We start from the raw sequence: 111,943 nt of genomic DNA on the forward strand, positions 1-111,943 counted from the left end.
ACGCCCTCCCAGGACTGGACCGCGGCGGGCAGGCCGAGGCGTTCGACGCGATCGGCGACCGCTACGACGAGGCGTTCCCGCACAAGGAGGGCCAGCTGGCCGCCGGGGCGCGGCTCGCGAAGAGCCTGCCGCCGAACTCCCGCGTCCTGGACGTGGGCTGCGGCACGGGCCTGCCCACGGCCCGGCAGCTGACCGGGGCGGGGCACCGGGTCGTCGGCGTCGACCTCTCCCCCGGCATGCTCGAACTCGCCCGCGCCCACGTCCCGGAGGCGGAGTTCCACCTGGCCGATCTCGCCGAGCTGCGCGACGGGCGGCTGGGCCTCTTCGACGGCGCGACCGCGTTCTTCTCGCTGCTGATGCTGCCCCGGGCCGAGATCCCGCACGCGCTGCGGATGCTGCGCTCCCTGCTGAGGCCGGGCGGGCTGCTGGCCCTGTCCATGGTCGAGGCGGACGTGGACGACTTCGCGATGCCGTTCCTCGGCCACACGATCCGGGTATCCGGATACCTGCGGGAAGAACTGCGCCAGGTCGTGCGCGAGGCGGGTTTCGAAGTGGCCGGGGAGGACTCGTCGGCGTACGCCCCGGCGAGCACGGACGTCCCGCCCGAGATCCAGCTCTTCTTCGACCTGCGCCGCGCCTGACCCACGGTGCGCCCCCGCCTCGCGGGGGTGCACGGCCCCGACGGATGGAACCCCACGCGTGACGGAGCACATCGACTCCCACGGAAGACAAGCCGCCCCGGAGAGCGCGTTCGACGCGCTCCCGGCGGGCGGCTCCGCGCCCGCCGGAATGTTTCCCGCGCCGGCGGGCGGGCCCGCCCCCGGCACACCGGCCGTACCAGCTCCGGACGCGCCGCGCACGGCGGCCGGAGCGAGCGGCTCCGCCGTCCCCGATCCCGTCGTGACGGCCGCACGGCGCGAGCGGGCCGGTGCGGCCGCGCGCGGCCGCACCGGGTCCGTGCCGGGACAGGACGGACCGGATCTGCCGGACGACCGGCCGGCCCCGGTCCGGGCCGTCGACACGGAGGCGGCCGACGGCACGTACGGCCCGGGACACCGGGACCGCACCGAGGGCGCGGCAGCGCGACGCCCGTACGCGCCCGCCTCCGGCACAGGTGACACACACGCCGAACACCCGGCCGCCCGGCACGCGCCCGGCCCGGACGACCACGACCCGGCCGCCGGCACAGACGCCCCACGCACCGGACAGCCCAACCCCGAGGCCGCCCGGCGCCCGTCCGGCCCCGACGACCGCAACCCCGCCGACAGCCACGTCCCCGGGCAGCCCGGGCGTGACCGCCCGGTGGGGCCGGCCGGGCGCGCCCCCGTGCGGAGTGCCGGGCCGGGTGGTCACGGGCCGGCCCCGCACGTGCCCGAGCAGCCCGGGCCGGGTGCGCACCCCGAGCCTGTGGGCCCGGCGCATACGGAGAACGGCACGGCCGTACCGCGGGCCGGCGCCGCGGGCGCCTCCGGCGGCGAGCGGCTGCGTTTCGTCGGCGCGGCGACCCGCCGCATCGCGCGCGGCATCGACCTGGACGAGATCGTGCTCGGCCTGTGCCGGGCCACCGTGCCGACGTTCGCCGACGCGATCCTGGTCTATCTGCGCGACCCGCTGCCCGTCGGCGACGAGCGGCCGGTCGGGCCCGTCGTGCTGCGGCTGCGCCGCACCGACCAGCTCCCGGAGCACGTGCGCGGCCTGTACGAGCCGGCGAACGCGGCCGCGGACACCGCGGCCCCGGCCGACCGCTCCGATCCGGCGGCGGATCTCGCCGCCCTCGCGGCCGAGCGCTGCGAGGTGCGCATAGGGGGGCCGCTCGCGGAGGTGCTGCGAGGAGTCAGACCCGTCTTCGGCGACTCCTCCGCCGCGCGGGCGGCCCTGCCGGAGCTGCTGGGCGAAGGCCGGTGCGTACCGGAGCGGCAGCGCACGATCCTGGCGCCGCTGCGGGGGCGGCGCCGGGTGATCGGCGCGGCCGTGTTCATACGCCGCGCCGACCGCCCGGCCTTCGAGGGCGACGATCTGCTGGTCGCGGCGCAGCTCGCCACGCACACCGCGCTCGGCGTGGACAAGGCGGTGCTCTACGGCCGCGAGGTCTACATCGCGGACGAGCTGCAGCGCACCATGCTCCCCGACTCGCTGCCGCAGCCCACCGGGGTCCGGCTCGCCAGCCGCTATCTGCCGGCGGCCGAGACGGCGCGGGTGGGCGGCGACTGGTACGACGCGATCCCGCTGCCGGGCAACCGGATCGCGCTGGTCGTCGGCGATGTCATGGGCCACTCGATGACCTCCGCGGCGATCATGGGCCAGCTGCGGACGACCGCCCAGACCCTCGCGGGACTGGACCTGCCGCCCTCGGAGGTGCTGCACCACCTCGACGAGCAGGCCCAGCGGCTGGGTTCGGACCGGATGGCGACCTGCCTGTACGCGGTCTACGACCCGGTCGCGCACCGCATCGTGATCGCCAACGCGGGCCATCCGCCGCCGGTCATGCTGCACCGGGGCGGCCGCGCCGAGGTGCTGCGGGTGCCGCCGGGCGCGCCGATCGGTGTGGGCGGGGTGGATTTCGAGGCCGTGGAGCTGGACGCGCCCGCCGGGGCGACGCTGCTGCTGTACACGGACGGTCTGGTGGAGTCCCGCATCCGGGACGTGTGGACCGGCATCGAGCAGCTGCGGGAGCGGCTGACGGAGACGGCGCGGCTGACCGGGCCGAACCCGCCGCCGCTGGAGCCGCTGTGCGACGAGGTGCTGGGCATGCTCGGCCCGGGCGACCGGGACGACGACATCGCCCTGCTCGCCGCCCGCTTCGAGGGCATCGCGCCGAGCGATGTCGCCTACTGGTTCCTCGACCCGCGCCCGCAGACGGCCCGGCAGGCCCGTCGGCTCGCCAGGCGCGCGCTGGCCCGCTGGGGTCTGGAGGAGCTGACCGACGGGGTGGAGCTGCTGGTCAGCGAGGTGATCACGAACGCGGTGCGGTACGCGGAGCGGCCGATCACGCTGCGGCTGCTGCGGACGGACGTGCTGCGCTGCGAGGTCGGCGACGATGTGCCGCAGCTGCCCCGGCTGCGCCAGGCGCGCCCCTCCGACGAGGGCGGGCGCGGGCTGTATCTGGTGAACCGGCTGGCCCGGCGGTGGGGGGCGACGCGGCTGAGCACGGGCAAGGTGGTCTGGTTCGAGCTGGCGCTGCCCGCGCACGCCCGCTGAGGCCGGGGCGGGCCCGTCCACGGCGCGCTCCCGGCCTCACTCGTACGCGGTGAAAAACTGGACAGTGTCCAGACCCCTGTTGCCGACGCGGCGTCGGCGGGGTTGACTGGCCGGTGTGGAGGGCGGCGCGTCCGCGCCCCGACCCGATCCCCGTCCCGGGAGGCGTCCCATGACCGACTCGGCGCAGCGATTCCCGTACACGACCAACAACGCCGGTGTCCCCGTGGAGAGCGACGAGCACTCGCTGACCATTGGTGACTCCGGTCCCATCCTGCTCCAGGACCACTATCTGATCGAGAAGATGGCCCAGTTCAACCGGGAACGGGTCCCGGAGCGGGTGGTCCACGCCAAGGGCGGCGGCGCCTACGGGCACTTCACCGTGACCAACGACGTCAGCCAGTTCACCAAGGCCGCGCTCTTCCAGCCGGGGAAGACCACCGAGATGCTGGCCCGCTTCTCGACGGTGGCGGGCGAGCAGGGCTCGCCGGACACCTGGCGCGATCCGCGCGGCTTCGCCCTCAAGTTCTACACGGAGCACGGCAATTACGATCTGGTGGGCAACAACACACCGATCTTCTTCGTGCGCGACCCGCAGAAGTTCCAGGACTTCATCCGCTCGCAGAAGCGCCGACCCGACAACGGGCTGCGCGACAACGACATGCAGTGGGACTTCTGGACCCTCTCCCCGGAGTCCGCGCACATGGTCACCTGGCTGATGGGCGACCGCGGCATCCCCAGGACCTGGCGCCACATGAACGGCTACGGCTCGCACACCTATCTGTGGGTCAACGCCGGCGGCGAGAAGTTCTGGATCAAGTACCACATCAAGACCGACCAGGGCATCGAGTTCCTCACCCAGGACGAGGCCGACCGTATCGCGGGCGAGGACGGCGACTTCCACCGCCGGGATCTCTCCCGGGCGATCGAGACCGGCGACGCCCCCTCGTGGACGATGTACGTCCAGGTCATGCCGTTCGAGGACGCGGCGGGCTACCGCTTCAACCCCTTCGACCTGACCAAGGTGTGGCCGCACGGCGACTACCCGCTCGTCGAGGTCGGCCGGATGACCCTGGACAGGAACCCGGAGGATTTCTTCGTCCATATCGAGCAGGCCGCGTTCGAGCCGGCGAACCTGGTGCCGGGCATCGGCCCGTCGCCGGACAAGATGCTGCTCGGCCGGCTGTTCTCCTACCCGGACACGCACCGCTACCGGATCGGCCCCAACTACGCCCAGCTGCCGCCGAACCGGGCCCACTCGGCGGTCCACTCCTACGCGAAGGACGGCCCGATGCGCTACGAACCGGCGCGCACGGCCCGCCCGTACGCGCCCAACTCCTACGGCGGCCCGGCCGCCGACGTCGCCCGCTTCGGTGAGATCGCCGGCTGGGCGGCCTCGGGCGAGATGGTGCGCGAGGCCTACAAGCTGCACCGCGAGGACGACGACTGGGGCCAGGCCGGGACGATGGTGCGCCGGGTCCTGGACGACGCCGCGCGCGACCGGCTCGTCGCCAATGTCGCCGGCCATCTGAGCGCGGGCGTCAGCAGGCCGGTGCTGGACCGGGCGCTGCAGTACTGGCGCAATATCGACAAGGAGGTCGGCGACCGGATCGCCACCAAGGTCAACGGAGGCTGACCACAGGGCGGTACGGGACGGCCGCGACGAACACGGCCCCGTCCGGCAGCGGTTGAGCTGCCGGACGGGGCCGTGTCGTTGCAGGTCGGCTAGTTGCTGTTGGGGAAGCGGTCGTTCCCCCGGTTCGCCCTGCTGCTGTCGCCTCCGCTGTCGCCCTGCGAGGAGGACGAGGGCGACGGCGGGGGCGGCGGCGGGGGCGTCTGCGAGTGCGACGGGGTCTGCGTCGGAGGCGTCGGGCTGTGCTGCGAGCGCGACGGGTTCGGCGTCGGGGACGCCGGCGGCGTCGAGGCGGACCGCGTGGGCTCCGGGCTGCGCGTGGGCTGCCGCGACGGCGGCGCGGAGGTCGGCGGCGGGGGCGGCGGCGCGGCCGCTCCGGAGTCGTCGGTCTCCAGGTCGAACTTGGTGTCGGTGGCCGCGACCTTGCTGGTGTACTCGGACCAGACGTGGGCCGGGTAGCCACCACCGTTGACACGGCCGCCCTCGACACCGCCCGTGCCGGTCAGCGGCACCTGCTTGCCGCCGGGGCCCTCACCGAACATGCCGACGGCGGTGACCAGGTCGGGGGTGTAGCCCGCGAACCAGGCCGACTTGTTGTCGTCGGAGGTACCGGTCTTGCCCGCCACCGGGTACTGCGAGGCGTCGATGGCGGCCTTGGCCGTACCGTCGTTGACCACGCCCTTGAGGACGGCGGTCACGTCGTCGGCGGTCGTGCGCTTGACGACCTGGTCGCCGACGGGCTTCTTGCGGTCCAGCTCCACGCCGCCCTGCGTCGCGGACTTCACGATCGAGGGGGTGACGAGCTTGCCGTGGTTGGCGAGCGTCGCGTAGACCCCGGCCATGTGCAGCGGGCTCGCGCTCATCGAGCCGAGCGACATCGCGGGCTGCGTGTTGAAGCCCGCGTCGCCGTTCATGCCCAGGTCGACGCCGGTCTTCTTGACCTTGTCCATGCCGACGTCGACGGCCATCTGCGAGAAGGCGGAGTTGATGGACTTGTTCATCGACTCCTGGACCGTGACGTTGCCGTAGCTGCGGTCGTCCTCGTTCGGCGGGGCGTAGGGCACCGGGCTGCCCTTCACAGGCCGCTCACTGGTGCCGTCGTAGATCGTGCTCGCGGTGATCGGCTGGCCGTCCTGCGTCTTGGACTTGTTCTCCAGCGCGGAGGCGAGGATGACCGGCTTGAAGGTGGAGGCCGGCTGGTAGTCCTCGCGGGTCGCGTTGCTCTTGAAGTGCTTGAGGTAGTCCTGGCCGCCGTAGAGGGCCACGACCTGACCGGTCTTGGGGTCCACGGAGACGGCACCGAGCTGCGCTTCGGCGTCGACCTTGCGGACCTTCGGGTCGAGCTTGCTGGTGAGCTCGTCCTGGACGGCCTTCTCCAGGGCCTGCTGCTTCTTCGGGTCGATGGACAGCGTGATGGTCCAGCCGCCGGCGGCCAGGTCGCTCTCCTTGCGGCCCTGCGCCTTCAGCGCGCGCTCGACCTCTTCCTTGGCGGCCTCGACGAGATAGCCGTTCTGGCCCTTGAGGCCCGCCGGCGGCACCGGGTCCTTGGGGACCTCGAACTTCATCGCCTTGCGCTTCTCGGGGTCGAGCCACTTGGCCTCGACCATCTTGTCGAGGACGTAGTTCCAGCGGTTCTGCGCGTTCTGCTTGCCGACGTCGCTGGCGATCGCCCAGTCGTACTGCGTGGGCGCCTGCAGCAGCGCGGCGAGGTAGGCGCCCTCCTCCAGCGTGAGGTCGCCGACGTCCTTCTGGTAGTACGCGCGGGCGGCGGCCTGCAGGCCGTAGGCGCCGCGCCCGAAGTAACTGGTGTTCAGATACCCCTCAAGGATCTCGTCCTTGTCCTTCTCCTGCTGGACCTTGAGCGAGATGATCAGTTCCTTCACCTTGCGGGTGACGGTCTGTTCCTGGCTGAGGTAGTAGTTCTTCACGTACTGCTGGGTGATGGTCGAACCACCCTGCTTGCCGCGCCCCATCACGGTGTTGAGGATGCCGCGCGCGGTGCCCTTGAAGTCGATGCCGGGGTCGCTGTAGAAGTCCTTGTTCTCTGCGGCGAGGACGGCCTTGCGGACGTCCTCCGGGATCTTCGACAGCGGCACGGACTCCCGGTTGACGTCACCGGTACGCGCGATGACCTGGCCGTTGTCGAGCTTGTAGACGTTGCTCTGCAGTTTGGCGGCGGAGTTGCCGTTGGGTATGTCCACCGACAGGTACAGCGCGACGAAGGCGCCCGCCCCGAGAGCGATCACGGTGACGAAGTAGGCGAGCAGCTTCTTCCACGTGAAGAAGCGGCGTATGCCGGTCTTCCGGGGCTTGTTGCCCCTTGCTCTGCGGGGGCTCTTACGCGCCCGTCGTGCTTCCGCTCGGCCCATCTCTCCTGTAGCTCCAGTCTTCCGCCCCCAACCCAGCTCATGAAGCTAACACCGCAACTGTCACCAAACGCCCATCGATCAAGGCTTTGAGGCACGTGACAAACAGCACCCCGGCAGGCGGGAACCGGGTACGGCGCAGTGCGAAAACGGTACAGGGCTCCCCCCTGTCCCTAAATGTGCTATCACTTTGCTAGACGCGGTCCGCGGGGTGCTCCCCGGCGGACCGCCCGAGAGAAAGCGGGGGTTCCCCATGTCCGACACCACCACCGGCCCTGCCGTCGAAGCGCCCCCGTCCGCCCCGTCGGCACCGGCGAAAGCACAGGTCAGGGAGTTCCCGGCGCATGACATCGGCGGCGGTACGGCGCTGCTGCTGGGGCTCGTCGGGCTGCTGCTCGGCATCGGCTGCGTCGTCCTCGGCGCGCGTTTCGCGACCTCCGGACAGGGCGCTGCGGCCGCCGCGCTGATCGCCGCCGGCATCGTCGTCGGCCTCGCCTCGCTCATCGCGATGAGCGGGCTGAACACGATCGCGCCGGGCCAGGCCCGGGTCGTGCAGCTCTTCGGCCGCTACCGGGGCACGATCCGCACCGAGGGCCTGCGCTGGGTCAACCCGTTCACCAGCCGCGACAAGATCTCCACGCGGGTCCGCAACCACGAGACGGCCGTACTGAAGGTCAACGACGCCTACGGCAACCCCATCGAGCTCGCCGCCGTCGTGGTGTGGAAGGTCGCGGACACCGCGCAGGCGAAGTTCGCGGTGGAGGACTTCGAGGAGTTCGTCGCCACCCAGACCGAGGCGGCAGTCCGTCACATCGCCATCGAGTACCCCTACGACGCGCACGACGAGGAGACGCTCTCGCTGCGCGGCAACGCCGAGGAGATCACCGAGAAGCTCGCCGTCGAGCTGCACGCGCGGGTCGAGGCGGCCGGGGCGCAGATCGTCGAGTCCCGTTTCACGCACCTCGCGTACGCGCCGGAGATCGCCTCTGCCATGCTGCAACGGCAGCAGGCGGGCGCGGTGGTGGCCGCGCGCAAGCAGATCGTGGACGGCGCGGTCGGCATGGTCGAGGAGGCCCTGGCCCGGATCAGCGAGCAGGGCATCGTGGAGCTGGACGAGGAGCGGAAGGCCGCGATGGTGAGCAATCTGATGGTGGTGCTGTGCGGCGACCGGGCCGCCCAGCCGGTGCTCAACACGGGCACGCTCTACCAGTGACCCAGGAGCCGCCGCCCCGGGGCCGGCCGCGGCAGCGCAAGCAAGTGCTGCTGCGGCTCGACCCGTTGGTGCACGACGCGCTGACCCGCTGGGCGGGCGAGGAGCTGCGCAGCGCCAACGCGCAGATCGAGTTCCTGCTGCGCAAGGCCCTCGCGGACGCGGGCCGCCTCCCCAAGGGCACGGGCGGCCTGCCGCGGCGGGGGCGGCCGCCGAAGGGGGAGTGACCGCCGGCCGCGCGGCTCCGCCCCGCCGCGAGGCGGACGGCTGCGGTCAGCCCTCGACGATCCGTACGGGCAGCCGGCGCATCTCCCCGCGCAGCGCCCGCGCCAGCTGCTCGAACTCCGCCTGGCGGGCGCTGCCCGCGCGCATGGCCAGGGCGATGCGGCGGGCGGGGGCCGGGTCGGCGAAGTAGCCGGTGGCCAGGTCCTCGCTGCGGCCGGTCTCGACGCGCAGCGCGGTGCGCGGCAGCAGCGTCACCCCCATGCCGCCGCCGACGAGCTGTACGAGCGTGGCCAGTCCGGCCGCGCTCGTCGTCGCGGGCAGCCCGGTCGTGCGCCCCGCCTCCCGGCAGATGTCGAGAGCCTGGTCGCGCAGGCAGTGCCCCTCGTCGAGCAGCAGCAGGTCCAGTTCGCGCAGCGCCTCGCGCGGGATGTCCCCGCGCCCGGCGAGCCAGTGCTCGCGGGGCGTGACGAGCACGAAGTCCTCCTCGAACAGGGGGAGTTCGACGACTCCGGGCACACCGAGCGGCACGGCGAGCAGCAGCAGGTCGAGCCGCCCCTGGGTGAGGCCGTCCAGCAGCGAGGAGGTCTGCTCCTCGTGCACCTGGAGGTCGAGCGCGGGGTAGGCGTCGTGGACCAGGCGCAGCACGGTGGGGAGCAGATACGGGGCCACGGTGGGGATCACACCGAGCCGCACGACTCCGGTGAAGGGGGCGCGGGCCGCGTCCGCCTCCTCCAGCAGCGCGCCGACCGCGTCGAGGACGGTACGGGCGCGCACGGCCAGCCGCTCCCCCGCGGGGCTGAGCAGCACTTTGCGCGTCGTACGCTCAAGGAGGCGGACGTCGAGCAGCTCCTCCAGGGCCGAGACGGCCGCGGAGAGCGCGGGCTGGCTCATGCCGATCGCGGAGGCGGCATCGCGGAAGTGCAGATGCTCGGCCACGGCGACGAAGGCCCTCAGCTGGGCGAGGCTGGGCTGGCGGGGCCGCGCGGGGGCGACCTTGGCGGGAGCGCCGGCCTCGGCGGCGGGCCCGGAGCGCTCTGTCCGCTTTGCGGCGTTCATGCCGTTCGTACCGCTCTCAGGGGCTTCACCAGGGGTCTCCCCCCGGGGTATACGGGACTTCACTGATAACCACCTCCGATCAACTTCACTCAGTCTAGCTATTTCCCTTATCAATGCCTCTTGTGGCAGGGTTTCCCTGTCCAACCCCCAGGAAGCCCCCACCCGGGACGTTCCTCGTTGCAAGGAGAGCGCGTGCTCACTGTCGGTGACAAGTTCCCCGAGTTCGACCTGACCGCCTGCGTCTCGCTCGAAAGCGGCAAGGAGTTCGAGCAGATCAACCACAAGTCCTACGAGGGCAAGTGGCGCGTGGTGTTCTTCTGGCCCAAGGACTTCACGTTCGTCTGCCCGACCGAGATCGCCGCCTTCGGCCAGCTGAACGACGAGTTCGCCGACCGTGACGCGCAGATCCTCGGCGTCTCCGGCGACTCCGAGTTCGTCCACCACGCCTGGCGCAAGGACCACAAGGACCTGCGCGACCTGCCCTTCCCGATGCTGGCCGACGCCAAGCACGAGCTCATGCAGGCCTGTGGCGTCGAGGGTGAGGACGGCTACGCCCAGCGCGCGGTCTTCGTCATCGACCCGAACAACGAGATCCAGTTCGTCATGGTGACCGCCGGTTCCGTCGGCCGTAACCCCAAGGAGGTCCTGCGGGTCCTCGACGCCCTGCAGACCGACGAGCTGTGCCCCTGCAACTGGAGCAAGGGCGAGGAGACCCTCGACGCCGTCAAGCTCCTCGCCGGCGAGTGAGCTGATTCTCCATGGCGCTCGATGAACTGAAGTCCGCCGTACCGGACTACGCCAAGGACCTGAAGCTCAACCTCGGCTCGGTCATCGGCAACTCCGACCTGCCGGCGCAGCAGCTGTGGGGCACCGTCCTCGCCTGCGCGATCGCGACCCGTTCGCCGATCGTGCTGCGCGAGCTGGAGCCGCAGGCCAAGGAGAACCTCTCGCCCGAGGCGTACACCGCCGCCAAGGCGGCCGCGGCCGTCATGGCGATGAACAACGTCTACTACCGCACCCGGCACCTGCTGTCGGACCCGGAGTACGGCACCCTGCGCGCGGGGCTGCGGATGAATGTCATCGGCAACCCGGGCGTGGAGAAGGTCGACTTCGAGCTGTGGTCCCTGGCCGTCTCCGCCATCAACGGCTGCGGCATGTGCCTCGACTCGCACGAGCAGGTGCTGCGCAAGGCCGGGGTGTCCCGGGAGACGATCCAGGAAGCGTTCAAGATCGCCGCGGTGCTGCAGGCGGTCGGCGCGACGCTGGACGCCGAGGCCGTGCTGAACAGCTGAGCGACACGTCGCCGCTCTCACGCGGGAAGGCCCGCCGGTCCACAACGGACCGGCGGGCCTTCCCGCGTTCTGCGCGCCGTACGGGCCGTACGGGCGTCACTCCGCCCGTTCCGGCTCCGGCCCGGGCACCCGGCTCACCGGAATCCGGGGCTCCGAGGGCGCCGTCCGCGCGGTCCGCAGCGCGCTCTCCTGGGCGTACGCCCGCAGATAGCCGACGACGGTGTTGGTGACGGCCGCCAGCGGCACCGCGACCACCGCGCCGCCGATACCCGCGATGAGCGAGCCCGCGGCCACCGAGAGGACCACCGCGAGCGGGTGGACCCGCACCGCGCGGCCCAGGATGAACGGCTGCAGGATGTGGCCCTCGATCTGCTGCACCGCGAGCACCACCACGAGCACCATCAGCGCCGTGAACACACTGTTGGCCACCAGCGCCACGATCACCGCGAGCGCCCCGGAGACCACGGCGCCCACCAGCGGGATGAACGCGAACAGGAAGATGATGACCGCGAGCGGCACGGCGAGCGGGACGTCCAGGCAGTACAGCCCTATGCCGATGCAGATCGCGTCGATCATGGCCACGATCACCGTGCCGCGCACATAGGCGGTGAGCGTCGCCCACGCGCGCGGGCCCGCGCCCGCGACACCCTCGCGCGCCGCCGCCGGGATCAGCTTCAGCAGCCACTGCCAGATCCGCGGACCGTCGTAGAGCAGGAAGAGCGTGCTGAACATCGCGAGCACGATGCCCGTGAGCACCTCGATGATCACCTGGACGCCCTCGATGCCCGCCGAGGTGATGTCCTTGGTATTGGTGCCGATGGCCTGGCTGAGGTTGTCGGCGATGTTGTTGATCTGCTTCTCGGTGACGTGGAACGGACTCGTCAGCAACCAGTGCTTGAGGTCCTTGATGCCCTGCTGCACCCGGCTGGACAGATCGTCGAGGTTGTCGGTGATCTGCCAGACGACGAACCAGCCGACCAGGCCCATGACGACGAAGCCGGCGGTGAAGGTCATGGCCGTGGCGAGCCCCCGCGGCACGCCACGCCTCTTGAGCCAGGCCACGGTGGGCTGCAGCAGTGCGGTGATCAGCAGTCCGGCGACGAAGGCGAGCACCACCAGCTGCACGGAGCTGATGACGCGCATGAGCACCCACAGGGCTCCGGCGAGGACGAGCAGCCGCCAGCCGGCCTCGGCCGCGACCCGTACGCCCCAGGGCACGGCGGCGACCGGGTCGGGGCGGGCGGCGACGGCCGGCGCGTAGCCGGGCGGCGCGGGCACCTGCCCGTCGGACGCCGGGGAGACCTGGGCGGGACCGGGCGCGGTGGCGGGTTCGGGTACGGGCGCGGGCGCGGGTTCGGCGGGAACGTCGGCGGTCCGGGGCGCGGGCCGGGGGACGGCGGGTTCGGGCCCGGGCTCGGCGCGTACGGGCACGGCGGGGCCGGGGTACGGCGGGGCCGCCGTACCCGGAGGCCCTGCCGAGCCCTCTTCGAGCCGGGCGGCGAGCCGGGTCAGACCCGTTCCCACAGCACCGACCCATCGTGGCAATCTGGACATTCTTCTTCCTCTACCCCCACTTCCCCCGCGGCCATGCTGACGACGTTACCTGTGCCGACGTGCGTTCGAGGCGCACAGGTGTCGCGGACAAGGACACAGCGGACCCCCGGCCGGGTTGAGGCCGGGGGTCCGCTGTATGACGGGAGAGGGCGCGAAGAAGGAGCCCTCGGCACCGGGAGAGGTGCTCAGTACCAGTTGTTGGCCTGCCAGAACGACCAGGCGCCGCAGGGGCTCTTGTAGCGCTCGTTCATGTAGCTCAGGCCCCACTTGATCTGGGTGGCCGGGTTGGTGCGCCAGTCGGAGCCCGCGGAGGACATCTTCGAGCCGGGCAGCGCCTGGACGAGACCGTAGGCGCCGGAGGAGGCGTTGGTGGCGGTGTAGTCCCAGCTGCTCTCGTTGTTCACGATGTTGCTGAAGCACTGGAACTGGTCGGCCGGGACGATCTGCTGGGCGAGCGCCTTGATCTCGGCGGTGCTGTAGGAGCTCTTGGCCGTCAGGGCCGAGGCGTCGCGCTCGGCGGAGCGGCTGGCCGCCGCGTCCTTCTCCTCGCGCTCCTTGGCCTCCTTGGCGGCCTTGGCCTCCGCCTCCTTCTTGGCCGCGGCGTCGGCGGCCTCCTTCTTGGCGGTCGCGTCCTCGGCGGCCTGGAGGCGCGCGGCCTCCTCGGCGGCCTGGCGCGCGGCGGTGTCGGCGGCCTGGGTCTGGGTGTCCGCCTGCTGGGTCAGCGAGGCGGTGACGGCCTGGGCGTTCTGTGCGACGGGGATCGCCGCGAGGAGGCTCGTGTCGGCGGCGGTGGCCTCGACCCTGGCGTCCTTGGCGGGCTCGCTGCCCGAGGCGACTCCGACGACCGCTCCGACAGTGGTGACCGCGGTGGCGGACGCCACGGCGAATCCACGGACCGAGACCCGGCTCACACGCATTCCTTCCAGCAACGCCCGCACCGGTGACCTCGCGGGCGCGATCGTGCCCCTGGCGCTGGCCTCCGTCTGGCCCGTCCCGCACGGGGGCACGGAACAGGCTGGTCACAGGAGACACGGGCCCGGTGGGATCCTCCCGCTGGGGAGGCCCGCATGACGCTCGGGCGGCATACGGCTGCGCTCATTCAGTTCTCGGGCGCACCCCGGGGGGAGGTGCGTCAGGTGCCGTATGCGGGGCCTGACAGGACCCAGACTCTGCCCCACGGGGACGCCCGGAGGCAATTCGCAGTTGCGTGGGAAAGCTCACATCCCGTTTGAAGCAGGGGGTTTGTGGAAACGGTCGCACGCACCGACGGCGCGCGGCTAAGCTCTCTCGCTTCGCCACGCGCCGCCCTGCCCGCCGTTGACGGGTCACCGGGTCAACTGCCGCCCCGCGGGCCTCAGATGCGCCCCTCCTCCAGCATCTCGGTGACCAGGGCCGCGATCGGGGAGCGCTCCGAGCGGGTGAGGGTCACATGCGAGAACAGCGGGTGCCCCTTGAGCTTCTCGACCACCGCCACCACCCCGTCGTACCGCCCGACGCGCAGGTTGTCGCGCTGCGCCACGTCGTGGGTGAGCACCACACGGGAGTTGGCGCCGATCCGCGAGAGCACGGTCAGCAGCACATTGCGCTCCAGGGACTGCGCCTCGTCGACGATGACGAACGCGTCGTGCAGCGAGCGGCCCCGGATGTGGGTGAGCGGCAGCACCTCCAGCATGCCGCGCCCGACGACCTCCTCGATCACCTCGGCGCTGGTGACCGCCGAGAGCGTGTCGAAGACGGCCTGGGCCCACGGGCTCATCTTCTCCGCCTCGGTGCCGGGCAGATAGCCCAACTCCTGGCCGCCGACCGCGTACAGCGGGCGGAAGACCATCACCTTGCGGTGCTGCCGCCGCTCCAGCACGGCCTCCAGCCCGGCGCACAGCGCCAGCGCGGACTTGCCCGTGCCGGCCCGGCCGCCCATCGAGACGATGCCGATGTCCGCGTCGAGCAGCAGGTCCAGCGCCACGCGCTGCTCGGCGCTGCGGCCGTGGATGCCGAACGCCTCGCGGTCGCCGCGCACCAGCCGCACCGCGCCGTCCGCGGTGACCCGGCCGAGCGCCTTGCCGCGCTCGGACTGCAGCACCAGCCCCGTGTGCACGGGCAGTTCCGCCGCCTCCGGCACCTCGCACACCTCGTTGGCGAACAGCTCGTCGACGCACTCGGCGCTCACCGTGAGCTCCGCCATGCCCGTCCAGCCGGAGTCGGTGACGGCGAGCTCGGCGCGGTACTCCTCGGCGAGCAGTCCGACCGCGGACGCCTTGATGCGCAGCGGCAGGTCCTTGGAGACGACCGTGACGTCGTACCCCTCGGCCTGGAGGTTGCGGGCCACCGCGAGAATGCGCGAGTCGTTGTCACCGAGCCGGAAGCCGGCGGGCAGTATGCCGGTGTCCGAGTGGTTGAGCTCGACGCGCAGGGTCCCGCCCAACTCCCCGATCGGAATCGGGGAGTCGAGACGGCCGAATTGCACCCGGTATCCGTCGAGCAGACGCAGGGCCTGCCGGGCGAAATAACCGAGCTCCGGGTGGTGCCGCTTGGCCTCCAGCTCCATGACCACCACGACGGGGAGCACGACCTCGTGCTCCTCGAAGCGGCACATGGCGCCTGGGTCGGCCAGCAGGACGCTGGTGTCGAGGACAAACGTGCGCCGGGCGTCATCACGGCGTTTCTTGCTGGTCACCACGGGTGGACGAACCCCCTCGGGGAGGTCGGGGCGCGACGGCGTCGCCGGGGATCGGGCCGGGTCGAAGCCCTTCGAGGGCCGGACTCCGGCCCTCCGCGTCGGCCGCGCGCGGCCCCTGGGGTCCGCTCGGTCGCACGGTCGTCGTCCGTGTGCAAAGGGCCTCCCGGGCGGGCGGCCCCATGCCGCCCGCTGGCAGAGCGACGGTCTTTGGACAGACCGTCGGCCTGTGGGGGATATTCCCGCTGCACCGCTTGACCATGCAACGGCATATGCGACGCGGAAGTGAACACCCGGTCCGTCAGCGGCCGTAGCGCCCCCGGCGGAGCCCGTCCGCGCCGTGTGATGTAATCACGCGGCGCACGCCGGGAGTTGGCGCCCCGCCCCGGTCCGCCGAAACGGGATCAGAACCCGTAACGCCGGTGCCGCGCCGCGTAATCGCGCAGCGCGCGCAGGAAGTCGACCTTCCGGAAAGCCGGCCAGAAGACCTCGCAGAAGTAATACTCCGAGTGCGCGCTCTGCCACAGCATGAAGCCGGAGAGCCGCTGTTCGCCGCTGGTGCGGATGATGAGGTCCGGATCCGGCTGGCCGCGCGTGTACAGATGCTCGGTGATGTGGTCGACGTCGACCTTTTCCGCCAGCTCCTCGTGCGAGGTGCCGTTCTCGGCGGCCTCCAGGATCAGCGAACGCACCGCGTCGGCGATCTCCTGCCGGCCCCCGTAGCCGACGGCGACGTTGACCAGTATCCCGTCGACGCCCGTCGTCTCCTGCTCCGCCTCCTTCAGGACGGCCTGGGTGCGGGCGGGCAGCAGGTCGAGGGTGCCGACGTGGTGGACGCGCCAGCGGCCGTCGGCCGCCAGCCCCCGCACGGTGTTCTCGATGATGCCCAGCAGCGGATTGAGCTCCACGGCGGGCCGGTCGAGATTGTCGGTGGAGAGCATCCACAGGGTGACGACCTCGACGTCGGTCTCGCCGCACCAGCCGAGCAGTTCGGTGATCTTGTCGGCGCCGGCCTGGTGGCCCTGCTCCGTGGTGCGGCCGTCGGCTCTCGCCCAGCGGCGGTTGCCGTCGAGGATGACGCCGATGTGCTTGGGCACCTGCGCATGGTCGAGGCGGCCTTCCACCCGGCGTGCGTAGAGCCTGTACACCAGGTCGCGCAACCTCTTCACGTCTTCCAGCCCCTCCGTGCCATGGCGGTCGCCACTGAGGGCGCCACCCTACTGCCCGCGTGTCGCGGGAACCCAACTCGGTGCGTCACAGGACCGTGATAGTCAGTGCGCATGGCAGATTCCAGTCTTCCCACACTTTCCGCCCACTATCGCGCGGCGGAGTCCCGGTACGACGCGATGGAGTACCGCCGCAGCGGCCGCAGCGGACTGAAACTCCCGGCGATCTCCCTGGGGCTGTGGCACAACTTCGGGGACGACCGCGCGCTCGATACGCAGCGGGCCATTCTGCGCCGCGCCTTCGATCTCGGGGTGACCCACTTCGACCTCGCCAACAACTACGGCCCGCCGCCCGGGTCGGCCGAGCTGAACTTCGGGAAGATCTTCGCGCAGGACTTCCGGCCCTACCGGGACGAAATGATCCTCTCGACCAAGGCCGGGTATCTCATGCACCCCGGCCCGTACGGCGAGTGGGGGTCGCGGAAGTATCTGCTGTCCTCCCTCGACGCCTCCCTGCGCCGTATGGGTGTCGACTATGTCGACGTCTTCTACTCGCACCGCTTCGATCCGGACACTCCGCTGGAGGAGACGATGGGGGCGCTCGCCTCCGCCGTCCGGCAGGGCAAGGCGCTGTACGCGGGTATCTCCTCCTACAGCGCGGAGAACACCCGCGAAGCCGCCCGCATCCTGCGGGAGATGGGCGTCCCCTGCCTGATCCACCAGCCGTCGTACTCGATGATCAACCGGTGGACGGAGGACGACGGACTGCTCGACGCCCTGGAGGAGGAGGGCATGGGCTGCATCGCCTTCGCGCCCCTCGCCCAGGGCCTGCTCACCGACAAGTACCTGCACGGCGTCCCGGAGGACTCGCGGGCCGCGCAGGGCAAGTCGCTGGATCCCGGGCTCCTCACCGAGGAGGTGGTGCGCCGGCTGCGCGGGCTGGACGCGATCGCGCGGCGGCGCGGGCAGTCCCTCGCCCAGCTCGCGCTGACGTGGGTCCTGCGGGACCCGCGGACGACCTCGGCGCTGACCGGAGCGTCGAGTGTGAGCCAGTTGGAGGCGAACGTCGCGGCGCTGGGCGCGGCGAAGCTGACCGACGAGGAGCTGACGGAGATCGACGCGCTCGCGGTGAGCACCGAGGGCGTCAACATCTGGGCGCGCCGCGGCTGAGCGACCGCTGAGCGACCGCTCAACTGCCGTGATCAGCACGGTTCGTCACCCACGGTGACGGGGGCGCAAGAAAACGGGCCGGTCCGTGGGGGGGATACGGACCGGCCCGAGGGGGGGTTTCCACCTTAACCGGTCCCGGGGGGTGCTTCGTGCATCGACAGGGGTGACGGGGCCCGCCGTGCTGACGCTCGGTGACCTTGATGATCTTGAACTGGGGTGCGGCGTACGGCCGCTGAAGACGCCACGGGGCCCGCCATTACTGGCCGTACAGCGTAGAAGCGGCCCATGCGTCCCGGCCGGGAAGCGGTCGGACGGACCCCGCGAAAACGTCTTGAAAAGTCATCCGCGATTTGACGCCGAGGACGCGGCGCATACGTCAAGTGCCGGGTTTTCCCGCTGAATCGAACCGCGCGTGCGGTTTTTCGGCAAGCTGTTCGGGTGTGCTTCCGGTACGGACGCGCGCTCGCGGTGCCGGCGTTCGGCGAGGGCCGCCGCGCCGGAGGCCGCGAGCGCGGCCGCCGCGAGGGCGGCGGCCACCCAGCCGACGGAGGCGTAGCCCAGGCCCGCGTCGATCGTGAACCCGCCGAGCATCGGCGCGAGCGTGATCCCCACATTGAACGCCGAGGTGTTGACGGCCCCGGCGAGGGTCGGCGCGTCACCGGCGATGGTGAACACCCGTGCCTGGACAGCGGGGTTGGTCACGAAACCGAGCAGCCCCAGCAGGAACACCAGGGCGACGGCCACCGCCGCGTTCCCCGCGGCGAGCCACAGGGCCAGCGAGACGAGGGCCAGGGCGCCCGTGCCCCAGCCGAGCGTCGCGAAGGGGCGCGCGTCGGCGGTACGGCCGCCGACGGCCAGGCCGACGAGCGCGCCGACCCCGTACAGCGCGAGGACGGCCGGCACCCAGCCCTCCGGCACCCCGCTGACCTCGGCGAGCAGGGCGGCGAGATAGCTGAAGGTCACGATGGCGGCGCCGCAGCTGAGCGCGGTGACGCCGTACGCGAGCCACAGCCGGGGCCGGGCGAAGGCCGCGAGCTCGCCGCGCAGCGTGCGCTCGCGGGCGCCGGTGTCCGAACTCCTCGGCAGGAAGGCCGCGATGGCCGCCATGCTGATCACATTGAGCCCGGCGACCGCCCAGAACGCCGCGCGCCAGCCCGCGTGTTGGGCGAGGAGGGTACCGGCGGGTACGCCGACGACGGTGGCGAGGCTGAGCCCGGCCGCGATCACGGAGATGGCCCGGGCCTTGTGCTGCGGGGGCACCAGGGCCACGCCGGTGGCGGCCGCGACGGCCCAGAAGCCGGCGTAGGCGAAGGCGCTGACGAAGCGGGTCGCGAGCAGCGTGGCGTAGCCCGGCGCGAGCGCGCCCACCACGTGCCCGGCGACGAAGACGGCCTGGAAGCCGAGCAGTGTGGCGCGGCGTGGCAGCCGCAGCGTGGCGACGGCCAGCACGGGCGCGCCGAGCAGCATGCCGACGGCGAACCCGGAGATCAGCAGCCCGGCGTCGGGGACGGAGACACCGAGGTCGGCGGCGAGTCCGGGCAGCAGCCCGGACAGCATGAACTCCGAGGTCCCCTGGGCGAAGATGCCCAGGGCGAGCAGATGGATGACGAAGGGCACGGTGGCGTCCTTGTGGGGTGGCAGGGGTGGCAGGGGTGGCAGGTTTTGAAACGAAGGGTTCAAAATGCGGGTACGAGCAGGCACGAACGGGGCGCGGGGCCGGCCCCGCACGCGTACCGCAACCCTCGCGGCGCGGCCTCAGATCGCGTCGAGTGCCGCGCGGGCGATGCCCCGCAGGGCCGTCCGGTCGGCGCCGGCGCGGGCCGAGACCCGCATGCCGCCGATGGTCGCGATCACGAAGTGGGCGAGCGCGCGGGCGTCCTTGGCGCGGTCGATGCCGCCGTCCCGCTGCCCGGCCTCGATCACGCCCGTGAGCAGGCCGAGCCGGCGCCGGTAGTCCCGCTCCAGCGCGTGGGCCACCTCCCCGTCGCGCGCGGCCAGTTCGACACACGCGTTGACGACGAGACAGCCCCGGCCGTCGCCCGCGCTCTCCTCCTCGACGATGGCCTCCAGCAGTGCGCGGATCCGCTCCCGCGCCGGGAGTCCGCCGTCGAGCAGGCCGGCGACGGCGGCGGTCTTGAGCTCCATGTAGCGCAGCAGGGCGCGCTGGTAGAGCTCGTGCTTGCTCTTGAAGGTGTTGTAGATGCTGCTCCGGCCCAGTCCGGTGGCCTCGCACAGGTCCTGGGTGGAGGTCGCCTCGTATCCGGCGGACCAGAACGCCTCCAGCGCGGCGTCGACCGCCCGCTCCTCGTCGAACTTCCTCGGTCGGGCCATGGCAGGACCGTAACAGTTTTGGATTATCCGTTCCAATAGTGAGGGGTGTACGCGCGGTCACGCGTGGGAGGCCCCCGCCAGCACCCCCAGCCACGCGCCCGCGAGCATGAAGGGACCGAAGGCGAGCGCCGTGCCGCGCCGCACCCGCCGCGCCGCCAGCAGGCCCAGCGCGCACCCGGAGCCCAGCAGCAGACCCGCGAACGCGCCCAGGAGCAGCACGTCCCAGCCGTACCAGCCCAGGGCACAGCCGAGGCCGAGCGCGAGCTTGGCGTCGCCGGGCCCCATGCCCGCCGGGTGGACCACCACCAGCGCGAAGTAGCCGCCACCCAGGGCGAGCGCGCCCCACAGCGCTCCGGCCCACGAGCCGGCCGCCCCGGGTATGAGCGCCGCCGCGCCGAGCAGGGCGGCCAGTCCGGCCGCGAGCGGCAGCGTCAGGACGTCGGGCAGCCGGCGCACCGAGCGGTCCACGGCGGCCAGCAGCACCGCGACGGGCGCGGCGAGCAGCCACACCGCCAGCTCGGGCCGCGCCCCGGCCGCGCCCGCGAGCGCGGCGCACACCAGCGCCGTCACCGCGGCGGGCCCGCGCGCCCCCGGCCCGTACACCCCGCCGCAGCGCCCGCAGCGCGCGGGCCCCAGCCAGCCGGCCACCGGGTGCCCGCACGGGCCGAGCCGGCGCCAGGGCTCCTCGGGGCCGACGCCCAGCCGGTAGCGGGCGCGGGGCAGCAGGGCCCCGGCCACGGCCCCGTACAGCGCGGCGAGAGCGATCAACAGCGCTTCCATGCCCCGAGGTTAGGGGGTTTCGCCGATCCCCGCCGGGGCCTGTGGATAACCTCGCCGCGAACGCCGCCACCACCCGCGACCACCCGCGACCACCCGCGACCGCACAGCAGCGGCCGCACAGGACGAGGAGCCCTCATGCCCCGCAGACAGGACGGCAGCGCACAACTCCACATCGCCGGAGGCCCCTTGGACGGCCCGTCGGTTCCACTGGAGATCGCCGCCTCCTACCGCGCACGCACCCGCGGCCTCCTCGGCCGGGACGGCGTCGAGGGCGCGCTGCTGCTCACTCCGGCCTCCGGGATCCACACGTTCCGGATGCGCTTTCCCATCGACGTGGCCTATCTGGACCGGGAGTTGACCGTCCTGGCCGTACGGACCATGCGGCCCGGCCGTCTCGGCCTGCCGCGCCCGCGCTCCCGCCACGTGCTGGAGGCGGCCGCCGGGGCGATGCGGGAGTGGGGGCTGCGGCCGGGCGTACGGGTCGAGATCCGGGGCTGACCCGAAGGTCCCAATCGGCGGGCCGGGTCAGCGAGTCGGCTCGGCCGGCCCGCGCCGCGCGGCCAGGGTCCAGGCGCCGAGCCCGAGCAGCAGGGCGGAGCCGGTGCCGATGCCGGCGTAGCCGACGATCCGCCGTGTCGCGTGCCGGCCGTCCCCGGCGGGCGCCGCCTGGTGCCGGGGGGTGGCACGCATCCCCCGGCGCGCGTCCGCCGCACGGGGTGCGCCGACCTGTACGTCGAGGGTGACGGGCAGGCCGTCCGCCGTGCCGGCGCTCGCCTTGGGGTTCAGGCTGACCTGGAGGTAGTACCAGCCGGGCAGGCGCATGCCGCGTTCCGCGTCGCTCGCGCCCTTGCCGGGGTCGCCGCCGTCGGGGGCCACGGGGGGTGTGGTGAGGGACAGTTCAACGGTCTCGCCCCGGTATCCGGCGGTCCTGTTCATGACGTACCCCCGGGCGGCGTTGTGCAGCCCGAGCCGCACCCCGTTGATCACGAACGGGCCGGGGTCGCCGCCCGCCGCGGCGCCGAAGCGGGCCGCGACGGCGAGCTGCTGGCCGGTTCCGGCCGCCACCCGGTAGAAGCGGGTCTGGCCGGGCCGCAGCCGGTCCTCCCGTGTGCCGGGCCGCAGTTCGACGGCGTCGCCGAACCCCGTCCCCGCCGCGCCCCCGCCGCCCTCTGTCGCGCCGGCGGAAGGCGCTCCGCCCTCCCCCGCCGTGTACGCGAGCTCGACCGGCAGGGCGCCCGCGTCCCCGCCCGTCGCCTCGCCACGCTTGACGGTGAAGCGGTACGTGCCCGCCAACGCGCACGGACCGCCCGTACCGCCGCCGGGGGCGACGCGTTCCGCGTAGTCGGCGACCGGGTACGGGCCTCCGGCGGAGAGGAACGTGCGGTGGCGGCCCACGCCGCACTGGGTGCCGTCGGCCTTCTGCAGGGCGACCTCGATGCCGTCCTGCGGGCCCATCGCCGTACCGGGCCGGGGCGCGGCGACCGCCGAGACGTAGGCGCTCGACGCCGCGTCCAGCTCCACGGTGTAGAACTTCCGCTCGCCGGGCCGCAGGCTGTCCGTGTACGTGCCCGGTCCGGGCCGCAGCAGCGGCCCGTCGGCGGGGTCCCGCGATCCCTGGACGGGCCGGGCGTCCGGGGCCGCCCGGTAGGCGTACGCGTCCGGTCCGGCGGCACCCGCCGCCCGCGCCGGGCAGCCCGCCCCCGCGAGCAGTCCGAGGACCGCCGCCCCCACGAGCCCGCCGCGCCGTACCCTTCTGCCCAACTCCACTTCCTCCCCCAGCCGTTGCCCCACCGACCTCAGGAGGAATTGTCCTACCCCTGCCGGGGGAAGCTCACCTCCACCCTGCGGTTCTTCCGGCGTCCGTCCTCCGTCGCGTTGTCGGCGATGGGGTAGTCCTCGCCGTAGCCGCGGATCTGGTAGGTGACGGCCGACGAGCCGATGTCCTTGGCGAGTTGCCGCTGCACGATATTGGCGCGCTCCTTCGACAGGGCGACGCCGTGGTCGGCGGAGCCGAGGTTGTCGGTGAAGCCGAAGACGCGCACGGTGGTGGCCTTCTGCCGTCTGGCCTCCTCGGCGATGGTCCGGATGCGCGCGGTGGCCGGCGCGCCCAGTTGCGCGCTGTCCTTGTCGAAGAGGACCTCGGTCTGGAGGGCGAAGGTGACGTCGGCGTTGGTGTCCTCGCGGCGTTCGGTGCCGTTGTCGGCCTCGACGACGGACTTGATGTCGAGGACCCGGCCCGGCGCGAGGCGTGCCCCGGAGCGGATCCGCAGGGCGGGCGAGGAGGCGTCGATCTTCACGGGCGGGGTGGTGCCGGTGGCGGCTCGGGGTCCGCCCGCCGCGTGCGCGGGGGCGGGCGACGGGGCGAGGACGGCGAGGAGGGCCACCGCAGCGGCTCCCACGGCCCTCGCGCACGGGCGTCGGCGCACGGCGCTCACCCCGACAGCCTGACGCGGACGGACGGCATGGTGGGGATCTGGAAGTCCACTTCGGTGACGTTCTGCGGGGGCGCGGGGAACTGCGCGAAGACGGGACGGCTCTCGTCCGGGCGGATGTTGGACAGGCCGGTGGTGCACAGGCACTCGCCGTCGGTGTCGCGCAGGACGAGGTAGCGCTTCTTGCTGCTCCCGTCGACGAGCGACGCGCCGGAGACGGAGGACCGGGACTTCATCTCCGTCTCCTTGGACAGCCATTGGATCGCGGTGAAGGGTTTGGTGCCGTGGTTGGTGAGCGTGCCGTTGACGGTGACGAAGCCTCCCTTGTCACGTACGGCGGAGGTGACGGCTATGACGATGCCGTCGGGGCCCTTCATCTCGCCGAGCACGGCCGTGTCCGCCGGTGCCGGGGACTTCTCGCGGGCACCGGGCGAGGGGTCCTTGGCGGCGGCGTTCTCCGTACGGTCCTTGCCGCCGCCTCCGCCACCTCCACCGCCCCCGCCTCCGTCGCTGCCGCAGCCGCCCGCCGCCAGGGCCACGACGGCGGCGAACGCCGCCGCGGCCGCGGCCCGGCGGGCCGTCGTGCGGGCCTGTGCCGAGTGCCGCTTGCTCATGGTCGTGTTCCTTCGGTTCGTGGGTCCGTCAGTCGACGAGGTGCACGGCGAAGAGAGTCGTGGCTTTCGCGAAGTCGTCCGGGTGCAGGGGGTCGAGGGTCAGCGGGACGCCGTCGCAGACGAGGCCGAGGGGGAGCTTCCGCTCGTCCCCGGGACGGCCGGGCGGCGGTGGCCCCGAGGGCGTCCGCGGCGGGACGGAGGGCGGCACGGTCGCCGGCGCGCTCGGCGGGGGCGGGGGTGTCGGGCGGACCGTGCAGCGCGGTTCGACGACCGCGCGCGCCGCCGCCGTGGCATGCCGGTCCTCGGTGCCCGGTACGACCGAACGCCCCACCGCCTTGGCCGACTTGACCGAGACGGCGAACGTGACGGGCAGCGGTCCCGCGCTCGCCTCGCAGCGGCCCGCGACCTCGGCGCCGTTGGCGGCGGCGTAGGCGTCCGCTGCGGCGCAGGAGGCTCCCGGGTCCCCGAGGCGGCCGCCGAGCCAGTCACCGGCCGGTCCGCCCGCGAGGACGGCGGTCAGCAGTCCGGCGCGCAGCCGGTCGCGGTAGTCCTGCGCGGCGGCGAGGGCCGCCGCGTCGGCGGCCGTACGGGCACCGTTCTCCGCGGACCCGGCCTGCCCGACCGCGAAGAAGGCCAGCGCGAGGAAGAGCAGCCCGGCGACCGCCGTGATGTACAGGGGGAACGCCTGGCCCGCGTCGGCGCGCGCGGGCCCGCCGCCGGAACACCTGCCGAGGACACGCCGTACGACGCGCGTCAGCCCCCGGTCACCCGGCCGATCTGGTTGGAGATGGCGCTGGCGATCTGGCTGCCGAAGTCCGTCCGGGTCAGGACGAGCACGATCGCCACGACGACGGCGATGATGCCCAGGTACTCGACCGCGGTCTGCCCCCGGTCGTCTCCCCCGGCGAGCGCCCGAAGGCGCTCCCGGAGACGTTTCGCGACACGTCCCGGGGCCTGTCCCGGGAAGCGCTTGCCCATCGTGTGTCCCTCCGTCGGCGGCCGGCCCCGTCCGGCACGGCGCACAAGAAAAGTACGCCGGAACAGCCACCGGAAAACAGTGCCCCTGCGGCAACTCCGTTCTCCCGAGGTGCAGTTGCGGGACCCATGTTGACCACAGCGGCCCCGCGAACCCCGTACGTCCCTCACGGCGCACCCGGCCTCACCCCCTCCCGCGCCCGTCCGCCGCCCTCGCGCCACGCGCCGGCCGCCCGCGCGACGACTGTCCCACATCCGGTTGCAGACGCGAAGGGGTTCGGCGCAATCCGCTCCCGCCGCACACCCGCCGCACTCCCGGAGTCCACGCTTCCGCTCAACTCCCCCTGATCAGCCCGAAGTCCGCGCCCGACCCCAGGAAGAACCCGGCCACCAGCAGCACCATCGTCCCGGGCACCATGAACGTGGTGATGACGACGGTCGCCTTCGGCACCGCGCGCGCGGCCCGGCGGCGGGCCCGCTGGGCGTCGGTGCGCCGCATGTCCCCGGCGATCGCGATGAGCGTGCCGACGATGGGGGCGCCCAGCTCCTCGCCCTGCTGCAACGCCGTGACGAACTGGGCCACTTGCTCGGAGTCGTTGCGCTTGCGCAGCTCCTCGAACGCCTGCCTGCGGCTGACGCCGAGGTCCATCTGCCGCAGGGTGATCCGCAGTTCGTCCGCCCACGGTCCCTCGTACTTCTCGGCGACGCGCTCCAGTGCCTGCCGGAAGCTCAGCCCCGCGCTGACGACGACCGCGAGAACGTCCAGGAAGTCCGGGAGGGTCCGCTCGATGGCGTCCTTGCGCTCGCGGACGGCCGCCCAGATGCCGACCTCGATCCAGAACAGGCCGAAGGCGACGAGCAGGACGGCGAGCAGCAACTGCCCGTCCAGGAGCATCACCAGCGCACCGCCGAAGCCGAGGAAGCCGTAGACCGCGCGGCGGGCGGCGTACCGGTCGACGGTCAGCCCGCCGGGGTTGCCCGCGCGGTCGATACGGGCGCGCACCCTGGCGACCCGTCTGTCGCCCATGAGCCGCAGGACCAGCGGCGCCCAGCGCATGCCGAGCCGGTCGAGCGCGGAGCCCACGACCGTGGTGCGGCTCGCCCCGACCTCCAGGGCCACGGCGAGGTCGGAGGGCAGTCTCGCCTCGCTGCGCCACAGCGCCACCCCCCAGCAGACACCCGCCACGGCGAGCGCGGCCAGCAGGGCCAGCAGGATCGCCATCACCGCCCTCCCCTCACACGTCGATCCGCGACAGACGGCGGATGAGGAAGAAGCCGACCCCGTACAGACAGAACGCGACGACGACGGCGGCCTGTCCGAGGACACCGGACGTCATGCGATCGATGGAGCCGGGCGCGACGCGGTCCATCAGCAGCAGGGTGCCGATCCCCATCAGGGGGACGACATAGGCGGTGATCGTCACCTGGGACAGCTGGGTGCGCACCTCGCGCCGGGTCTCCTTGCGTTCCTCCAGGGTCTGCGTGAGGTTGCGCAGCGAGCCGACGACGCTGCCGCCCGCCCGGTTGGCGAGGACCAGGGTCGTGACGAGGACGACGAGTTCGCGCGAGGGCAGCCGGGCGGACAGCTCGCCGAGCGCGTCGTCGACGGAGTGGCCTACGGCGAGCCGGTCCGCGACCTTGCCCAGCTCCTCGCCCGCCGGGGCCTCCATCTCCTCGGCGGCCATGCCGAGCGCGGTGCGCAGGGCGAGACCGGCCTGGGTGGCGTTGGCGAGGATGCGGGAGAGTTCGGGGAGCTGGTTGATGAACTTCTCGATGCGTTTGCGGCGCTGCCAGGCGAGGAAGGCCGACGCGGCCCACACCGCCGACAGGGCGGCGAGCGGCCCGAAGAACGGCGCGAGCGCGGCGGCCGAGACCAGCCACAGCCCCGCCGCCGCCCCGGCCGTGCACACGGTGAACTCGGCCGGGGTGACGTCCAGTCCGGTCGCCGCGAGCCGCGCCTCCAGACGGCGGCCGGCCCGGGTGGCGCGCAGCCGCCGGTCCAGGCGCGCGAAACGCCGGACGCGCCCGGCGTGCGGGAGCGCGGAGGCGTCGGAGAGGCGCTCGACGAGCGTGCGGTGCCGCTCCCTGCCCGACGCGTACGCCAGCAGCCCGGCGATACCGAGCGCGCAGCACAGCAGCGTGGCGCCGATCGTCAGCGCCGCGAGTCCGTCCAAGGTCAACTCCGGTCCTCCCTGTGCGTGTCGGCCGCCGCGGCCCTCATCGGACTCTCGCCGCCCGGACGAGCAGCTGGTCGGGCAGGACGGCGACGCCGAAGGCCGGCGGTACGGACTCGTTCGCCAGCCGCAGCCGCTCCCCGATCCGCTCGGGCACGGGAAAGCAGCGGAACTCCCCGCGCACGACCCGGTCGGCGTCCATCGGCCGCGCGTCGAACCGGCACGCCGTAGCGAGCCGGAAGTCCTCCCGCCCGGAGGAGTCGAGCAGCGCGATCTCCGCGACACGGCGCGCCCCGTCGGCGTGCCGGACCAGCTGGACGACGCAGTCCACGGCGCTGTTGATCTGGTCGCGCAGCGCCTCGTAGGGGATCTTCACCTCGGACATCGACGCGAGCGTCTGCAGCCGCATCAGCGCGTCCTCCGCGCTGTTGGCGTGCACGGTGGCGAGCGAGCCGTCGTGGCCGGTGGACATGGCCTGCAGCATGTCGAGGGTCTCGCCGCCGCGGACCTCGCCGACGACGATGCGGTCGGGGCGCATGCGCAGGGAGTTGCGCACCAGGTCGCGGATGGTGATCCGGCCCTTGCCCTCGACGTTCGGCGGCCGTGCCTCCAGCCGGATCACGTGCGTCTGTTGCAGTTGCAGTTCGGCGGCGTCCTCGACGGTGATGATGCGCTCCCCCTCGGGGATGAGCCCGGACAGCGCGTTGAGGAGGGTCGTCTTGCCGGAGCCGGTGGGACCGGAGACCACCACGTTGCAGCGGGCCCGCACGAGTGCCGCGAGCAGCAGCACCATACGGTCGTCGAGCGTGCCCAGGCCGACGAGTTCGGGCAGCGTGTAGGCGCGGGGGAAGCGGCGGATGGTGAGCGTGGCGCCGTTCAGCGCGAGCGGCGGGATGATGACGTTGACGCGCTCGCCGCTGGGCAGCCGGGCGTCGACCATCGGATTCGACTCGTCCACGCGGCGGTTGACGGCGGAGACGATGCGCTCGATCGTCTGCATGAGCTGTTCGTCGGAGGCGAAGCGGACGGGTACGGGCTCGACGCGGCCGGCCCGCTCGACGAAGATCTGGTCCGGCCCGTTGACCATGATCTCGGTGACGGTGGGGTCCTCCAACAGCGGTTCGAGGACACCGAGTCCGAGGGCCTCGTCGACGACACGGCGGATGAGCCGGTCGCGTTCGGCGGTGGACAGCACGGGGCCCTCGCGGCTGATGATGTGCCCGAGGACGCGCTCCAGACGGGTACGGCGGTCGGCGGGCGAGAGCGCCGACATCTCGGCGAGGTCGATCTCCTCCAGCAGCTTGGCCCGGTAGACGGGGACGAGGTGGCCCGACTCGCGGCTTTCGGCGGCGGGTTCGGGGGCGGCGATCCGTGCCCGCAGGCTCATCGGCGAACTCCTCGGTCGCCGGCGCGCGGGCCGGCCGGACACGGCATGGTGGCGCTGCGGGTCACCGTGGGCCCGCCCAGCAGCGGCACGACGGACGGCACGCGCACGCTGACGGTGGCGGTGGTACGGGCGGCGCCGTCGCAGGAGGGCGCGTCGGCGCCGTCGAGCTCCAGCCAGCCGCTGAGCGCCGCCCGCCCGGCCTCCCCGGGCGTCAGCCGCGGGTCGTCCAGGCTCGCGGTACGGGCGGCGGCCCGCGCCGCGCTGCCGGCCTGCTGCGCGGCATACGCGACGAGCCCGAGCTGCACGGCGGCGAGCCCGACGAGCATGAGCACGGGCAGAAAGCCGAGCAACTCGACGGAGGCGGAACCGCGTTGGCGCCGCGCGCGGCGCCCGGGGGCGGCGGCGCGGGCCCCCCGCCCCCGACCGCCGGCAGCCGACCGCCCACCCCCGGAAACCGGCCCGGCACCGGAACCGCGCCCGCACGCGGGGCGGCGCCCACGAACTCCGGCCACCCCGACGCCCGGCCGGGGCCGCTCAGACGCGCCTGGGAAGAGGGCCCTGGCGGCCGGCACGACCCGGGCACCGAGACCGCGTTCACGCCCCCAGCCGCCGAAGCCCACGAAGACCGCGCCCACACCGGAACCGCGCTCGGGCCGACGCCCGTCGCCCCGGCCAGCGACCGCGACCAGCCCGTCCCACCCGGGCGGCAAGCCACCCCCGGCACCGCTCACAGCAGACCGGCACCGCCCGGCGAGCCATCCCCGGTCACCCGGCCGGGCGGCAGCCGTACCGCGCGCTCCCCCCTTCATCGCCGTTCCTCCTCCGCCGCCCCGGCCGAGCCCGTCACCGTCCACGGCCAGTTCGCCGCGCCCGGGAACAGTGCGGGAACCCGCAGGGCGACCTCGGCGTGGATCAGGCCCGTGCCCGTGCCGGTGCAGGCGGGCTCGGCGGTCCACGCGCCCGGGAGGTCCGCGCGGGCCGCGGCCGCGCAGTCGTGGCCCACGGCGCCCGCGCGGGCGCCCTTGTCGGCGGCGTCGCCGGCGAGCGCGTACGTGTAACCGACCAGCACCACCTGCCAGATCACCGCGAGCACGAGCAGGATCAGCGGGAGGACGCCCGCGAACTCCACGGTGATCTGGCCCCGGTCGCCGCCACCGCGTCTGCGGAAGCGGCCCTGCGGCGGCACGGGGGCCAGCTGGTCGGCGCCCGTACCGCCGCCCCCCGGGGCGCCGCCCGCGCCGCTGCTCAGGGCGCGGCGGCGGCGCAGCCCGCCGGTGAGCGAGCGGTCGGGCGGGGCCGCGTGCGTACCGCCGCCGCGCACCGGCCCGCCGGCGAGGCCGAGTTCCCCGGCGAGCGAGCGCATCGCCTGCCGTACCGAGGACTTGGCGTCGAGGTCCTGCAGCCGCCCGGAGTCGACGGCGGGGCGCAGTTCCTTGTAGGCGGCGGGGATCGCCGTGCGGGCGGTGCGCGTGCCGGTGGTGCGGGCGACGAGCGGCGGCTGGATCTCGGCGCCGCGTGTGAGGCGGTTGACGACGGTGACGATCCCGTCGGCCTTGCGGATCTGCAGCCGGTCCCACAGCCGTACGGCGCGCTTGGCGGCCCGTACGCACACCACGTCGGGGGTGGTCAGCAGCAGGGCGAGGTCGGCGGTCTCGACGACGGCGGCCCCGGCGGCCGTCAGATACGTACCGCAGTCGACGACCACGACCTCGTACCGTCTGCGCAGGGCGGCGGCGATCTGCCGGGCGGCGAGGTCGCCGACGTCCTCGCCGCGTTCGCCCTCGCCGGGCGCGAGGAGCAGGCCGAGCCCGCTGGGGTGCGGGAAGACCGCGTCCTGCAGGACGCGCGCGGAGATGTCGTTGATGCCCGCCAGGTCGGCGACGGAGCGGCGGAACTGCACATCCAGGTAGGAGGCGATGTCGCCGGACTGGAGGTCCAGGTCGACGAGCGCGACGCGGCGCCCGGCGGCGTGCGCGGCCAGGGCGAGGTGGACGGCGGTGACGGTCGTCCCGACCCCGCCCTTGGCCCCGGCGAGGGCGACGAGCGTGCCGCCCGGGCCCGTGTCGGCGAACCCGCCGTCGCCGCCAGCGAGATGGCGGCGCATCCCGCCCGCCCACTGCGCGGCGGCCTGCACACGCGCGGCCAGCTCCTCGTAGGCGAACGGCAGGGCGACGAGGCCGCGCGCCCCGCAGTCCATGGCCGCCGCGTACAGCGCGGGCCCGGGGTCGGCGGTGACGAGGACGACGCCGACGGCGGGGAAGCGCAGCGCCACTTCCCGCAGGACGTCGAGCGCCGGTAACGGCCCGATGCGCTCGTGCAGCAGGACGACTTCGGGCAGTTCGTCGACCGAGGCCGCGGCGAGTGTGGCGAGGGCGTCGAGGAGGCGGGCGGAGTCGCCCACGCCGTGCAGCACGAGGGCGCCGGGGAGCTGTGGGAGGAGGCCGCCGAGGGCGCGGGCGGTCTCGACGTCGCCGACGGCCGGGAGGATTCTGATGGTCACCGTGTCGCCTGCCTCTGCTGTCCGGGTGTTGCGGCCTTCCGTCGGCTCCCTGTCACCGGTTTCTTCTCGCCTCACTTGTCGCCGTCGAGGGTGTACGTGCGGTCGGCGCCGCCGGCCGCGGTGTCGCTGCCGGGGGCGACGAGCGCGAGGCGGACGTGCGTGGCGAACGACTCGGCGTAGGCGACGCGCTGGGCGTCCTTGGTGTCCAGGGCGAAGGTGATCGGCACGGCCTCCCCGGCGCGCCGGGTGGTGGCCCCGCCCGTACTGCCGCTGCCGCCGGCAGTGCCGCTGCCGCTGTCGCGGTCGAAGGGGGTGAGCTTGCCGACCGCGAGCACCTGGGCGTCGCTGACGATCATCTTGGAGACGGGCTTGGCGCCCTGCTCCTTGCCGTCGAAGGTCGCGTAGACATTGACCCGCGACCCGGCGGTGATCTTCCCCGCGACCCCCGTGGCCGCGTCGATCATGATGGCGATCTCCTGCTGTCCGGGCCGCAGTTGGGGCCGGTCGACCATCATGTCCCGCTGCAGCAGGGAACCCTTGCGCAGCGGGGTGACGGCGATCTTCCCGGCGAGGTCGCGCAGATCGGTGACGGCGGTCGCGGGCAGCCAGCGCCGGGGCATGGAGATCTTCTCGAAGCTGTCCTCGACCTCGGTCAGCGGACGGTAGGCGGGCACGTCCGCCCTGAGCCGGTACGCGGTCGCCCCGGGGCCGACCTTGGACTCGGCGTCGTCGACGACGGAGAGCACCCCGGCGAACGCGCCGGCGGCGCAGAGGACCGACAGGAGCAGCAGGACGATCCCGCGGCGCTGGCGTGCATTCATGGTGCGGCGAACCTCGTTCGGGGAGTGAGGGGGCTGTGACGCGGTGGGAATCGGTTCGGGTTCCGTGAGGGGCGGGGCCGGCGCTCAGGCGACCGTACGCACCGGCGGCCCCGGCATCCGCCCGTCGGCGCGCGCGAGCGGACCCGCGCAGAACGCGCAGCGGTCACCGATGAGTTCGAGCCCGCACCAGTGGCACTCCTCCCTCCGGACGGACGTCACGAGCTGGTAGAGGATGCTCGGGTCGGCGATGGCGGCGACGAACTCCACGGCCCGGTGGGTGCCCCACCAGCGTCCGGACTCCTCCGGCAGCGCGACCTCGTGCACGCCCTGGACCCGCCAGGCGGGGGCGAGGGTGTCCAGCACCCAGTCCTCGCCCCGGCCGGGCGGCCTGCCGCGGGCGACGGTCAGGCTCGTACCGAAGGCGGGCCCCGCCGGCGTCTCGCCCGATCCGGTCCGCAGCAGCAGCGGCGACGGGCTGACCAGCACCCCGAAGCGCGCGCCCGGTACGTACGACGCGAGGTGCTGCCCGAGTCCGACCTCGATCCGGTCCAGTCCGGCGACGCTCGCCAGCTGCGCGCCCGCGTAGATGTAGTGGGCGAGCAGCCGGGCGGCGGAGGCGAGCACTCCGGGGCTGAGGTCCGAGACCGACAACTGCCGCAGCTGACGGGCCAGTACGGCCACGGCCAGCGGCGGCAGCGCGACCGGCAGCAGGGCGATGCGGTCGCTCTCCAGCACGGAGCGGATGGTGTGCAGCCGTCGCACGTACGGGCCGGGCAGCGTGTCCGGATAGACGGCGACGACGTAGCCGCACTGGTCGAGCAGGATCGCGGTCTGGGCGACGGCGGTCTCCAGGGGCTGGAGCGCGGGCGGCTGGAACACGGCGGCGTCGGGGAGCTGCCCGCCGCCCGCCGGGAGCGCCTGGCCGAGACTGGTGACTGCTATCGCAAGGGGCACGTCGGCTTCCCCGTTCACTCCGGCCGCCGGCGTCTGCGGCGGACGCAGATCGATACTGCCCTGTGCTGGTGTCTCCGCACTGTATCCACGATCGGGTCGGCTGAGAACCTGCCCTCGACGCCCGCCACTTGGGCCCCGTGCGACAGCGGAGGTCACAGCCCCGGCCGGGCGGCAGGCCGGGGGAAGACTCCCCGAAAGAGCACACACGATCGCGGTCCGACACCTTGACGCGGGCATTGGTCTGGACCACCTTGGGGGCACACGTGTGCGCGCCTCCCCCACGGACGCCTTGTCGCGGCGCGCGCTGCTCCCTTCCCACCGGAGGCAGTTGTGTTGTATCTCCGCACCCCACGCACCAGCAGACCCTTCTGTCGCAGGGCCAACTCGGCACGCCGTTCCGGCAGGCTGCCCCGCCTCGGCGGCGCCCTCGCGGCGCTGACGCTCGCGGCGGGCGGTCTCACGGCACTGGCCCCCGGCGCGTCCGCCACGGCCGGCGACGCTCCCGCCGTATCCGCTCCCGCCGTACCCGGTCACGCGGTCACCGGGTACTGGCAGAACTTCGACAACGGCGCCACCGTGCAGAAGATCAGCGACGTCCAGAGCCAGTACGACATCATCGCGGTGGCGTTCGCGGACGCGACGACGACCCCCGGAGCGATCGACTTCCACCTGGACCCCGCGTTGCACTACGACGAGGGGCAGTTCAAGGCGGACATCGCGGCGAAGCAGGCGGCGGGAAAGTCGGTCGTCCTGTCGGTGGGCGGCGAGCGGGGCACCATCAGCGTCAGGGACTCCTCCTCCGCCGAGAACTTCGCCTCCAGCGCGTGGTCCCTCATGCAGAAGTACGGCTTCAACGGCGTCGACATCGACCTGGAGAACGGGCTCGACCCGACCTACATGACACAGGCCCTGCGCTCGCTGTCCGCGAAGGCCGGCAGCAGCCTCGTCATCACCATGGCACCGCAGACGGTCGACATGCAGTCGCCCTCGGGGAGCTACTTCCAGACCGCGCTCAACATCAAGGACATCCTCACGGTCGTCAATATGCAGTACTACAACAGCGGTTCGATGAACGGCTGCGACGGCAACGTCTACGCGCAGGGAACGGTGGACTTCCTGACAGCCCTGGCCTGCATCCAACTGGAGGGCGGACTGGCTCCGTCGCAGGTCGGACTGGGCCTGCCCGCGTCTCCGCGCGGGGCGGGCAGCGGGTACGTGGCGCCGTCCGTCGTCAACAACGCGCTCGACTGCCTGGCGAGCGGCGCGAACTGCGGGACGTTCAAGCCCGCGAGGACGTATCCCGGGATCCGGGGCGCGATGACGTGGTCGACCAACTGGGACGCGGCCAACGGCAACGAGTGGTCGAACTCGGTGGGCGCGCATGTGCACGCGATGCCGTGAGCTGACGTGACGACCTGACACGGCGGTACGGCGTGACGTGACCGTACGGGGCGGCTCACCGGCGGCGAGCCGCCCCGCTTCCCTCAGCGCCTGCTGTTGTCCCCTTCACCCTCACCGGCCGGCTTGGGCAGCGTGCAGCCCGGCTGCCCGAGGTCGATCTTGTTGCCGGTCCCGATGCACGCGGGGATGCCGTAGGTCTCCTCGGCGTAGTTGATCCCCTGCCGCACGGTGATCTTGCCGTTCTCGTCGACCTCGCACGGGTTGTTCATCGTGCACTGCTCACCGTTCTCGTTGCCGGTGTTGTTGATCGCGACGACCTTGCCGCTGCTGTCGTCGATCACCGGCGAACCGGACGTCCCGCCTATGGTGTTGCACGAGCGCGTGTAGCGCAGCGAGTCCTTCCACACCCAGTTCGCCTCGTGCAGCTCGTGCACGAACCCGTCCACGTTGCACGAGTAGATCTTCTTCCAGTAGCCGGAGACGACCTTGATCGCGCTGCCGGCGACGGGGTGTTCGGCGGACAGCGTCAGCGCGCTGATGCCGGTGCGCTGCTTGATCTGCGCGTACGTCTCGTTGAGCTCGTACAGCGTGACGTCGGTGTCCGTCATCGTCGCGTACGCGACCTTGGTCGCCGTCAGTCTTCCGGCGCTCTGCGCGCCGGAGTTGAGCAGCGTGAAGGTCCGGCTGGACGGCTGGTCCGTGATGACGGTGCCCGGGTCGGGCATCCCGCTCTCCAGACAGTGCCCGTTCGTCATGACCAGCCCGGGATCGTCGTCCCCGGAGTTCGCGGTCCGCACGAGCGAACCGGAGCAGTTGCTGAGGGCGACGGTGCCGGCGTAGTCGACGGCTCTGGCTCTGGCCTTGGACTCGGTGTCCGCCGTGGCCGTGGCGGTTCCGGCGGCTGCGGTCGCGCCGGTCAGGAGCAGGGTGGTGAGCGCTGCGACGAGAGGTCGTCTCATGGGGGGCTGGTCCTCTCCGGGCCCGGAAGTGCGTCGGATTTGACGTGTGCATTGTTGGGGCCGGGGAGGCGCGGCGCAATCAAGTGTGCCGAATTGGCCGCCTGGTCGGGTGGTTTCGGAGGGTATGACAACACTGATCAGGGGCGTACGGAACGGGAGTACGGCAGCCCCGCCCCTTACCGCCGCAGCAGGTCGACGAGCCCCGCCCCCTCCTCGTCACCGTGCCCGTCCGCGACGCGCTGCCGCATCAGCCGCAGGTAGGGCGCCAGCAGCTCGGGGCTGACCTTCTGCTCCTCCGCGGTGCGGACGAGGAAGTCGTTGTCCGCCTGCATGGCGAGGTTGGAGACGACGTCCTTGGTGTAGTCACCGCTGTCGAGCTGGTCGGCCATCTTGGGCACGGTGTGGGTCATGGCGTTGAGCCAGGACGTGAGGAGGGGAGCGAGTTCCCCGGCGGGGACCCCGTCCGCGCGCAGCAGCGCGTAGGCGTGCGTGATGCCCGCGAACATGCCGTACATGCCGCTCAGCAGCGCGACATCGAAGAGCGCCGCGTGCCCGGGGTCCTCCCCGAGGTACGTGACGGCGGCGGGGACGGCGAGGGTGTCGCGGTGCGCCTCGTGGACGGCGCTGCTGCCGCTGTAGAGGACGTACGCGCCGGTGTCCGCGCCGCCGATCATCGGCGGTACGGCCATGATGCCGCCGTCGAGATACCGCGCCCCGCGCTCCCGCGCCCAGGCGGCGCGGGCACGGGCCTGGGCGGGCGTGGTGGTCGTGAGGTTGACGAGGTCCTTCCCGGTGAGATCGATGCCGTCGAGGGTCTCCTCGACACTCGCGTCGTCGAAGAGGCACACGACGACCAGCTGGCTGGCGGCCACGGCGTGGGCGGCGGTGGCGGCGACGACCGCACCGCGTTCGGCGAGCGGCCGGGCTCGGTGAGCGGTGCGGTTCCAGACGGTCAGGGGGTGGCCGGCCTTCAGCCAGGCGTGGGCGAGCGCGGTGCCCATGGCGCCGGTGCCGAGGAGGGTGAGGGGTGCGTCGTTCATGGTGTCTACGCTGGTCGCAGCCTTGCGGATGATCAAGTACGCACTTTGATGTGGGTGCTTACCGCAAGGTGAGTGTGCTGGTCAACGGGTGGTCAACGGGGTGGGAGGGTTCGGCTGTGGTGGTTCGGCGTCCGGGTGCGTATGTGTGCGGGATCGACGCGGCGATGGATGTCGTCGGCGGGAAGTGGAAGGTCCTGATCCTCTGGGAGCTGGGCGTACGGCCCTGCCGCTTCGGCGAGTTGCGGCGGTCGCTGCCCGGCGTGAGCGAGAAGGTCCTGACCGCGCAGCTGCGGGAACTGGAGGAGGACGGGGTCGTCCGCCGCGAGGTGTACGACGAGGTGCCGCCCCGGGTGGTGTATTCGCTGACGGAGGTGGGGGTTTCGTTGAACGCGGCGCTGGGGCCGTTGGGGGAGTGGGGGCGGGAGCATGTGCTGTCGCGGGCGGGGGCCTAGGCGATCGCAGTACCGGACAGGGTGGCTCTTGCCGAAAGCGCCGCACGAAGCGAGCAGTGATGCTTATCGTGGTGGCATGAGCGTAGTCACGGTGAGAATCCCCGATGAGCTCGATGCCGATGTGCGACGAGCGGCAGCCGACTCCGGCCTCTCCTTGAACGCATACCTGGTGCGCACCCTGAGGCGGCAGATGGTCAGGGAGACTGCGGAGGCACAGGCGGCCATGGGCGGCGTCCTCCTTGTGGACACGGGAGACGACGACCCCGCCGGGGACATCCGGTGAGGCGTGGCACGGTCTGGGAACTCTCCCTCGCCAACGCGGCCCGTACTGTCCTGGTCCTGTCGATCGACGAGGCCAACGAGAGCTATCGGGCCGCTGTGTGTCTGCTCCTTCACCCTGCGGGTGCGTACCCCGACACCCTGTTGTCAGTGCCGATCGCCGATCCGGTACGAGCAGTTGCCGTGCCGGTGAACATCACGCAGTACGCGGCCCACCGGTTCGAGGACGGCAAGCTGCTCGGCCAGGTCTCCGAGGATTCGATGGCTCGTATCGAGAGCGCCGTGCGGTCTGTACTCGACCTCTGAACCGCCCTCACGCGCCTCGGTCCTGGGTAGCGCCCGGTCTGGCGGAGATGACGGGGCTGTCCGTCGCGACTATTCAGCCGGATCTAGCGAGGAACCCCGGGCGTTCACGCCCGGGAGGAATCGCTTCTCTGGATTGCTCTGACCCGCACGGTCGCACGGGTCTGCACCGTTGGCCTCAGTCGGGTCGTTTCTGGCTCTCGATGTACTCCTTCACTGTGGCGAGCGGTGCGCCGCCGCAGGACGCGGCGAAGTAGGAGGGAGACCAGAAGTGTTCACCCCACAGGTACTTACGGATGTGGCCGGGGAACTCCTGGCGGAGGCGGCGGGCCGAGACGCCTTTGAGTGAGCCGACCAGCCGGGACAGGGCGACCTTCGGCGGGTAGCGCACCAGCAGGTGCACGTGATCGCGTTCGCCGTTGAACTCGACCAACTCGGCCTCGAAGTCGGTACAGACGGCACGCATGACCTCTTCACAGCGCCGCAGGATCTCGTCCGTGAACGGGCCGCGCCGGTACCTGGGCGTGAAGACCAAGTGTGCGTGCAGGGTATGGATGACCGTTCTTCCCCTACGAATATCGGGGTTTGACTCCCAGCGTGGCGACATAGATCAAGGCTACGATCGTGGATGTGAAGATCGTGGTGCAGGTGAAGCTGCTGCCGGAGGCCGGCCAGGCCGCCGCGCTGCGCTCCACCCTGCGCACGGTCAACGAGGCCGCGTGCTGGGTGTCGGCGGTGGCGTTCGAGCGCGGGGTTCCGCGCGAGTACGAGCTACGCAAGCACACCTACGCCGAGCTGAAGGCGCGGGGTCTGGGGGCGCAGGCCGCCCAGCACGTCATCAAGAAGACGTGCGACGCCTACACCACGTTGAAGGCGAATATCCGTGCCGGACACCTCGGTAAGCCCGGTTCCAAGCGGCTTGTCAAGGTGGAGTCCAAGCCGGTCGTGTTCCGGTCCGAGGCAGCGCAGCCGTATGACGACCGGTGCCTGTCGTGGCAGATGGATCAACAGACCGTTTCGATCTGGACCGTGGCCGGACGGATCAAGGGCGTGCGGTTCGCGTGCTCGCCGGACGCGCTGAAGATGCTCCGCGAGCACCGCAAGGGCGAGTCCGACCTGATCGAGCGGGACGGCGTGTTCTACCTGATCGCCACCTGCGACGTGCCGGAGAAGCCCCTCAACGACGACCCGGCCGGGTTCGTCGGCGTGGATCTCGGCATCGTCAGCATCGCCACCACCTCGACCGGCTACCGGGCCGCCGGACGCGGCCTGAACCGGCACCGTGCCCGCCAACTCGCCCTGCGGAAGAAATTGCAGGCCAAGGGCACCAAGTCCGCGAAGCGCCTTCTCAAGAAGCGCTCCCGCAAGGAAGCCCGTCACGCAGCCGACGTCAACCACGCCATCGCCAAGACCATCGTCACCACCGCTGAACGCACCGGTCGCGGAATAGCCCTGGAAGACCTCACGGGCATCCGTCACCGGGTACGGCTCCGCAAGGACCAGCGGACCTCTCTGCACTCGTGGAGCTTCCACCAGCTCGCCGCCTTCGTGGAATACAAGGCGAAGCGGGCCGGGGTGCCGCTGGTGTACGTCGATCCGGCGTACACCAGTCAGCAGTGCTCCCAGTGCGGCCACATCGACCGGAAGAACCGCGTCGATCAAGCGACGTTCGCCTGCCGGTCCTGTGGGGCCCTCATGCACGCGGACGACAACGCGTCCCACAACCTCGCCCGCAAGGGCGAGACCGTGTGGACTGCGGGGCGTGAGTCACGCGTCCCTGCCACCCCATAAGGGGGTGTCTGGACGGAGGAGCCCACCCAGCAGCCAGCTGGACGCTACCTCCAAGCCCGGTCCTTCAGGGCCGGGTCAAGTTGACAAGGCCGAACAGGACAAGCAACTGTCCCTGACCACGCTCCTACGCATCGCCGATGCGCTCGGCGTGGACACGTCCGTCGTCCTCGCCCGCAGGCCCCGCGCCGTGCGATGGGGCAGCCGGACCGTCTGATGCTGCAGACACTGTCGCAAACCGTGCACGACACCGCCGCCGGGCTGCTCTCCGAGCACATCGACACGGACGGCGCAGCGAGCCTCCGGGAGGCGATCGACCGCTGCTGGACGGCCTGGTGCGGGGGTCCTCTCCGACCTGGCTTATCAGGCACTGTGGCTGGGCGACCCCACCACATCGGTGGCCGTCCTCGACCGGGCCCTGCGCCGCCCTGTGCACCGGGCCGCCCGATCGGTGCTGTACCTGCGCAAGGCACGCGCCCACGCCGCCCTCGGTGAGGAACGCGCCTGCACCCGCCTCCTCGGTGCAGCGGAGAAGGACTTCGAGGCTGCGATCGGCACGGGAACGGCGCCTGCATGGTGCGCGTGGATGTCCCGATCCGACCTTGCCGTGGACACCGGCCGGTGTCTCCTCGACCTCGGCCACACCCGTCAGGCTCACGCGCTGATCCAGGACGGCACCGAGGTGTTGCCGGTGGCGAGGGAGAAGACCCACGCGGTCTTCCTCGCTTACGAGGCCGAGGGCTACCTCCAAGGCGGGGACATCGACCAAGCCGCGCACGCCGCGCATACAGCGCTCGCCATGGCACAACGCATCGGAGCACCGCGATGTACGGCGCTCATCAGCGGAATGGCGCCCGCCTTCAAGAAGCACAAGACGGCACCCGGAGTCGCGCAGCTCCTCGACGAGATCCACGCTGCTGCCCTGTGATCACCGTTCACTGCCTGCCGGTTGTCAGCCGGCCAGGGTGGGGCACATCGTGGGCCACGAGGCGTTCCGCCCGCTTCCCCTCCCCAGGAAACCATTTGGCCCACAGCAACACTTTTACGAAAATGGGCCGCATGTCAGATGCGGCACAGTACTTGGTGGAGCGGCACACGATCCTGTCCGTGGTCGCCGGATCGCGTGCGTTCGGGCTTTCCACGGCGGCCTCGGACGTCGATCGCCGCGGTGTGTACGTCGCTCCCACCGCCGACTTCTGGCGCATGGTCAAGCCGCCCGCTCACGTGGAAGGCCCGCTGCCCGAGCAGTTCAGTTGGGAGGTGGAGCGGTTCTGCGAACTCGCGCTCTCCGGCAATCCCAATATTCTCGAAGTGCTGCACAGCCCCCTGGTGGAGCAGTGCTCCGGGCTCGGCGCCGAACTGCGGGAGCTCGCCCCGGCGTTCCTGTCCCGCAAGGTGCACGCCACGTTCGGGCGGTATGCCGGGGCCCAGTTCACCAGGGCCGCCAACCACCGGGACCGCGAGGGCGAGCCGCGCTGGAAGCAGATCATGCACACGCTGCGGCTGATGATCAGTGGGGCCGTGCTGCTGGAGAGCGGCACCGTACGCATCGACGTCGGCCCGTACCGCGAGCGCCTGCTGGCCGTACGCCGGGGCGAGTTGTCCTGGGACGAGGTGGGCGCCTGGCGCGACGAGCTGGGCGTACGTCTGGACCGGGCGCTGGCCACGAGCCCGCTTCCCGAACACCCCGACACCACCCGCGTGGAGAACTGGCTGGTCTCGGTCCGCCGCCGCTCCCTGACCGACACCCTGACCAACGCCCCGGCCAACACCCCGAGCACCGGAAGCACCTTCGTATGACCACGCACACCGTCAGCGGCCTGCCCGACCTGACGCACGTCGTCGCCGAGCAGCGGCACCCCCTGCTGTTCGCCACCGTCTCGGGCGCCCACCTCTACGGCTTCCCCTCCCGCGACTCGGACGTCGACCTGCGCGGCGTCCATCTGCTGCCCCTGCGCGAGGTCCTGGGGCTGACGCCCGCGCAGGAGACCCGGACCCGTATGTGGGATGCGGACGGTCTGGAGATGGACCTGGTCACCCACGACCTGGCCAAGTTCGCCCGGCTTCTGCTGCGTCCCAACGGCTACGTCCTGGAGCAGCTCCTCTCCCCGCTCGTGGTGCACACGACTCCCGAGCACACCGCCCTCGTCGACCTCGCCCCGCGCCTGCTGACCCGGCACCACGCCCGCCACTACCGGGGGTTCGCGAAGACGCAGTGGCGCCTCTTCGGGAAGTCCGGCGAACTCAAGCCGCTGCTGTACACGTTCCGCGTCCTGCTCACGGGCATCCATCTGATGCGCGCCCACGAGGTCCAGGCGGACCTGCCGGCTCTGCTGGACGCCGTGCGGGCACCGGAGTACGTCCGTGACCTCGTGGCGGCGAAGGCGGCGGCCGAGCACGGCCTGCTGTCCCTGCTCGACGGCGCGCCCTCGTACGAGCGGCTGGCGGCCGATGTCGAGGCCCTCCACGCGGCGCTGGACGAGGCCGAGCGGTCGACGGTACTGCCGGAGCGGTCCGACGCCGGGGCCGATCTGAACGAGCTGGTGGTACGGACGCGCCTGCGGTCGGGCGCCGCGCCGGCCCCGGACCACGGTTCCGGCCTGCCGCGTCAACCGTAAGCCCCCCTGGACATACCGCAATTCCCCGGACATTCCGGGGAATTGCCCCGCCCCACCTGGCTACCCCCGACCGGCCACACCACCCGCCCCCTCCCGACAACCGGCCCCAACGGGTCTGGGGCGAACGCGCGGCGGCGCGGAAGCTGTGGGCATGGTCTTCACCCTCACAGGTAAGGAACTACGGCTCGCCAGACTCTCGCGGCCGGCCGACGGCCGCTTCCTCTTCGTTCCCCTGGACCACCCCGTCTCCGACGGGCCCATCACCAACGGACTCGGCTTCAACCGGCTGGTGCGCTCGCTGGTCGCGGGCGGGGCGGACGCGGTCGTCGTCCACAAGGGCAGGGTCCGGCTGATCGACCCCCGGCTGCTGCGTGACTGCGGACTGATCGTCCACCTCAGCGCGAGTACCGCGCACGCTCCCGACCCCAACGCCAAGGTGCTGGTGGGCGAGGTCGAGGAAGCGGTCCGCCTGGGTGCCGACGGGATCAGTGTCCACGTCAACGTCGGTTCGCCGACCGAGGCCCAGCAGCTCGCCGACCTCGGCCGTGTGGCGGCGGCCTGCGCCCACTGGGGGCTGCCGCTGCTGGCGATGGTCTACCCCCGTGGCCCGGAGGTCGCCGACCCGCACCAGCCGGCGCTCCTGAAACACGTGGTCAACATCGCCGCCGATCTGGGCGCCGACCTGGTGAAAACCACCTGGGCGGAGCCGATGGAGCGGATGGCCGAGGTCGTCGAGAGCTCACCGATCCCCGTGCTCGTCGCGGGTGGCGCGGGGAGCGACGAGGACGTCACGGACTTCGCGCACGCCGCGATGTCCGCCGGATGCGCGGGGCTGAGTGCCGGCCGCCGGGTCTTCGGTCACCCCTCCCCCACCGATGTGTGCGCGGCACTCGCCGACATCGTGCACGACCGCCGGCCCGAGCCGGCTCTCACTCCCATCATCTCTCGCGTAGTGGCAGGTACATTGTGAAGTTCGGTTGGATCGACATCCGCAGCGTCAGCCCCGAGCACCGTCCGGCGATCGTCGACGCGGCCATCCACGCACGGCTCGACGGCATCGTCGACGACAAGCCCGACGTGCTCAGCACGCTGCCGCCGACGGTGCGCAAGGTGTACCTGCCGGCGCCGGGAGCCCCTCGCGCCGCGGAGAAGGCCGCGAGGACCGACGCGAAGCACGCCGACAAGAACGCAGAGAAGAACACCGACAAGAACACCGAGAAGAACACCGCCGGAAACGGCACCGAGCTCGTGCTGGAGCGGCTGGCCACCCAGGCCGAGCTCGACGCGTACAGGCTGCGCGCTCCCGAGGACGCGGGCGCCGCCTTCGTCCACGTGGTCGACGACCCGACGCTGCGGCTGGCCTGCGCCTCCGCCCAGGTGCTGCCTTACACGCTGGTGAAGTTCCAGGACCCGACGAAGATCCCGCTGGAGATCGTCATCGCCGCGGCCGACAAGAGCCCCGGCCAGATCGTGTGCGAAGGCGCCGACCTCGACGAGGTCTTCGTCATCCTCGACGTGCTGGAGAAGGGCTCCGAAGGCGTGATGTTCGCGCCCAAGGACGCCGGCGAGGTGTTCAAGTTCGCCGAGCTGCTGCGCGCGCGGACCCCGCAGCTGGAGCTGAGCACGCTCACCGTCCAGTCCATCGAGCACAGCGGACTCGGCGAGCGCGTCTGTGTCGACACCTGCACGCACCTGGAGAAGGACGAGGGCATCCTCGTCGGCTCGTTCGCCCACGGGTTCGTCCTGTGCGTCAGCGAGACGCACCCGCTGCCGTACATGCCCACCCGCCCGTTCCGGGTCAACGCCGGCGCCCTGCACTCCTACGTGATGGGGCTGGACAACCGCACCAACTACCTCAGCGAGCTGAAGACGGGGTCCCCGATCCTCGCCGTCGGTACGGACGGCCGCACCCGCCGGGTCGTCGTCGGCCGGGCGAAGGTCGAGTCCCGTCCGCTGCTGACGATCCGGGCGGTCTCCGAGGACGGCGTCGAGGTGGCGCTCACCCTGCAGGACGACTGGCACGTGCGGATCCTGGGCCCGGGCGCCAAGGTGCTCAACTGCACCGAACTCAAGCCGGGCGACCAGCTCCTCGGATACGTCGCGACCGACCGGCGCCATGTGGGCTGGGCCGTCGACGAGTTCTGCCTCGAAAAATGACCCTGGTACGCGAGGGGACGACCATGGAGTCTCTGCTGGGTTCCGGCCCCGACAACAGCGTCTGGGCGTCGGGGACATCGGACATCACACGCGGCGAGGCCCGTACCAGGGTCGCGCGGCTGAAGGAACTCTTCGCCATACAGGGGGTGAAGCCCCGCAGCACGGTGGCGCTGAACATCCCGCCGAGCTTCACCTACCTGTGGGCGCTGTTCGCCCTGTGGGAGTGCGGCGCGAGCGTCATGCTGCTGGACCACCGGCTCACCCCGGGCGAGGTCGAGAAGCTGATCGACCTCACCCGCCCGCAGTTCCACATCACCTCCAACCAGCCGGCGAAGCCGCTCATACCGTTCGAGGACGAGCGGGAGATCCTGCTCAAGCCCCTGCGCGACGGGCAGCCGGCCGGCACGGACCACGTGCTCTACCAGTTCACGTCCGGGTCCACCGGGGCGCCGAAGGTCATCGGGCGTTCCGCGGCATCGCTGCTCGCCGAGGTCGAACGGTTCTCGCGGCTGCCGGAGATGCCGAAGAAGGGCGAGCGGGTCCTGCTGCTCAACTCGCTGACCCATTCCTTCGGTCTGGTCGGCGGGGTCCTGTACGGCACGCTCGCCGGGGCGACGCTGGTCTTCCCGCAGAGGATCGGTGCCCGCGACATCCTCGCCCTGGCCGCCGAGCACCAGGTGGAGGTCATCTCGGGGGTGCCGGCCCACTTCGACCTGCTCAGCCGGATCGACAATCCGCCGAAGCTGTCCCGGCTGCGGCTGGCGATCTCGGGGGGCGAAGCCCTGACCACCGAGGTGTTCGAGAGGTTCGAGCAGCGGTTCCGGGTGCGGATCGGCCAGGCGTACGGGATGACCGAGACCGGCATCATCACCACGGACCTGGCGGGCGTGTTCCCGCCCCCCTGGGTGGGGCTGCCGGCGCCGGGCCTCGAAGTCGACGTCCGTGACGGCGAGTTGTACGTGCGGATGGACGAGTCGCCGTACCCGTACCAGAGCCAGTCCGTCCAGTGGGCGGACGGCTGGCTGCGCACCTTCGACCTGGCCGAACGCGACGCGGAGAGCGGGGCGGTGTCGGTGAAGGGACGGTCCGACTCGATGGTGGTGGTCGGCGGGCTCAATGTCGACCTGACCGAGGTCGAGGCCCTGCTGCGCGGCCACCGGCAGGTCGGCGAGGCGGTGGTGGTGTACGGCGGCGAGGCCATCGAGGCGTACGTGTCCGTCTCCTCCGAGGTCTCCGGGGCCGAACTCGCCGCCTGGTGCCGGGAACGGCTCAGCGCCCACAAGGTGCCGCGCCGGTTCCATCTGATGCCGGAGCTGCCGCGCACCAGCAACGGCAAGCTCGTCCGCGGACGGGACCTGCTGCACGCGGCCCACGCGCGCAGCCGCGCCCGCGCCGACGCGAGGAGCCTGGTGTGATCATTGAACCCGTCACCCGTGGGCTGCTGTGCGCCACCGCCCACCCGGACGGCTGCGCGGCCCGGGTCCGGGCCGAGATCGACGAGGTGCGGGGCCGGCCCTCCTTCCGGGGGCCGCGCAACGCGCTCGTCATCGGTGCCTCGGCCGGGCTGGGCCTGAGCACCCGCGTCGCGCTCGGCTTCGGCGCCGGCGCCGCGTCGGTCGGGGTCTGCCTCGAACGCCCGCCCGCGGCGGCCCGGGCGGCGAGCGCCGGCTGGTACAACACGGCGGCCCTGGAGAGCGAGTTCGCCGCCGCGGGAATCCTCGGCCGGACCGTCGTGGGCGACGCCTTCGGCGAGCGGACCAAGCAGACCACCGCCGAAGTCGTCAAACGCGAACTGGGCAGCGTGGATCTGGTCGTGTACAGCCTGGCCGCGCCGCGCCGCGAGCACGACGGCGTGGTCCACCGGTCGACGCTCAAGACCGTCGGGACCCCGTTCACGGAGAAGTCGTACGACGCCGAGAGCGGGCGCGTGGCCCTGTCCACCATGCCGGCCGCCACCCTCGGCGAGATCCGCGAGACGGTCTCGGTGATGGGCGGCGACGACTGGCAGCGCTGGCTGGAGGTCCTGCACGACGCCGGGGTGCTCGCACCGGACGTGACCACCGTGGCCTTCTCCTACGTGGGCAACTCGTGGCTCGCCCCCAGCTACCGGGGCGGGACGCTCGGCAAGGCGAAGGAACACCTTGAGTGGACCGCGCGCGGCATCGACGAGACGCTGCGCCCGGCCGGGGGCCGCGCGCACGCGGCGGTGATGCGCGCGCTGGTCACGCAGGCCAGCAGCGTGCTGCCGGTGCAGACCCTGTACGCGATCCTTCTGTCGCGCGTGGCCCGCGAGAGCGGACTGCACGAGACCGTCCTCGACCAGGCGTACCGGCTGTGCGCGGAACGGCTCTACGGGCCGGGCCCGCTGGCCGTCGACGAGGAGGGGCGGATCCGGCTCGACGAGCGGGAGCTCCACCTCGACGTACAGGCGGAGGTGCGGCGCCGCTGGAACGCGGTCGACACCGAGAACATCGCCGAACTGGGCGCCCTGGACGCGTACCGGGCGGAGACGCTCGCGCTCTACGGGTTCGGTGTCCCGGGCGTCGACTACGCCCAGGACACCGACCCGCTGCGGGACATCCCCGGGGTCGTCCTCGCCTGACCCCCCGCCCGACCGCGTCCCACGGGCCTGTCACACATCGGGCCCCTGTTTCGTCACCCCTTCAGCAAGGAGGAAACAACGCAATGGACACCGACATCAGGGACTACGTCCTCGACACGGTCCGCAACGTGATGAACATCCACGTCGCGGATCCGGTGGACGAGAACACGCCGATCGGCCCCGGCGGTCTCGACCTCGACTCCCTGTCGCTGCTGGAGCTCGCGGCCAGGCTGGAGAAGGAGTACGCGTTCAAGATCGACGACGGGGAGTACGAGACGCTCGGCAGGGCCACGCTCGGCGCGTTCGTGTCGTACGTCGCGCGGCTCCGTACGACGGCCGCGTGAGCCGTGATGACGGCCGTCACCAAGGAGGACATCCGGCTGATCCTCTCGGACAGCAGGATCTTCTCCACCAGCATTGAGGAATTCGGCAACGACGCGGAGCTCGGGCTGGACTCGCTGTCCCTGGTCTGGCTCGTGCACCGGCTGGAGGAGGAACACGGGGTCAGTCTCGACCCGGACGCGCTGTTCGCCGCCGGTGTCACCTCGGTCGACTCCATCCACACGCTGCTGACGGGGGCGCCATGAGCGCCGTCATCACGGGGTTCGGGGTGTTCACCGCCTTCGGACCCGGCGCGGACGCCCTGCGCGCCGGGGTGTTCGCCGGCAAACCGGGGTTCGCCCCGGTGACCCGGTTCGACACCTCGCCGTTCCGGGGCGGCCACGCCGCCGAGTACCCGGGCGCGGACCCGGCGCTGCCGCGGGTGCCGAGCCAGTGGGACGTCCTGCTCGCGTGCGGCCGGTCCGCCCTCGGCATGGCGGGCCTGTCCGACGCGGAGCGGGCCCCGCTGCTGCTCGGGTCGCAGGGGGACTTCACCGCCGTCAACCGGTACTGGCGGGCCGAGGCGGCGGGCACCGCGCTGCCCTCCGCTGACGAGCTGTCGGTGAGTGTCCCCGGGGCGCTCGCCGACCGGCTCGGCGAGACGCTCGGCCTCGGCCCGCGCCGGGTGACGTTCACCAACGCGTGTGTCGCGTCCGCCACCGCCGTCGCGCAGGCGGCGGCACTGGTCGCCGCGGGCCGGGCGGACGTGGTCGTGTGCGCCGGCGCGTACGTGGTGGACGAGGAGTTCTTCGCGAAGTTCGACTCCGGCCGCGCCTTCGCCTCCGACGGCGTGGTCCGCCCGTTCGCCCGCGACCGCTCCGGGCTGCTGCTCGGCGACGGGGCCGCGGCCCTGGTGGTCGAGTCCGAGGAGCACGCCCGCGGCCGCGGGGCACAGGCGCTGGCCCGGGTCCTGGGCTGGGGGTACTCCAACGACGCCTTCCACCTGGCCCGCCCGCACCCCGAGGGCGCGGGCATGGCGAGCGCGATCGGCCGGGCGCTGGAGCGGGCCCGGGTGCGCCCGGAGCAGCTCGGGTACGTCAACGCGCACGGCACGGGAACCCCGGCCAACGACGTGGCCGAGACCCGCGCCCTGCGGGCCGCGCTCGGCACGGCGGCGGCGGGGACGCCGGTCAGCTCCACCAAGAGCATGACCGGTCACATGCTGGAGGCGTCCGGGATCGTCGAGGCGGTCATCACCCTGCTCGCCCTCACCGACGGGATCCTGCCACCGACCGCGAACCTCGACGAACGTGACCCGGAGTGCGATCTGGACTACGTGGCCAACGAGCCCCGCGCCGCCCGGATCCGCCGCGCGCTGTCCGTCAACGCCGCGTTCGGCGGCGCCAATACCGCCCTCGTGCTGGAGCGACCATGACCGTGTCCGCCGTTGTCACGTCCACCACCGTGGACTCCGGCTCGGAACTGCCGGACATCCCCGGGTTCGTGCTCTCCGTGTTCAGCCCGCTGGTGAACGAGGCGGCCCGCCGGTGCCTGGCCGACCCGCGGGTCGGCGAGGTCGCGGGGCCGCGGACGGCGCTGCTGCTGGGGTCGGTGTACGGCGACTCGACCACCTCCGACACCGCGAGCCGCAACCTGGTCGCGGGCGATGTGCGCAATCCGCTGCTGTTCTACCAGTCGGTGCCGACCACGGTCCTGGGGAACATCGCCCGTGACCACGGCATCACCGGGCCGACGATCAGCCTCTCGGCCACGGGCGACCCGCGGCACGAGCTGCGCGAGACCGCCGAGTTGCTGTTCCTCACCGACGAGGTCGACGCCGCGCTGCTCATCACGGTGGAGCTGGCCGCCAACCCGCGCACCGCGCGGCTCTCCCACACCGGCGACACCGACGTGGCCACGGCGGTCTTCTTGAGAAAGGGCGAATCGACATGCTGAGTGGCGCGATCCGCGCCCGACTGGCCGACGACGACGCGTTGGGCGCGGGCACCTTCTTCGCCGCGGTGCGGGACGTGCGCCCCGGCACCGAACAAGTGCTGTGGACCGACGGCGACTTCCCCGCCCCGGACGGAGAGCGCGACACCGTCCTCACCCTCGACCGGCTGGCCGAACTGGTGGAGACCTACGCGGGCTTCTACCACGCACGGGGCGTCCGGCCGCGCGACCCGGTGGCGGTGTGCACCGGCTCCGCCCTCGGGTACGTGCTCAACTTCCTGGCCCTGAGCACGCTGGGCGCGGTTCCCGCGCTGGTGAACGCGGACCTGCCGGCGGCGGTGGCGCGGAACTACGCGCAACGCATCGGCGCCGTCGGTGTGTTCGCCGACCCCGCGCACCTCGCCGCGCTCCGCGGCGAGGACAGCGCGGAGCCGGTCTTCTTCGCGACGGCGTCCGACGTCCGTCCCGAGGACCGCGGCCGGCTGCCGTCCGGGTACCCCTACCGGCACCACGGGAACGACCCGGTGCTCATCACGCACTCGTCGGGCACCACCGGGGTGCCGAAGGCGGTCACCGCCTCGCACCGCAGCTTCTTCGCCGCGACCAGGTACCGGCTGAGCCTGCCGCTGCCGCAGGGCTTCGAGCGGGTGCTGTCCGCGCTGCCGGGATCGCACAACTCGGCCATCACCGTGGTGATGCAGTCCCTGCTCTCCGGGCTGCCGGTGCGGATCCTCTCCGACCGGGGCGGCGACGCGGTACTGGCCGCCGTCGCGGAGTTCCGGCCCACCATGGTGGCCGCGTTCGCCGGCACCCACGCCGAGCTGGCCTCGCGGGACCTGGGCCGGGCCGACCTGTCGACCGTGACGCTCTGGTACAACAGCGGCGACGCCGCGCACCGGGCCCACATCCGGGCGCTCACCGCGCACGGCCGTCACACCGAGGTCAGCAGCGAGGGCCGCGCCACCGTGCCCGGTTCGTACTTCCACGACGGGCTCGGGTCCTCGGAGATGGGGCACTCGCTGTTCTACAACATCCACAAGCCGGGCGCCGAGAAGCCGTTGCGCTGCATCGGCAAGCCGTACGGGTTCGTCGAGGCCGCGGTCCTCTCCGACGAGGGCGAGCCGCTGCCCGCCGGCCGGATCGGACGGCTCGGGGTGAAGTCCCCGTCGATCACGCCGGGTTACTGGAACGACTCGCTCACCACTCACCGCTCGTGGCTCGGGGGCTACTGGCTCACCGGCGATCTTGTGTACCGCGACGAGACCGGTGTTTTCTACCACGTGGACCGGGTCACCGACACGGTCCTCACCCGCCAGGGCCGGCTGTACAGCGTGTGGGCCGAGGAACTGCTGCTGGACGCCTGCCCGGAGTTGGAGGACTGCACGGTGTTCGGCATGGAGAACAGCGACGGCTCCGCCGACGCGTGGCTGCTGCTCAAGGTCCGGCCCGGGGCCGGAGCGGGCGTCGACTGGGAGTCCAGGGTCAACGCGCTGCTCGCCGCGCAGGACATGCCGCCGGTCGCCCGGGTCCTCACCCAGGGCACGCAGCGGATCCCGCTCGGCCCGACCGGGAAGGTGAAGAAGCGTCAGCTGCGTGCCCTGTACCAGGACCTGTCGCGCAGGGGTGAGGTCGCATGACGCGCACCCCCGTGATGGTCACCGGTGTCGGTCTGGTCAACGCGCTCGGCGACGACCCCGACGTGTTCTTCGAGCGGCTGTGCGCCGGAGAGTCCGCGGTGACCGCCATCGAGCACCGGGACGTGTCCGCGCTGCCGGTACGGATCGGGGCCGAGCTGAAGGCGTTCGACCCGGAGAAGGCGATCGGCGCCCGCGAGGCCCGGCTGATGGACCCGTTCACGCAGTACGGCATCGCGGCGGCGGAGGACGCGCTGCGCGACGCCGGGCTGGTGGTCGGGCAGAACGTGGCACCGGACCGGGTCGGGGCCGTCATCGGCTGCGGCATCGGCGGGGCCACCACGCTGGAGCGGGAGGCGGCCGCCTTCGCCCTGGAGGGCATCGACGAGGTCTCGCCGTACCTGATGACGCAGGTGCTCACCAATATGGCCACCGCGCACCTGGCGATCCGGCACGGCATCACCGGCCCCACCATGGCCATCGCCAACGCCTGTGCCACGGGCGCGAACGCGATCGGTGAGGGCCTGCGGACGATCCAGCGCGGCGACGCCGACGTGATGGTGTGCGGGGCCGCCGAGGCGCCGCTGTATCCGCTGGGCATCGCGGCGTTCGCCAAGGCACGCGCCCTGTCCCGGCGCAACGAGGAGCCCGCGCGGGCGTCCCGGCCCTTCGACTCGGGGCGCGACGGGTTCGTCCTGGGCGAGGGCGGCGGGATCGTCGTCCTCGAATCGCTGGCGCACGCGAGCGCCCGCGGCGCACGGCCCCGGTCGGTCCTCCTCGGGTACGGCGCCAGCACCGACGCCCACCACGTCACCATGCCCGACCCGGAGGGCCGGGGCGCCGCCGCGAGCATGCGCCGCGCGCTCGCCGACGCCGGGATCGCCCCGGCCGACGTCGACTACGTCAACGCGCACGCCACCGGCACGAAGCTGGGCGACATCAGCGAGGCCCGGGCGATGCGGGAGGTCTTCGGCGCCGGCCAGCCGGCCTGCAGCGCCACCAAGGGGTCCACGGCGCATCTGCTGGGCGCCTCGGCCGCCGTGGAGGCCGTCATCTGCGCGCTGTCCACCCAGACGGACCTGGTGCCGCCGACCCGCAACCTGGACCGGCCGGATCCCCAGTGCGACCTCAACCACGTGCGGGACCAAGCGCTTTCGCGGCCCACCCGGGTCGCGATATCCAACTCCTTCGGTTTTGGAGGGCACAACGCCACATTGGTTCTCGCGAAGGCATGAATCGCCCCTGAGAAAACCCTGAGAAGAAACGCACATTGGAGTCAGAGGTGCAAGCGAAAAACGAGCCGAGCCAAGCCGGCCTGGCCACCATTCTCATTCTCGCGCTCGGTACTTTCGCGACCGGCACCGACGCGTTCATCGTCGCGGGCGTACTGCCCGCGGTCGCCGGTTCGCTGCAGAGTTCACTGACCGCCGCGGGTCAGATCGTCACCGTCTTCGCGCTCGCCTACGCCATCGGCTCGCCGTTGGTGATGACGGTGACCTCGAACTGGCCGCGCCGCCCCGTGCTGGTGTGGGGCATGGTGCTGTTCGCGGCGGCCAACGTACTGTCGGCGTTCTCCCCCAACCTGGCCGTGCTCACGGTCAGCCGGATCGTCGCCGCGCTGCTCGCCGGACTGTTCGTGCCGAGCGCGACGGCCACCGCCTCCACGATCGTCGCTCCGGAGAAGCGCGGCCGGGCCCTGGCCATCGTGCTGGGCGGCACCTCGGCCTCCACGGTGCTGGGTGTGCCGATAGGCCTGTTCGTCTCCCAGATGACCAACTGGCGCGGGGCGTTCCTGTTCGTGTCCGCACTGTCGGTGCTGGCCGCGATCGGCATCGCCGTGCTGATGCCGCAGGTGCCCGCCCCGCCGAGGGTCTCGCTCGCCGACCGGGCCGCCGTGCTCAAGCGCGGCGACGTGCTGACCGCGCTGCTCATCACCGTCGCCGCCAACGCGGGCGCGTTCAGCGTCTACACCTACCTGGCGCCGGTGTTCAGCGACCTCGGCGGCACCGGTCTGCTGCAGGTGCTCATCTTCACCTTCGGCCTCTTCGCGATCGTCGGCAGCTATCTGTCCGGCCACGGCGCCGACAAGTGGGGCGCGGTCAAGGTGCTGACGCTGGCGCTCACCATCTTCACCGTCAACCACTTCCTGCTGTCGGTGTGGGCGGCCACCATCGCCACCGCCGTCGTCTACATGGTCCTGTGGGGACTCACCGGCTGGGCCACGATCCCGCCCCAGCAGCACCGGCTGGTGCGCATGACCGGACCCGCCTCCAGCATCGCCATCTCCCTGAACGCCTCGGCGCTCTACCTCGGCATCGGCCTCGGCGGCCTGCTCGGCGGCTGGGTCGTCGACGCGTACGGCGCGGACCACCTGTGGATCGTCTCGGGCGCCGGCGGCCTGCTCGCCCTGGTCCTGCTCCCGGTCTCCGTCGCCGTGGAACGCCGCTCGGCCGCGGCCCGGGCCCGCAAGTCCGCCGAACCGCAGCCCGTGGCGCTGTGAGAGCCGGAGGAGGAACCGTGTCGAGAACACAGCAGTACTGGTGGCTGCACGACGCCCGCTGGTACCAGGAGGTGGCGAAGCGGTTCGGTTTCGACGCCGCCAACGAGATCAACAAGGAAGCGATCGCGTTCGTGGCGCGCCGGATCGCGCAGAACGTCGCCAAGGCCCAGGGCGTCCCCGTGCGGGACATGACCTGGGACCAGGTGGTGGAGATCATCAAGCGCTGCCCGGAAGAGATGTGGCCGCCGCAGTTCGTCGACTACCGGTACGACGCGAGCACGCCGGGCGAGCTGACGACCAGTCTGGAACGCAACTTCGCCCTCACCATGTCCCGTACGGCCGGCACGCTCGACACCTATCAGTGCCCGTGCCTCGAACTGCGGGCCGCCTGGCACGAAGGGCTCGGTCTCGACGTGGAGAGCGACAGCATCGAGGGGTGCCTCAAGGACGGTGCGGACGCCTGCACGTACAAGGCCCGGTTCCGGGGTTACGCGCCGGCCGGCCAGTAGTGGCCCGCACGCAACGGCGGCGGCCCGTGTCCCTCCCGGGGGCACGGGCCGCCGCCGTTTCCGTGGCACGCCGCCTACCGGTGGAACCGCTCCGGGTCGAACAGGCCGATGTCGTGCCGGGTGCTGCCCTCGGTGGCCAGGTCCGCGAGGGCTTCGCCGATGACCGGGGCGAACTTGAAGGCGTGGCCCGAGGTGCCCGCCGCCAGGTACACGTGCTCCTGGCCGGGCAGCCGGCCGACGATGAAGTGCCGGTCGGGGCTCATGTCGTACAGGCCGACCTCGCCGCGCAGGTATCTGCCCCCGGCGACGCCGGGGATGCGGGGGGCCAGGAAGGAGCGGAGCTCCGCCACGTCCCGGTCGTGCACCGTGCGGTCCACGGTCTCCGGGTCGCACCGCTCTCCCCCGGTGTGCATCGCCGCTTTCACCCCGTTGCCCGGACCGGCCACGGGGAAGCCGAGCGCGATGGCACCGCCCGCGTCCCACGCCCAGAACGGGAACGCGCCGGGCGCGAACGCCTCTTCGCCCGTCGCGGGCGCGAACCAGGCCTGCACCTTGCGCAGGACGGTGACCGGGACGAGCTCCGGGCCGACGAGCTGCCCGACCCACGAACCGACACACAGGACGAGCCGTGCGGCCCGGTGGACGCCCTGATCGGTGCGGACGGTGACACCGCCCGCGTCCGCCGTCCACTCCAGCGTCCGTTCCCCGAAACGCAGCTCGGCCCCCGCCCGTTCGGCCAGGTCGAGCTGGGCGCGGACCGCGGGCTCGACGTGCAGGAAACCCGCGTCCCGCTCGTACAGGGCGGTGGTGTCCGGGCCGGGCGTGAACTGCGGGAACCGCCTGCCGAGTTCATCGCCGCCGTAGGTCTCGTTGGCCAGGCCGGACGCCTCGGCGGCGGCTGTCGCCGCCGGGACCAGCCGGCCCGGCCCGGAACCGAGCAGCAGGGCGCCCGCGCGGGTCACCAGGGGCCGGCCGGCTTCCTTCCCCGTCTCCTCCCACAGCTCCAACGACCGCCGCACCAGCGGCACATACCGCGGGCCCATGAAATAGGACGTGAAGACGCACCGGGTCTCCCCGTGGCTGGCGCCCCGGTCGTGCACGGGCCCGTACCGTTCGACGCCGAGCACCCGGTGGCCCTTCGCGGCGAGCCGGTACGCGGTGCTGCTGCCCAGCACACCGAGCCCCAGCACGATCACGTCGTACGGCATCCGCTGTGTCACGGCTCCTTCCCCCTGTTCCCTCATGACGCGAGTGAGTCCTCCAGCAGGCCGGTGCGCAGCGCGTACGCCACGGCCAAGGTCCTGTTCGGGCAGTTGAGTTTGGCGAGGATGCTCGCCACGTAGCGTTTGGTGCCGTGCTGCGAGATGCGCAGGCGTGCCGCGATCTGCTTGTTGCTCAGCCCCTCGCCGAGGAGTTGCAGCGTCTGGTGCTCGCGCGGCGTGAGGGTGACCGGGGGCCGCTCGACGGAGCGCGGTCTGCTGAGGACGGCCATCATCTGGTGCGCCACCTCGGCCGGCAGCGACATCTCGCCGTGCTGCAGCCGGGTCATCGCCTCGCCGAGCCCGCGCAGGGTCAGCCCCGGGCCGGTCAGGAAGCCGTCGAGCTTGAGTCCGGCCGCGGTGCGCAGCGTGTCGTCGTCCAGGTCCTGCAACAGCAGCAGCACCTTGGTGTCGTGCCGGCCGACGGCCTCGGCGAGCGCGGGGATCTGCGCCGCCAGGCACGAGTCCACGATGACGACGTCGTACGGACGCTCGGGGAAGCAGCGCACTGCCTCGGGCACGTCGGCGCAGGCCTGTGTGGTGTGCACCTTCGGGATGCTGGCGAGCATGCCGGCCAGTCCCCAACGGGAGACCTCGTCCGCGACGACCAGCAGGACGGCCAGACCGACGTCCTGGTGCGCCAAGGCGCCTTGCGCAAGGGTCTGCTGCCCGTTCAAACGATCCATAGGAGTACCCCCTGGGTGAGTCCGTTGATCACCGTACGGCGACATCGCGCCCGGCATATCCGCCGACCTCTCCGGGCCGGCCCAGACAGCGCCGCAGCCCCTTGGGCCAAAGTTCCCACGTGGGACCGGCAAAGCATCAACTTTTTCTGCCGTGATGCGTCACATACGGAGGGCCGCATCCGCTTCTCGTCGGGTACGCCCCCGGGCGCCACGCCGTGATCGACATCACGGCACCACCGGCCTCGGGAGGTTTGGCACGGTATTTCACGCTGAAAGCGGACGCACCGAACGGCGGTGCAGGCTTGGCGAGTTGGGGGGCGAGCCGCGGGCCCGGCCGGCCGGCGGGCCCGGGGGCGGCGGCGTGGCAGACTCGGCTGGTCCGCTCCCGAACTCCCTTGCCACATCCGGAGGACAGCGTTGCGTCACGTCGAGCCCCAGGTCCGTCTCATCGCCCGCCCGCGGCTGGACTACGAGGAGGTGACGCGTTATCTCGCCGAGGTCGGCGGGGAGAGCTGGCTGGAGCGGGTGGACCGCGGTGAGACGGACGACGCGCAGAACCTGGCGGAATTCGCCGGCCGTACCTGCTACCGCTCCTGGGAGCCGGGCCTGAATCCGAACGTCACCCGGATCCGCACCGACCAGGGGGCGTACCTGGACAACATCCTGGCCAGCGCCCACGGTTCGGTCCTGGAGCACGTCGGCTTCTCCTTCGTCCTGCACAACGTGAGCCGGGTGGTGACCCACGAGCTCGTCCGGCACCGGGCCGGGACGGCGGTCTCGCAGGAGTCGCTGCGCTTCGTGCGCCTGGACGACCTGCCGTTCTGGTTCCCGCAGTGGGCCGAGCAGGACGCGGAGCTGATGGAGCGTGCCACCGCCCTGCTGGAGCAGATGGAGGCGTTCCAGCACTGGATGTCCGGCCACTTCGGCCTGGACGAGCAGGGGGTGCCCTTCAAGGAGAAGAAGGCCAAGACGTCCTTCATGCGCCGCTTCGCCCCGGAGGGGCTGGCGACGGGCATGGTGTGGACCGCCAATGTACGGACCCTGCGCCACGTCATCGAGAGCCGCACGGCGCCCGGCGCGGAGGAGGAAATCCGCCTGGTCGTCGGGAAGATCGGGGAGGTCGTCGCCAAGGAGGCGCCGGCCCTGTTCGGGGACTACACCGTTCAGGACGGTGCCTGGATCCCGGGCTGGCGCAAGGTGTGAGACCGGCCGGCGGCGCCTTTCCCGTGGAATTCCCTTGACATTACCGGGAATTCCATGAGAGGGGCGCCGCCGGATTTATTGGCGCCGCACCGGAAGAACACCCTCCGTCCAAGCCCGGCGCCACTCAGTAGCACTGATCGACGGCAGGTATTTCGTCCGGCAAAGATCGTCTATAGTGCCCATGACAACGCGTATCTGATCCGGCGGGGGAATCAGGTCAACGCGCCGCCCCGGTGGCAGTCGTTCCGTATCCTTCGCCGACCCCACCGGACTAAAGGAACGAACATGCTCGGCAGAGGTTCGCGCTCGATACGGGCCGCGGGTTTCCTCACCACCGTCGTCGCGACCGGCGCCCTGGCCGCCGTCGCCACCCCGGCGCAGGCCGTCGTCGGTGACCCGGTCAAGGACAAGCAGTACCGGTTCACGGTCAAGCTCGACATCGGCAACGGCAAGCGCAGCTGCTCCGGTGCGCTGGTCGACGAGCGGTGGGTGCTGACCGCCGCCAGCTGCTTCGCGGACACCCCGGGCGAGAAGGTCGCCGCCGGGGCGCCCAAGGACAGGACCGTGGTCTCCTCCGACGGGGGCTCCGGCAACAGCGCCCCGGTCATCCGGCTCGTTCCGCACCAGGACCGCGACCTGGTGATGGCGCTGGTCGGCCGCGCCGGCGGGAGCATCGACGCCACCCCGATCGCCGTCGGCACCACCGCGCCCGCCCAGGGCGAGGAGCTGCGCGGCACCGGCTTCGGCCGGACCAAGGACGAGTGGGTGCCCGGCCAGGCGCACACCGGTCTGTTCACCGTCGGCGCGGTCAAGGACGGCGCGTTCAATGTCACCGGCAAGGACGGCGCGGCCGTCTGCAAGGGCGACAACGGCGGCCCCTCCTTCCGCGAGAAGGACGGCAAGGCCGAGCTGGTGGGCATCAACACCGGTTCCTGGCAGGGCGGTTGCCTCGGCGAGTCCGAGACCCGCACCGGCGCCGTCAACACCCGCGTGGACGACGTCAACAGCTGGATCCAGCAGACCCGTGTCATCAACAAGGCCGGCATGGTGAAGGAGAACTTCATCACCACGGCCGACTTCAACGGCGACGGCCGCACGGATGTCGCCGCCATCCACTACGACGGCACGCTGCACGCCTACTACTCCACGCCGGACGGCAAGCTGGAGTACGGCCGCCCGCTGTGGCACGACAACACCTGGTCGACCTACAAGAAGATCGTCGGCGGCGACTTCAACGGCGACGGCAAGGGCGACATCATCGCTCTGGCCGGCGACGGCAACCTGTACTTCTACGCCGGCGACAACAAGGGCAACCTCGCCGAGCGCAAGAAGATCTGGAGCGACACGTCCTGGAAGGACATGCCGCACTTCGCCCGCTACAAGTTCGAGAACGGCCGCGACGGCCTCATCGCCATCTGGAACACCGGCGCCCTGGTCGGCTACCCCACCAACCCGGACGGCACGCTGACCGGCGAGAAGCGCGAGATGTGGCGCGACCGCACCTGGGGCGGCACCAAGCACCTGGCCACCGGTGACTTCAACGGCGACGGCAAGGACGACATCGCCATGGCCGCGTACGACGGCCAGCTGCGCTTCTACGCCGGCAACGGCAAGGGCTTCGACGACGCCACGAACATGTGGCGCGACAAGTCCTGGGGTTCCATGTGGACGATCCTGGGCGGCGACTTCAACGGCGACGGCAAGGCCGACCTGCTCGGCCGCTGGGCCCCGGACAACCTGAGCGACGCCGAGAAGGCGGCCGAGGCGGCGAGGGCTGCCGCCGCCGTCGCCGGCGCTCCGCTGCCCGCCTACGAGATGCGCTGGTACCAGGGCGACGGCAAGGCCGGCCTGGCCGACGGCCGCTCGATGTGGCCCGAGGGTGTGACGCTGCGCCGGTAGATCGGCGACGGTAGCACCGGACCACCGGTGACAACGGTGTGCGGGGCCCGCGGTCGACTTCCGGCCGCGGGCCCCGCGCCGTACGCCGTACGTACGCGCCCTCGCGCCCGTACCCGTACGCGCCCCCTCACACCACCAGGCTCAGCACCCCCGCCACCGCGAACCCCGCCACCGACAGCACCGACTCCAGCACCGTCCACGACGCCAGCGTCTCCCGCTCCGGGATCCCGAAGTACTTCGACACCATCCAGAAGCCGCCGTCGTTGACGTGCGAGGCGAAGATGGATCCCGCCGAGATCGCCACGATCACGAGCGCGACCCGCGCCTGTGACACGTCCCCCTGCGGCAGCAGCGGCGCGACGATGCCCGCCGTCGTGACGATGGAGACCGTCGCCGAGCCCTGCGCCACCCGCAGCACGAGCGAGATCAGCCAGGCGAGGACGACCACCGGCAGGCCCGCGCCCGCGAAGGTGTCCGCGAGCGCCTGCGCCACACCGCTCGCCTTGAGCACCGCCCCGAACACCCCGCCCGCGCCGACGACCAGCAGGATGTTGCCGACGGGCTTCAACGACGCGGCCGAGACCGCCTCCAGCGACGTACGCGACCAGCCGCGCCGGACACCCAGCAGCCAGTACGCCAGCAGCAGCGCGATCGTCAGCGCCACGAAGGGGTGGCCGAAGAACTCCACGACCGAGCGTCCGGTGCTCGGCGCGAGCGCCACCGAGGAGAACGTCGCCAGGAGGATCAGGACCAGCGGCGTGCCGATGATGACGAGCAACACCCCGAGGGACACGGGCCGTTCGGCGCCCTCCCGCTCCGCCGCGACCGCCGCCCTCGCCTCCGCCGCCGCGTCCGCCATGCCGGCCGGTACGGGGACGTACAGCCGCGCCCCGATCCACGCCGCGTACGCCCACGCCGCGAGCACCGCCGGTATCCCGCACACCGCGCCCATCAGGATCACCCAGCCGAGGTCGACGTGCAGCAGTCCGGCGGCGGCGACCGGGCCGGGGTGCGGGGGCAGGAAGGCGTGCGTCATGGACAGCCCGGCGAGCATGGGCAGCGCGTACCGCAGGATCGATCCGCCGCCGCGCCGCGCGGCCGCGTAGACGATCGGGGCGAGGACGAAGATCCCCACGTCGAAGAAGACGGGGATACCGAGGAGGACCCCCGTCATCCCCATCGCGAGGGGCGCGCGCCGCTCGCCGAAGAGGGCGAGCAGTCGCGAGGAGAGCGCCTCGGCGCCGCCGGACGCCTCCAGGACGGCGCCCAGCATCGTGCCGAGGCCGATGATGACGGCGATGTGGCCGAGGGTGCCGCCCATGCCGGACTCGACGATCGAGACGGCGCCGGACTTCTGGACGGTGCCGAAGAGTTCGGTGACGGACAGGCCGGAGGCCAGGCCGACGGCTATGGACACGGCGAGGAGCGCCACGAAGGGCTGCAGCCTGGCCTTGATGATCAGGACGAGCAGCAGGGCGATACCGAGGGCGGCGACGGTCAGCAGGCCGCCGGTGCCGCCGATCAGCGGGAGCAGGCCCCCGGTGTGCGGGGGCTGTGCGGCGAGGCCGGTGGGTGGAGCGAGCATGGTGACTCCGCTTCCGGGCAGGGGGCGGGGGCCGCCCCCGCCCCCGTGGCGACACGTCAGCCCAGGACGGCCAGCGCGTCGATCTCGACGAGGAGACCCGCGGGCAGGCCGACGTACACGGTGGTACGGGCCGCCGGGGCCTCCTTCAGATCGGCGAAGTAGTCGTTGTAGAGCGAGTTGAACTCGGCGAAGTGCGCGGTGTCGGTGAGGTAGACGCGCACCATCATCACGTCCTCCCAGCTCGCGCCGCCCTCCTCCAGGACGGCCCGGACGTTGGCGAGGGTCTGCAGCGTCTGCTCGCGCAGGGTCGGACCGGCCGGGGTGGGGGCCTGGCCCGCCACCGCGGGCAGGAAGCCGACCTGGCCGGCGACCTGAAGGACGTTGCCCTTGCGCACGCCGTGCGAGAACTTCGCGGGCGGGGTGGTGTGGGTGGGGGGCGTGAGGGCGGTCTTGTGGAGCTTGCCGGTGGTGCTGTCGCTCATGGGGTGTCCGCTTTCGCAGTTCTCGGAGTTGTCGTATTTCTTCCGGAGTACTCGTCGCTGATGGCGTCGGCGGTGCGGCGCAACAGCGGGAGCAGTTCGAGGAGTTCGTCGCTGCCGACGACGACGTTCGGGGCGGAGACCGAGCAGGCGGCCACGGTCCGTCCGGTCACGTCGCGCACGGGCGCGCCCACGCAGTTGATCGACTCCTCGTGGCCGCCGAAGTCGGTGGCCCAGCCCTGGTCCCGTACGGCCGCCAGCTCGCGCAGGAAGGCGGCCGCGTTCGGGGTCGAACGCGGCGTGTAGGCGGGGTAGTCCAGGCGCTCGGCGAACGCGCGGCGCTCCGGCTCGGGCAGACCGGCCAGGAGCAGCTTCGCGACGGCGGCGACGGTGATCGCGACGGGCTTGCCGATGCGGGAGTACATGCGGACCGGGTAGCGGCTGTCGACCTTGTCGATGTAGACGACCTCGTCGTCCTCGATGACGGCCAAGTGCACGGTGTGGCCGCAGAGTTCGTTGAGGGCGAGGAGGTGGGGGTGGGCGATCTCGCGGATGTCCAGACCCTCGGCGGCCTGGTGGGCGAGTGCGAACAGGCGGGCGCCGAGCCGGTAGCGCTGGTCCTGCTGCCGGTGGACCATGCCGTGCTCGTGCAGGGTGCGCAGCAGGCGCAGCGCGGTCGACTTGTGCACGCCGAGCCGGCCGGCGACCTGCTCCAGATTGGCGGGCCCCTCGGCGAGCAGCGGCAGGATGCGCAGGGCCCGGTCGACGGTCTGGCTCACGGTGCGGTCTCCTCGGCGGGGGTGTCCTGCGCTACGGGCCGCAGTCTGCCCCACGCGTCGTCGTCGAGGGCGGCGAGCCGCTCGACGAGCGCGGGCGCGGGCGGTTCGGCGAGGTCCCCGGGCACGGCGAGCACGGCGGCGGCGAACAGATGCCCCCACCGCAGACACACACCGACGGGGAGCCCCCGCAGCGTCCCGGCGAGAAACCCCGCCGCGAAGGCGTCTCCGGCACCGACGGGGGCGACGACGTCGACACGGAGGGCGGGGACGAAAGTGACGACGTCACGAGCAGGGACGCGAAGCGACGCACCCGCGCCGGACCCGCCAACGGGCCCGGCACCCGGGCCGGTTCCGGGCCGTCGAGGGCGTACGTCCCCGCCGGGCGCACCGGCACGCGCGAGCGCGTCAGCGGCCGGCCCCCCAACAAGCCCGGCATCCACGCCGGATCCGGACTCCCCAGGGCGTACGTCCCCACCGGGCACGGGAGTCCGTCCGTCGGGCACGCCGCCGGTTCCGGGCCCCCGTGGGTGTCCGGGCGCGACGGCGCCGGCGGCGGCATCGGCGGCGGTACCCCCAACAGGTGCGGCGCGCATACCGCTTCCGGGCGCCGCGCCGCCCGCTCCGGCGGAACCGCTGTCCCCTGCCCCCGGCCGTACGTACGCCGTCGCCCCCCGCGCCCCCTGTTTGACCACCAGTACGTCCGGTTCCGGCAGCGCCGCGCGGATCGCTTCGGGGCCGCGGACGCCCCAGGCCGCTTCCGCCTCGTCCTCGCCCACGAAGACGATGTCGCAGGCGCGTGCCAACTCGGCGAGGACGGACGGTCCTTCGGGGGACGTACGCCACAGGCCGGGCCGGTAGTTGGCGTCGAAGGAGACGAGCGGGCGGCCGGGGCGGCGAGCCGTCAGCGTGCGCAGCAGCGCCAGGCAGCCGGTGGAGAGCGCGGCCGTGATCCCGGTGAGATGCAGGATCCGCCCCGACCACGCGACCTCGCGCGGAACGTTCGCGGGCGACATCGCGGAGGCGGCGGAGCCGGCCCGGTAGTAGGCGACTTCGGCCGGCGAGGCGTCGGTCTGCCCCGGCCCGTCGGAGACGCAACGCTCCCCCGCCGTACGGAAGTACACCCCTGTCGGCCGTTCGGCATCGCGTGTCACCGCCGACACGTCCACCCCGTACGCCGCGACCGCCTCCGTCAGGTGGTCCCCGAAGCCGTCCGCGCCCACGCGGCTCACCCAGCGCGCCCGGTGCCCGGACCGGGCCAGGGCGCAGGCGACGTTGGACTCGGCGCCGCCGATGCCGCGGTCGAAGGAGGAAACGTCGGCGAGGCGACCGAGGCGGCCGGGCCGGCTCGGGCGGAAGGTGACCATGGACTCGCCGAGGCACACGACGTCGGCTGCCACTGCCGCTGTCGAGGCCTCAACCCTGCTGCCGTCCACGACTGTTCACGCTCCCCCGTACCCATCGGTGTCCGTCCGGTGTCCCGGCCGCGCCCGGCGGACCCCTGTGACGCGGACCGTTGACCCGGCACTCGCCGGGATGTTAGACAGCAGCGAGCGACATACGCAACGAACGTTGCATATGTCGCAACGGCCGCACCCGAACGTCCCTGGAGGCCCCATGGCCACGGAACCCACCCCCGAGCACGGCCCCGTGGCCCGCCTCGCGGAGACCCGTGTCGACCACCGTTTCAAGGGGCTGCCGCCGGACGCCGAGGGCATGACGGTGGGCGCGCTGGCCGCCGAGCGCCGCTCGCTGTTCACCGACGGGTTCACCACGCCCGTCCTCGCCCTGTCGGCCGAGGCGCTGGAGCACAACCTGGCGCTGATGGAGCGGTACACGCAGGAGCACGGCCTCGCGTTCGCGCCGCACGGCAAGACGTCGATGGCCCCGCAGCTGCTGGAGCGCCAACTGGCGCACGGCGCCTGGGGGATCACGGCCGCGACCCCAGCGCAGGTGCGCTCCTACCGGGCCTTCGGCATCGGCCGGATCTTCCTGGCCAACGAGGTCGTGGACCGGCCGGCCCTGCGCTGGATCGCCGCCGAGCTCGCCGCCGACCCCGGCTTCCGGCTGATCGCCTACGTGGACTCGGTGCGCGGCGTCGAGCTGATGGACGCCGCCCTGCGCGAGGCGGAGGCGAGCCGTCCGCTCGACGTGGTCGTGGAGCTGGGCGCCCGGGGCGGCCGTACGGGCGTCCGTACGGAGGCGGAGTGCACGGCGGTCGCGGACGCGGTCGCGGGCACCGGCACGCTGCGCCTGGTCGGCGTCGCCGGCTACGAGGCGGAGATCCCGGACGCGGACGCGGACAGCGTGGGGGCCTGGCTGCGCCGACTGACCGCGCTGGCCGTGGAGTTCGACAAGGCGGGCCGCTTCGCCGGGCTGCCGGAGATCGTGGTGAGCGCGGGCGGCAGCGCCTGGTTCGACACGGTGGCCGAGGTCTTCGCCGAGCTGCCGCCGCTGTCCGCGCCCGTACTGCGGCTGCTGCGCTCCGGCGCGTACCTCACGCACGACGACGGCACCTACCGGCACAAGACGCCCTTCAACCGCCGTCCGCAGGAGGGCGAGTTGCGGCCCGCGTTCCGGCTGTGGGCGCAGGTCGTCTCCCGGCCCGAGCCGGGGCTCGCGTTCCTCAACGCGGGCAAGCGGGACGCCGCCTACGACCTGGGCCTGCCCGAGCCGCAGGTGATCCGCTCCGCGCGGGACGGCTCGGTGCGGCCCGCGACGGGCCTTACGGTCACGCGGCTCGCCGATCAGCACGCGTTCGTCACCGTCGACGGGGACACTCCACTGGAGGTCGGGGACTGGGTGGGGCTCGGGCTGTCCCACCCGTGCACGGTCTTCGACAAGTGGCAGCTGATCCCGCTGGCGTCGGCGGACGGCACGGTCACGGACTACATCCGCACGTTCTTCTGAGCCGGGACTTCCGAGCCGGGACTTCCGGGCCCGGACGGTCGACGACAGGGGGCAGGGCCATGGACACGGTGTTCCGGGACGTCCGGCTCGTGGACGGTACGGGCGGGCCCTCCCGCCGTGCCGACGTGGGCCTCGCGGACGGCCGCGTCGCGGTGATCGCGTACGAGGGCGAATCCCGCCCCACGGGCAGACGCGTCGTCGACGCGCACGGCCTCGCCCTCGCGCCCGGCTTCATCGACATGCACGCGCACAGCGACCTGGCCCTGCTGCGCGACCCGGGGCACGAGGCGAAGGCCGCGCAGGGCGTGACGCTGGAAGTCCTCGGCCAGGACGGCCTGTCGTACGCGCCCGTCGACGACGGCACGCTCGCCCGGATCCGCACCCAGATCACCGGCTGGAACGGCGACGGGCACGACATCGACTTCACCTGGCGCTCGGTCGGCGGGTATCTCGACCGCCTCGACGAGGGCTTCGGCGGCGAGGGCATCGCCGTCAACGCCGCCTACCTCGTGCCGCAGGGCACCGTGCGGATGCTCGCGGTCGGCTGGGAGGACCGGCCCGCCACGGACGACGAGACCGCGCGCATGCGGCAGTTGGTCGCCGAGGGGCTGGAGCAGGGCGCGGTCGGGCTGTCCTCGGGGCTGACGTACACGCCGGGCATGTACGCCTCCGACGCCGAACTGGCCGAACTGTGCCGGGTGGTGGCCGCGCACGGCGGCTACTACTGCCCGCACCACCGCTCGTACGGGGCGGGCGCGCTCCAGGCGTACGCGGAGATGGTCGCGCTGGCGCGCGGCACCGGCTGCGCGCTCCATCTCGCGCACGCCACCTTGAACTTCGGGGTCAACGCGGGCCGCGCCCCCGAGCTGCTGGCCCTGCTGGACGCGGCGCTCGCCGACGGCGTCGACATCTCCCTGGACACCTATCCGTACACCCCGGGATGTACGACCCTCGTCGCGCTGCTGCCGAGCCGGGCGGCCGAGGGCGGCCCGGATGCGCTGCTCGCGCGGCTGCGCGACGACGCCGCGGCCGAGGAGATCCGCCGGGTGATGGAGGAGGAGGGCGCGGACGGCTGCCACGGGGTGCCCGTCGACTGGGACACGGTCGAGATCTCCGGCGTCGCCGACCCGGCACACTCCCCCTTGGTGGGGCGCACGGTGGCACGCGCGGCGCGCGAGCGCGGCGAGGAGCCCTGGGCGCTCGTCCGGCGGCTGCTGATCGCCGACCGGCTCGGGCCGACGATCCTGCAGCACGTGGGGCACGAGGACAACGTCCGGACGATCATGCGGCACCGGGTGCACACGGGCGGCAGCGACGGCATCCTCCAGGGCGACAAACCGCATCCGCGCGCGTACGGAACGTTCCCGCACTACCTCGGACAGTACGCGCGCGACCTCGGAGTGCTGTCACTGGAGGAGTGCGTGGCACATCTCACGTCACGTCCTGCGGCCCGGCTCCGGCTGCCCGATCGAGGTCTCGTCCGCGAGGGATTCCGCGCCGATCTTGTCCTCTTCGATCCGGACACCGTCGCCGCCGGCTCCACTTTCGAAGCCCCTCGGACGCTTCCGACCGGTATTCCCTACGTTCTCATCGACGGTCGCTTTGTGATGAAAGACGGGCGGCGGACGGACGTCCTCGCGGGCCGTTCGGTGCGCCGCGCGCCCGCCGGCTGAGACCGGGCGCGGTGTGCGCCGGGGCACCCTCCCCGGGCGGCGGTAAACGGTGCGCGCCGCCTCGTACGCCCCCGTATGGTGGCCGTCATGCAGGTGATCCAGTCAACGAAGCTCGCCAATGTCTGCTACGAGATCCGTGGCCCGGTTCTTGAGGAGGCGACGCGGCTGGAGGCAGCGGGTCACCGCATCCTCAAGCTCAACACCGGCAACCCGGCGGCCTTCGGCTTCGAGTGCCCGCCGGAGATCCTCGAGGACATGCTGCGCAACGTCGGCAGCGCGCACGGCTACGGCGACGCCAAGGGCCTGCTCTCCGCGCGGCGCGCGGTGGTGCAGCACTACCAGACCAAGGGCATCGAGCTGTCGGTCGAGGACGTCTACCTCGGCAACGGCGTCTCCGAGCTGATCCAGATGGCCATGCAGGCCATGCTCGACGACGGCGACGAGGTGCTGGTGCCGGCCCCGGACTATCCGCTGTGGACCGCCTCGGTCTCGCTCGCGGGCGGCACCGCCGTGCACTACCGCTGCGACGAGCAGGCGGACTGGATGCCGGACCTCGCCGACATCGAGGCCAAGATCACCGACCGCACCAAGGCCCTCGTCATCATCAACCCCAACAACCCCACGGGTGCGGTGTACGACGAGGAGATGCTGCGCGCGCTCACCGAGCTCGCCCGCCGTCACAACCTGGTGGTCTGCTCCGACGAGATCTACGACAAGATCCTCTACGACGGGGTGACGCACACCCCGACCGCCGCCATCGCCCCCGACCTGCTGACGCTGACCTTCAACGGCCTGTCCAAGGCGTACCGGGTGGCCGGCTACCGCAGCGGCTGGCTCGCGGTGTGCGGACCGAAGGCGCACGCCGACAGCTACATCGAGGGCCTGACGATCCTGGCCAACATGCGGCTGTGCGCCAACATGCCCGCGCAGCACGCGGTGGCCACGGCGCTCGGCGGCCGCCAGTCGATCAACGACCTGGTGCTGCCGGGGGGCCGGCTGTGCGAACAGCGGGACGTGGCCCACGAGTTGCTGACGCAGATCCCCGGCGTGAGCTGCGTGAAGCCCAAGGGCGCGCTGTACGCCTTCCCCCGGCTCGACCCCAAGGTGTATCCGGTCAAGGACGACCGGCAGCTGGTCCTGGACCTGCTGCGGGCCGAGAAGATCATGGTGGTGCACGGCACGGGCTTCAACTGGCCGGAGCCGGATCACTTCCGCCTCGTCACCCTGCCCAACACCAAGGACCTGACGGACGCGGTGACGCGCATCGGCACCTTCCTGGACGGCTACGCCCAGGGATAGCTGTAGCCGAGACAACTTTAGACGCCGTCTAAGTTAGGATGGCCTTCTGAGGAGTATTCCAGGAGGCCATCCATGTACAGGCGTGGAAATCCGGCCCGCACGGCCCACGACACCGTGACCGGCCGGCACAGCAGGTACGGCAGCGGCCCGGCGCCGCACCGGTCCCGCGAGGAAGAGCTGGACATGCGGCTCGCCTGGCATCTGACCGCGCTGCTGACCGTCACCGACGAACTGCGCGCGCTCGCGCCCTCGCACCGGCTGGACGCGGCGGCGCAGCGGATCGCCGAGCAGGTGGCGCGGCTGCGCGGCGGCACGGACGCGCTGCGGGCGGCGCCGTCGACGGTCGGCGACCCGGCCCGCACCGCCGCGCGGATCACCGCCCTGCACCAGCGGGCCCACGTCCTGGCCGGGCAGGCCCTGGTCGTGGCGACCTCGCGCGGCGACGCGGCGGGCGCGGCCCTGGCGGGCGAGATGCTGCGCGCCCATGCGCGGGCGCTGGGCATCGAGGAACCGGTGTGACACCGGTATGACGCCGGTATGAAAGACGCCTTCGGGCCCGGCGCGGGCAGACCCGCCGGACCCGAAGGAGCTCAGCGCTTGCTCGGCACTGCTTACTTCAGCGCTGCTTACTTCAGGCGCTCGACCAGCGCCCGGTACTCGTCCCACAGCGCCTTCGGCGTGTGGTCACCGAAGGTGTTCAGGTGGCCGGGGATCAGCGCGGCCTCCTCGCGCCAGACCTCCTTGTCCACGGTGAGCAGCAGGTCGAGGTCCGCCTCGGGCAACGCGAGGCCCTCGGTGTCCAGCGCCTCCCGGGTGGGCAGCACGCCGATCGGCGTGGAGACGCCCTCGGCACGGCCGTCGAGGCGCTCGACGATCCACTTCAGCACCCGGCTGTTCTCGCCGTAGCCCGGCCACACGAAGCGGCCGTCCGCGTCCTTGCGGAACCAGTTGACGTAGTAGATGCGCGGCAGCTTCGCCGGGTCCCTGCCCTCGGCGACCTTCAGCCAGTGCCCCATGTAGTCGCCCATGTTGTAGCCGCAGAACGGCAGCATGGCGAACGGGTCGCGGCGCAGCTCGCCGACCTTGCCCTCGGCGGCGGCGGTCTTCTCGGAGGCGACGTTGGCGCCGAGGAAGACGCCGTGCCGCCAGTCGAAGGACTCGGTCACCAGCGGCACCGCCGAGGCGCGGCGGCCGCCGAAGAGGATCGCCGAGATCGGCACGCCTCTGGGGTCCTCCCACTCGGGCGCGATGATCGGGCACTGCGAAGCCGGCACGGTGAAGCGGGCGTTGGGGTGTGCGGCCGGGGTCGGCGACGCCGGGGTCCAGTCGTTGCCGCGCCAGTCCGTCAGATGCGCGGGCGGCTCCTCGGTCATGCCCTCCCACCACACGTCGCCGTCGTCGGTGAGGGCGACGTTGGTGAAGACCGAGTTGCCCCACAGGGTCTTCATGGCGTTGGCGTTGGTGTGCTCGCCGGTGCCGGGGGCGACGCCGAAGAAGCCGGCCTCGGGGTTGATGGCGTAGAGCCGGCCGTCCTCGCCGAAGCGCATCCAGGCGATGTCGTCGCCGATGGTCTCCACGGTCCAGCCGGGGACGGTGGGCTCCAGCATCGCGAGGTTGGTCTTGCCGCACGCGGAGGGGAAGGCGGCGGCCACGTACTTCGCCTCGCCGGTGGGCGGGGTGAGCTTGAGGATGAGCATGTGCTCGGCGAGCCAGCCCTCGTCGCGGGCCATGACGGAGGCGATGCGCAGGGCGTAGCACTTCTTGCCCAGCAGGGCGTTGCCGCCGTAGCCGGAGCCGTAGGACCAGATCTCGCGGGTCTCGGGGAAGTGCGAGATGTACTTGGTGGAGTTGCACGGCCAGGGCACGTCCTGCTGGCCCGGCTCCAGGGGGGCGCCGAGGGTGTGCACGGCCTTGACGAAGAAGCCGTCGGTGCCGAGCTCGTCGAGGACGGGCTGCCCCATGCGCGTCATGGTGCGCATCGAGACGGCGACGTAGGCGGAGTCGGTGATCTCCACGCCGAGCGCGGAGAGCGGGGAGCCGAGCGGGCCCATGCAGAAGGGCACGACGTACATCGTGCGGCCGCGCATCGCGCCGCGGAAGATGCCGCCCCGGCCGTCCCTGCCGCTGAAGGTCTCCCGCATCTCGGCGGGTGCCTTCCAGTGGTTGGTGGGGCCCGCGTCCTCCTCCTTCTCGGAGCAGATGAACGTGCGGTCCTCCACGCGCGCCACGTCACTGGGGTCGGAGGCCGCGTAGTAGGAGTGGGGGCGTTTGACCGGGTCCAGCCTGGTGAACGTGCCCTTGGCGACGAGCTCCTCGCACAGTCGCTCGTACTCGGCCTCGGAGCCGTCGCACCAGACCACGCGGTCCGGCTCGGTGAGGGCAGCGATCTCTTCTACCCAGGAGATCAGCCCCTGGTGCTGGGTGAGGGTGGTGGGAGCCGCACTGCTGCGCGCCACGATCGCTCCGTCCCGCCGGACGTCGCCCGGTCCGGCGTCAGATATTGAGGGTTGCCGGACGACCGCGGCCTTGGCCCGCGCCGTCCGCTTCTGTGGAAGGTGCCCCTTGGGAGCTGCGACCCAGACGCTTCCCCGCTCATCCGGTGCCGCCCGCACTCATTTGATCATCCGACGCGGAATCCGTTCTGTCCAGGGGGCGCCCCCGTGACCATCGCCACGCGATACTGATCCGTAACCTACGGTGGCGTAGGTAGCATGACGGCCATGACTACCGCGCCCGACGCCGCGCCCGACGCGCCCTCCGCCTCCGCCGGCGCCGAGGCCGCCGCGGACCCCGCCGCCACAGCGGCCGCAGCCCCGCCCGCCCCGGGCAAACCGCGCCTGAGAGGCTGGCTGCACGCCGGGATGTTCCCGGCGGTGCTGATCTCCGGCGTCCTGCTGACCGCCCTCGCCGACAGCACGCGCGGCCGCATCGCCTGCGCGGTGTACGTGGTCTCGGCGTGCCTGCTCTTCGGCATCAGCGCGCTCTACCACCGGGGCAACTGGAGCCCGCGCGCGAGCGCGGTGCTGCGCCGCCTCGACCACGCCAATATCTTCCTGATCATCGCGGGCACGTACACCCCGCTGACGATGCTGCTCGTGCCCGGCGGCCGGGGCCAGGTGCTGCTGTGGGCGGTGTGGGCCGCGGCGGCGGCGGGCATAGCCTTCCGCGTGCTGTGGGTGGGCGCGCCGCGCTGGCTCTACACGCCGTGCTACATCGCGATGGGCTGGGCGGCCGTCTTCTTCCTGCCGGACTTCCTGCGCAAGGGCGGCATAGCGGTCCTCGTCCTCGTCATCGTCGGCGGGCTGCTCTACAGCGCGGGCGGCGTGATCTACGGGATCAAGCGCCCCAACCCGTCACCGCGGTGGTTCGGCTTTCACGAGGTCTTCCACTCGCTGACGCTCGCGGCGTTCATCGTGCACTACGTGGGCATCTCTCTCGTGGCCTATCAGCACTCCTGACGAACTCCCCGCCGGGCGCGCCGACTTCACCCCGCCCGGCACGGCCCCCCGCCGTGGCCGCGGCCGTGAGGCCGTGGCCACTTTCCATGCCGTGCCCGCGACGGCGACGACCACCACGCCCACGACGGCGGCCTCGCCCGCGACGACATATCCCGTGACGCACAGCGCCGCGAACACCGCGACCAGAGCGTTCACCATGGCAGCCTCCCCCTTCGGTCAGTACTTGTCGGTCAGCACTTGACCGAAAAACCTGCCCGGCCCCACAGCGTCACACACGCCACCGACAATCAGCGTGTCATCAAGGACCCACCGGTAGTCGTCAGCGTCCCGTCAAGGCGCAGCGGCAACTCCCGTACGGGCGGCTGCCAGACGGGAGTTGCCGTACGGGAGTTGCCGTACCGGAGTCACCTCACGGTGACGCCGAGGCGCGCGGCCAGCTCCCGCGCGTCGGCCGTGGGCGCGTCGCAGGTGAAGTTCCGGCACACGTACGCGGCGGGCCGGCCCTCCAGCAGCGGGCGGTTCGCCAGCAGCGGGATCTCCGCCTCCGCCCCGGACGCGGGCTCGCCCACGGCGACGGCCAGCCCGGGCGCGGTCGCCAGCAGGGCGGTGCGGTGCAGCAGGGCCGTGGCCGGATCGCCGTCCGGGCCGACGACCGCGACCTCGCGCGGCCCGTCCAGATACGCCTCCGCGACCGCGAGCCCCCAGCTGATGAAGCGCGGCGCCCTGGGCCCCAGCGCCCGCACCACACTCAGGCCCCGCTCGGCCGCCTCCCGGTGCGCACTGCTGCCCGTGTACGCCGCGTACGTCAGCAGGGCACCGCAGGCGGCGGTCCAGCCGGAGGGGGTGGCGTTGTCGGTGGGGTCCTGCGGGCGGCGGATGAGCCGTTCGGCGTCGTCGGCGGTGTCGAACAGGGCGCCGTCCGCTCCGGTGAAGCGGATGAGGACGGTGTCCAGGAGCAGGCCCGCGAAATCGACCCACACCCCTTCCCCGGTCACGGCCGCCAGCGCCAGGAAGCCCTCGGCGACATCCGCGTAGTCCTCCAGCACCCCGGCGTGGGAACCCGCGACGCCGTCGAGGGAGGTGCGGTACAGCCGCGCCTGCCAGTCCATGTGCACCCGCACCAGCAGATCGGCGGCCTCGGTCGCCGCCCGGACGAGGTCGGGGCGCTCGAAGCAGGCGCCGGTCTCGGCGAGCGCCGCGATGGCCAGACCGTTCCAGGCGGCCACCACCTTGTCGTCCCGGCCGGGCCGGGGCCGCTCCTCACGGGCGGCGAGCAGCCGGGCCCGTACGGACGCGAGCCGCTCGGCGTCCACGAGCCGCTCGTTGTCGGGCAGTTGCAGCACCGAGCGGCCCTCCTCGAACGTACCCTCCTCGGTGACCCCGAAGTGCGCGGCCGCGAGAGCGGCGTCCGCCTCGCCCAGCACCTCGCGCAGCTGCGCGGGCGTCCACACGTAGAAGGCGCCCTCCACGTGCCGGCCGCTGCCGTCGTCGCTGTCCGCGTCCAGCGCCGAGGCGAACCCGCCCTGCTCGGTGCGCAGTTCACGCACCATGAAGTCGGCCGTCTCCAGGGCCACGCGCCGCGCGGACTCCGCACCGGTCGCCCGCCACAGGTGCGTGTAGACGCGGCACAGCAGCGCGTTGTCGTAGAGCATCTTCTCGAAGTGGGGTACCAAAGATCCACCAGCCCTCGGCGTGAGTACGTACCGGTGGAACCCGCCTCCCACCTGGTCGTACAGGCTCGAACGAGCCATCGCGCCGCACAGGCCTTCTGCCATCTCCAGCGCCGCCACGGAATCGGTCCGCGCGTGGTGGCGCAACAGGAACTCGACCACCATCGACGGCGGAAACTTGGCGTCTCCCTGGAACCAGCCGCTCGCGGGGTCGAAGTCCCGGGTCAGTTGCAGGAGCGCCATGGCCTGGGTCCCCTCGGCGGGCGTTCCGGTATCTTCGGTGCTCAGCTCCCGCCCGGCAAGGTCCCGAGTGATCCTCCCCGCCACCTCCGCCACCTCGCCCCGTCGGCTCGTCCAGGCGTTGTGCACGCCTTCGAGCACCTGTTGGAAGGACGGCAGGCCATGGTGAGGCTCGGGCGGGAAGTACGTGCCGAAGTAGAAGGGCTCCCCGTCCGGCGTCATGAACACGGACATGGGCCAGCCGCCCTGACCGGTGGCGGCCTGCACGGCGTCCATATAGACGGCGTCCACGTCGGGCCGCTCTTCACGGTCCACCTTGACGGACACGAAATGCTCGTTCATGTACGCAGCGGTATCGGCGTCCTCGAAGGACTCGTGCGCCATGACGTGGCACCAATGGCACGCGCTGTAACCGACGCTCAAGAACACGGGGACGTCGCGCCGCCGGGCTTCTTCGAACGCGTCGGCCTCCCATGGCCACCAGTCAACGGGGTTGTCCGCGTGCTGGAGGAGATACGGGGACGTGGCCTGCACAAGTCGGTTGGGCATGTCCCCATCCTTGCGCACGCGCCTCCGCCCCGGCCGCGCGCCACAGGGGCTGCACACAAGCGGGGTGGAGAGGTGCTGACCCGGACGGGGGCGTGCGTTCATGATGCGGGGTGGACTGCGACGGGCAGGGGGCCACCGGGCACGGGACCCGGCGCGCCCCGTGTCCCCCACCGCCCGTGGGCGGCTACCGCGGCAGGACCGCCATCACCTCCCGGGACTGCCGGGCCGGGATCATGCCCAGGCGCCACGCCTGCCAGCCCGTCTCCGGCTCCACGCCGCGTTCCAGCAGGACGGCGTACGCCTCCGCGGACTCCGTGAGCGAGGGGTCCGTGACCCAGTCCGCCTCGCGCAGTTCCTGCCGCAGCGTCGTCAGTTCCTCCTCCGCCACCGCGGCTCCGACCACCGCGCCGCCGGGCGAGGCGAAGGGCAGCAGGGTGCAGCGCAGGAAGCGGGCCCAGCCCGCGCCGCGCCGGTCGCCGAAGGCCGCGAACAGCCGGGCCGCCTCGTCGACCAGCTCCAGCGCGGGGCCCGTACGGCCGTTGCCCGCGTCGATCACGGCGAGCTCGACGCACGACCACGCCTCGCCGTGCGGGGCGCCCGCCCGCCGGAAGTCCGTCCGGGCGTCCTGCAGCAGCTGCCGGGCGAAGCCGCTGTTGCGCAACGACCCGGTCTGGGCGGCCCGTTGGTCGCGGGTGACGCGGCCCGAGTGGTGCCGGGCGCAGGCGAGCCCGTACACGTCCCGCATGCGGCTGAACATCGTGCGCGCCCGCTCCAGCTCGCGCACGCCCGCCGCCGGATCGCCCAGCTCCTCCAGCGCCTGGCCCAGGTAGTACAGCGACCACGCCTCGCCGCGCGCGTCCTCGTGCTCGCGGTGCCGGGCGGCGGCGGCGCGCAGCTGCTCGGCCGCCGGCCCGGCCTCGCCGGTCACCAGAGCGGTACGGGCCAGCTGGGTCAGCGCCCACGCCTCGCCGCGCGCGTCCTGCACGCGCCGGTACAGCTCCAGGGCCTCGCGCAGCTCCTCCTCGGCGGGTCCGGGCTGCCCGAGGGCGAGCCGGACCTGGCCGAGCTGGAAGTGGGCCCACGCCTGCCCGTGCAGGCTCTCGCTGTCGCGGTGCAGCTCCAGCGAGTCCTGCAGGAGGGCGAGCGCGTCGGCGGGGCGGGCGCGGTCGCGCTCGACGGCGGCGAGCGCGTGCAGCGTCCAGGCGCGGTCGCCGCTGAGCTCCGGAGCCGTCTGAAGGTCCAGGGCCTCGCGCAGCTTGGCCGCCGCCTCCTGCAACTGGCCCTGGTGTTGCAGGGTGACGCCGAGGTCGCGCAGGGCGCGGGCGGCGCCCGCCGGGTTGTCGGCGTCGAAGTACAGATCCACCACCGAGGTCAACGTGGCCCGGGAGCGGTCGAGTTCGCCGAGCTGCCGGGCCGCGACACCGGTGCGCCACTGCACGGAGCGGGCCAGCAGCCCGCGGTCGGCGGCCTGGGTGAGCTCGTTCAGCTCCCCGAGGCGGTACAGGTCGCCGCGCAGCAGGCAGTAGTCGCACAGGGCGCCCAGCAGGTGCAGCATGGCCGCCTGGTCGACGCCCTCGGCGTGCCGCAGGGCGGAGGTGATGAACCCGGACTCGTCGTCGAGCCAGCGCAGGGCCGCGTCCAGCGAGGTGAAGCCGTGCCCGCCGGCGGCGCCCTTGGTGAACATGTCGGCGCGCGTGGAGGTCTTGCCGTCGACCATGCGGATGACGGAGTCCGCGAGCTCCGCGTAGCTGCGGATCAGCCGCTCCTGGGCGGCGGTGCGCTCGCCGGGCTCCTCCTCCTCGCCGAGCCGGCTGTGGGCGAAGGCGCGCACCACGTCGTGCATCCGGTAGCGCCCCGGGCGGACGGGCTCGACGAAGCCGGCCCGGCTCAGCTCCGTCAGCCCGCGCGTCGCCTCCTCGCGGCTCTCGCCCATCAGGGCCGCCGCGGCGGCCGTGCCCAGGGAGGCGCGTCCGGCCAGGGAGAGGCGGCGCAGCAGGGTGCGGGCGCCGTCGCCCTGGTCGAGGTAGCGCAGCCACAGGGCGCGCTGCACGGGGTCGTCCTGCCCGGAGGCGCGCAGCTCCGCGGCCAAGGCGCGCGCGGTGCGCCCGCCCAGCGAGGAGCCCGCGATCCGCAGGGCGAGCGGCAGCCCGCCGCACAACTGCCGTACGGCGGTGAGGGCTTCGCCCTCGGCCCGGCCGGCCTCCGGCTCCTCGGCCACCGCCTGCAGCAGCTCCCGCGTGCCCGCCTCGTCCAGCGGCTCCACCGGCAGCTCGTGCACCCACGCCACCAGGTCGGAGGGCAGCGCGAGCGGGCTGCGGCAGGTGACCAGCACCAGGCTCTCGGAGCGCTCGGGGATCAGCGTGCGCACCTGCTCGGCGTCCGAGGCGTCGTCGAGGAGCACCGTGACCGGCAGCCCGGCCAAGTGCCGGTCGTACAGCTCGCACAGCCGCCGAACGTGCTGCTCCTGGGAGGAGCGCTCCCGGAACAGCAGCTGGTCGCGGGGCGCGCCGAGCTGGTTGAGCAGGTGCAGCAGCGCGTCCCGGGTGGACAGCGGCGACTCGCCCGGCGTGTGGCCGCGCAAGTCCACCAGACAGGCGCCGCGGAACTGGTCGCGCAGCTCGTGCGCGGCGCGCAGCGCCAGCGCCGAGCGGCCCGAGCCCGGCGGCCCGGAGAGCATCACGACCGTGGGCCTGGTCTCCGTGCTCGCCCGTGCCTGGTGCACCCACTGCGAGATCCGCGACAGCTCGCCGCGGCGGCCGGCGAAGGGGCCCTTCGCCTCCGGCAGATACTCGAAGGAGCGGGCCAGGGCGTTGCGCCGGCGGGCCGCCGCGCTGCGGTCCGCGCCGCGCAGCACCGGGCCCAGCCCCGTGGACTCGCCGCTCTTGCCGGGGCGCCGGCTGCTGACGCGGGTCGTTCCCGTCACCATGCGCTGGTGGTCCAGGAACGGCCGTACGCCGCGCACTTCGAGCGCGGTGAGCCACTGCAGGCGCAACTGCTCGGCGCCGCCGGGCTGTCCGCGCAGGCTCGCGCGCCGGTGCCGGGCCGGCAGATGGCCGGCCGCCAGCTTCAGGACCGTGGCCGCCGCGCCGGCCACGGCGACCACGGCGCCCGCTCCCACAGCCGTACCGGCCTCGGTGCCCAGCGCCAGGTCCGTGCCCAGCGCGGCCGCGGCCGCGACCGCCGTCACCAGGGCCGGGGTGCCCAGCGAGGCCCGCGAGAGGCGGGCCGCGAGCGGCGGCGCCACCGCCTCCTCCTCGTCCAGCGCGCGCACATACGCCGCGTACTCCTCGGCGGCCGCCGCCGCCAGGGACTCCAGCTCGCCGCGGGCCCGCCGCAGCAGGGCCGCGCCGTCCGCGCGCCCGCCCGAGCGGCGCACCTCCTCCTCGACGGCGCGCCCCAACAGGCCCTCGACTTCCGTGCGGTGGCCCTCCCGCAGTGCGGGCATGGTGCTCTGCATGGGTTCCCCCTCCACCGGTGCTGCCTTCCGGATCCCCAAGTGTTCCGTCTCGACGGCGTTTCCGGCAGGGCTGTGGATAACTCGTCCACAGCCGCGTTCGGTGCAGGATGGTGACCATGCCGAACCGCCTGGCGCACGAGACGTCACGGTACTGCTGGGTGCGGGCCGCGTGGGCGGACCGTCGCGCCGAGGTGGGCGAGGTCGCGGCCCGTATCGTGCGCAACCTGTCCGCGCGCTCCCTCGCGCCGGGCGGCTGCGCCACCACGCCCGTACGGGCTCCCTCGGCGGACGCGATATGGATGGTGCCGCACTTCCGGAAAGCAGTCTTCCAAGGTCCATGAAATCTGTATCATCTCCCGTGGGAACAGAGGGAGTTGTGGTGCGCGAGGATCACGCGACGCTCATCGGGTTGGGGCTCAGCCCTGAGGAACTGGAAACCCTGGGATTGGACAAGCCTGCGACGGCGGACCCAACCGGCCTCATGGAGGCCTACCTGCGGCGCAGCAACAAGAAGGAAGACCTGGCCACGTTGCGGGGGCATCTGCGGGACATGGTGCGCTGGGCGCAGGCGAACGGACTTGAGGTCCGGCACATCTGGTGTGAACAACTCTCGGCTTCCAAGACCTACGTACGACGCAGGGAGTTCGAGAAGGCCACACAAGCGATCATGGACGGCAAGTCCAAGACACTCGGTGTGTGGAAGGCGGACCGCTTCGATCGGCGCGGTATGGGGGCGGTGGGTCGGATGCTCGACGAGTTCGACCGCCGGCAAGCGCGACTCGTCTCCGTTTCCGAGGGGCTGGACTCATCACAGGGCGGCCGCGTGATCTTCGCGATCCTGAGTGAGCGTGCCAGGGAGGAAACGAAGGACATAGCGAAGCGCGTGAAGATCGGCCATGACTCGCACAAGGCGGAAGGCCGAAGAGGGACGGGCAGGCCCCCGTTCGGTCTCTTCAGCGCGCCCGGAAGCGGCAAGGTCGAACCCCATCCCGACGAGTACGGCACAGCCCGCAGGCTGGCGGATCTCTTGCTCGACAAGAAGACGACGAAGGACACGGCCCACCGACTCAATGAGGAGGGGCACCGGACCCGGAGCGGTGCCACCTGGTCACCCACGGCAGTGAGCAAGCTGGCTCAATCCCCGCTCTTCGCGGGCATGGTCCCGGTCCGGCGACGCAAGACGGACGAGCACGGCAACCACTTGGACAGCTGGGAGGGGTACGGCGAGCCTCTGCGCAACGAAAAGGGCGAAGTCGTCATGTGCGGCAAGGGAGTTGTGACGCCGGGCGAGTGGTTCAAGATCAAGGCGCTCATCGCCGGACGAACCGATGAACGGTGGGCGAAGGGGAAGCCGGGAGCGAAGTATCTGGGCACTGGGAGCTACCGATGCGGGCGGCTGCGGGACAAGAAAGGCACGGGGGAACTTGAGTCGTGTGGTGGCTCCATGAGCCACCGTGGCGGACGCTACCGGTGTGAGGTCCGGCAGACGCGAGGCAAGTCCATATGTGAGGGAGTGGTGACCCTAGCCGATCGCATCGACCACGCGGTTGGACAGGCTTGGATCCACCACATCACGGCCCTGGAGCCCGGGGACCCGGTGGTCATCGAGATAGCCCGCCGGTGGTCGGCCTTCGCGGACCCCGAAACGCGGGCGAAGAAGGACGAGGCCCAGAAGGCCCTTGAGGCAGCCCAGCGCCGTGTGAAGAAGCCCGAAGAGGACTTCTATGTGTACGGGAAGATGGACGAAGAGCGCTTCGAAGAGCTGAGCGAAGGACAGCGCGCCGTTATCGAATCCACCGCCGCGACTCTTGAGGCGCTGGACGCCCAGGCAGACCTCTTGTCCCTCACGCACATCGACACCCTGCGTGAGGCGTGGGAAGCGGCGGATATGGCGGACAAGCAGATGCTCCTGAAGTGCGCCCTCGGAAAGAAGGGCATCACGGTCAAGCCCGCAGCACGGCAGGGGGATCGCACCCCGATCCTGGAACGGCTTGAGTTCGGCTGGTTGTCGGAGGAAGAGGCTGCCACCGAGAGATGAGTTCGGAGCACGAGGCCGGGCACCGGGCCCGGCCTCGTGCGTTTGTTGCGTCTCGCGTGAGTGTGCCGGGTGCTCTCGACGGCTGTCCTCGGCACGACATGGTGAGCACCGCGACGGCTCGCGGGAACATCGCTGTCGGCAAGCTGGTCGGGCAGCTGCCTCGGCGGCAGACGGCGGACTTGGCCTTGCCCGGTACCGACGGCGCCCCGGGCCCGTAGGCCGGGCACCCGGTGTGCGAGCACCCCGGGCCCCGCCCGGTCAGCCGGAAAGACGGGGCGCCGGCCTCACAGGGAGGCGGGGGCCGCCCCGGTGCTCTCCGCGGTGCCCGACGCTGGTCCCAGGCCGGGCATCCAGCCACATACCGGAAGCGCACAGCCCTAGACGGCGGCCCGCCCCGGACCGACAGACACAGCGGGCCGGGGAGGGGGCAGGCCACCGGAAACAGTCCGCGGCCGACCTGGCCCTGGGGCCGGCCTAGCCCTTGCGGCCGGCCTCCGGCTCCGGGGCCTCGTCGAAGTCGACCTTCCGCATGTGACGGTTCATGCTCTTCATCAGCAGCCACACGGCCCCGCCGATCACGGCGAAGACGATGAAGCCGAGCACACCCGGGGTGACCTTGTCATCGTTCAGGTCCTGGGCTGCGAGCGACACCAGATGGGTGCCAGCGAAGGAGCTCATCATGGGGTCAATTGTTGCGGATGCCTGCGAAGAGGTCGTCCTCGGGGAGGGAAGTGGCCACGCGCGACGTCGCGAGCTCGTACTCCTCGGTCGGCCAGACCTCCCGCTGGAGGTCGAGCGGCACCCGGAACCAGCCGCCGTCGGGGTCGATCTGGGTGGCGTGCGCGATCAGTGCCTTGTCGCGGATCTCGAAGAAGTCGCCGCAGGGCACGTAGGTGGTCAGGGTCCGCTCGCGGCCCATGGTGTGCCAGCGCTCCAGCCACTCCCCGTAGGGGGACTCCAGGCCGCGCTCCAGCAGGGCGTCGTGCAGCGCCTGGGTGCGCGGGCGGTTGAAGCCCTGGTTGTAGTAGAGCTTGAGCGGCTGCCAGGGCTCGCCGGCCTCCGGGTAGCGCTCGGGGTCGCCGGCGGCCTCGAAGGCGACCATCGAGATCTTGTGGGTCATGATGTGGTCGGGGTGCGGGTAGCCGCCGTTCTCGTCGTACGTGGTGATCACGTGCGGACGGAAGGTACGGATCAGCTTCACCAGCCGGCCGGCCGCCTCGTCGACGTCCTGCAGCGCGAAGCAGCCCTCGGGCAGCGGCGGCAGCGGGTCGCCTTCGGGCAGCCCGGAGTCGACGAAGCCCAGCCACTCCTGCTTGACGCCGAGGATGTCGCGGGCCTCGGCCATCTCCTTGGCCCGGACCTCGTGGATGTGCTCCTCGATGTAGGGGTCCCCCTGGAGCTTGGGGTTGAGGATGGAGCCGCGCTCCCCACCCGTGCAGGTGGCGACCAGCACGTCCACCCCCTCGGACACGTACTTGGCCATCGTGGCCGCGCCTTTGCTCGACTCGTCGTCGGGATGGGCGTGTACGGCCATCAAACGCAACTGCTCAGTCAAGGCTCGATCCTCAGTCCCTGGTCATGGCCCCTACGTATGGGTAATGCGGGGGCGCCTCCTATAGTGACCGAAGCGGGTCGGGATTCATTCCGATTCCCCCGACTGCCCCCAACCGGAGGAACGATCATGGCTGCGGTCAGCGAGAAGCAGCCCGCCGGCCGCTACGGCCGTTCGGCGGACGAACGCGCCGACCGTACCTTGAAGATCGTCGGCGGGATCCTGGGCGTCGCGCTGCTCGCGTTCGTCGGCTGGGCCGGCGTGCACTACATCACCAAGTCCGACGTCACCGGCCTGCTGGTGCGCTCGCAGCCCCTCTCGGACGGCTCCGTGCAGGCCGTGCTGGAGATCCGCAAGGACAAGGACGCCACCGGCGTGTGCACCCTGCGCGCGCTCGGCGAGGACGGCACGGAGGTCGGCCGCAAGGACGTGACCCTGGACCGCCGCGAGGCCCACTTCACCGAGCTGGTGACCCTGCGCACGACGCGGCGCGCGCTCGCGGCCGACCTGGAGGGCTGCACGACCGCGGCGCGCGGCTGACGCCGGTACGCCCCGGCGCCCGGCGGGCCGTGTCACGACCCCCGCGCGCCACCCCGCGCCGGGTCGCCCACCGCCCCTCCCGCAGGGGTCCGAAGGCCGCTGTCACAGCTTCGCCACACCGGCCTGACCAGTACTGACGCGATTCTTGCGCGGTATCTCCCCCGCACTTCTTCCCCCCTTCCGTACGCAATTGTTAGGCTCGTGGTTTCGCCCACCTACGAAGGTGCACCCTTCTGAGTAGGGCGTTCATTTGTATCCCCCACTGTCCAGTACCGACGAGGAGCACCTGTGACCCAGACCAGCGACAACGTCACCTGGCTCACCCAGGAGGCGTACGACCAGCTCAAGGCAGAGCTGGAGTACCTGTCTGGTCCCGCTCGCACCGAGATCGCGGCAAAGATCGCGGCGGCCCGCGAGGAGGGTGACCTGCGAGAGAACGGCGGATACCACGCCGCCAAGGAGGAGCAGGGCAAGCAGGAGCTCCGGGTGCGCCAGCTCACGCAGCTGCTGGAGAGCGCGAAGGTCGGCGAGGCCCCGGCCGCGACCGGTGTCGTCGCCCCGGGCATGGTCGTCACCATCGCGTTCGACGGCGACCCGGACGACACCCTGAGCTTCCTGCTCGCCTCCCGTGAGTACGCCAGCTCGGACATCGAGACGTACTCCCCCCAGTCCCCGCTGGGCACCGGCGTCAACGGCAAGAAGGTCGGGGAGGACGCCGAGTACGAGCTGCCCAACGGCAAGAAGGCCATGGTCCGCATCCTGGAGGCCAAGCCCTACACGGCCTGAGCCCGGCTCTCCCGCGCCGCTGCGCGTAAGCCCCGGCCCCCCGGAACGCGGGGCCGGGGCTTACGTCTGCGCCGGGAGCGCGTCACGCGGCCGCCGAGCGGTACTTGCGCACCGCCAGGGTGCGGAAGCCCACGATGATCAGCACCGACCAGATCAGCGACGCCCACACCGGGTGCTGCATGGGCCAGGCGCCCGGTACCGGATAGTGCGCGGGCAGATTGCCGAACAGCTGCCGGGCGGCCTGCACGGTGGCGCTGAAGGGATTCCACTCGGCGATGTGCCGCAGCACCGTCGGCATGTTGTCGGACGGCACGAACGCGTTGGAGATGAACGTCAGCGGGAAGAGCCAGATCAGCCCGCCCGAGGTGGCCGCCTCCGGGGTCCGTACCGTCAGCCCGATCAGCGCGCCGATCCACGAGAAGGCGTAGCCGAGCAGGAGCAGCAGGGCGAAGCCCGCGACCGCCTTAGGGATGCCCGCGTGCGTCCGCCAGCCCACGATCACCGCGACCACGGCGAGCACCACCAGGGTCAGCGCGGTCTGCACCAGATCGGCGAGGGTCCGCCCGGTGAGCACCGCCCCCCGCGCCATGGGCAGCGAACGGAAGCGGTCGATGAGGCCCTTGTGCATGTCGTCGGCGATGCCCGCGCCCGCGCCGGCCGTGGCGAAGGTGACGGTCTGCGCGAAGATCCCCGCCATCAGGAACTCCCGGTAGGCCGCGGGGTCGGTACTGCCGCCGACGGAGATCGAGCCGCCGAAGACGTAGCTGAACAGCACCACGAACATGATCGGCTGGATCAGCCCGAAGATGACCACTTCGGGGATGCGCAGCATACGGATCAGATTGCGCCGGGCGACGACGAGGGAGTCGCGCACCGACTGGCCGAGGGGGCCGTGCGCCCGCAGGGTCACCGGCGCGGGCCCGCCGCGTTCCGCCGTGCTCATGAGGCGACCTCCTGTCCGCTCTCCCGCGCGGCCCCTTCGCCGCGCTCGCCCCGGCGGCCGCGCCCCCGGCGGCGGCCCGGTCCCCGGGCGGTCTCGGGGCCGGCCGCCCCGTCCTCGGCGGCGTGCCCGGTCAGGGAGATGAAGACGTCGTCGAGGGTGGGGCGGCGCAGCCCGATGTCGTCGATCTCGATGCCGCGCGCGTCGAACTCCCGGATGACCTCGGCGAGCAGCCGGGCGCCGCCGGAGACGGGGACGGTGACCTTGCGGGTGTGGTCCTCGACGGTGAGCCCGTCCCGGGCGAAGCCGCGCAGCACGCCGACGGCGTCGCCGATGCGCTCCGGCGCCCGTACGACGACTTCGACGCGCTCCCCGCCCGTACGGGCCTTGAGCTGGTCGGAGGTCCCGCGCGCGATGACCCGGCCGTGGTCGACGACGGCGATGTCGTGCGCGAGGTGGTCGGCCTCCTCCAGGTACTGCGTGGTCAGCAGCAGCGTGGTGCCGCCGGCCACGAGCTCCTTGATGACCTCCCACAACTGCTGCCGGTTGCGCGGGTCGAGACCGGTGGTGGGCTCGTCCATGAACATCACGGGCGGGCTGACGACGAGCGCCGCCGCGAGGTCGAGCCGGCGGCGCATGCCGCCGGAGTAGGTCTTCGCGGGGCGGTCGGCGGCGTCGTCGAGGTGGAAACGTTCCAGCAGCTCGGACGTGCGCGCCTTCGCGTCGCGGGCGGACATCTGGTAGAGCCTGCCGACCATCTGCAGGTTCTCACGCCCCGTCAGATACTCGTCGACGGCGGCGAACTGGCCCGACAGCCCGATCGAGCGGCGTACCGCGTCGGGCTTCTTCAGAACGTCGATGCCCGCCACCACGGCCCTGCCGCTGTCGGGCGCGATGAGGGTGGTCAGGATGCGGACGGCGGTGGTCTTTCCGGCGCCGTTGGGGCCGAGCAGTCCGAGAACGGTTCCTTCCGGCACGTCGAGATCGACGCCGTCCAGAGCCCTGACATCGCCGAAGGTCTTCACCAGGCCCTCGGCAAGAATGGCACCTGGCATGGAGGTACTCCCCCGTGTCTCCCCGTGGTGGATGACGTAGTCACCGAGTCTACGTTCGGCGCCGCCGCGCCGCGCTGCGAAAAAACGGCCCTCACCCGCGCGGGAAACCGCCGTCACGGCATCACGGCATGACCACGTATCCCGCCCGCCGCAGGGCCGCCCGCACCTCGCCGCAGTGCCGGGGCCCCGTGGTCTCCAGGTGCAGTTCGACCTCCGCCTCGGTGAGCCCGAGCCGGGGGTCGGTGCGGACGTGGCCGATGTCCAGGACGTTGGCGTCGGCCCGCGAGAGCACCTCCAGCAGCGCCGCCAGCGCACCCGGCCGGTCGGTCAGCCGCAGCCGCAGCGACAGATAGCGGCCCGCCGCCGCCATGCCGTGCCGCAGGACGCGCTGCAGCAGCAGCGGGTCGACGTTGCCGCCGGAGAGCACGGCGACCACCGGCCCCTCGAACGCGCGGGGCGCGGCCAGCAGCGCCGCCACGGCGCTCGCCCCGGCGGGCTCGACGACGAGCTTGGCCCGCTCCAGGCACAGCAGCAGTGCGGCGGCGAGGTCGTCCTCGCCGACGGTACGGACCTCGTCGACGAGCTCGGCGACCAGACGGAAGGGGAGCTCGCCGGGGCGGGCGACGAGGATGCCGTCCGCCATCGTCACCGGGGCCGCGAGGGTCACCGGGTGCCCGGCGGCCAGCGAGGGCGGGTAGGCGGCGGCGCCCGCCGCCTGCACCCCGACGATCCGCACATCGGGGCGCAGCGCCTTGACCGCGACCGCGATCCCGGCGACGAGCCCCCCGCCGCCCACCCCCACGACGATCGTGCGCACCTCGGGGCACTGCTGAAGGATCTCCAGGCCGACGGTGCCCTGGCCGGCGATGACACCGGGGTGGTCGAAGGGGTGGACGAGCACGGCGCCGGTGCGCGCCGCGTGCTCCCGCGCGGCCCGCAGCGCCTCGTCGACCACATGCCCGGCGAAGCGCACCCTCGCGCCGTACTCGCGCGTCGCGGCGACCTTGGGCAGGGGCGCGCCGTGCGGCATGAACACCGTGGAGCGCACGCCCAGGAGCGAGGCCGCGAGGGCGACCCCCTGCGCGTGGTTGCCCGCGCTGGCGGCCACGACCCCCGCCGCGCGCTCCTCCTCGCCCAGTCCCGCGATGCGCGTGTACGCGCCGCGCACCTTGAAGGAGCCGGTGCGCTGCAGGTTCTCGCACTTGAGGAGGACGGGCGCGCCGACCAGCCCCGACAGGTGCCGGCTGCCCTTCAGGGCGGTGACGCGGACGACGCCGGAGAGGAGCTCGCGGGCGGCGCGGACGTCGTCGAGCGTGACGGAGCGGGCAGCCGGCGCGGAAGGGGCGCCGGCGGGCCCCGGACAGGCCCCGGATGCCCGCGGAGCCGCCCCTGAGCGCGAGGACGTCCCCCCGCCGCCCTCGTCACCGGCGCGTGCGCCCATGGGGTCAGTCTCGCAGCCACGGCCCCCGGCGGCGCGATTACCGAACGCATACCCAGCGGTTTGGGCAGCTCCGGTACGAGGAGTCGCCCGGCCGCGTACTCTGTCCCCCATTCCCGAGCTTTTCCGCCCGCCGCACGACGAAGTGAGCCTCAGGCCATGCCCACGTCCTCGGACATGACGACCGACCTCGCCCCCGGTGTCCTCGACGCCCTCCAGCACCAGGTGGCCGTCTTCGCACGCCGCGCCGAACAGACCCGGCTCGGCGGTGTCGGCCAGGTCCGCAACTCGATGGACCGCGCCGCTTATCTGCTGCTCAACCGCCTCGACCAGGAAGGCCCGATGGGCGTGAAGGCGCTCGCGGCGGGCATGGGCATCGACTCCTCGACCGTCACCCGCCAGGTGGCGCCGCTGGTCGACACCGGGCTGGTCAAGCGCACCTCGCACCCCGAGGACGGCCGTGCCGTCGTCCTGCAGCTCTCCCCGCGCGGCAAGTCCCGGCTGGACGAGGTCCGGGCCTCCCGGCGGGAGCTGATGGCGCTGGTGACGGAGGGCTGGAGCGAGGACGAGCGCACCGCGTTCTGCGCCCTGCTCACGCGCTTCAACTCCGCGCTGTCCGAGGTCCACAACACGATCCAGCCGACGACCTGACGACGACCTGACACAGTCCCGGGACATCCGCGGAGGTCTCCCCGTGGGGCGTACGCGCACCGTACGCCCCACTGCCGCAGGCGAGTTGAGCGGGCCGGGCCCGAAGGTCAGCCCAGTGCCTGCGTGAGGTCGGCGAGCAGGTCGTCCGCCGACTCGATACCGACCGAGACGCGCACCAGGTCCGCCGGAACCTCCAACTGCGAGCCCGCCACGGACGCGTGGGTCATACGCCCCGGGTGCTCGATGAGCGACTCCACACCGCCCAGGGACTCGCCCAGCGTGAACAGCCGCGCCCGGTTGCAGACCTCGACGGCCGCCTCCTCGCCGCCGGCGACCCGGAAGGACACCATGCCGCCGAAGGCGCGCATCTGCTTGGCCGCGACCTCGTGGAGCCGGTGCTCGGGCAGCCCCGGGTAGTACACCTGCGTCACCTTCGGGTGGGAGAGCAGGAGTTCGGCGATGCGGGCGGCGTTCGTGCTGTGCCGGTCCATGCGCACCGCGAGGGTCTTGATGCCGCGCAGCGTCAGCCAGGAGTCGAAGGGGCCGGCGACGGCGCCCATCGCGTTCTGGTGGAAGGCGAGTTCCTCGCCCAGGCCCGCGTCGGCGGTGACGAGCGCGCCGCCGACGACGTCCGAGTGACCGCCCATGTACTTGGTCGTGGAGTGCACGACCACGTCCGCGCCCAGCGCCAGCGGCTGCTGGAGATAGGGGCTCGCGAAGGTGTTGTCGACGACCAGCTTCGCGCCCGCCTCGCGCGCGACCGCGGCGACGGCGGCGATGTCGGTGATGCCCAGCAGCGGGTTGGAGGGCGTCTCGACCCAGATCACCTTGGTGCCCGGGCGGACGGCGGCCCTGACGGCGGCCGGGTCGGAGGTGTCGGCCACCGACCACTCCACGCCCCAGCGCGCGACGACCTTCGCGAAGAGCCGGAAGGTGCCGCCGTAGGCGTCGTCCGGGATGACCACGTGGTCGCCGGGGGCCAGCAGCGTACGCAGCAGGCAGTCCTCGGCCGCCAGGCCGGAGGCGAACGCGAGACCCCGCACGCCGCCCTCCAGCGCCGCCAGGTTCTCCTCCAGGGCGGTGCGCGTGGGGTTGGCGCTGCGGCTGTACTCGTAACCGCCCCGCAGACCGCCGACGCCGTCCTGCTTGTAGGTGGACACTTGGTAGATGGGCGGTACGACGGCCCCCGTCAGCGGGTCCGCCTCCTGCCCCGCGTGAATGGCAAGGGTCTCGAAAGCATGCTGATCGCTCATTGTGCCGAGGGTAGTACCCGGTACCCCGGAACAGTCCTGTTCACTTGTCGGTGGTGTGACGTCTGGATGAACGATCCTGCCGTGCCGCCGCCCGCCCCACCGGAACCGTTCTGAAGGAAACCAGGACCTTTCATGGAGTTTCTGCTCGTCCTGCTCGCCGTCGTGATCGTCTGCGGGGTCGTGATCGGCCCCGCGCTGCGCCGCAGGCGCGCCGCGCAGGCCCTGGCCGGCGGCGCTCCCGCCGCCGTCGACCCGGCCGCCGCGCACGGTTTCGTCCCGCCCGGGCAGCTCGACGTGCGCCTGCCCGGCCCCGACCCGCAGCTGCTCGCCGCCGTCGAGGAGGCCCGCCGCACCCAGGACTGGAAGCCCGCCGCCGAACTGCTGGCCCGTACGGACGCCACCAGTGACCCGGAGCTGCGCTGGCAGCGCGTGCAGACCCTGGCCGGGGCCGCCGTGCGCGAGCTCGCCGAGACCCCGGGCACGGGCGGGATGTGGCTGCGGCACTGGCGCGTGGTGGCGCCGAAGGACCCGGGCGGGGCCGCCGTGCAGGCCGAGTTCCTGGTGCAGCAGGCGCTGCGCGACCCGTCCTCGCAGGACTACCGCATGATCCTGGAGGAGGCCCGTACGGTCTGCGACGAGGCGGCCCTGCTCGCGCCCGGCGACCCGGTGCCGTACATCGTGCAGCTGGGCGTGGCGCGCGGCATGGGCGCGAGCGAGGCGGAGTTCCAGTCGGTGTGGGAGACGGTCGTCTCCCGCGCCCCGCACCACATGGGCGCCCACCTGGCCGCCCTGCGCTACTGGAGCGCCAAGTGGCACGGCTCCCAGGAGAAGGCCGACGCCTTCGCGCAGCGCGCGGCCGCCGGGGCCCCCAAGGGCACGCTGCTGCCGGCGCTGCCGCTGTTCGCGGTCCACGACCATCTGCCGGAGGTCACCACGGTCCACGGCCTCTACCGCGGCGTCGTGGTCTCCCAGGCGATCGAGGCCGCCCAGTACGCGGTCGGGCACGCCCCCGCCGACCACCCCGTCCTGCCGCACGTGCGCCACCTGCTCGCGTGGTTCCTGGTACGCGCCGAACGCTTCGGGGAGGCCGTGGAGCAACTGCGCGCCGTGGACGGGCACATCGGCGCCGTCCCCTGGTCCTACGAGGCGGACCCGGTGGCGGCCTACACGACGTACCGGGCGGTGGCGGTGGCGGGCTGGCAGGCGGGGCGCTGACGCCTCTCCCGCCGGCCCGGGAATCCTGCCCCGCCGTCGCGCGTTGTACGGACGCCGTCGTACGCCGCACCCCGCCGCCGCCCGCTCTGGAGCCGAGATGCTGTTCCACCGCCCCGAATCCCGCCTCCCCACCCCCGAGGAAGCCCTGCCGGGCCGCCCCGGGCCGGCCTTCCCCCTCCCCGGGCGCCACACGGTCCTCGGCACCCCCCTGGCCGCCCCCTATCCGCAGGGCCTGGAGATCGCCGACTTCGGCCTGGGCTGCTTCTGGGGAGCGGAGCGCAGGTTCTGGCAGACGGAAGGCGTATGGACGACCCTGGTCGGCTACCAGGGCGGCCTCACCCCCAACCCCACGTACGACGAGGTCTGCAGCGGCCTCACCGGGCACACGGAGGTCGTCCGCGTCGTCTTCGACCCGGCCGTCGTCCCGTACCGCTCTTTGCTGAAGCTCTTCTGGGAGTCCCACAACCCCACCCAGGGCCACCGCCAGGGCAACGACCGCGGCACGCAGTACCGTTCGGCGATCTACACCCACTCCGCGGAGCAGCAGCGGGCGGCGGAGTCCTCGCGCGACGCGTATCAGCCGGTGCTGCGGGGTGCGGGTTACGACGACATCACCACGGAGATCACGGCGGCGGGGCCGTTCTTCCCCGCGGAGGAGTACCACCAGCAGTATCTGGACCGGAATCCGGGCGGGTATTGCGGGATCGGGGGGACGGGCGTCAAGCTGAGTGACCCCTCGGAGGGTGGCTCCTGCCCCACCGGGATTGCTCCGGCCGACGGCTGAGAAGCACCAGTCGGCGGGGCGCCACCGCTCACTCGGGGCTTGATCCCAGCGCCCCAGCCCGGCTTGGGTACGGTCTATGCCGTGTCCGTCGCGCGCGGGTTGGTCACCCGTGGTTGCGCGTGACGGGAGATCGCGCGCGACTAGGGGAGCTGGTACCGGCATGTCGTCTGATGCTGCCCGGGCTTCGGGTGAGGGGTTCACGTCGGCGGGGGCCGCACGGGTCGCGGCGGCGGCGTGCCGTTCGGTCGGCCTCGACGCCGGGGGAGCGGAGCTGATCCGCTTCGGTGAGAATGCGCTGTTCCGGCTGGCTTCCGCCCCGGTCGTCGTCCGGGTCGCACGGTCGGTGGACTACCTTCCAGCGGTCCGCAACGAGGTTGCGGTGTCACGTTGGTTGGCGGGTGAGGGGTTTCCCGCAGCACGTGTCGTGGCCGAACTCGATCAGCCCCTGGTGGCCGACGGGCATCCGGTGACCTTCTGGCACTTCATCCGGGCCGGAGACCGTCAGCCCACCTACGGGGACCTGGGCGTCCTCCTGCGGGACCTGCACACGCTGAAGCTCCCGGCCGGGATGACGCTTCCGCCCTACAACATCTTCGGGCGCACGGACCTGCGGATCGCCCGCGCCAGGGGTGTTCCGGAAGACGACCGCGAGTTCCTGCGTGCGCGAGTGCTGGAACTGCGCAAGCAGGTCACCGAATTGCGCTTCGCGTTGCCCAAGGTGCCTGTGCACGGTGACGCGCATTTCCAGAATCTCATGGTGGACGAGAAGGGCCGTGCGGTCCTCATCGACTTCGAGAAGTTCAGCTTCGACCACCCGGAGTGGGACCTGATGGTCACGGCGGTGGAGCACCACAGCCTGGGCTGGCAGACGCAGGAGCAGTACGCGGACTTCGTACGCGCCTACGGCCGGGATCTGCGTGACTGGCCCGGATTCGCCACGCTGCGTGGGATACAGGAGCTCCACATGACAACATGGCTCATGCAGAACATCTCCGAGAGTGAACGCGTGGCATCTGAATACGCCCGGCGCATCGCCTCCTTGAGGGACAACGACGCGCCTCGGAACTGGCAACCGTGGTGAGGATCATTCCTCGTCCAGCCTGGCAATGGCTTGACGCACATGCTCGTTGAAGGCCACCGCAGCAGGATTGGTGGAGTGCCCGGTGATCTCCCCCTGGAAGTCGCTGACGTAGCGCTGAAAACGGGCCGATTGGAGGGAGTCCCCGGCCTCGACAGCAAGCGTCGCGGTGTCGACGGCGGCTTCCAGCTCACCGTTGATCAGCAGGCTCTGGGCGAGAACCATGCGGCAGAATCCCAGCGTGCGGGCATACTTCGGGTCGGTACTGTCCACCGCGTGCTGCGCGTACCGGACCGCTTCGCATCGCTGCCTGAGGTCACGGAAGCAATGGCAGAACTCCCCCATGAGTTCCGCCGAATCGAAGTAGGAAAGCCACTCCGGGTCCTCGGCGGTATCGGCTCGCTCAAAGTGATGCTCAGCTTCGTTCATCGCCCGGCCGGCACCCCGTGCATCACCTGCATTGGACAGCGCTCGGGCTTCCATGGCCGTAAACATTGACATGGCACGCGGGGTTGCCTGACCCCTGGAACCCTCGATCGCCGCCCGGGCCATTTGCGCGGACTGCACATGATGACCCAAGTAGTTGGCCTGATGGCTCAGATTCGACAGGATGCGCGCGCCGAACGTACGGTCCCCGGTGACTTGCGTCAGCCGAAGTGTTGACGTCAGGTACCGGTGGGCAAGCCGGTGATTCCCGGAGTCGTACGCGGTCCAAGCGAGCAACTGGGCAATCTCCGAAGCGGCGCCGAAGAGGGCAGCTCCCACCTTCTCGCTGTAACTCGCATCGAGCAATGGCAGGACCTCATGGCGGAAGTAGTGGCGGAGTGCTCTGTGACCGTGGCCGCCGCCGAACTGGAAATCCAGCTCCATGAACATCTTGCCTGCGGTGCGGATGGCACGTACATCGCGCATGCCGACGCGTCGACGGTTCGGGAGGTCGGGCCGGACGCCGTCGGGGCGGGATGTCATCCACGACAGGACTGCCGTGCTCAGGTCCCCGTCAGCGACGATCAGACGGCTGCTGCCACACGGCGCTCCCCCGTCCATCGAGCTCAGGCTGTCGAGCTGGGCCAGTGCCTCGTCCGCCGTTCCCGGGTAGTCCACGTGGGTTTGCGCGGCGGCGGATTCAGGCTTCCCGAAGAACCCCAGGTCACCAGGGGTGATGCGCCGTCGCAGCCTGGCGCTGAGCACGTCCGCCATGACTGCGGCCGTCGTCGGCTTGATGCTCGCCCCACTGCGCCACCGCTGGACCGAGACGTGGGTCGTACCGAGGGGTTCGCCCCGGTGCTCCGCGAGGTCCCGCATGCGCTTGGCCAATCCCTTGTTCGAGATTCCGGCCTCGTCCATCAGGGAGATCAACTGTGTATTCGGTGCCCGGTTCATGTTCCCACCACCTGTGGTGACAGCTGGCGTTCATCGTGGCACAGGTCGCCGACAGAGGGGGTTCATTCGTGAACTCCCCTCCTGGTTCCCCGTGTTCACGCGAACCCCCTGGTGAACGCTCCCGCTCCCGCGCTGCTGGCCGTTGACTGTGCAGCACGCGATGCCGGGGCGTCAGCGCTCACGGCAGACTGGAGGGGACCAACAGTGTCTGGACCGAGAGTCAAACACCCCGACAAAACCCTGTACCAGCCTCTACGGCACACGCAGGGTCCCACTCAACCGATCGAGCGCTTCCGTGCGTTGACGCTCAACGCGGACGCTCCGGACACCGTGGCGGTGGCGCGCAACATGGCACGCGACGCGCTCACCGAATGGGACGTGCTGAGTGTCATCGACGACGTGCGACTGGTCGTCTCCGAACTCGTGGGCAACGCGATCAACCACGCTGTCCCGGACTCCCACTTGTGCCAGCCGGGAGCACCCCGGCGTATCGAGGTGGTTCTCCGCAAGTGGCCCAAGTGGCTCTTCGTCGCCGTGTCCGACGAAGACTCCAGTCCGCCCACGCTCCCGTCCCATGACGCGTTCTCGCCCGAGTGGGCCGACGATCTTCCGGAAGCGCTGATGCCGAACCACGGCCGGGGCCTGCTGATCGTGGCCAACCTGACCCAGGCACTGTGGTGGACGCCGAAGGACGACGGCGGGAAGACCGTGTACTGCCGCTTCGACATCGACCCGTTCGAGTGGCTGGTACGCGAACCTCCGGACCACCGCGATTCTGCACCCCTCCCCCGCGATCGGGAGGCACACGGCGGTCCGGACAGCTGGCCGGGGAGTGACCACTCCGACCAGCGGGACGCGGCCCCCCGGCCGCTGGATTCCCCTCCAGCTGGGGGGCCGCGTCCGACACCACGAACGACGCCCGCCGAGGAGGTCCAGCCGTGACGAAGCGAAGGCAGGCGCAGCACTTGAGGCGCAACGATGTTGTGGCCGAAGGCGGCAAGTGGCGCGAGATCAAGGCGGTGCGTCCCGACCAGCGCGGCGGAGGTGACCCCAGGGTGGTGCTGGTTTTCAGGGACGGCCCCGCCCGGCAGGTGAACGCGACGGCCCGCGTCGAGGTTGCGCGCGGCGGGAAGCGGGTGCGGTGATGGGGCGCCGGGTGGTGATGCGGTTCGTCGACTGGGTACTGCGGATGGATGTCTCGGGCACTCTCCCGATCTTCGAGATGCAGTGCACGACGTGCGGCGAGTCGTCCGGAGCGGTGGAGGACCCGGGACCTCCGCAGGAGTGGGCGCTGCAGCACGCGGGGAAGAGGGCGCACACCGGCTTCCGGGGCGTGAACACGACCTACTTCCGGGCGGAGCACGCGGACGAATGCGAGCCGTCACCGTAGACCGGGCGGGGCCGCCGCTCCCAGGACACCCGGTGGCTCTGCTTCTGGACTCCCTCGGTGCGGTCCCTCGCCTGCTACGTGCGGCGACGGGAGAGTGCATCGCATCCAGGAGAGGCGGTGTCCGGCACCGCGTGTGGCCCGCCCGGGTAGGTCGAGGCCGCGCATAACAACCGGAGATGAGGCCGGACCACCCCTGTGCCAGGAAGCTCCGGGGGTGGTCCGGTAGGGGATCAGCGAAGAACCCCGGTGCCGATGGTACCGGGGTTGCCGCCGCGTGCGTGTGCGATCAACCCCGATCGACAGGAGTCAACACAACACTTGCTGAAGGGGATTGGGCAATGCACGAGTCAGACGGCGTGTGGTCCGACGCGGGAGAGTCCGACCCGGACGCGGTGGTGTGGGTGCGTGGGGTGGACTACGCGGCGGGCTGGCGTGCGGCGAAGGACGCGGCGGCGGAGCTGGAGAAGGCACTGACAGCGGCGGGAGTGGACGCGGCCGGCGCCTCGATGTCGGCGGCGACGCGGGCGGACGGGTCCGGGGTGGTGCGGCTGGTGTGGCCGGTGGAGACCGTACGGACCGTGGCGCGCCTGCTGGAGGACGCGGGAGAGCTGAAGCGGGCGGGCTGAGACCGCAACTGGCCACGGTGGGCCGGGCGGACGCCTGGCCACGACGGTGCCGCGCTGAGCGGAGCGCCCACGACGGGCCCGGCCACAGCGCGGCAGCTGCCGCTCCCCCCAAGCCACGGCCGATGGGTGCGGTCTCCTCACGCGGCCGCATCCGTGACGGCGGGAGTACGGCGCCCGGCCTCCCCCGGCCCCGCCTGACGCGGTACCGGACCCGCGCCCCCACCTCTCCCCTCGCTGCCAGCCTCACTGCCTGCACCACGGCGAGAGCGAGAGACGGCAGAACACCCGCCGTGCGGTCCTGGCAGGGCCGCCGGACTCCGGACCTGAGTCGGCAAGGGAGCTCGCCAGGACGGGCGCTGTGCCGTGCCCGGCCGCGCAGCGGTCCGGGGATCACTGCGGGTGGGGCGTGGAGCAGCACGCGGAATCGCTACTGCCGGAGCGCGCGCAGCGTGCTCCGTGCTCGCTTCGGGGGCGGCGTCGTCTTCTGTATGCATGTTGTGGTGCGGGGCGGGGCGGCGCCGACCGGGACCGGCCGCCAGGCCGCAGCCCGGGCGGGCGCCGGGGCCGCCCGGCGCGCCCGTGGGCGCGCCCTTGAGGAAGTAAAGAAGGTTTCGACCGATCGCTCTCATCGGTCCGGCCGGTTCCGCTCAGACGCAGCTCCGCACGACGTAACGATCCTGGCAGCACCTGGAGGTGAACAGGGCTGGGCAACGAAAGCTACGGGAAAACGCCGGGATTCCGAGGGCATGCAACGCGTAACATATAAGGACGAGTGACGACAGCATCTGTCCAAGATGCCAACGCGGCTGACGCCACGTCAGCCCGTGAGAAGAGGCCTTCATGAACGGCCGCGACCCATCGCCCTTCGCATACCTCACGGAGTCGTCCCTTGATCGCCGAATCCGGCATCGAATCCCCGGTCCCGAAGTCCTGGAGCCGCCTTGGCTCCTGACGAAATCCGCCGCCGTGTCGCCAACTCCCGTGCCCGCCAAGGACTACCGCCCGTCATCGATGATCTGGCCGTGATCGAACGCGCAGCGCGGGTCTTCACCCTGGTCCCTGGTGAACCCCGCGCCGCTCGCTCGTCCGTCAGGCGATCCAGTCAAAGATGAACCGGTCCGGATCCCACCTCTTCCCAGGTGCCGGAACCACGTACACAGCCCGGACTGCTGCGGTAACAACCGCTCGCCGCTGGGAATCGTTCATGGCCTCCCAACGACAACGCATGTCCTCATAGCTACCCACGAATCCAAGCAGAACCGCTTTGCGCGACACCTTCGCAAGCTTCGCCCGGTTCCGCTCCAACCGCTGTTGGATGGGCCCACGCGCCACCATCCACTCTTTCCGGGAAATCCTCTTCTCGCCGAATTCGCTGGCCAGTTCCTCCAACTCCTCTTCGTCGGCACGGATCTTCTCGTAGAGTTCACTACCATCGCCGTCCGGCTCTTGGAGCCGCTCCCTCAGGGCGGGCGAGTCGAAGGCGGCCAGCACCATGTCACGGATGTGCTCGTCCGTCCTCGCGGTGTTTGTCGCCGTGCCACCGCACGAATCCGCGCCTGGCGTGTTGGGGCACACGTAGCGCGGAACCCCCGCACGAGGACGACCGACCATGCCCCAACCGCACACCTTCTCCGGCTCTTCGACCGGGTCGATCACCACACCCGCTGAATCTACGGTCGGCTTGCCACATCGGAGGATCCCGGACAGGAGATAGGTACGGTTCTGGCCGTCACCCTTCCTGCGAGCGGGATCGCTCAGCAGAGCCCGTAAGCGATCCGAATCCTCGTAGCTGATGATTCCGGGCCATACAGCGTCGGCAACGATTTCCCCCAGCAGTGGGCGCGTGGTTTCCCACCAGCTACGTGGAGTGTGCTCCCGCCGACCGCTGATCCTGGCCGATGCCAGCATGCGGCGAAGACCACAAGGCTTCCACGGGATGCCAGCCGCAGTGACGATGCCCCGCACTTTCCAGTCCTTGCAGATGCTGGAGAGGCTTTCGCCCGCAAGAGCCCGACGCGCACCCTCCCGAATGGTCTCGGCCTCGTTCTCCCGGATGGTGATCCGGTCGTCCTCGAAGCCGAACGGCCGCTTTCCCCCTCCGGCCACCTTTCCGGCTTCTGCGGCCTGGCGGCGCTGCCTCTTCTGCCGCTCGGCCTTGTGCTCGGCCTCGTGACGCGCCGCAGCTCCGAGCATCCGCGCGATCATACGGCCCGTCGGTGTCGCGAGATCGATCTCGCCAGTTACGGTTGCCAGTTCCAGACCGTTCCGGTCCGCCAGATCGATCACGTCTTCCAGCTCGCGCGGGCTCCTCGTGAGACGGTCGACGTGCCAGCACACCACAGCGTCCACGAGTCCCTCGTCGATGTCCGCCATGAGCTCCTGCCACTTCGGCCGAGGGGCCCCGGAGTACGCGCTCACGTCGTTGTCCGAGTAGACGTCGAAGACTTCCCATCCCTTGCGGGCGCACAGCGCTCGGCAGTCCTCCTCCTGACGCGCGATACCCAACCCGGCTCCACCCCGGTCCTGGCTGATGCGAACGTAGATCGCAGCTCGTCTCGTCGTCATGGGTCACATAGCTACACACTCGTAGGGACGGGGGTTTCTTGTCCGGTGGGGGTGGCTGCGGCGGACGGCTGAGAAGCGTCACGGCGTGACGTAGTCGCCCCACCCGAAGGTCGCGACATAAGCGCGCTTGACGGCCGCCCAGCCCTCGTCGACGAAGCACCGTACGAACGCCAAGCAGAACGTCCTAGCCTCCTGCTGGCTCACCGTGTTCCAGGTACTGCGGGTGACCGTGTTCCCGGGCCGCGATCGCACGCTGCACGCGCCGTGCCAGCCTCGGGATCAGCAACTCGTCGACGGCTTCCGCCGGGTGGAACTCGGCCGCCAGTAGCTCATCCGGGGCCAGCTTGATCGCGGCGTAGTCGTCCGGCTGAAGCTCCCCGCCGTCGAAGACGTACAGCACTTTGTCGCCTTCGCTCTCGATCGGCGCCCAGTCCAGGACCAGCAGGGCGCCGATCGACGGGGTAATGCCCAGTTCCTCCAGGACCTCGCGCCGACACGCGGCAAGCGGCGACTCGCCTGTCTCGACGTATCCGCCGGGGATCTCCCACATGGGCTTGTACGAGGGGCGGACCAACAGCACGTGGCCTTGACTGTTGAAGAACAGGGCTCCTGCTGCCATCCGAGGCCGGGCCATCCGTTTTTCGTGATCGGTCTCCGTCATGGGCCGAGCCTACGTAGTCAGCCTGCTGTGGCCGTATCCGGCTTGTCGCCCGTTGCGGCTTCGCCGGCGTGTGACACTCATGCCTGCGTAGCGACGGGAGGGCGACCCATGCGCGGCATGTCTGAACAACTCACGTTCGGCAAGCGGGTGAAGTTCTACCGGGAGCGGCGAGGGCTGCATCAGTGGCAGCTCGCTGAGCTTCTGAGCCGGTCCGAGGACTGGGTCTACCGTGTCGAAGCGGACAAGATCCCGGTGAACAACGTCCGGATGCTGATGGACTTGGCCGAGGCACTGCGCGTGCACCTGGAAGACCTCCATGGCGCCCCCGTGCTCCTGGCCGACAACGACGGGCACAAGGCCAGCGTCCCGCACATCCGCGCTGCGCTGATGCAGTCACGTCGGCTGTCAGGCTCGTTGTTCGACAACCGGGAGCCCCCTCGCCTTGAGCGCTTGACGGTCGAAGTCGACCACGCATGGGGCCTCTACCAGGCATCGAAGTACGCAGAGCTCGGCGCGGCACTCCCCGGCCTCCTTGCTGATGCCCGCTTGGCAACGCACGCCCACACGAGCGGGGCCGACGGTCATCGAGCTCTGAGGGCCTTCGCCTTGACCATGCACGTCGCTTCGACCTACCTCCGAAAGCTCGGCGAGACGAACCTGGCGTGGATCGCGGTCGACCAAGGGGACATCGCGGCGAGCGAGACGGAAGACCCCGCAGTCGTCCTCGCGCTGCGGCGCGCTGTCGCTCACGTCCAGCTCGGCGCGAGCCTTCCGGAAGAGGCGGTCCGCGTCACGCTGGACGCTGCGGACGATCTGGCGCCGGACTGGTGGAAGTCGTCGCCGGTGGCGTTGTCCGTCTACGGAACGCTGCACCTCAACGGCGCCATGGCAGCCTCCCGGATGAAGGTCCAGGATCGCGCCCTCACGGACGAGATGCTGAACAAGGCCGAGCGCGCGGCGGAACGGCTGGGCGGCGACGGCAACGAGATGTGGACCTCGTTCGGCCCTTCCAACGTGGGTATCCATCGTTTGGCGACGGCGCTGGAGTTCGGTGACGTCCAAACGGCCGTGGACATAGCGCCGACCGTGCGGGCGGTCGGTCTGCCCGTCGAACGGCGGGCCCGTCTACGGCTCGACGTGGCACGCGCGTACGGTGAAGCTGGACGCACAGACGCTGCTGTGGACAACCTCATGCGGGCGTTCAAGGTGGCCCCGGAGCAGATGCGGGCGCACGAGTTTGCGCGGGACCTCGCCCGGAGACTGTACAAGCGCACCCGGCGGCGGGACGTCCAAGAGCTGGCGATCAAGCTCGGGGTTGTCAAGTAGCCGGAGCCCATCAACTGCCGCTACAGACCCGGAATTTTCTTCCGGGTCCGCCCGTCCCACGGGGCCTAGCTTCACTCCTCCAAGCTCCCCAAAAGCCGGAGGAACACGGTGGAACCCTTACGGATCCAACAGCCCGTGAGAGTTGCGTCCGGCGACGTGCAGGCCGAAGACGTCGAGCGCTTCCGGGCGTTGACGCTCTACGCCGAGTCGCCGGACACGGTCCGGGCCGCGCGCGACATGGCCGGATCCGCCCTCAGGGACTGGGAGTTGCACTCCCTCGTGGACGACGTGCGTGTGGTCGTCTCCGAACTCGTCAGCAACGCCATCGTGCACGCGACCCCCGACCCGCACTTGGCCCGGCCCGGTGCCGCGCGGCGGGTCGACGTCACGCTGTGGAAGGTGCCCCGGTGGCTGTTTCTCGGTGTGGCCGACGAGGACTCCCACCCGCCCATGCTCCCCGCAAGCGACCCGTTCGCTCCGCAGTGGCTGGGCCACGTCCCCGAAGCCGTCCTGCCGGACTCCGGGCGCGGGCTCGCGATCGTCTTCAAGCTCGCCGATGCCCTGTGGTGGACGCGGACGCTCAGCGGCGGCAAGACCGTACGGTGCCGCTTCGACCTGGAGGGCCGCACACCGGGGGAGCAGCCGTAGAGAGCTGGGCTGCTGGTACGCCCCGCCTCCCCTGCGGGACACCGACAGCAGCCCGGGGCCGGAGCCGCCGGCCCTGACGCGGCCCCCTCTCTGGGTGCCCTCCCGTACGAGGGGGCCGCGTTCAACAGCAGTCCGTGAGAGCCCTGGTGCTGGCTCGTGATGGAGAGGGTTTCGGTGATGACCCGCGTGTGGGCGTCGCAGGTGCGGCGCGGAGACAGGGTGTGCGTCCGGGGTGACTGGTGCGAGGTCAAGGACGTGCGTCCGGACCGGCGTGGCCGGGGCAACCCGGTGGTGGTACTGCTCCTGAAGAACGTCGCAGCCCAGCGGATGGACGCGACTGCCCGCGTCGAGGTGGCGCGCGGCGGGAAGCGGGTGTGGTGATGGCGCGCCGGTCGGTGATGCGGTACGTGGACTGGACGCTGAGGGTGGACTACTCGGGCAGTGAGCCGATCTACGAGATCGAGTGCATGACGTGCGGGGAGTCGTCCGCACCGGTGGAGGACCCGGGTCCACCGCAGGACTGGGCGTTGCGGCACGCCGGTAAGACGGCACACACCGGCTTTCGCGGCCTGAACACGACCTTCTTCCGGGCGGAGCACGCGGACGAATGCGAGCCGTCCCCGTAGACCGGGGAGGGACAGCCGCTCCCGGAAGCCGGTGTTTCTGGGTCAGCCGCGGAGCAGTGAGGCGTGGATGCGGGCAATGGCACGCAGCACTTCGTCGCGGTTCTTGGCTTGTTGCATCCATGCGGGAAGGCGGGCCACTACGGTCATCTTCCGGCCGTGGTCGTGCCAGGGAATTCCTTCACGCAGTGGCGCCTGTACGAACCGTCGGATCAGGTCCAGGTGTTCCAGGTTGTAGCCCCACACCCACCCGTGCCGGGTCTCCGTCTGCAACCGCAGGCGGAGACCGAAGTACGGTTCTGTGGCCGGCTCATACGGGTTCCGATGGAAGGCTACACAGCCGCGAGGCCATTCCCTCACCGTCCCGCAGTTCCGGCAGATGAGACGCCTTGGCACGAAGAGACCCTGCTCCTGCGCGCCAGTCGGGTTCGGGCCCGCCACAACATGCGCGACCTTGTCGCAGCCGGGACAGCCGGGCGCCGAGAACTCGACGAACAGGGCCTTCTTCGGCTCACCCGCCAGGTCCCATCCGTGCGCCCAGCGCCGGGTTCACAACGGCAAGGTGCTGACGGCCGCCTCCCACGGGTAAGCGTCCGGATCGCTCCGACGTGGCTCGTGGGGAACGAACCCGTCCTCCCCGAGAAGCACGGTCACGCCCGCCTCCCGCAGGGTCGCGACGCTGCGTGCAACGGCCGGGTGCCTGCCCTGGGCTTCGTTCCAGTGCGGCAGGGCGACGATCGGCAGGCCCAGTCCGATGCCCTCGGTGATCAGGCCCAGGGCGAGTGTGTCGGAGATGCCCGCTGCCCATTTGTTGAGGGTGTTCGACGTGAGCGGGGCGACGAGCATCGCGTCGGGTGCGGGCAGCACGTCGGGCTGGGAGGGCAGTTTGTACTGCCAGCGGACCGGATGCCCGGTCAGTGCTTCCAGAGCCTCGATCGCACCGTGGGTGTCTTCCCGCGCCCAGCGGTGGGCGGACGGAGTGAGGATCGCGCATACGTCCCAACCGGCCTTCTGCGCAAGGCGGATGGGCACGTCGAGGCAGCGGGCGGGTGGAGCAGCGCAGGCGATGAGGTACAAGGTCCGTGTCGTGGTCACGCGGGCAGTCCACAGCGTCGGGCCAGGGCGCACAAGCGGGCACCAGCCGGCGTCATGGTGACCCGATGAACCTGAGTCGCTGATCCGGAGACGGTGTTCCGCCGAACAGGTTGGCCCGAATGCGGCTGTCGGCCCAATAGGGAGTCTGGTGGCATGTGCACGCCCTTAGCTCTCGCTTTGGATGGATCTCTCGTCCCTGAACGCCAAACCTGTTCAAGGAGAACCATGTTCAGAGCACGCAGAGCAGCCATGCTGCTGGGAGCCGCCACACTCATGGTGTGCGGCTCCTTCGCCACTTCCTCGGCGTCTGCCGCTGTTCCGGCACCTCCGGCCCCGGCCAGGAAGGCCATCACGAGTCCGCTCCTGAGATCGGCCATGAACAACAAGTGCCTGGACGTCTACGCCTTCCACCAGGAGGACGGCGCCACACTTCTCATGTGGGACTGCAACGGCGGTCCGCAACAACAGTGGTACTGGGACGGCGAGCAGCTCCGCACCTCGCTGAACAACAAGTGCCTGGAGATCTACGCCTTCCGTAACGACAACGGCGCCGCGGTGAGTACCTGGAACTGTGACGGTGGCGTCAATCAGCGGTGGTACTGGGACGGCCAGCAGATCCGCAGCCGGATGAACGGCAAATGCCTGGACATCATGTACTCCAGGGACGAAGTCGGCGCGCTGGTCTGGATGTGGGACTGCACGGGCGGCGCGAACCAGCGCTGGTACCAGTAGTCAGCCGGCGCCGGCGTGTCAGGGCGGGTAATCGCCCGGCGGCCCCGGGGGTACGGGCGACGGAACACCCGTACCCCCGGCGCCCGTTGCTCAGCGTCCGCTCAGGGAACCCCTGAGCGCCTTGTCCCGGTACTGGCAGAACATCTGCGCCGGCTTGCCGGAGTAGCGCCACGGCGCTGCCTCCACGTAGCCGTCCACCCGCTGGAACTGCTCGACGGCCTCCTCGTAACGGCCCGCCTCGGTGAGGAAGTACGCGAGCAGGTGCCGGACTTCGGCGGTGCGGGGGTGGTCCGGCCGCGCGGCCGCGACGTCCGCCAGGGCGGCGTCGACGAGCTGCCGCACCTCCAGCCAGCCGTACGCCTCGTCCGGCGCCTTGTCGTGGTGGTGCTCGAACCAGCTGAGCAGCGGGAACATCGTGAGCAGGCTGCCGGCCGGGGCCGCTGCCGCCTCCTTCGCGGCGAAGTCACGGGCGAGTTCCTCGGAGCCGTGCCACTTCTCGCACCAGTACTGCAGCGCGTACCAGTGCGCCTCGTAGTGGTACGGGGCCCGGGAGGCGACCTCGGCCCACAGCTCCCGCATGGCCTCGTGCGGGGCGTTCAGGCCCATGTAGAGCGGGATCTGGAGGAGGTACGGGGTCGGGTCCTGCGGGTGGGCCAGGGATGCCGCGCGCGCGAAGTCCTCGCGGGCTTCCCGCAGCACCCGGAAGAAGCCCTCGATCTGCTCGCCGGTGAGGTTCTTCGCCCAGCCCGAGCCACGGATCTCCCAGGCCAGCGTCACCTTCGCGTCGGCGTCGACCACGGCCGCGTCCGGGTCGTCGGGGCGCGCGGCCTGCCACGCGCGCAGCCAGGAGTCGTCCTCGGCGGCCCGCCGTGCGACGACGCCGACGAGGTAGGAGCGGCGCTCCCAGTCCGTACCCGCGGCGGCGAGTGCCTGCGCGGCGGGCTGCCAGTCGCCCCGGGCGAGGGCGGCGGTCACGGCGTCCGCCTCGGGGTCCGGGCAGGCCCGGTCCGTGTTCTGCCGCTCCGGCGGCAGCAGGTGCGCGCCGGCCACGGCGGCGGCGCGCGAGACCTGCGCGGCGCGCCGTCTCTTGCGCAGCCAGAAGAAGAGCATGACGGCGAGGACGACGAGGGGGAGGATTCTCATGGGTGTGGGGTTCGCGATCCGATCGGGGACGGGGGTGCAACGGGCTTGTGGGCCCGGCGGGTTGAATTGGACGGGGTGGTGACGGGAGCGGGAGCGGAAGGGGCGGGGGCCGTCGGCGTCAGTTCGGCTGCTGGGACCAGTGGGCGCGCGGGTCCGTCGGCTCGACCGCGCCGCCTGAGCCGTACGCACCGCCCGCGCCGTACGTGGCATCCGTGCCGCCGTACGTGGCGTCCGTGCCGTCCATGTCGACGAGCGAGCGCAGCAACAGCGTGTCCGGGGCGTCGGCGACAGCCGCCCGTACGGCCGCCGTCGCCGCCTCCTCGACCTCCTGCGGTTCCCCGGCCCCCGGCAGCCGCAGGGCCACCCACCGGGACCAGGACAGCTCCCAGTACGCCCCGGACCGCTCCACCAGGGCCAGTTCCACCAGCTCCCGCAGGCCCGCCGTCAGGGCCGGCCGCAGGAATTCCCGCGCTGCCCGGCCCGAGGCCCGGGCCGCCTCCGGCGACTTGGGCAGGTGGTCCGCCACCTGCCACAGCCGTCCCGCGTCGGCGGCGTCCAGCAGGGCCGCGAGGTCGCCCGCCGCGCTGCCCGTGGCGAGCCCGGCCGACGCCAGCGCCGCCCGCAGGGGTTCCGCGTTCGAGACCGTCAGGGCGTGCATCGCCCGGTGCGTCAACTCCGGCCAGTCCGCCCGTTCCAGGGCCAGCGCCTCCGGCGTGAGGACGGTGCCCTCCAGCTCCGCGAGCACCCGCTCGACGTCGTACAGCAGGGCCAGCGCGGGCCGTGCGCAGTCCGTGGCGCGGCCGTCGTCGGGCAGCGCCTCGACGATCCGTACGCGCTCGGCCATCGGCGGGTGCGAGTCGTACGGGGACGCCTCGTCGGGCGGCAGCTCGTCGCGCATCTCCGCCATGTCGGTCTGGCGGCGCGGGTCGGCGAGCAGGTGCCGCAGGCCGCCGAAGAACTCGCCGCGCGGCGGCAGCAGGCCGACCCGGACGCCGAACGTGGCGTAGCGGTCCATGTAGTAGTCGTGGGCGGCGCCGAGGGCCGCGGTGGCCCGCAGCGCCGAGGCGGTGGCGTCCCGGCCCGCGAGGCGGACGGCCAGCCGGTCGGCGGCCAGCTCCTGCTGCCGGCCCACGCTGTGCGTGGCCCGCAGGTAGAAGCGCGCGTACGCCTGGAACGGCTTGGCCATCACGCGGTAGCCGAAGCCGGTGCCGCCGGTGTTGACCTCCTTGGGCTTCCTGCCCTTGCGCACCGCTTTGGCGGCCGCGCGCTCCTGGCGCTCGCGGTCCTTGTCGATGCGCTTCTGTTCCCGTTTCTGGAACGCCTCCAGGGTCCGCGCCACACAGTCGCGGCCGCGCCGGGTGATGCCGGCGAGGCGGGTGTCCGCGTTGCCGTAGTGGCCGAGTTCGTGGGCGATGACGGAGTGCAGCTGCGGCTCGGTCAGGCCGGTCAGCAGCGGTACGCCGAGGTACAGGCGGCGCCGTCCGGGCAGCAGGCCCAGCATCCGGGTGTCCTCGGAGACGGCCGCGTTCACGTCCCCGGTCAGGATGATCTCGTCGGGTGCCCGCGTCCCGGACCGTTCGGCCAACGACCGTACGGCGGCCCACAGTTCGGGCTGCGCGGCCTCGGTGACCGGCAGCCCGTGCTCCTCACCGCCCTTGGAGCTGCCGAGCGAGAAGACGCCCTTCACGACGGGGAAGCCCAACAGGGCGGTGACCACCGTCACTTTGACCGCGGCGGGCACCGGTGCCTGGGTCCAGGCCGCGACATCGATGCCGACGAGCACGGCGAGTACGACGAGGACGAGCAGGTAGAAGCCCGCCAGCAGCAGGAGTGCGCGCAGGGCGCGCGGAGAAGTGCCCACAGGGCAGAGTCCCCCCACATTCAGAAACGTCGGAACAGGGGGATTTTATGCGCTCTTTAGATTCCGCTGGCGTTATTTTCGCCCGGCGCCGAATCGGCCGTGACCGTCGGGCGGCGGGGACAGCCCTCACCGGGCCCCGGCATGCGCCCACCGCCGGGCTCACCCGTACGGCGCCCCCGGGGCTGCCGCGTCGTCCGCAGGATGCGTTCCTGGGAGCGACAGCACCTCCGGACGCGGGAGTCAGCATGAGCGGCAAGTTCGAGATGTACCAGGACAAAGCAGGCAAGTACCGCTATCGACTCAAGGCGGGCAACGGCGAGATCATCGCGGTGGGCGAGGCGTACAACTCCAAGGCCGCCTGCCAGAACGGCATCGACTCGGTGAAACGGAACGCGCCGACCGCGGAGGTCAAGGAGGTCCCGGGCGAGACGCAGAAGCGCTGACGGCCGGCGGGTGACCTCATGGCGGAATCCCCCGGAACCCCCAACCTCTCCTTCACCTACGTCACTTACCTCGGCAGCCCCCCGGAAACGGTCTGGCACGCCCTCACCGACGCCGAAGCGACCGCCGCCTACTGGGGGCACAGCAACGTCTCCGACTGGAAGGAAGGCTCCCCCTGGGAGCACCGGCGCACGGACGGTTCGGGCATCGCCGACGTCGTCGGGACCGTGGTCGAGAGCGTGCCGCCGAAGCGGCTGGTGTCGACGTGGGGGCTGCCGGGGGCGCCCCATCCCGGCGGGCCGTCGCGGGTGACGTTCACGATCGCGCCGTACGGCGCGATCGTCCGCCTCACCGTGAGGCACGAGAACCTGGCCGACGAGGCCGAGCGCGAGCAAGCGGCGGCGGGATGGGCGGCCGTGATGTCCAACCTCAAGACGTACGTCGAGACCGGGCGTCCACTGCCGGACGAGCCTTGGCGGATGCCGCCAGGCTCAGCCAGCCCGAGCAGCACCTAGAGCCGCAACCTGCCGTGCGGCGCGGCGACTTGGTGACCTCTCCAACGGCCATGGGTGGCACCCGCACCCCAACTGCCCTGTTCCGCCTTCCCAAAACCCGGACACGCACAGTCGCCACTCGGTACCCTTGAGTGCATCGCGCCCTCGCCGCGCCCCAGTCCGCACCGCACCGCCGTGCGCCGACGCGAAAGGTCCCATGTATGAGCGTTCAGGACGCACCCCGGTTGACCGGGGCACCATGGAGGGGAGGAGGCGACACCATGACCCCCAGTACCGCTGACCGGCCGGACATGCTCATCCAGGAGTTCGAGCAGCTCGCCCGCACCGCGCCCGAAACCGTGACGCTCGAATTCATCAAGGGAAAGCTAGAGGTCAAGCCCGTGCCGGACGGCGACCACGGAGAGATCTTCATCTGGCTCCAGGACCAGTGCATGCAGCACCGCCCTGATCTGCGTGTATACCCCGATCAGGGCCTCAAGGTCGAGAGTTACCGCAAAGGCCGTGCCCGCCCGGACGGCGCGCTGGCGCCGCACAGGCATTTCCGCGGACGCGGCGAGTGGTCCGACCCCGAGGGCGTCCTGATGGCCGTCGAGATCACCTCCTACGACGCCGACACCGACCGGCACGACAAGCGCGACGGCTACGCCGAAGCAGGCATCCCCGTCTACCTCCTCGTCGACCGCGACGACCGCTCCGTGACGGTCTACTCGGATCCCCAGGGCGGCAAGTATCGGAGCATCGAGAACCGCCCCTACGGGGCTGCCGTCAAGCTCCCCGAGCCCGTCGGCCTCACCCTGGAGACCGAGGAGCTCCAGAGCCTGGTCGACTGACCGTCCCACCCAGCTCCCAACCCCCTACGAACTCCCCCGCCCACCCCGCAGTTCCGCCCGCTCCGCCGCCTCCGTCCCCCGTGCCCAGCCCTCCGCGTCGCGCCCCCGCAGGCGGTGGGTCGTCGTCTCCGGGAAGAGGCGTTGTGCCGTCTCGCCGACGGCGACGTCGCGGGCCGCCAGCACCGGCAGCACCTCGGCCGCGGCTTCCCCCGCCTCGGAGGAGGAGGCCGCGCGCCGTGTCGTCTCCCTGGCCGCTGTCGTGAGCCGTTCGCCGATGCGGGCCGCGTAGGCGATCAGGAAGGACTCGCGGAAGTCGCGGGTGCGGCGGGCGCGGCCGTCGGCGTGGTGGGCGTCGGCGGCGCGTCGCATCGCGGTCGTCGCCTGGACGAGCAGGGACGTGTAGAGCAACTCGGCCATGTCCAGGTCGGCTTCGAAGCCGACGACCGTCGAGAAGCCGTACTCGCCGGACCACACCGCGCGGCAGTGGTTGGCCTCGGCGACCGCGTCGAGCAGCAGTGCCTTCGCGGACTCGTAGGGGCCCTCGACGCCGATGCGGCACACCCCCGGGCCGTCGGCCGGTTCCGGGGAGTGCGCCGCGAGCAGGGCCTCGTCGATGGAGTGCCGGGCCATGAGCTCCTGGGCCTTCGCGGACAGCGCCTCGGCCTCGGGCGGGAACCGCGTCGACTCGGCCTTGGCGAGCAGGGCCCGCACGCGGGCGAGGGTGCGCGCCTGCCCGGGGTGCGGGCGGGCCCGGAGCACCGCGCGGGGCGTGCCGGGCAGCGGCCCGGCCGCCCCGATCCGCGGCAGGGCGCCCAGCAGCCGCAGCGCGCCGAGCGCGCACACGGCGGTCTCGAAGCGGCTCAGCCGCTCGCGCCGGGCGAAGCCGTCCAGGAAGGAGTCGTCCTGCGGCCACCACACGCGGGCGTCGAGGTCCGTCAGCTGGGCGCTCCAGCGGGCGGTGAGGGTGTCGGGCGGGTACCGGCGGGCCTCGGCGGCGATCGCGTCGAGGGTGAACCGCTGCCCGTCGGCGGGCAGTTCGCGCCGTGCGTACCGGGCCGCGTCGGCGGGCTGCCAGCCGCGTTCCCACGCCTGCCGTACGGCCCGTTCGGCGGCCCGCAGGACGGTCCGGCTGACGGCATCCCAGCCGGCGGGGGCGGCGGTCAGCGCGGAGGCGGCCGCGTACAGCGCGTCGTCGAGGGCGTCGCCGCGCTGCGCGCGCAGGGCGGTCAGGGTGCTCTCGACGCCGCGCAGCAGCTCGGCTTCCTCGGGCGGCGTCTGCTGCCGCTTGCTGCGCCTGGCCACGGGAGTCGGCTCACTTCTCTAGGTCGAAGATTCGGTCAGGGGTGGTGCATCCATTGTCCCGGGGCCCCGCCACGCATCGCGTTCGCCCCGGACAACCGGACAAACGGGCGGGGGCCGGTACGTCACGTACCGGCCGCCGCCCGCCAAAGGGCCCCGCTTGCCGTCAGGCGCCCGTCGCGCTCCCCGCGACCCACTGGTTCCAGTCCATGTTCCAGCCGTTGAGGCCGTTGTCCGGGGCGATCGTCTTGTCGTTGGAGCCCTTGACCTCGACGACGTCACCGACCATGGAGTTGTTGAAGAACCAGGCGCCCATGGTGTTCGGGTCGTTGGCGCCCCGCTTGTCGTCCAGGCCGATGCAGCCGTGGCTGGTGTTGACCGAGCCGAAGATGCCGTTGCCCCAGTAGTTGCCGTGGATGAACGTGCCCGAGGTGGACAGCCGCATGGCGTGCGGCACGTCCGGGATGTCGTACTCGCCCTTGCCGTCGCCCTTGGTGAAGCCGACGGTGGAGCCGTCCATCCGGGTCTCCTTGAACTTCTCGGAGATCACCATCTTGCCGTTGTACGTGGGGTTCTCGGGGCTGCCCGCGGAGATCGGGATGGTCTTGACGAGCTGGCCGTCCTTCATCACGGTCATCTGGTGGTTCTTCACGTCGACCGTGGAGACCTGCGAGCGGCCGATCTTGAAGGAGATGCTCTTCTTCTGGACGCCCTTGATGCCGGGCGCGCCCTCGACGCCGTCGAGGTCCAGCTTGAGGGTGACCTCCGAGCCGGCCTTCCAGTACTCCTGGGGGCGGAAGTCTATGCGCTGGTCACCGAACCAGTGGCCGACGACCTTCTGGCCGCTGCTGGAGTTGACCTCGATGTGCGACTGGACGTCCTTGCGGTTCTTGATCGGCTTGTCGAAGTTGATCGACACGGGCATGCCGACGCCGACGGTCGAGCCGTCCTCGGGCGTGAAGGAGCCGATGAAGCTGTTGGTCGGGGAGACCGTCGCGAAGGAGGCGTTGGCGACGGCCTTGCGGCCCTCGGAGTCCTTCGCCTCGACCGCGATCTTGTACTTGGTGGACCGCTCCAGCTGCTTGGCGGGCTGCCAGGAGGTCTTGTCCTGCGATATCGAGCCCTCGACCGGAGTGCCCTTCTCGGTGGTCATGACGACGCTGGTGAGCTCACCGTCGCTGACGGTGACCTGGGCGGAGTCCGGGGTGATCCCGGCGTTGGTGGAGCCGTCCTTCTGGGCGATCTTGATCTGCGCCTTGGAGGCTTCCTTCGCGGCGGCGGCGTCGACCTTGCTCTGGGCCTTGCCGTTGCCGGCGGCCTTGTCGCCGTCGTCACCGCCGCCACACGCAGCGAGAGTCAGTACCCCGCCGAGCACAGCAGCCGCGGCCACGAGGGCCTTGCGGCGCTTGCCGTACGTCATCACACGCTTCTCCATTGCTGCTGGACCCCGAAATCCCCGGGCCGAACGCGGTGCGGCCCTTCTCCCGGCCACCGACTCGAAGAACGTCTGCACCGATTCGTCCGTTCCACTTCTCGGGATTGTGTGGGGAACACCACGTCCGCGAGCACCCTCGACAGGGCCGCCATGATACCGGGCAGCGGTGGCCGGGGGCCGGGCGTGACGGGGTGGACGCGGGCGAAACAGGAGCCGTGCGGGCCGGTGGTGATTCCCCTGGTGATTCCCCGCCGCCGCCCGCGACTTCCTGACCTGCCGCCCGGGTCACTACGATCGGTGCGGTCCGGGGCTCCCGCGGCGCCGATCGGTGGCCCGGTGGCCCCAATCTCCGCCGCGCCAAGGGGGATTCGCTCCGTGACCGCACACCGACCGCTGCTGACCGCTGTCGCCGCCGGCTCGCTGCTGTGCGCGGTGTGGTGCGTGCCGAGCGCGCAGGCGGGTCCAGCCCGCGCGGAGCCGTCCCCGGCGGCCCCGGTGGCCGTGACGGCGCCCACCCCGGCCCCCGCCGGGCAGGGCGCGCGCCTGGCGGACTCCGGCAGTGTGGACACCACGCCCTACGTGCTGGGCGGCTGCGCCTTCCTCGTGGCGGGCGGGGCCCTGGTCACGGTGTCGGTACGGCGCTCCCGTACGGCCGGCCGCTGACCGGGCCCCGCCGCGCGGCCGTCAGGCCAGCGGGCCCGTCACCGGCTCGACCGCCGCGATCAGGGCGCCGCCGCGCACGAACTCCTCCGCCGCCGCCAGGTCGGGGGCCAGGAAGCGGTCCTCGCCCGGTCCCTCGACGCCTGCCGCGCGCACGGCCTCGATCACGGCCCGCGTGGCCGGCGAGGGCGTGAGGCCGGAGCGCAGCTCGACGGCCCGGGTCGCGGCGACCAGCTCCACGGCGATGACCTTGGTCAGCGCCGCGACGGCCGTCCGCAGCTTGCGCGCGGCCGACCAGCCCATGGAGACGTGGTCCTCCTGCATCGCCGAGGAGGGGATCGAGTCCACCGAGGCGGGCACGGCGAGCCGCTTCAGCTCGCTGACCAGGGCGGCCTGCGTGTACTGGGCGATCATCAGCCCCGAGTCGACGCCCGGGTCCCCGGCGAGGAAGGCCGGCAGGCCGTGCGAGCGGGCCGGGTCCAGCAGCCGGTCGGTGCGGCGCTCGGCGATCGAGGCGAGATCGGCGGCGGCGATGGCGAGGAAGTCCAGGACGTAGGCGACGGGGGCGCCGTGGAAGTTGCCGTTGGACTCCACGCGGCCGTCGGGCAGGACGACGGGGTTGTCGACGGCGGCGGCCAGCTCCCGGTCGGCGACCAGCCGCGCGTGCGCGAGGGTGTCGCGGCCGGCGCCCGCGACCTGCGGGGCGCAGCGGATCGAGTACGCGTCCTGCACGCGCGGCGCGTCGTCCTGGTGGTGTCCGGTCAGGCCCGAACCGGCCAGTACGCGCAGCATGTTGCCGGCGCTCGCGCCCTGCCCGGGGTGCGGGCGGATCGCGTGCAGCTCGGGGGCGAGGACCTTGTCGGTGCCGAGCAGGGCCTCCAGCGAGAGCGCGGCGGTGACGTCGGCGGAGGTGATCAGCCGGGCGAGGTCGGCGCAGGCCATGACGAGCATGCCGAGCATGCCGTCGGTGCCGTTCAGCAGCGCGAGGCCCTCCTTCTCGCGCAGCTCGACGGGCTCGATGCCGTGCTCGGCGAGCAGCTGCGCGGCGGGGCGGACGGTCCCGTCGGGGCCCTCGGCCTCGCCCTCGCCCATGAGCGTGAGCGCGCAGTGCGACAGCGGCGCGAGGTCGCCGGAGCAGCCCAGGGAGCCGTACTCGTGCACGACGGGGGTGATCCCGGCGTTGAGGAGGGCGGCCATCGTCGTCACGACGAGGGGGCGGACGCCCGTACGGCCCGAGGCGAGGGTCTTCAGCCGCAGGAACATGAGCGCGCGCACGACCTCGCGCTCGACGCGCGGGCCCATGCCGGCGGCGTGCGAGCGGACGATGTTGCGCTGCAGCTGGGCGCGGAGTTCGGGGCTGATGTGGCGGACGGCGAGGGCGCCGAAGCCGGTGGAGACGCCGTAGACGGGGTCGGGCTTGGCGGCGAGGTCGTCGACGATGCCGCGCGAGGCGGCCACGGCCGCGAGCGCCTCCTCGGAGACGACGACGCGCGCGCCGTCCCGTGCCACGGCGATCACGTCCTGCGCGGTCGTCCCGGCCGTCCCCACCGTCACAACAGCTTGCTGCATATCCATATTCAGGCACCCTAAAGACTGAAAGGCTTTCTGTACATAGCCTTCCGGGGCCGCCTGTCAGGTCCAACGCCCGTACGCGCCCCGGACCATCCCGGCACCCCGCGCCCCGGTACCGGCCGCGCGCCCCTCACGCCTTGAGCCCCCGGAACCGGCGCCGCTCCGCCGGCGGCACGGCGGGCGGGTGGTCGGCGAGCCGCACCACGGGGTCCCGTTCGCCGCCGGCCCGCCCCGCGACGACCGGCACCGGCGCGCGGACCGCCTTCGCCCGGTACTGGGCGGCGTCGGCGAGCCGGAACAGCCGCCGCGCGGTGCGCACCGGACCGATCGCCTCGCCCGTCGAGGCGACCCCGCACGAGACGCCCTCGCCCAGCTCCAACTCCGCCGCCCTGCGGCACAGTTCACCGGCGACGCGCACGACCTCGTCGGCTTCCGGGCCGACCGCCAGCAGACAGAACTCGTCGCCGCCGAGCCGGGCGGCGAGCGAGCCGGGCAGCATCGCGCCGCACAGCGAGAGCACCGAGCCGAACCGTTCCAGCAGCCGGTCGCCCACCGCGTGGCCGAGGGTGTCGTTGACGCGCTTGAGGCCGTTGAGGTCGCACACCAGGAGGCTCACGACGACGCCCTCGGCGACGTGCCGCTCGACGGCCTCGTCGAGCCGGACGTCGACGGCGCGGCGGTTGCCGAGCCCGGTGAGCGGGTCGGTGAAGGCGAGCCGGCGCACCTCCTCCAGCCGCTCGGTCTGCGCGATCCCGGCGGCGGCCACGGCGGCGAGGACGGTGGCGAACTCCGCGTCCGCCCGGTCGAAGGCGTCCGCCCCGGCCGCGCGGGCCACGTACAGCTCGCCCCAGGCCCGGCCGTGCAGCACGATCGGCGCGACCACGCAGGAGCCGCGCCCGCGCCGCCGCAGGGCGGCGGCGCGCGGGTGCCGCGGGGCGCCGCCGGTGTCCTCGCCGGCGTTCTCCACCCACGCGTGGGCCTCGCTGCCGCCGCCCGCCCACCGCTCGTGCAGGAACCCGGCGATCTCGGGGAAGTCGTGCACGGGATAGGACTCGTCCTCGGGGAAGGGCTCCTCGCCTCCGGCCAGCCGCCCGGTGTTGACCAGCACCCGCAGCCGTCCGCGCTCGCGCTCCCACACCGACAGGGCCGCGAAGTCTCCCCCCAGCGCCGTGCGGGCCCGCTCCGCCGCGGCCCCCGCGGACTCCAGCGGCGTGCGTGCCGCCGCCATCGCCTGGGCCAGCTCCACCACGGCACGCAGCCGCACGTCGCACTCCCCGCCTGCTGCCACCCGAGCCTCACATTCGCCACTGTGCGCGCGTTCCGCACCACCAGCGTATGAACGTTCGGCGAGTTCCGCCCGGCGGCGACGGGCCGGGCGCCCTCACGCGCGGGCGGCAGGCGGCGAGGCCGTACGGCGCGTCCGGCTTTCGCCGCACGGCCGGCAGACCCTCACGGCTGCCGCTTCACACCGGCACAGCCGCGCCGTCGGCTCACTCCCCCGGCCACTGCGGCGTCCGCTTCTCGTTGAAGGCCGCCACGCCCTCCGCGCGGTCGCCGGAGAAGGCCACCGTGCGCCAGGCCGCCTCCTCCACCTCCAGACCGGCGGCCAGGTCGAGACCGTGCCCCAGCCGCAGGGCGCG

109 protein-coding genes and 1 pseudogene (2 of these 110 running past the window's edge) are annotated in these 111,943 nt (G+C 71.8%); 58 read left to right on the plus strand and 52 right to left on the minus strand.

All coding sequences use genetic code 11. The features are described 5' to 3' along the window. The 3 genes from ACFP1Z_RS01735 to ACFP1Z_RS01745 form a co-directional block, all read left to right on the plus strand. Window positions 1-641: the 3' portion of a class I SAM-dependent DNA methyltransferase gene (locus tag ACFP1Z_RS01735; protein ID WP_390313892.1), read on the plus strand. The gene continues 34 nt to the left of window position 1, outside the view; 641 of the gene's 675 nt are visible here — the last part of the coding sequence; the start codon falls outside the window, past its left edge; the stop codon is at window positions 639-641. A 58-nt stretch (window positions 642-699) separates the two neighbouring features. Then, window positions 700-3,198: a SpoIIE family protein phosphatase gene (locus ACFP1Z_RS01740; protein WP_390313893.1), complete on the plus strand. Its 2,499-nt coding sequence runs from the start codon at window positions 700-702 to the stop codon at window positions 3,196-3,198. 169 nt (window positions 3,199-3,367) lie between these two features. Next, on the plus strand, window positions 3,368-4,831 hold the full coding sequence (locus ACFP1Z_RS01745; RefSeq protein WP_390313894.1) for a catalase: 1,464 nt from the start codon (window positions 3,368-3,370) through the stop codon (window positions 4,829-4,831). A gap of 89 nt (window positions 4,832-4,920) precedes the next feature. Here the strand turns inward: ACFP1Z_RS01745 and ACFP1Z_RS01750 are convergent, their stop codons facing one another. Then, complete coding sequence (locus ACFP1Z_RS01750; protein ID WP_390313895.1) at window positions 4,921-7,197, minus strand: transglycosylase domain-containing protein; 2,277 nt, start codon at window positions 7,195-7,197, stop codon at window positions 4,921-4,923. Window positions 7,198-7,447: 250 nt separating this feature from the next. Between ACFP1Z_RS01750 and ACFP1Z_RS01755 the strand changes: the two genes are divergently transcribed. Together ACFP1Z_RS01755 and ACFP1Z_RS01760 are read left to right on the plus strand one after the other, a co-directional pair. Further along, on the plus strand, window positions 7,448-8,407 hold the full coding sequence (locus ACFP1Z_RS01755; RefSeq protein WP_390313896.1) for an SPFH domain-containing protein: 960 nt from the start codon (window positions 7,448-7,450) through the stop codon (window positions 8,405-8,407). Then, complete coding sequence (locus tag ACFP1Z_RS01760; RefSeq protein WP_465269256.1) at window positions 8,404-8,631, plus strand: type II toxin-antitoxin system antitoxin; 228 nt, start codon at window positions 8,404-8,406, stop codon at window positions 8,629-8,631. The genes ACFP1Z_RS01755 and ACFP1Z_RS01760 overlap by 4 nt, the downstream gene beginning before the upstream one ends. Window positions 8,632-8,677: 46 nt before the next feature. On the opposite strand, the gene ACFP1Z_RS01765 is transcribed toward ACFP1Z_RS01760, so the two are convergent. After that, window positions 8,678-9,685 carry a hydrogen peroxide-inducible genes activator gene (locus ACFP1Z_RS01765; RefSeq protein ID WP_390313898.1) on the minus strand — a complete coding sequence of 336 codons (1,008 nt, stop codon included), beginning with the start codon at window positions 9,683-9,685 and terminating at the stop codon, window positions 8,678-8,680. A gap of 192 nt (window positions 9,686-9,877) precedes the next feature. Between ACFP1Z_RS01765 and ACFP1Z_RS01770 the strand changes: the two genes are divergently transcribed. After that, the gene (locus tag ACFP1Z_RS01770; RefSeq protein ID WP_390313899.1) at window positions 9,878-10,432 is read left to right on the plus strand and encodes a peroxiredoxin; all 555 of its coding nucleotides are present in this window, start codon (window positions 9,878-9,880) and stop codon (window positions 10,430-10,432) included. Between the two features lie 11 nt (window positions 10,433-10,443). Beyond that, the gene (locus ACFP1Z_RS01775) at window positions 10,444-10,977 is read left to right on the plus strand and encodes an alkyl hydroperoxide reductase (protein WP_390313900.1); all 534 of its coding nucleotides are present in this window, start codon (window positions 10,444-10,446) and stop codon (window positions 10,975-10,977) included. 96 nt (window positions 10,978-11,073) lie between these two features. On the opposite strand, the gene ACFP1Z_RS01780 is transcribed toward ACFP1Z_RS01775, so the two are convergent. The 4 genes from ACFP1Z_RS01780 to ACFP1Z_RS01795 form a co-directional block, all read right to left on the minus strand. Then, complete coding sequence (locus ACFP1Z_RS01780) at window positions 11,074-12,531, minus strand: AI-2E family transporter (protein WP_390313901.1); 1,458 nt, start codon at window positions 12,529-12,531, stop codon at window positions 11,074-11,076. Window positions 12,532-12,716: 185 nt separating this feature from the next. Then, window positions 12,717-13,442 carry an aggregation-promoting factor C-terminal-like domain-containing protein gene (locus ACFP1Z_RS01785; protein ID WP_390313902.1) on the minus strand — a complete coding sequence of 242 codons (726 nt, stop codon included), beginning with the start codon at window positions 13,440-13,442 and terminating at the stop codon, window positions 12,717-12,719. A gap of 443 nt (window positions 13,443-13,885) precedes the next feature. Then, window positions 13,886-15,208, minus strand: coding sequence for a PhoH family protein (locus ACFP1Z_RS01790; protein WP_390313903.1), 1,323 nt, complete (start codon window positions 15,206-15,208; stop codon window positions 13,886-13,888). Window positions 15,209-15,609: 401 nt separating this feature from the next. After that, window positions 15,610-16,374, minus strand: a complete 765-nt coding sequence (locus ACFP1Z_RS01795) for an isoprenyl transferase (protein WP_390313904.1) — start codon at window positions 16,372-16,374, stop codon at window positions 15,610-15,612. A 111-nt stretch (window positions 16,375-16,485) separates the two neighbouring features. Here ACFP1Z_RS01795 and mgrA point away from each other — a divergent pair, with 111 nt between their 5' ends. Continuing rightward, a complete protein-coding gene (gene mgrA / locus ACFP1Z_RS01800) occupies window positions 16,486-17,541 on the plus strand; it encodes an L-glyceraldehyde 3-phosphate reductase (protein ID WP_390313905.1) in 1,056 nt (351 codons plus the stop codon). A 339-nt stretch (window positions 17,542-17,880) separates the two neighbouring features. Here the strand turns inward: mgrA and ACFP1Z_RS01805 are convergent, their stop codons facing one another. From ACFP1Z_RS01805 to ACFP1Z_RS01815, 3 genes are all read right to left on the minus strand, one after another. After that, window positions 17,881-19,158, minus strand: coding sequence for a Cmx/CmrA family chloramphenicol efflux MFS transporter (locus ACFP1Z_RS01805; protein WP_390313906.1), 1,278 nt, complete (start codon window positions 19,156-19,158; stop codon window positions 17,881-17,883). A 138-nt stretch (window positions 19,159-19,296) separates the two neighbouring features. Beyond that, the gene (locus tag ACFP1Z_RS01810) at window positions 19,297-19,872 is read right to left on the minus strand and encodes a TetR/AcrR family transcriptional regulator (protein WP_390313907.1); all 576 of its coding nucleotides are present in this window, start codon (window positions 19,870-19,872) and stop codon (window positions 19,297-19,299) included. A 57-nt stretch (window positions 19,873-19,929) separates the two neighbouring features. Further along, the gene (locus ACFP1Z_RS01815; protein WP_390313908.1) at window positions 19,930-20,652 is read right to left on the minus strand and encodes a prepilin peptidase; all 723 of its coding nucleotides are present in this window, start codon (window positions 20,650-20,652) and stop codon (window positions 19,930-19,932) included. A 135-nt stretch (window positions 20,653-20,787) separates the two neighbouring features. Between ACFP1Z_RS01815 and ACFP1Z_RS01820 the strand changes: the two genes are divergently transcribed. Next, window positions 20,788-21,150: a DUF192 domain-containing protein gene (locus ACFP1Z_RS01820; protein ID WP_390313909.1), complete on the plus strand. Its 363-nt coding sequence runs from the start codon at window positions 20,788-20,790 to the stop codon at window positions 21,148-21,150. A gap of 27 nt (window positions 21,151-21,177) precedes the next feature. Here the strand turns inward: ACFP1Z_RS01820 and ACFP1Z_RS01825 are convergent, their stop codons facing one another. The 13 genes and pseudogenes from ACFP1Z_RS01825 to ACFP1Z_RS01885 form a co-directional block, all read right to left on the minus strand. Then, the gene (locus ACFP1Z_RS01825) at window positions 21,178-22,413 is read right to left on the minus strand and encodes a hypothetical protein (protein ID WP_390313910.1); all 1,236 of its coding nucleotides are present in this window, start codon (window positions 22,411-22,413) and stop codon (window positions 21,178-21,180) included. A gap of 50 nt (window positions 22,414-22,463) precedes the next feature. Next, window positions 22,464-23,036: an OmpA family protein gene (locus tag ACFP1Z_RS01830; RefSeq protein ID WP_390313911.1), complete on the minus strand. Its 573-nt coding sequence runs from the start codon at window positions 23,034-23,036 to the stop codon at window positions 22,464-22,466. 47 nt (window positions 23,037-23,083) lie between these two features. Next, window positions 23,084-23,698, minus strand: a complete 615-nt coding sequence (locus ACFP1Z_RS01835) for a hypothetical protein (protein WP_390313912.1) — start codon at window positions 23,696-23,698, stop codon at window positions 23,084-23,086. A gap of 28 nt (window positions 23,699-23,726) precedes the next feature. Further along, window positions 23,727-24,029: a hypothetical protein gene (locus ACFP1Z_RS01840; RefSeq protein ID WP_390314111.1), complete on the minus strand. Its 303-nt coding sequence runs from the start codon at window positions 24,027-24,029 to the stop codon at window positions 23,727-23,729. Window positions 24,030-24,257: 228 nt separating this feature from the next. Continuing rightward, a pseudogene (locus ACFP1Z_RS01845) lies at window positions 24,258-24,455 on the minus strand (pilus assembly protein TadG-related protein); the annotation flags it as partial. Then, window positions 24,452-24,676, minus strand: coding sequence for a hypothetical protein (locus tag ACFP1Z_RS01850; RefSeq protein WP_390314092.1), 225 nt, complete (start codon window positions 24,674-24,676; stop codon window positions 24,452-24,454). The pseudogene ACFP1Z_RS01845 and the gene ACFP1Z_RS01850, both read right to left, overlap by 4 nt. A 331-nt stretch (window positions 24,677-25,007) precedes the next feature. Continuing rightward, window positions 25,008-25,895 carry a DUF5936 domain-containing protein gene (locus tag ACFP1Z_RS01855; RefSeq protein ID WP_390313913.1) on the minus strand — a complete coding sequence of 296 codons (888 nt, stop codon included), beginning with the start codon at window positions 25,893-25,895 and terminating at the stop codon, window positions 25,008-25,010. A 13-nt stretch (window positions 25,896-25,908) separates the two neighbouring features. Continuing rightward, window positions 25,909-26,847 (minus strand): type II secretion system F family protein, encoded by a 939-nt coding sequence (locus ACFP1Z_RS01860; protein ID WP_390314093.1) that lies wholly within the window; start codon window positions 26,845-26,847, stop codon window positions 25,909-25,911. Window positions 26,848-26,890: 43 nt separating this feature from the next. Then, window positions 26,891-28,234 carry a CpaF family protein gene (locus ACFP1Z_RS01865; protein ID WP_390313914.1) on the minus strand — a complete coding sequence of 448 codons (1,344 nt, stop codon included), beginning with the start codon at window positions 28,232-28,234 and terminating at the stop codon, window positions 26,891-26,893. After that, window positions 28,231-29,043: a TadE/TadG family type IV pilus assembly protein gene (locus ACFP1Z_RS01870; RefSeq protein ID WP_390313915.1), complete on the minus strand. Its 813-nt coding sequence runs from the start codon at window positions 29,041-29,043 to the stop codon at window positions 28,231-28,233. Before ACFP1Z_RS01870 ends, ACFP1Z_RS01865 begins: the two co-directional genes overlap by 4 nt. Further along, window positions 29,040-30,734 (minus strand): CpaE/TadZ family protein, encoded by a 1,695-nt coding sequence (locus ACFP1Z_RS01875; protein WP_390313916.1) that lies wholly within the window; start codon window positions 30,732-30,734, stop codon window positions 29,040-29,042. Before ACFP1Z_RS01875 ends, ACFP1Z_RS01870 begins: the two co-directional genes overlap by 4 nt. A gap of 71 nt (window positions 30,735-30,805) precedes the next feature. Beyond that, on the minus strand, window positions 30,806-31,555 hold the full coding sequence (gene cpaB, locus ACFP1Z_RS01880; protein ID WP_390313917.1) for a Flp pilus assembly protein CpaB: 750 nt from the start codon (window positions 31,553-31,555) through the stop codon (window positions 30,806-30,808). A gap of 84 nt (window positions 31,556-31,639) precedes the next feature. Next, complete coding sequence (locus ACFP1Z_RS01885; RefSeq protein ID WP_390313918.1) at window positions 31,640-32,509, minus strand: hypothetical protein; 870 nt, start codon at window positions 32,507-32,509, stop codon at window positions 31,640-31,642. A gap of 405 nt (window positions 32,510-32,914) precedes the next feature. Between ACFP1Z_RS01885 and ACFP1Z_RS01890 the strand changes: the two genes are divergently transcribed. Next, a complete protein-coding gene (locus ACFP1Z_RS01890) occupies window positions 32,915-33,910 on the plus strand; it encodes a chitinase (protein WP_390314094.1) in 996 nt (331 codons plus the stop codon). A gap of 83 nt (window positions 33,911-33,993) precedes the next feature. On the opposite strand, the gene ACFP1Z_RS01895 is transcribed toward ACFP1Z_RS01890, so the two are convergent. Then, on the minus strand, window positions 33,994-34,869 hold the full coding sequence (locus tag ACFP1Z_RS01895; protein ID WP_390313919.1) for a trypsin-like serine peptidase: 876 nt from the start codon (window positions 34,867-34,869) through the stop codon (window positions 33,994-33,996). Window positions 34,870-35,045: 176 nt separating this feature from the next. Beyond that, a complete protein-coding gene (locus ACFP1Z_RS01900) occupies window positions 35,046-35,909 on the minus strand; it encodes an NAD(P)-dependent oxidoreductase (protein ID WP_390313921.1) in 864 nt (287 codons plus the stop codon). 164 nt (window positions 35,910-36,073) lie between these two features. On the opposite strand from ACFP1Z_RS01900, the gene ACFP1Z_RS01905 reads away from it, so the two are divergent. The 3 genes from ACFP1Z_RS01905 (at window position 36,074) to ACFP1Z_RS01915 (ending at window position 36,946) form a co-directional block, all read left to right on the plus strand. Beyond that, window positions 36,074-36,361 (plus strand): winged helix-turn-helix transcriptional regulator, encoded by a 288-nt coding sequence (locus ACFP1Z_RS01905; RefSeq protein WP_390314095.1) that lies wholly within the window; start codon window positions 36,074-36,076, stop codon window positions 36,359-36,361. Window positions 36,362-36,437: 76 nt separating this feature from the next. Beyond that, window positions 36,438-36,644: a toxin-antitoxin system HicB family antitoxin gene (locus tag ACFP1Z_RS01910; RefSeq protein WP_390313922.1), complete on the plus strand. Its 207-nt coding sequence runs from the start codon at window positions 36,438-36,440 to the stop codon at window positions 36,642-36,644. Then, window positions 36,641-36,946: a hypothetical protein gene (locus ACFP1Z_RS01915; protein ID WP_390313923.1), complete on the plus strand. Its 306-nt coding sequence runs from the start codon at window positions 36,641-36,643 to the stop codon at window positions 36,944-36,946. The genes ACFP1Z_RS01910 and ACFP1Z_RS01915 overlap by 4 nt, the downstream gene beginning before the upstream one ends. 175 nt (window positions 36,947-37,121) lie before the next feature. On the opposite strand, the gene tnpA is transcribed toward ACFP1Z_RS01915, so the two are convergent. Then, window positions 37,122-37,550, minus strand: coding sequence for an IS200/IS605 family transposase (tnpA, locus tag ACFP1Z_RS01920; protein WP_390313924.1), 429 nt, complete (start codon window positions 37,548-37,550; stop codon window positions 37,122-37,124). 23 nt (window positions 37,551-37,573) lie between these two features. On the opposite strand from tnpA, the gene ACFP1Z_RS01925 reads away from it, so the two are divergent. From ACFP1Z_RS01925 to ACFP1Z_RS02000, 16 genes are all read left to right on the plus strand, one after another. Beyond that, window positions 37,574-38,734 carry an RNA-guided endonuclease InsQ/TnpB family protein gene (locus ACFP1Z_RS01925; RefSeq protein ID WP_390313925.1) on the plus strand — a complete coding sequence of 387 codons (1,161 nt, stop codon included), beginning with the start codon at window positions 37,574-37,576 and terminating at the stop codon, window positions 38,732-38,734. Window positions 38,735-39,128: 394 nt separating this feature from the next. Continuing rightward, window positions 39,129-39,659, plus strand: coding sequence for a hypothetical protein (locus tag ACFP1Z_RS01930; protein WP_390313926.1), 531 nt, complete (start codon window positions 39,129-39,131; stop codon window positions 39,657-39,659). Between the two features lie 131 nt (window positions 39,660-39,790). Beyond that, window positions 39,791-40,531 carry a nucleotidyltransferase domain-containing protein gene (locus ACFP1Z_RS01935; protein WP_390313927.1) on the plus strand — a complete coding sequence of 247 codons (741 nt, stop codon included), beginning with the start codon at window positions 39,791-39,793 and terminating at the stop codon, window positions 40,529-40,531. Further along, window positions 40,528-41,349: a nucleotidyltransferase domain-containing protein gene (locus ACFP1Z_RS01940; RefSeq protein WP_390313928.1), complete on the plus strand. Its 822-nt coding sequence runs from the start codon at window positions 40,528-40,530 to the stop codon at window positions 41,347-41,349. The genes ACFP1Z_RS01935 and ACFP1Z_RS01940 overlap by 4 nt, the downstream gene beginning before the upstream one ends. A gap of 151 nt (window positions 41,350-41,500) precedes the next feature. Then, entirely contained in the window at window positions 41,501-42,319 is an 819-nt protein-coding gene (locus ACFP1Z_RS01945) for a 2-amino-3,7-dideoxy-D-threo-hept-6-ulosonate synthase (RefSeq protein WP_390313929.1), read from the plus strand. Further along, a complete protein-coding gene (locus tag ACFP1Z_RS01950) occupies window positions 42,316-43,506 on the plus strand; it encodes a 3-dehydroquinate synthase II family protein (protein WP_390313930.1) in 1,191 nt (396 codons plus the stop codon). The genes ACFP1Z_RS01945 and ACFP1Z_RS01950 overlap by 4 nt, the downstream gene beginning before the upstream one ends. Before the next feature lie 23 nt (window positions 43,507-43,529). Next, entirely contained in the window at window positions 43,530-44,921 is a 1,392-nt protein-coding gene (locus tag ACFP1Z_RS01955; RefSeq protein WP_390313931.1) for a class I adenylate-forming enzyme family protein, read from the plus strand. Further along, window positions 44,918-46,108 (plus strand): enoyl-ACP reductase FabV, encoded by a 1,191-nt coding sequence (gene fabV, locus ACFP1Z_RS01960; RefSeq protein WP_390313932.1) that lies wholly within the window; start codon window positions 44,918-44,920, stop codon window positions 46,106-46,108. The genes ACFP1Z_RS01955 and fabV overlap by 4 nt, the downstream gene beginning before the upstream one ends. 83 nt (window positions 46,109-46,191) lie before the next feature. Continuing rightward, window positions 46,192-46,452 (plus strand): phosphopantetheine-binding protein, encoded by a 261-nt coding sequence (locus tag ACFP1Z_RS01965; RefSeq protein WP_390313933.1) that lies wholly within the window; start codon window positions 46,192-46,194, stop codon window positions 46,450-46,452. Between the two features lie 6 nt (window positions 46,453-46,458). Beyond that, entirely contained in the window at window positions 46,459-46,695 is a 237-nt protein-coding gene (locus ACFP1Z_RS01970) for an acyl carrier protein (RefSeq protein WP_390313934.1), read from the plus strand. Beyond that, window positions 46,692-47,864, plus strand: coding sequence for a beta-ketoacyl-[acyl-carrier-protein] synthase family protein (locus ACFP1Z_RS01975; protein ID WP_390313935.1), 1,173 nt, complete (start codon window positions 46,692-46,694; stop codon window positions 47,862-47,864). The genes ACFP1Z_RS01970 and ACFP1Z_RS01975 overlap by 4 nt, the downstream gene beginning before the upstream one ends. Beyond that, window positions 47,861-48,385: a hypothetical protein gene (locus ACFP1Z_RS01980; protein ID WP_390313936.1), complete on the plus strand. Its 525-nt coding sequence runs from the start codon at window positions 47,861-47,863 to the stop codon at window positions 48,383-48,385. The genes ACFP1Z_RS01975 and ACFP1Z_RS01980 overlap by 4 nt, the downstream gene beginning before the upstream one ends. Next, the gene (locus tag ACFP1Z_RS01985) at window positions 48,379-50,019 is read left to right on the plus strand and encodes a class I adenylate-forming enzyme family protein (protein WP_390313937.1); all 1,641 of its coding nucleotides are present in this window, start codon (window positions 48,379-48,381) and stop codon (window positions 50,017-50,019) included. The genes ACFP1Z_RS01980 and ACFP1Z_RS01985 overlap by 7 nt, the downstream gene beginning before the upstream one ends. Further along, complete coding sequence (gene fabF, locus ACFP1Z_RS01990; RefSeq protein ID WP_390313938.1) at window positions 50,016-51,251, plus strand: beta-ketoacyl-ACP synthase II; 1,236 nt, start codon at window positions 50,016-50,018, stop codon at window positions 51,249-51,251. The genes ACFP1Z_RS01985 and fabF overlap by 4 nt, the downstream gene beginning before the upstream one ends. Before the next feature lie 47 nt (window positions 51,252-51,298). Next, window positions 51,299-52,516 carry an MFS transporter gene (locus ACFP1Z_RS01995; RefSeq protein WP_390313939.1) on the plus strand — a complete coding sequence of 406 codons (1,218 nt, stop codon included), beginning with the start codon at window positions 51,299-51,301 and terminating at the stop codon, window positions 52,514-52,516. Window positions 52,517-52,533: 17 nt separating this feature from the next. After that, complete coding sequence (locus tag ACFP1Z_RS02000) at window positions 52,534-53,025, plus strand: hypothetical protein (RefSeq protein ID WP_390313940.1); 492 nt, start codon at window positions 52,534-52,536, stop codon at window positions 53,023-53,025. A gap of 74 nt (window positions 53,026-53,099) precedes the next feature. On the opposite strand, the gene solA is transcribed toward ACFP1Z_RS02000, so the two are convergent. Both solA and ACFP1Z_RS02010 read right to left on the minus strand, forming a co-directional pair. Continuing rightward, window positions 53,100-54,245, minus strand: a complete 1,146-nt coding sequence (solA, locus tag ACFP1Z_RS02005; RefSeq protein ID WP_390313941.1) for an N-methyl-L-tryptophan oxidase — start codon at window positions 54,243-54,245, stop codon at window positions 53,100-53,102. A gap of 20 nt (window positions 54,246-54,265) precedes the next feature. After that, window positions 54,266-54,928: a helix-turn-helix transcriptional regulator gene (locus ACFP1Z_RS02010; RefSeq protein WP_390313942.1), complete on the minus strand. Its 663-nt coding sequence runs from the start codon at window positions 54,926-54,928 to the stop codon at window positions 54,266-54,268. Between the two features lie 459 nt (window positions 54,929-55,387). On the opposite strand from ACFP1Z_RS02010, the gene thyX reads away from it, so the two are divergent. Together thyX and ACFP1Z_RS02020 are read left to right on the plus strand one after the other, a co-directional pair. Then, a complete protein-coding gene (gene thyX, locus ACFP1Z_RS02015) occupies window positions 55,388-56,173 on the plus strand; it encodes an FAD-dependent thymidylate synthase (protein ID WP_390313943.1) in 786 nt (261 codons plus the stop codon). A 285-nt stretch (window positions 56,174-56,458) separates the two neighbouring features. Next, on the plus strand, window positions 56,459-58,072 hold the full coding sequence (locus ACFP1Z_RS02020; RefSeq protein WP_390313944.1) for an FG-GAP-like repeat-containing protein: 1,614 nt from the start codon (window positions 56,459-56,461) through the stop codon (window positions 58,070-58,072). A gap of 127 nt (window positions 58,073-58,199) precedes the next feature. Here the strand turns inward: ACFP1Z_RS02020 and ACFP1Z_RS02025 are convergent, their stop codons facing one another. Genes ACFP1Z_RS02025 through ACFP1Z_RS02040 form a run of 4 tightly spaced genes read right to left on the minus strand, consistent with a single transcriptional unit; the run spans window position 58,200 to window position 62,348 of the window. Further along, on the minus strand, window positions 58,200-59,657 hold the full coding sequence (locus ACFP1Z_RS02025) for a GntP family permease (protein WP_390313945.1): 1,458 nt from the start codon (window positions 59,655-59,657) through the stop codon (window positions 58,200-58,202). Window positions 59,658-59,713: 56 nt separating this feature from the next. Continuing rightward, window positions 59,714-60,139, minus strand: coding sequence for a RidA family protein (locus tag ACFP1Z_RS02030; protein WP_390313946.1), 426 nt, complete (start codon window positions 60,137-60,139; stop codon window positions 59,714-59,716). Then, on the minus strand, window positions 60,136-60,915 hold the full coding sequence (locus tag ACFP1Z_RS02035) for an IclR family transcriptional regulator (RefSeq protein WP_390313947.1): 780 nt from the start codon (window positions 60,913-60,915) through the stop codon (window positions 60,136-60,138). Before ACFP1Z_RS02035 ends, ACFP1Z_RS02030 begins: the two co-directional genes overlap by 4 nt. Beyond that, complete coding sequence (locus ACFP1Z_RS02040) at window positions 60,912-62,348, minus strand: sugar kinase (protein WP_390313948.1); 1,437 nt, start codon at window positions 62,346-62,348, stop codon at window positions 60,912-60,914. The genes ACFP1Z_RS02035 and ACFP1Z_RS02040 overlap by 4 nt, the downstream gene beginning before the upstream one ends. 181 nt (window positions 62,349-62,529) lie before the next feature. Here ACFP1Z_RS02040 and ACFP1Z_RS02045 point away from each other — a divergent pair, with 181 nt between their 5' ends. From ACFP1Z_RS02045 to ACFP1Z_RS02060, 4 genes are all read left to right on the plus strand, one after another. Then, complete coding sequence (locus ACFP1Z_RS02045; protein WP_390313949.1) at window positions 62,530-63,822, plus strand: amino acid deaminase; 1,293 nt, start codon at window positions 62,530-62,532, stop codon at window positions 63,820-63,822. 59 nt (window positions 63,823-63,881) lie between these two features. After that, the gene (locus ACFP1Z_RS02050; protein ID WP_390313950.1) at window positions 63,882-65,495 is read left to right on the plus strand and encodes an N-acyl-D-amino-acid deacylase family protein; all 1,614 of its coding nucleotides are present in this window, start codon (window positions 63,882-63,884) and stop codon (window positions 65,493-65,495) included. An 87-nt stretch (window positions 65,496-65,582) separates the two neighbouring features. Further along, a complete protein-coding gene (locus ACFP1Z_RS02055) occupies window positions 65,583-66,794 on the plus strand; it encodes a pyridoxal phosphate-dependent aminotransferase (protein WP_390313951.1) in 1,212 nt (403 codons plus the stop codon). Between the two features lie 72 nt (window positions 66,795-66,866). Then, entirely contained in the window at window positions 66,867-67,313 is a 447-nt protein-coding gene (locus ACFP1Z_RS02060) for an SCO4983 family protein (RefSeq protein ID WP_390313952.1), read from the plus strand. Window positions 67,314-67,420: 107 nt separating this feature from the next. Here ACFP1Z_RS02060 and ACFP1Z_RS02065 read toward each other — a convergent pair whose 3' ends face one another. After that, window positions 67,421-69,250 (minus strand): phosphoenolpyruvate carboxykinase (GTP), encoded by a 1,830-nt coding sequence (locus ACFP1Z_RS02065; RefSeq protein ID WP_390313953.1) that lies wholly within the window; start codon window positions 69,248-69,250, stop codon window positions 67,421-67,423. A 264-nt stretch (window positions 69,251-69,514) separates the two neighbouring features. Between ACFP1Z_RS02065 and trhA the strand changes: the two genes are divergently transcribed. Both trhA and ACFP1Z_RS02075 read left to right on the plus strand, forming a co-directional pair. Continuing rightward, complete coding sequence (gene trhA / locus ACFP1Z_RS02070) at window positions 69,515-70,252, plus strand: PAQR family membrane homeostasis protein TrhA (protein ID WP_390313954.1); 738 nt, start codon at window positions 69,515-69,517, stop codon at window positions 70,250-70,252. A 73-nt stretch (window positions 70,253-70,325) separates the two neighbouring features. After that, on the plus strand, window positions 70,326-70,493 hold the full coding sequence (locus ACFP1Z_RS02075; RefSeq protein WP_390313955.1) for a hypothetical protein: 168 nt from the start codon (window positions 70,326-70,328) through the stop codon (window positions 70,491-70,493). A 163-nt stretch (window positions 70,494-70,656) separates the two neighbouring features. On the opposite strand, the gene ACFP1Z_RS02080 is transcribed toward ACFP1Z_RS02075, so the two are convergent. Next, window positions 70,657-72,711: a thioredoxin domain-containing protein gene (locus tag ACFP1Z_RS02080; RefSeq protein ID WP_390313956.1), complete on the minus strand. Its 2,055-nt coding sequence runs from the start codon at window positions 72,709-72,711 to the stop codon at window positions 70,657-70,659. 184 nt (window positions 72,712-72,895) lie between these two features. Next, window positions 72,896-76,168: a tetratricopeptide repeat protein gene (locus ACFP1Z_RS02085; protein WP_390313958.1), complete on the minus strand. Its 3,273-nt coding sequence runs from the start codon at window positions 76,166-76,168 to the stop codon at window positions 72,896-72,898. Window positions 76,169-76,284: 116 nt separating this feature from the next. Here ACFP1Z_RS02085 and ACFP1Z_RS02090 point away from each other — a divergent pair, with 116 nt between their 5' ends. Together ACFP1Z_RS02090 and ACFP1Z_RS02095 are read left to right on the plus strand one after the other, a co-directional pair. Next, window positions 76,285-76,509 (plus strand): hypothetical protein, encoded by a 225-nt coding sequence (locus ACFP1Z_RS02090; RefSeq protein ID WP_390314112.1) that lies wholly within the window; start codon window positions 76,285-76,287, stop codon window positions 76,507-76,509. A gap of 38 nt (window positions 76,510-76,547) precedes the next feature. Next, complete coding sequence (locus tag ACFP1Z_RS02095; protein ID WP_390313959.1) at window positions 76,548-78,206, plus strand: recombinase family protein; 1,659 nt, start codon at window positions 76,548-76,550, stop codon at window positions 78,204-78,206. A 474-nt stretch (window positions 78,207-78,680) separates the two neighbouring features. On the opposite strand, the gene ACFP1Z_RS02100 is transcribed toward ACFP1Z_RS02095, so the two are convergent. Then, window positions 78,681-78,887, minus strand: coding sequence for an RAMP4 family protein (locus ACFP1Z_RS02100; protein ID WP_390313960.1), 207 nt, complete (start codon window positions 78,885-78,887; stop codon window positions 78,681-78,683). Window positions 78,888-78,891: 4 nt separating this feature from the next. Beyond that, complete coding sequence (gene mca, locus ACFP1Z_RS02105) at window positions 78,892-79,761, minus strand: mycothiol conjugate amidase Mca (protein WP_390313961.1); 870 nt, start codon at window positions 79,759-79,761, stop codon at window positions 78,892-78,894. A gap of 126 nt (window positions 79,762-79,887) precedes the next feature. Between mca and ACFP1Z_RS02110 the strand changes: the two genes are divergently transcribed. Next, entirely contained in the window at window positions 79,888-80,298 is a 411-nt protein-coding gene (locus ACFP1Z_RS02110; protein ID WP_390313962.1) for a DUF4307 domain-containing protein, read from the plus strand. 288 nt (window positions 80,299-80,586) lie between these two features. Next, window positions 80,587-81,084, plus strand: coding sequence for a transcription elongation factor GreA (gene greA / locus ACFP1Z_RS02115; protein WP_390313963.1), 498 nt, complete (start codon window positions 80,587-80,589; stop codon window positions 81,082-81,084). An 82-nt stretch (window positions 81,085-81,166) separates the two neighbouring features. On the opposite strand, the gene ACFP1Z_RS02120 is transcribed toward greA, so the two are convergent. The 3 genes from ACFP1Z_RS02120 to ilvA form a co-directional block, all read right to left on the minus strand. Further along, a complete protein-coding gene (locus tag ACFP1Z_RS02120) occupies window positions 81,167-82,027 on the minus strand; it encodes an ABC transporter permease (RefSeq protein ID WP_390313964.1) in 861 nt (286 codons plus the stop codon). Further along, window positions 82,024-83,079: an ATP-binding cassette domain-containing protein gene (locus ACFP1Z_RS02125; protein WP_390313965.1), complete on the minus strand. Its 1,056-nt coding sequence runs from the start codon at window positions 83,077-83,079 to the stop codon at window positions 82,024-82,026. Before ACFP1Z_RS02125 ends, ACFP1Z_RS02120 begins: the two co-directional genes overlap by 4 nt. Window positions 83,080-83,200: 121 nt before the next feature. Beyond that, on the minus strand, window positions 83,201-84,520 hold the full coding sequence (gene ilvA, locus ACFP1Z_RS02130; protein WP_390313966.1) for a threonine ammonia-lyase: 1,320 nt from the start codon (window positions 84,518-84,520) through the stop codon (window positions 83,201-83,203). A 156-nt stretch (window positions 84,521-84,676) separates the two neighbouring features. On the opposite strand from ilvA, the gene ACFP1Z_RS02135 reads away from it, so the two are divergent. Beyond that, window positions 84,677-85,168 carry a MarR family winged helix-turn-helix transcriptional regulator gene (locus tag ACFP1Z_RS02135; protein ID WP_390313967.1) on the plus strand — a complete coding sequence of 164 codons (492 nt, stop codon included), beginning with the start codon at window positions 84,677-84,679 and terminating at the stop codon, window positions 85,166-85,168. Window positions 85,169-85,275: 107 nt separating this feature from the next. Here the strand turns inward: ACFP1Z_RS02135 and ACFP1Z_RS02140 are convergent, their stop codons facing one another. Further along, window positions 85,276-86,421 (minus strand): cystathionine gamma-synthase, encoded by a 1,146-nt coding sequence (locus ACFP1Z_RS02140; RefSeq protein WP_390313968.1) that lies wholly within the window; start codon window positions 86,419-86,421, stop codon window positions 85,276-85,278. 132 nt (window positions 86,422-86,553) lie between these two features. Here ACFP1Z_RS02140 and ACFP1Z_RS02145 point away from each other — a divergent pair, with 132 nt between their 5' ends. The 3 genes from ACFP1Z_RS02145 (at window position 86,554) to ACFP1Z_RS02155 (ending at window position 89,501) form a co-directional block, all read left to right on the plus strand. Then, window positions 86,554-87,636 (plus strand): hypothetical protein, encoded by a 1,083-nt coding sequence (locus ACFP1Z_RS02145; protein ID WP_390313969.1) that lies wholly within the window; start codon window positions 86,554-86,556, stop codon window positions 87,634-87,636. Between the two features lie 97 nt (window positions 87,637-87,733). Next, window positions 87,734-88,420 (plus strand): peptide-methionine (S)-S-oxide reductase MsrA, encoded by a 687-nt coding sequence (msrA, locus tag ACFP1Z_RS02150; RefSeq protein WP_390313970.1) that lies wholly within the window; start codon window positions 87,734-87,736, stop codon window positions 88,418-88,420. Between the two features lie 160 nt (window positions 88,421-88,580). After that, window positions 88,581-89,501: a phosphotransferase family protein gene (locus ACFP1Z_RS02155; RefSeq protein WP_390314096.1), complete on the plus strand. Its 921-nt coding sequence runs from the start codon at window positions 88,581-88,583 to the stop codon at window positions 89,499-89,501. 3 nt (window positions 89,502-89,504) lie between these two features. Here ACFP1Z_RS02155 and ACFP1Z_RS02160 read toward each other — a convergent pair whose 3' ends face one another. Further along, window positions 89,505-90,881, minus strand: a complete 1,377-nt coding sequence (locus tag ACFP1Z_RS02160) for a tetratricopeptide repeat protein (protein WP_390313971.1) — start codon at window positions 90,879-90,881, stop codon at window positions 89,505-89,507. Between the two features lie 204 nt (window positions 90,882-91,085). Between ACFP1Z_RS02160 and ACFP1Z_RS02165 the strand changes: the two genes are divergently transcribed. The 4 genes from ACFP1Z_RS02165 (at window position 91,086) to ACFP1Z_RS02180 (ending at window position 92,897) form a co-directional block, all read left to right on the plus strand. Beyond that, window positions 91,086-91,823: an ATP-binding protein gene (locus ACFP1Z_RS02165; RefSeq protein WP_390313972.1), complete on the plus strand. Its 738-nt coding sequence runs from the start codon at window positions 91,086-91,088 to the stop codon at window positions 91,821-91,823. Further along, window positions 91,820-92,026: a hypothetical protein gene (locus tag ACFP1Z_RS02170; RefSeq protein WP_390313973.1), complete on the plus strand. Its 207-nt coding sequence runs from the start codon at window positions 91,820-91,822 to the stop codon at window positions 92,024-92,026. Before ACFP1Z_RS02165 ends, ACFP1Z_RS02170 begins: the two co-directional genes overlap by 4 nt. Further along, window positions 92,026-92,271 (plus strand): DUF7848 domain-containing protein, encoded by a 246-nt coding sequence (locus ACFP1Z_RS02175; protein ID WP_390313974.1) that lies wholly within the window; start codon window positions 92,026-92,028, stop codon window positions 92,269-92,271. The genes ACFP1Z_RS02170 and ACFP1Z_RS02175 overlap by 1 nt, the downstream gene beginning before the upstream one ends. A gap of 338 nt (window positions 92,272-92,609) precedes the next feature. After that, window positions 92,610-92,897, plus strand: a complete 288-nt coding sequence (locus ACFP1Z_RS02180; protein ID WP_390313975.1) for a hypothetical protein — start codon at window positions 92,610-92,612, stop codon at window positions 92,895-92,897. A gap of 1,089 nt (window positions 92,898-93,986) precedes the next feature. On the opposite strand, the gene ACFP1Z_RS02185 is transcribed toward ACFP1Z_RS02180, so the two are convergent. Further along, complete coding sequence (locus ACFP1Z_RS02185; RefSeq protein WP_390313976.1) at window positions 93,987-95,462, minus strand: recombinase family protein; 1,476 nt, start codon at window positions 95,460-95,462, stop codon at window positions 93,987-93,989. 184 nt (window positions 95,463-95,646) lie between these two features. Then, window positions 95,647-96,123: an NUDIX domain-containing protein gene (locus ACFP1Z_RS02190; RefSeq protein ID WP_390313977.1), complete on the minus strand. Its 477-nt coding sequence runs from the start codon at window positions 96,121-96,123 to the stop codon at window positions 95,647-95,649. 108 nt (window positions 96,124-96,231) lie between these two features. On the opposite strand from ACFP1Z_RS02190, the gene ACFP1Z_RS02195 reads away from it, so the two are divergent. From ACFP1Z_RS02195 to ACFP1Z_RS02210, 4 genes are all read left to right on the plus strand, one after another. Then, the gene (locus tag ACFP1Z_RS02195; RefSeq protein ID WP_390313978.1) at window positions 96,232-97,449 is read left to right on the plus strand and encodes a helix-turn-helix domain-containing protein; all 1,218 of its coding nucleotides are present in this window, start codon (window positions 96,232-96,234) and stop codon (window positions 97,447-97,449) included. A 135-nt stretch (window positions 97,450-97,584) separates the two neighbouring features. Next, the gene (locus tag ACFP1Z_RS02200; RefSeq protein ID WP_390313979.1) at window positions 97,585-98,097 is read left to right on the plus strand and encodes an ATP-binding protein; all 513 of its coding nucleotides are present in this window, start codon (window positions 97,585-97,587) and stop codon (window positions 98,095-98,097) included. 177 nt (window positions 98,098-98,274) lie between these two features. Next, window positions 98,275-98,478 (plus strand): hypothetical protein, encoded by a 204-nt coding sequence (locus ACFP1Z_RS02205; protein WP_390313980.1) that lies wholly within the window; start codon window positions 98,275-98,277, stop codon window positions 98,476-98,478. Continuing rightward, window positions 98,478-98,723, plus strand: coding sequence for a DUF7848 domain-containing protein (locus ACFP1Z_RS02210; RefSeq protein ID WP_390313981.1), 246 nt, complete (start codon window positions 98,478-98,480; stop codon window positions 98,721-98,723). The genes ACFP1Z_RS02205 and ACFP1Z_RS02210 overlap by 1 nt, the downstream gene beginning before the upstream one ends. Before the next feature lie 42 nt (window positions 98,724-98,765). On the opposite strand, the gene ACFP1Z_RS02215 is transcribed toward ACFP1Z_RS02210, so the two are convergent. Next, complete coding sequence (locus ACFP1Z_RS02215) at window positions 98,766-98,993, minus strand: hypothetical protein (protein WP_390313982.1); 228 nt, start codon at window positions 98,991-98,993, stop codon at window positions 98,766-98,768. A gap of 276 nt (window positions 98,994-99,269) precedes the next feature. Then, a complete protein-coding gene (locus ACFP1Z_RS02220) occupies window positions 99,270-99,815 on the minus strand; it encodes a flavoprotein (protein WP_390313983.1) in 546 nt (181 codons plus the stop codon). A gap of 225 nt (window positions 99,816-100,040) precedes the next feature. Between ACFP1Z_RS02220 and ACFP1Z_RS02225 the strand changes: the two genes are divergently transcribed. Further along, the gene (locus ACFP1Z_RS02225) at window positions 100,041-100,547 is read left to right on the plus strand and encodes an RICIN domain-containing protein (RefSeq protein WP_390313984.1); all 507 of its coding nucleotides are present in this window, start codon (window positions 100,041-100,043) and stop codon (window positions 100,545-100,547) included. A gap of 90 nt (window positions 100,548-100,637) precedes the next feature. Here the strand turns inward: ACFP1Z_RS02225 and ACFP1Z_RS02230 are convergent, their stop codons facing one another. Both ACFP1Z_RS02230 and ACFP1Z_RS02235 read right to left on the minus strand, forming a co-directional pair. Then, window positions 100,638-101,690 carry a hypothetical protein gene (locus ACFP1Z_RS02230; protein ID WP_390313985.1) on the minus strand — a complete coding sequence of 351 codons (1,053 nt, stop codon included), beginning with the start codon at window positions 101,688-101,690 and terminating at the stop codon, window positions 100,638-100,640. Between the two features lie 118 nt (window positions 101,691-101,808). Then, window positions 101,809-103,551 carry a M48 family metallopeptidase gene (locus tag ACFP1Z_RS02235; protein ID WP_390313986.1) on the minus strand — a complete coding sequence of 581 codons (1,743 nt, stop codon included), beginning with the start codon at window positions 103,549-103,551 and terminating at the stop codon, window positions 101,809-101,811. A gap of 245 nt (window positions 103,552-103,796) precedes the next feature. Here ACFP1Z_RS02235 and ACFP1Z_RS02240 point away from each other — a divergent pair, with 245 nt between their 5' ends. The 3 genes from ACFP1Z_RS02240 to ACFP1Z_RS02250 all read left to right on the plus strand — a co-directional run bounded on the left by ACFP1Z_RS02240 (window position 103,797) and on the right by ACFP1Z_RS02250 (window position 105,337). Continuing rightward, window positions 103,797-103,994, plus strand: a complete 198-nt coding sequence (locus ACFP1Z_RS02240) for a YegP family protein (RefSeq protein WP_390313987.1) — start codon at window positions 103,797-103,799, stop codon at window positions 103,992-103,994. An 18-nt stretch (window positions 103,995-104,012) separates the two neighbouring features. Continuing rightward, window positions 104,013-104,507 carry an SRPBCC family protein gene (locus tag ACFP1Z_RS02245; RefSeq protein WP_390313988.1) on the plus strand — a complete coding sequence of 165 codons (495 nt, stop codon included), beginning with the start codon at window positions 104,013-104,015 and terminating at the stop codon, window positions 104,505-104,507. Window positions 104,508-104,767: 260 nt separating this feature from the next. After that, window positions 104,768-105,337 carry a Uma2 family endonuclease gene (locus ACFP1Z_RS02250; protein ID WP_390313989.1) on the plus strand — a complete coding sequence of 190 codons (570 nt, stop codon included), beginning with the start codon at window positions 104,768-104,770 and terminating at the stop codon, window positions 105,335-105,337. A gap of 24 nt (window positions 105,338-105,361) precedes the next feature. Here ACFP1Z_RS02250 and ACFP1Z_RS02255 read toward each other — a convergent pair whose 3' ends face one another. Both ACFP1Z_RS02255 and ACFP1Z_RS02260 read right to left on the minus strand, forming a co-directional pair. After that, entirely contained in the window at window positions 105,362-106,639 is a 1,278-nt protein-coding gene (locus ACFP1Z_RS02255) for a DUF2786 domain-containing protein (protein ID WP_390313990.1), read from the minus strand. Window positions 106,640-106,802: 163 nt separating this feature from the next. Then, window positions 106,803-108,056 carry a L,D-transpeptidase gene (locus ACFP1Z_RS02260; protein ID WP_390313991.1) on the minus strand — a complete coding sequence of 418 codons (1,254 nt, stop codon included), beginning with the start codon at window positions 108,054-108,056 and terminating at the stop codon, window positions 106,803-106,805. A gap of 390 nt (window positions 108,057-108,446) precedes the next feature. Here ACFP1Z_RS02260 and ACFP1Z_RS02265 point away from each other — a divergent pair, with 390 nt between their 5' ends. Next, window positions 108,447-108,734: a hypothetical protein gene (locus ACFP1Z_RS02265; RefSeq protein ID WP_390313992.1), complete on the plus strand. Its 288-nt coding sequence runs from the start codon at window positions 108,447-108,449 to the stop codon at window positions 108,732-108,734. Between the two features lie 21 nt (window positions 108,735-108,755). Here the strand turns inward: ACFP1Z_RS02265 and hutH are convergent, their stop codons facing one another. From hutH to ACFP1Z_RS02280, 3 genes are all read right to left on the minus strand, one after another. Next, window positions 108,756-110,300 (minus strand): histidine ammonia-lyase, encoded by a 1,545-nt coding sequence (gene hutH / locus ACFP1Z_RS02270; protein WP_390313993.1) that lies wholly within the window; start codon window positions 110,298-110,300, stop codon window positions 108,756-108,758. Between the two features lie 133 nt (window positions 110,301-110,433). Then, a complete protein-coding gene (locus ACFP1Z_RS02275) occupies window positions 110,434-111,531 on the minus strand; it encodes a GGDEF domain-containing protein (protein WP_390314097.1) in 1,098 nt (365 codons plus the stop codon). A 262-nt stretch (window positions 111,532-111,793) separates the two neighbouring features. Continuing rightward, window positions 111,794-111,943, minus strand: partial view of an enoyl-CoA hydratase/isomerase family protein gene (locus tag ACFP1Z_RS02280; protein ID WP_390313994.1) — the end only. Its footprint extends 648 nt past the window's final position; 150 of the gene's 798 nt are visible here — the last part of the coding sequence; the start codon falls outside the window, past its right edge — the gene reads right to left on this strand; its stop codon occupies window positions 111,794-111,796.

The organism is Streptomyces gamaensis (assembly GCF_042656465.1).
Taxonomy (GTDB): domain Bacteria; phylum Actinomycetota; class Actinomycetes; order Streptomycetales; family Streptomycetaceae; genus Streptomyces; species Streptomyces gamaensis.

Bases quoted from the DNA above. Each gene is read 5' to 3' on its own strand.
- ACFP1Z_RS01965 (WP_390313933.1), top strand. From the start codon at position 46,192: ATGGACACCGACATCAGGGACTACGTCCTCGACACGGTCCGCAACGTG.
- ACFP1Z_RS02125 (WP_390313965.1), bottom strand. From the start codon at position 83,079: ATGCCAGGTGCCATTCTTGCCGAGGGCCTGGTGAAGACCTTCGGCGAT.
- ACFP1Z_RS01975 (WP_390313935.1), top strand. From the start codon at position 46,692: ATGAGCGCCGTCATCACGGGGTTCGGGGTGTTCACCGCCTTCGGACCC.
- ACFP1Z_RS01935 (WP_390313927.1), top strand. From the start codon at position 39,791: ATGTCAGATGCGGCACAGTACTTGGTGGAGCGGCACACGATCCTGTCC.
- ACFP1Z_RS01970 (WP_390313934.1), top strand. From the start codon at position 46,459: ATGACGGCCGTCACCAAGGAGGACATCCGGCTGATCCTCTCGGACAGC.
- ACFP1Z_RS02090 (WP_390314112.1), top strand. From the start codon at position 76,285: ATGCCGAACCGCCTGGCGCACGAGACGTCACGGTACTGCTGGGTGCGG.
- ACFP1Z_RS02225 (WP_390313984.1), top strand. From the start codon at position 100,041: ATGTTCAGAGCACGCAGAGCAGCCATGCTGCTGGGAGCCGCCACACTC.
- ACFP1Z_RS01865 (WP_390313914.1), bottom strand. From the start codon at position 28,234: ATGAGCCTGCGGGCACGGATCGCCGCCCCCGAACCCGCCGCCGAAAGC.
- ACFP1Z_RS01855 (WP_390313913.1), bottom strand. From the start codon at position 25,895: ATGGCGATCCTGCTGGCCCTGCTGGCCGCGCTCGCCGTGGCGGGTGTC.
- ACFP1Z_RS01745 (WP_390313894.1), top strand. From the start codon at position 3,368: ATGACCGACTCGGCGCAGCGATTCCCGTACACGACCAACAACGCCGGT.
- ACFP1Z_RS02020 (WP_390313944.1), top strand. From the start codon at position 56,459: ATGCTCGGCAGAGGTTCGCGCTCGATACGGGCCGCGGGTTTCCTCACC.
- ilvA (WP_390313966.1), bottom strand. From the start codon at position 84,520: ATGGGCGCACGCGCCGGTGACGAGGGCGGCGGGGGGACGTCCTCGCGC.
- ACFP1Z_RS01910 (WP_390313922.1), top strand. From the start codon at position 36,438: ATGAGCGTAGTCACGGTGAGAATCCCCGATGAGCTCGATGCCGATGTG.
- ACFP1Z_RS01815 (WP_390313908.1), bottom strand. From the start codon at position 20,652: ATGGAAGCGCTGTTGATCGCTCTCGCCGCGCTGTACGGGGCCGTGGCC.
- ACFP1Z_RS02245 (WP_390313988.1), top strand. From the start codon at position 104,013: ATGGCGGAATCCCCCGGAACCCCCAACCTCTCCTTCACCTACGTCACT.
- ACFP1Z_RS02210 (WP_390313981.1), top strand. From the start codon at position 98,478: ATGGCGCGCCGGTCGGTGATGCGGTACGTGGACTGGACGCTGAGGGTG.
- ACFP1Z_RS02080 (WP_390313956.1), bottom strand. From the start codon at position 72,711: ATGCCCAACCGACTTGTGCAGGCCACGTCCCCGTATCTCCTCCAGCAC.
- ACFP1Z_RS02030 (WP_390313946.1), bottom strand. From the start codon at position 60,139: ATGAGCGACAGCACCACCGGCAAGCTCCACAAGACCGCCCTCACGCCC.
- ACFP1Z_RS02175 (WP_390313974.1), top strand. From the start codon at position 92,026: ATGGGGCGCCGGGTGGTGATGCGGTTCGTCGACTGGGTACTGCGGATG.
- ACFP1Z_RS01870 (WP_390313915.1), bottom strand. From the start codon at position 29,043: ATGAAGGGGGGAGCGCGCGGTACGGCTGCCGCCCGGCCGGGTGACCGG.
- ACFP1Z_RS01955 (WP_390313931.1), top strand. From the start codon at position 43,530: ATGGAGTCTCTGCTGGGTTCCGGCCCCGACAACAGCGTCTGGGCGTCG.
- ACFP1Z_RS02145 (WP_390313969.1), top strand. From the start codon at position 86,554: ATGGAGTTTCTGCTCGTCCTGCTCGCCGTCGTGATCGTCTGCGGGGTC.
- ACFP1Z_RS01940 (WP_390313928.1), top strand. From the start codon at position 40,528: ATGACCACGCACACCGTCAGCGGCCTGCCCGACCTGACGCACGTCGTC.
- ACFP1Z_RS01750 (WP_390313895.1), bottom strand. From the start codon at position 7,197: ATGGGCCGAGCGGAAGCACGACGGGCGCGTAAGAGCCCCCGCAGAGCA.
- ACFP1Z_RS02100 (WP_390313960.1), bottom strand. From the start codon at position 78,887: ATGATGAGCTCCTTCGCTGGCACCCATCTGGTGTCGCTCGCAGCCCAG.
- mgrA (WP_390313905.1), top strand. From the start codon at position 16,486: ATGGCAGATTCCAGTCTTCCCACACTTTCCGCCCACTATCGCGCGGCG.
- ACFP1Z_RS01985 (WP_390313937.1), top strand. From the start codon at position 48,379: ATGCTGAGTGGCGCGATCCGCGCCCGACTGGCCGACGACGACGCGTTG.
- ACFP1Z_RS02260 (WP_390313991.1), bottom strand. From the start codon at position 108,056: ATGACGTACGGCAAGCGCCGCAAGGCCCTCGTGGCCGCGGCTGCTGTG.
- ACFP1Z_RS02060 (WP_390313952.1), top strand. From the start codon at position 66,867: ATGTACAGGCGTGGAAATCCGGCCCGCACGGCCCACGACACCGTGACC.
- ACFP1Z_RS02180 (WP_390313975.1), top strand. From the start codon at position 92,610: ATGCACGAGTCAGACGGCGTGTGGTCCGACGCGGGAGAGTCCGACCCG.
- ACFP1Z_RS02230 (WP_390313985.1), bottom strand. From the start codon at position 101,690: ATGAGAATCCTCCCCCTCGTCGTCCTCGCCGTCATGCTCTTCTTCTGG.
- ACFP1Z_RS01775 (WP_390313900.1), top strand. From the start codon at position 10,444: ATGGCGCTCGATGAACTGAAGTCCGCCGTACCGGACTACGCCAAGGAC.
- ACFP1Z_RS01895 (WP_390313919.1), bottom strand. From the start codon at position 34,869: ATGAGACGACCTCTCGTCGCAGCGCTCACCACCCTGCTCCTGACCGGC.
- ACFP1Z_RS01905 (WP_390314095.1), top strand. From the start codon at position 36,074: ATGGATGTCGTCGGCGGGAAGTGGAAGGTCCTGATCCTCTGGGAGCTG.
- ACFP1Z_RS01850 (WP_390314092.1), bottom strand. From the start codon at position 24,676: ATGGGCAAGCGCTTCCCGGGACAGGCCCCGGGACGTGTCGCGAAACGT.
- tnpA (WP_390313924.1), bottom strand. From the start codon at position 37,550: ATGTCGCCACGCTGGGAGTCAAACCCCGATATTCGTAGGGGAAGAACG.
- ACFP1Z_RS02250 (WP_390313989.1), top strand. From the start codon at position 104,768: ATGACCCCCAGTACCGCTGACCGGCCGGACATGCTCATCCAGGAGTTC.
- ACFP1Z_RS02085 (WP_390313958.1), bottom strand. From the start codon at position 76,168: ATGCAGAGCACCATGCCCGCACTGCGGGAGGGCCACCGCACGGAAGTC.
- ACFP1Z_RS02140 (WP_390313968.1), bottom strand. From the start codon at position 86,421: ATGAGCGATCAGCATGCTTTCGAGACCCTTGCCATTCACGCGGGGCAG.
- ACFP1Z_RS02185 (WP_390313976.1), bottom strand. From the start codon at position 95,462: ATGACGACGAGACGAGCTGCGATCTACGTTCGCATCAGCCAGGACCGG.
- trhA (WP_390313954.1), top strand. From the start codon at position 69,515: ATGACTACCGCGCCCGACGCCGCGCCCGACGCGCCCTCCGCCTCCGCC.
- ACFP1Z_RS01765 (WP_390313898.1), bottom strand. From the start codon at position 9,685: ATGAACGCCGCAAAGCGGACAGAGCGCTCCGGGCCCGCCGCCGAGGCC.
- ACFP1Z_RS02055 (WP_390313951.1), top strand. From the start codon at position 65,583: ATGCAGGTGATCCAGTCAACGAAGCTCGCCAATGTCTGCTACGAGATC.
- ACFP1Z_RS01755 (WP_390313896.1), top strand. From the start codon at position 7,448: ATGTCCGACACCACCACCGGCCCTGCCGTCGAAGCGCCCCCGTCCGCC.
- ACFP1Z_RS02190 (WP_390313977.1), bottom strand. From the start codon at position 96,123: ATGACGGAGACCGATCACGAAAAACGGATGGCCCGGCCTCGGATGGCA.
- ACFP1Z_RS02240 (WP_390313987.1), top strand. From the start codon at position 103,797: ATGAGCGGCAAGTTCGAGATGTACCAGGACAAAGCAGGCAAGTACCGC.
- ACFP1Z_RS02050 (WP_390313950.1), top strand. From the start codon at position 63,882: ATGGACACGGTGTTCCGGGACGTCCGGCTCGTGGACGGTACGGGCGGG.
- ACFP1Z_RS01835 (WP_390313912.1), bottom strand. From the start codon at position 23,698: ATGAGCAAGCGGCACTCGGCACAGGCCCGCACGACGGCCCGCCGGGCC.
- ACFP1Z_RS02275 (WP_390314097.1), bottom strand. From the start codon at position 111,531: ATGGCGGCGGCACGCACGCCGCTGGAGTCCGCGGGGGCCGCGGCGGAG.
- ACFP1Z_RS02135 (WP_390313967.1), top strand. From the start codon at position 84,677: ATGCCCACGTCCTCGGACATGACGACCGACCTCGCCCCCGGTGTCCTC.
- ACFP1Z_RS01900 (WP_390313921.1), bottom strand. From the start codon at position 35,909: ATGAACGACGCACCCCTCACCCTCCTCGGCACCGGCGCCATGGGCACC.
- ACFP1Z_RS01945 (WP_390313929.1), top strand. From the start codon at position 41,501: ATGGTCTTCACCCTCACAGGTAAGGAACTACGGCTCGCCAGACTCTCG.
- fabF (WP_390313938.1), top strand. From the start codon at position 50,016: ATGACGCGCACCCCCGTGATGGTCACCGGTGTCGGTCTGGTCAACGCG.
- msrA (WP_390313970.1), top strand. From the start codon at position 87,734: ATGCTGTTCCACCGCCCCGAATCCCGCCTCCCCACCCCCGAGGAAGCC.
- ACFP1Z_RS01780 (WP_390313901.1), bottom strand. From the start codon at position 12,531: ATGTCCAGATTGCCACGATGGGTCGGTGCTGTGGGAACGGGTCTGACC.
- cpaB (WP_390313917.1), bottom strand. From the start codon at position 31,555: ATGAATGCACGCCAGCGCCGCGGGATCGTCCTGCTGCTCCTGTCGGTC.
- ACFP1Z_RS02120 (WP_390313964.1), bottom strand. From the start codon at position 82,027: ATGAGCACGGCGGAACGCGGCGGGCCCGCGCCGGTGACCCTGCGGGCG.
- ACFP1Z_RS01810 (WP_390313907.1), bottom strand. From the start codon at position 19,872: ATGGCCCGACCGAGGAAGTTCGACGAGGAGCGGGCGGTCGACGCCGCG.
- ACFP1Z_RS02195 (WP_390313978.1), top strand. From the start codon at position 96,232: ATGCGCGGCATGTCTGAACAACTCACGTTCGGCAAGCGGGTGAAGTTC.
- ACFP1Z_RS01820 (WP_390313909.1), top strand. From the start codon at position 20,788: ATGCCCCGCAGACAGGACGGCAGCGCACAACTCCACATCGCCGGAGGC.
- ACFP1Z_RS02205 (WP_390313980.1), top strand. From the start codon at position 98,275: ATGACCCGCGTGTGGGCGTCGCAGGTGCGGCGCGGAGACAGGGTGTGC.
- ACFP1Z_RS02045 (WP_390313949.1), top strand. From the start codon at position 62,530: ATGGCCACGGAACCCACCCCCGAGCACGGCCCCGTGGCCCGCCTCGCG.
- ACFP1Z_RS02160 (WP_390313971.1), bottom strand. From the start codon at position 90,881: ATGAACCGGGCACCGAATACACAGTTGATCTCCCTGATGGACGAGGCC.
- ACFP1Z_RS01980 (WP_390313936.1), top strand. From the start codon at position 47,861: ATGACCGTGTCCGCCGTTGTCACGTCCACCACCGTGGACTCCGGCTCG.
- ACFP1Z_RS02110 (WP_390313962.1), top strand. From the start codon at position 79,888: ATGGCTGCGGTCAGCGAGAAGCAGCCCGCCGGCCGCTACGGCCGTTCG.
- ACFP1Z_RS02025 (WP_390313945.1), bottom strand. From the start codon at position 59,657: ATGCTCGCTCCACCCACCGGCCTCGCCGCACAGCCCCCGCACACCGGG.
- ACFP1Z_RS02155 (WP_390314096.1), top strand. From the start codon at position 88,581: ATGTCGTCTGATGCTGCCCGGGCTTCGGGTGAGGGGTTCACGTCGGCG.
- hutH (WP_390313993.1), bottom strand. From the start codon at position 110,300: ATGCAGCAAGCTGTTGTGACGGTGGGGACGGCCGGGACGACCGCGCAG.